Origin of the sequence: Pseudomonas aylmerensis, from assembly GCF_001702265.1 — a bacterium.
Taxonomy (GTDB): Bacteria; Pseudomonadota; Gammaproteobacteria; order Pseudomonadales; family Pseudomonadaceae; genus Aquipseudomonas; species Aquipseudomonas aylmerensis.
This window is the reverse complement of record NZ_MAUE01000024.1, coordinates 1-83,196: the sequence shown is the minus strand read 5'-3', so window position 1 is coordinate 83,196 and position 83,196 is coordinate 1. Positions and strand designations below refer to the sequence as shown.

General features: G+C 60.8%; 74 protein-coding genes and 2 pseudogenes. 38 read left to right on the top strand and 38 right to left on the bottom strand.

Going from position 1 to position 83,196, the window contains the following annotated elements:
- The coding region (locus BBG20_RS16765) for an APC family permease (protein ID WP_065905296.1) at positions 1-1,085 on the bottom strand (1,085 nt) is incomplete at its 3' end.
- 269 nt (positions 1,086-1,354) lie between these two features.
- The gene (locus BBG20_RS16760; protein WP_065905294.1) at positions 1,355-1,714 is read right to left on the bottom strand and encodes a winged helix-turn-helix transcriptional regulator; all 360 of its coding nucleotides are present in this window, start codon (positions 1,712-1,714) and stop codon (positions 1,355-1,357) included.
- A gap of 100 nt (positions 1,715-1,814) precedes the next feature.
- On the opposite strand from BBG20_RS16760, the gene BBG20_RS16755 reads away from it, so the two are divergent.
- Positions 1,815-2,564, top strand: a complete 750-nt coding sequence (locus BBG20_RS16755; RefSeq protein ID WP_065905292.1) for an SDR family NAD(P)-dependent oxidoreductase — start codon at positions 1,815-1,817, stop codon at positions 2,562-2,564.
- A gap of 375 nt (positions 2,565-2,939) precedes the next feature.
- On the opposite strand, the gene BBG20_RS33205 is transcribed toward BBG20_RS16755, so the two are convergent.
- Positions 2,940-3,488 (bottom strand): hypothetical protein, encoded by a 549-nt coding sequence (locus BBG20_RS33205; RefSeq protein ID WP_065905290.1) that lies wholly within the window; start codon positions 3,486-3,488, stop codon positions 2,940-2,942.
- A 330-nt stretch (positions 3,489-3,818) separates the two neighbouring features.
- Here BBG20_RS33205 and BBG20_RS16745 point away from each other — a divergent pair, with 330 nt between their 5' ends.
- The 5 genes from BBG20_RS16745 to BBG20_RS16725 are packed head-to-tail and all read left to right on the top strand — an operon-like array spanning position 3,819 to position 10,645.
- Entirely contained in the window at positions 3,819-5,471 is a 1,653-nt protein-coding gene (locus tag BBG20_RS16745) for an HAD hydrolase family protein (RefSeq protein ID WP_177343948.1), read from the top strand.
- 19 nt (positions 5,472-5,490) lie between these two features.
- Positions 5,491-6,609 carry a phosphoribosyltransferase-like protein gene (locus BBG20_RS16740; protein ID WP_065905286.1) on the top strand — a complete coding sequence of 373 codons (1,119 nt, stop codon included), beginning with the start codon at positions 5,491-5,493 and terminating at the stop codon, positions 6,607-6,609.
- A complete protein-coding gene (locus tag BBG20_RS16735) occupies positions 6,602-8,500 on the top strand; it encodes a hypothetical protein (RefSeq protein ID WP_065905284.1) in 1,899 nt (632 codons plus the stop codon). Before BBG20_RS16740 ends, BBG20_RS16735 begins: the two co-directional genes overlap by 8 nt.
- Before the next feature lie 5 nt (positions 8,501-8,505).
- Positions 8,506-9,549, top strand: a complete 1,044-nt coding sequence (locus BBG20_RS16730) for a hypothetical protein (protein ID WP_065905282.1) — start codon at positions 8,506-8,508, stop codon at positions 9,547-9,549.
- Between the two features lie 28 nt (positions 9,550-9,577).
- The gene (locus BBG20_RS16725; RefSeq protein ID WP_065905280.1) at positions 9,578-10,645 is read left to right on the top strand and encodes a carbohydrate kinase family protein; all 1,068 of its coding nucleotides are present in this window, start codon (positions 9,578-9,580) and stop codon (positions 10,643-10,645) included.
- Between the two features lies 1 nt (position 10,646).
- On the opposite strand, the gene BBG20_RS16720 is transcribed toward BBG20_RS16725, so the two are convergent.
- The 3 genes and pseudogenes from BBG20_RS16720 to BBG20_RS16715 form a co-directional block, all read right to left on the bottom strand.
- On the bottom strand, positions 10,647-11,159 hold the full coding sequence (locus tag BBG20_RS16720) for an NADAR family protein (protein ID WP_065905278.1): 513 nt from the start codon (positions 11,157-11,159) through the stop codon (positions 10,647-10,649).
- A 585-nt stretch (positions 11,160-11,744) separates the two neighbouring features.
- Positions 11,745-12,000 (bottom strand): annotated as a pseudogene (locus BBG20_RS32590) (IS3 family transposase); the annotation flags it as partial.
- Positions 12,001-12,807 carry an MFS transporter gene (locus BBG20_RS16715; protein WP_226939995.1) on the bottom strand — a complete coding sequence of 269 codons (807 nt, stop codon included), beginning with the start codon at positions 12,805-12,807 and terminating at the stop codon, positions 12,001-12,003.
- A 281-nt stretch (positions 12,808-13,088) separates the two neighbouring features.
- On the opposite strand from BBG20_RS16715, the gene BBG20_RS16710 reads away from it, so the two are divergent.
- Complete coding sequence (locus BBG20_RS16710; protein ID WP_065905302.1) at positions 13,089-14,528, top strand: ATPase domain-containing protein; 1,440 nt, start codon at positions 13,089-13,091, stop codon at positions 14,526-14,528.
- A 23-nt stretch (positions 14,529-14,551) separates the two neighbouring features.
- Complete coding sequence (locus BBG20_RS16705; protein WP_065905277.1) at positions 14,552-14,917, top strand: response regulator; 366 nt, start codon at positions 14,552-14,554, stop codon at positions 14,915-14,917.
- Positions 14,918-15,127: 210 nt separating this feature from the next.
- Here the strand turns inward: BBG20_RS16705 and BBG20_RS16700 are convergent, their stop codons facing one another.
- The 3 genes from BBG20_RS16700 to BBG20_RS16690 form a co-directional block, all read right to left on the bottom strand.
- Positions 15,128-15,376, bottom strand: a complete 249-nt coding sequence (locus BBG20_RS16700) for a CsbD family protein (protein ID WP_065905276.1) — start codon at positions 15,374-15,376, stop codon at positions 15,128-15,130.
- Between the two features lie 212 nt (positions 15,377-15,588).
- Positions 15,589-16,968: a heavy metal sensor histidine kinase gene (locus tag BBG20_RS16695; protein WP_065905275.1), complete on the bottom strand. Its 1,380-nt coding sequence runs from the start codon at positions 16,966-16,968 to the stop codon at positions 15,589-15,591.
- Positions 16,965-17,636 (bottom strand): heavy metal response regulator transcription factor, encoded by a 672-nt coding sequence (locus BBG20_RS16690; protein WP_065905273.1) that lies wholly within the window; start codon positions 17,634-17,636, stop codon positions 16,965-16,967. Before BBG20_RS16690 ends, BBG20_RS16695 begins: the two co-directional genes overlap by 4 nt.
- A 146-nt stretch (positions 17,637-17,782) precedes the next feature.
- Between BBG20_RS16690 and BBG20_RS16685 the strand changes: the two genes are divergently transcribed.
- The 3 genes from BBG20_RS16685 to BBG20_RS16675 all read left to right on the top strand — a co-directional run bounded on the left by BBG20_RS16685 (position 17,783) and on the right by BBG20_RS16675 (position 20,245).
- Positions 17,783-18,286 carry a GlcG/HbpS family heme-binding protein gene (locus BBG20_RS16685; protein ID WP_065905271.1) on the top strand — a complete coding sequence of 168 codons (504 nt, stop codon included), beginning with the start codon at positions 17,783-17,785 and terminating at the stop codon, positions 18,284-18,286.
- Between the two features lie 10 nt (positions 18,287-18,296).
- A complete protein-coding gene (uraH, locus tag BBG20_RS16680) occupies positions 18,297-18,707 on the top strand; it encodes a hydroxyisourate hydrolase (RefSeq protein ID WP_065905269.1) in 411 nt (136 codons plus the stop codon).
- A 218-nt stretch (positions 18,708-18,925) separates the two neighbouring features.
- Positions 18,926-20,245, top strand: a complete 1,320-nt coding sequence (locus BBG20_RS16675; RefSeq protein ID WP_065905267.1) for a hypothetical protein — start codon at positions 18,926-18,928, stop codon at positions 20,243-20,245.
- A gap of 91 nt (positions 20,246-20,336) precedes the next feature.
- Here BBG20_RS16675 and BBG20_RS16670 read toward each other — a convergent pair whose 3' ends face one another.
- Positions 20,337-21,170: an oxidoreductase gene (locus tag BBG20_RS16670; RefSeq protein WP_065905265.1), complete on the bottom strand. Its 834-nt coding sequence runs from the start codon at positions 21,168-21,170 to the stop codon at positions 20,337-20,339.
- Positions 21,171-21,487: 317 nt separating this feature from the next.
- Between BBG20_RS16670 and BBG20_RS16665 the strand changes: the two genes are divergently transcribed.
- On the top strand, positions 21,488-22,615 hold the full coding sequence (locus tag BBG20_RS16665) for an FAD-dependent oxidoreductase (protein ID WP_065905263.1): 1,128 nt from the start codon (positions 21,488-21,490) through the stop codon (positions 22,613-22,615).
- A gap of 21 nt (positions 22,616-22,636) precedes the next feature.
- Here the strand turns inward: BBG20_RS16665 and BBG20_RS16660 are convergent, their stop codons facing one another.
- A complete protein-coding gene (locus tag BBG20_RS16660; protein ID WP_065905261.1) occupies positions 22,637-23,581 on the bottom strand; it encodes a LysR family transcriptional regulator in 945 nt (314 codons plus the stop codon).
- Between the two features lie 103 nt (positions 23,582-23,684).
- Between BBG20_RS16660 and araD1 the strand changes: the two genes are divergently transcribed.
- The 6 genes from araD1 (at position 23,685) to BBG20_RS31870 (ending at position 31,231) form a co-directional block, all read left to right on the top strand.
- On the top strand, positions 23,685-24,683 hold the full coding sequence (gene araD1 / locus BBG20_RS16655; protein ID WP_065905259.1) for an AraD1 family protein: 999 nt from the start codon (positions 23,685-23,687) through the stop codon (positions 24,681-24,683).
- Positions 24,684-24,751: 68 nt separating this feature from the next.
- Entirely contained in the window at positions 24,752-26,071 is a 1,320-nt protein-coding gene (locus BBG20_RS16650) for an MFS transporter (protein ID WP_065905300.1), read from the top strand.
- Between the two features lie 45 nt (positions 26,072-26,116).
- Positions 26,117-27,673: a UxaA family hydrolase gene (locus BBG20_RS16645; protein WP_065905258.1), complete on the top strand. Its 1,557-nt coding sequence runs from the start codon at positions 26,117-26,119 to the stop codon at positions 27,671-27,673.
- 116 nt (positions 27,674-27,789) lie between these two features.
- Positions 27,790-29,376, top strand: a complete 1,587-nt coding sequence (locus tag BBG20_RS16640; protein ID WP_065905256.1) for an aldehyde dehydrogenase (NADP(+)) — start codon at positions 27,790-27,792, stop codon at positions 29,374-29,376.
- 164 nt (positions 29,377-29,540) lie between these two features.
- Entirely contained in the window at positions 29,541-31,079 is a 1,539-nt protein-coding gene (locus tag BBG20_RS16635; RefSeq protein WP_065905254.1) for a cryptochrome/photolyase family protein, read from the top strand.
- Positions 31,076-31,231, top strand: a complete 156-nt coding sequence (locus BBG20_RS31870) for a DUF2256 domain-containing protein (RefSeq protein WP_083221410.1) — start codon at positions 31,076-31,078, stop codon at positions 31,229-31,231. The genes BBG20_RS16635 and BBG20_RS31870 overlap by 4 nt, the downstream gene beginning before the upstream one ends.
- A gap of 15 nt (positions 31,232-31,246) precedes the next feature.
- Here the strand turns inward: BBG20_RS31870 and BBG20_RS16630 are convergent, their stop codons facing one another.
- Positions 31,247-32,572: an LLM class flavin-dependent oxidoreductase gene (locus tag BBG20_RS16630; protein ID WP_065905252.1), complete on the bottom strand. Its 1,326-nt coding sequence runs from the start codon at positions 32,570-32,572 to the stop codon at positions 31,247-31,249.
- 350 nt (positions 32,573-32,922) lie between these two features.
- Here BBG20_RS16630 and BBG20_RS16625 point away from each other — a divergent pair, with 350 nt between their 5' ends.
- The 3 genes from BBG20_RS16625 to BBG20_RS16615 all read left to right on the top strand — a co-directional run bounded on the left by BBG20_RS16625 (position 32,923) and on the right by BBG20_RS16615 (position 38,744).
- Positions 32,923-34,458: an efflux transporter outer membrane subunit gene (locus BBG20_RS16625; protein ID WP_107339019.1), complete on the top strand. Its 1,536-nt coding sequence runs from the start codon at positions 32,923-32,925 to the stop codon at positions 34,456-34,458.
- A gap of 113 nt (positions 34,459-34,571) precedes the next feature.
- Positions 34,572-35,684, top strand: coding sequence for an efflux RND transporter periplasmic adaptor subunit (locus tag BBG20_RS16620; RefSeq protein WP_177343949.1), 1,113 nt, complete (start codon positions 34,572-34,574; stop codon positions 35,682-35,684).
- A gap of 9 nt (positions 35,685-35,693) precedes the next feature.
- Positions 35,694-38,744, top strand: a complete 3,051-nt coding sequence (locus BBG20_RS16615) for an efflux RND transporter permease subunit (RefSeq protein ID WP_065905245.1) — start codon at positions 35,694-35,696, stop codon at positions 38,742-38,744.
- Positions 38,745-38,776: 32 nt separating this feature from the next.
- On the opposite strand, the gene BBG20_RS16610 is transcribed toward BBG20_RS16615, so the two are convergent.
- The 4 genes from BBG20_RS16610 to BBG20_RS16595 all read right to left on the bottom strand — a co-directional run bounded on the left by BBG20_RS16610 (position 38,777) and on the right by BBG20_RS16595 (position 43,557).
- Positions 38,777-40,075, bottom strand: a complete 1,299-nt coding sequence (locus BBG20_RS16610) for an OprD family porin (protein WP_065905243.1) — start codon at positions 40,073-40,075, stop codon at positions 38,777-38,779.
- Positions 40,076-40,154: 79 nt separating this feature from the next.
- The gene (locus BBG20_RS16605) at positions 40,155-41,525 is read right to left on the bottom strand and encodes an MFS transporter (RefSeq protein ID WP_065905241.1); all 1,371 of its coding nucleotides are present in this window, start codon (positions 41,523-41,525) and stop codon (positions 40,155-40,157) included.
- Positions 41,526-41,581: 56 nt separating this feature from the next.
- Positions 41,582-42,415, bottom strand: a complete 834-nt coding sequence (locus BBG20_RS16600) for an inositol monophosphatase family protein (protein WP_065905239.1) — start codon at positions 42,413-42,415, stop codon at positions 41,582-41,584.
- Between the two features lie 149 nt (positions 42,416-42,564).
- On the bottom strand, positions 42,565-43,557 hold the full coding sequence (locus BBG20_RS16595) for a LacI family DNA-binding transcriptional regulator (protein WP_065905237.1): 993 nt from the start codon (positions 43,555-43,557) through the stop codon (positions 42,565-42,567).
- A gap of 227 nt (positions 43,558-43,784) precedes the next feature.
- Here BBG20_RS16595 and BBG20_RS16590 point away from each other — a divergent pair, with 227 nt between their 5' ends.
- A complete protein-coding gene (locus BBG20_RS16590) occupies positions 43,785-44,654 on the top strand; it encodes an isocitrate lyase/PEP mutase family protein (RefSeq protein WP_065905235.1) in 870 nt (289 codons plus the stop codon).
- Positions 44,655-44,699: 45 nt separating this feature from the next.
- Here BBG20_RS16590 and BBG20_RS16585 read toward each other — a convergent pair whose 3' ends face one another.
- Entirely contained in the window at positions 44,700-46,025 is a 1,326-nt protein-coding gene (locus BBG20_RS16585; RefSeq protein ID WP_065905233.1) for an LLM class flavin-dependent oxidoreductase, read from the bottom strand.
- Between the two features lie 115 nt (positions 46,026-46,140).
- Here BBG20_RS16585 and BBG20_RS16580 point away from each other — a divergent pair, with 115 nt between their 5' ends.
- Entirely contained in the window at positions 46,141-46,554 is a 414-nt protein-coding gene (locus BBG20_RS16580) for a VOC family protein (protein WP_065905231.1), read from the top strand.
- Between the two features lie 376 nt (positions 46,555-46,930).
- Complete coding sequence (locus BBG20_RS16575) at positions 46,931-48,253, top strand: OprD family porin (protein WP_065905229.1); 1,323 nt, start codon at positions 46,931-46,933, stop codon at positions 48,251-48,253.
- Here BBG20_RS16575 and BBG20_RS16570 read toward each other — a convergent pair whose 3' ends face one another.
- The gene (locus BBG20_RS16570; RefSeq protein ID WP_065905227.1) at positions 48,254-48,736 is read right to left on the bottom strand and encodes a winged helix-turn-helix transcriptional regulator; all 483 of its coding nucleotides are present in this window, start codon (positions 48,734-48,736) and stop codon (positions 48,254-48,256) included. It abuts the gene before it with no gap.
- Between the two features lie 107 nt (positions 48,737-48,843).
- Here BBG20_RS16570 and fabF point away from each other — a divergent pair, with 107 nt between their 5' ends.
- The 3 genes from fabF (at position 48,844) to BBG20_RS16555 (ending at position 52,616) form a co-directional block, all read left to right on the top strand.
- Positions 48,844-50,112: a beta-ketoacyl-ACP synthase II gene (gene fabF, locus BBG20_RS16565; protein WP_065905225.1), complete on the top strand. Its 1,269-nt coding sequence runs from the start codon at positions 48,844-48,846 to the stop codon at positions 50,110-50,112.
- Positions 50,113-50,185: 73 nt separating this feature from the next.
- On the top strand, positions 50,186-50,566 hold the full coding sequence (locus BBG20_RS16560) for a RidA family protein (RefSeq protein WP_065905223.1): 381 nt from the start codon (positions 50,186-50,188) through the stop codon (positions 50,564-50,566).
- Between the two features lie 70 nt (positions 50,567-50,636).
- Complete coding sequence (locus tag BBG20_RS16555; RefSeq protein ID WP_065905221.1) at positions 50,637-52,616, top strand: peptidase U32 family protein; 1,980 nt, start codon at positions 50,637-50,639, stop codon at positions 52,614-52,616.
- On the opposite strand, the gene BBG20_RS16550 is transcribed toward BBG20_RS16555, so the two are convergent.
- On the bottom strand, positions 52,594-53,499 hold the full coding sequence (locus tag BBG20_RS16550) for a DMT family transporter (RefSeq protein WP_065905219.1): 906 nt from the start codon (positions 53,497-53,499) through the stop codon (positions 52,594-52,596). The genes BBG20_RS16555 and BBG20_RS16550 overlap by 23 nt on opposite strands.
- 109 nt (positions 53,500-53,608) lie before the next feature.
- Between BBG20_RS16550 and BBG20_RS16545 the strand changes: the two genes are divergently transcribed.
- The 4 genes from BBG20_RS16545 to BBG20_RS16535 all read left to right on the top strand — a co-directional run bounded on the left by BBG20_RS16545 (position 53,609) and on the right by BBG20_RS16535 (position 56,011).
- A complete protein-coding gene (locus BBG20_RS16545) occupies positions 53,609-54,049 on the top strand; it encodes an Lrp/AsnC family transcriptional regulator (protein WP_065905217.1) in 441 nt (146 codons plus the stop codon).
- 101 nt (positions 54,050-54,150) lie between these two features.
- Positions 54,151-54,999: an NmrA family NAD(P)-binding protein gene (locus BBG20_RS16540; protein ID WP_065905211.1), complete on the top strand. Its 849-nt coding sequence runs from the start codon at positions 54,151-54,153 to the stop codon at positions 54,997-54,999.
- A 121-nt stretch (positions 55,000-55,120) separates the two neighbouring features.
- Positions 55,121-55,342 (top strand): hypothetical protein, encoded by a 222-nt coding sequence (locus BBG20_RS32585; protein ID WP_141697292.1) that lies wholly within the window; start codon positions 55,121-55,123, stop codon positions 55,340-55,342.
- A gap of 210 nt (positions 55,343-55,552) precedes the next feature.
- Complete coding sequence (locus BBG20_RS16535; RefSeq protein ID WP_065905210.1) at positions 55,553-56,011, top strand: REP-associated tyrosine transposase; 459 nt, start codon at positions 55,553-55,555, stop codon at positions 56,009-56,011.
- 428 nt (positions 56,012-56,439) lie between these two features.
- Here the strand turns inward: BBG20_RS16535 and xylB are convergent, their stop codons facing one another.
- The 6 genes from xylB to BBG20_RS16505 form a co-directional block, all read right to left on the bottom strand.
- Complete coding sequence (gene xylB, locus BBG20_RS16530) at positions 56,440-57,897, bottom strand: xylulokinase (RefSeq protein WP_065905208.1); 1,458 nt, start codon at positions 57,895-57,897, stop codon at positions 56,440-56,442.
- A 15-nt stretch (positions 57,898-57,912) separates the two neighbouring features.
- On the bottom strand, positions 57,913-58,905 hold the full coding sequence (locus tag BBG20_RS16525) for a LacI family DNA-binding transcriptional regulator (protein ID WP_065905206.1): 993 nt from the start codon (positions 58,903-58,905) through the stop codon (positions 57,913-57,915).
- 21 nt (positions 58,906-58,926) lie between these two features.
- Entirely contained in the window at positions 58,927-59,859 is a 933-nt protein-coding gene (locus BBG20_RS16520; RefSeq protein WP_065905204.1) for an ABC transporter substrate-binding protein, read from the bottom strand.
- Between the two features lie 34 nt (positions 59,860-59,893).
- On the bottom strand, positions 59,894-60,871 hold the full coding sequence (locus BBG20_RS16515) for an ABC transporter permease subunit (RefSeq protein WP_065905202.1): 978 nt from the start codon (positions 60,869-60,871) through the stop codon (positions 59,894-59,896).
- Positions 60,864-62,396, bottom strand: coding sequence for a sugar ABC transporter ATP-binding protein (locus BBG20_RS16510; protein ID WP_065905200.1), 1,533 nt, complete (start codon positions 62,394-62,396; stop codon positions 60,864-60,866). Before BBG20_RS16510 ends, BBG20_RS16515 begins: the two co-directional genes overlap by 8 nt.
- A 280-nt stretch (positions 62,397-62,676) precedes the next feature.
- On the bottom strand, positions 62,677-63,522 hold the full coding sequence (locus BBG20_RS16505) for a LysR family transcriptional regulator (protein WP_065905198.1): 846 nt from the start codon (positions 63,520-63,522) through the stop codon (positions 62,677-62,679).
- A 115-nt stretch (positions 63,523-63,637) separates the two neighbouring features.
- On the opposite strand from BBG20_RS16505, the gene BBG20_RS16500 reads away from it, so the two are divergent.
- Entirely contained in the window at positions 63,638-64,342 is a 705-nt protein-coding gene (locus BBG20_RS16500; RefSeq protein WP_065905196.1) for a haloacid dehalogenase type II, read from the top strand.
- Between the two features lie 3 nt (positions 64,343-64,345).
- Positions 64,346-65,134 (top strand): aldolase, encoded by a 789-nt coding sequence (locus BBG20_RS16495; RefSeq protein WP_065905194.1) that lies wholly within the window; start codon positions 64,346-64,348, stop codon positions 65,132-65,134.
- Positions 65,135-65,138: 4 nt separating this feature from the next.
- Here BBG20_RS16495 and BBG20_RS16490 read toward each other — a convergent pair whose 3' ends face one another.
- Positions 65,139-66,137: a M14 family metallopeptidase gene (locus tag BBG20_RS16490; RefSeq protein WP_065905191.1), complete on the bottom strand. Its 999-nt coding sequence runs from the start codon at positions 66,135-66,137 to the stop codon at positions 65,139-65,141.
- Between the two features lie 90 nt (positions 66,138-66,227).
- Between BBG20_RS16490 and BBG20_RS33200 the strand changes: the two are divergent.
- A pseudogene (locus tag BBG20_RS33200) lies at positions 66,228-66,767 on the top strand (TetR/AcrR family transcriptional regulator); the annotation flags it as partial.
- Here the strand turns inward: BBG20_RS33200 and BBG20_RS16480 are convergent.
- The 6 genes from BBG20_RS16480 to BBG20_RS16455 all read right to left on the bottom strand — a co-directional run bounded on the left by BBG20_RS16480 (position 66,723) and on the right by BBG20_RS16455 (position 73,550).
- Entirely contained in the window at positions 66,723-67,721 is a 999-nt protein-coding gene (locus BBG20_RS16480; RefSeq protein ID WP_065905189.1) for a DMT family transporter, read from the bottom strand. The pseudogene BBG20_RS33200 and the gene BBG20_RS16480 sit on opposite strands and share 45 nt — an antisense overlap.
- Positions 67,718-68,416: an ABC transporter permease gene (locus tag BBG20_RS16475; RefSeq protein ID WP_065905187.1), complete on the bottom strand. Its 699-nt coding sequence runs from the start codon at positions 68,414-68,416 to the stop codon at positions 67,718-67,720. Before BBG20_RS16475 ends, BBG20_RS16480 begins: the two co-directional genes overlap by 4 nt.
- 7 nt (positions 68,417-68,423) lie before the next feature.
- Positions 68,424-69,128, bottom strand: coding sequence for an ABC transporter permease (locus BBG20_RS16470; protein ID WP_065905185.1), 705 nt, complete (start codon positions 69,126-69,128; stop codon positions 68,424-68,426).
- Between the two features lie 400 nt (positions 69,129-69,528).
- Positions 69,529-70,350 carry a transporter substrate-binding domain-containing protein gene (locus tag BBG20_RS16465; protein WP_371920701.1) on the bottom strand — a complete coding sequence of 274 codons (822 nt, stop codon included), beginning with the start codon at positions 70,348-70,350 and terminating at the stop codon, positions 69,529-69,531.
- Between the two features lie 39 nt (positions 70,351-70,389).
- The gene (locus BBG20_RS33390) at positions 70,390-72,384 is read right to left on the bottom strand and encodes an aminotransferase class I/II-fold pyridoxal phosphate-dependent enzyme (RefSeq protein ID WP_065905183.1); all 1,995 of its coding nucleotides are present in this window, start codon (positions 72,382-72,384) and stop codon (positions 70,390-70,392) included.
- 200 nt (positions 72,385-72,584) lie between these two features.
- Positions 72,585-73,550, bottom strand: coding sequence for an aldo/keto reductase (locus tag BBG20_RS16455; protein ID WP_065905182.1), 966 nt, complete (start codon positions 73,548-73,550; stop codon positions 72,585-72,587).
- 113 nt (positions 73,551-73,663) lie between these two features.
- Here BBG20_RS16455 and BBG20_RS16450 point away from each other — a divergent pair, with 113 nt between their 5' ends.
- Positions 73,664-74,590 (top strand): LysR family transcriptional regulator, encoded by a 927-nt coding sequence (locus BBG20_RS16450; protein WP_065905180.1) that lies wholly within the window; start codon positions 73,664-73,666, stop codon positions 74,588-74,590.
- Between the two features lie 57 nt (positions 74,591-74,647).
- Complete coding sequence (locus tag BBG20_RS16445) at positions 74,648-76,000, top strand: cation:proton antiporter (protein WP_065905178.1); 1,353 nt, start codon at positions 74,648-74,650, stop codon at positions 75,998-76,000.
- Here BBG20_RS16445 and BBG20_RS33330 read toward each other — a convergent pair.
- The 3 genes from BBG20_RS33330 to BBG20_RS16435 all read right to left on the bottom strand — a co-directional run bounded on the left by BBG20_RS33330 (position 75,991) and on the right by BBG20_RS16435 (position 76,967).
- A complete protein-coding gene (locus tag BBG20_RS33330) occupies positions 75,991-76,125 on the bottom strand; it encodes a hypothetical protein (protein ID WP_256595100.1) in 135 nt (44 codons plus the stop codon). The genes BBG20_RS16445 and BBG20_RS33330 overlap by 10 nt on opposite strands.
- Positions 76,126-76,136: 11 nt before the next feature.
- Positions 76,137-76,349 (bottom strand): hypothetical protein, encoded by a 213-nt coding sequence (locus tag BBG20_RS16440; protein WP_065905176.1) that lies wholly within the window; start codon positions 76,347-76,349, stop codon positions 76,137-76,139.
- A gap of 72 nt (positions 76,350-76,421) precedes the next feature.
- The gene (locus BBG20_RS16435; RefSeq protein ID WP_065905174.1) at positions 76,422-76,967 is read right to left on the bottom strand and encodes a hypothetical protein; all 546 of its coding nucleotides are present in this window, start codon (positions 76,965-76,967) and stop codon (positions 76,422-76,424) included.
- 397 nt (positions 76,968-77,364) lie between these two features.
- Here BBG20_RS16435 and BBG20_RS16430 point away from each other — a divergent pair, with 397 nt between their 5' ends.
- Positions 77,365-78,774 (top strand): circularly permuted type 2 ATP-grasp protein, encoded by a 1,410-nt coding sequence (locus BBG20_RS16430; RefSeq protein ID WP_065905172.1) that lies wholly within the window; start codon positions 77,365-77,367, stop codon positions 78,772-78,774.
- Positions 78,775-78,776: 2 nt separating this feature from the next.
- Complete coding sequence (locus BBG20_RS16425; protein WP_065905170.1) at positions 78,777-79,727, top strand: alpha-E domain-containing protein; 951 nt, start codon at positions 78,777-78,779, stop codon at positions 79,725-79,727.
- Between the two features lie 111 nt (positions 79,728-79,838).
- On the opposite strand, the gene msrA is transcribed toward BBG20_RS16425, so the two are convergent.
- The 3 genes from msrA to msrB all read right to left on the bottom strand — a co-directional run bounded on the left by msrA (position 79,839) and on the right by msrB (position 82,989).
- A complete protein-coding gene (gene msrA, locus BBG20_RS16420; protein WP_065905168.1) occupies positions 79,839-80,534 on the bottom strand; it encodes a peptide-methionine (S)-S-oxide reductase MsrA in 696 nt (231 codons plus the stop codon).
- Between the two features lie 158 nt (positions 80,535-80,692).
- A complete protein-coding gene (locus BBG20_RS16415) occupies positions 80,693-82,453 on the bottom strand; it encodes a cytochrome c biogenesis protein DipZ (protein ID WP_065905166.1) in 1,761 nt (586 codons plus the stop codon).
- A gap of 35 nt (positions 82,454-82,488) precedes the next feature.
- Positions 82,489-82,989: a peptide-methionine (R)-S-oxide reductase MsrB gene (msrB, locus tag BBG20_RS16410; RefSeq protein ID WP_065905164.1), complete on the bottom strand. Its 501-nt coding sequence runs from the start codon at positions 82,987-82,989 to the stop codon at positions 82,489-82,491.
- Between the last annotated feature and the right edge of the window lie 207 nt (positions 82,990-83,196).

Sequence of the window (83,196 nt, the reverse complement as noted above, 5' to 3'; positions counted from 1 at the left end):
AAGACCATCGCGGCGAACGGAACCTTGCGTTTATCCACCCGCCGCAGCAGTGCAGACGCCGGCAGGATTTCGTCGCGGGCCATGCCAAACACGGCGCGACCGATATAGGTCTGGACCGAGACGACGCAGGCAATGAACGCCACCAATACAATCGCCACGAAGGGACGCTCAGCCCAGGCGCCGAACGCATCGACCACGGCGGGCGTGACCGGATCGATCACCTGGCCGGAGACCATGGCGGCAGTGTCGGTATAGGACAGCGTCACGGCGAATGCGGTAAGCATCACAGTCAGGCCGACCAGAATCATCGAGCGCAGGATCGCGCGGGGCGTCGAGGTGCGGGCGTCGGCGGTTTCTTCGGAGACTTGCGAGCACGCATCAAAGCCCAGAAACGCCCAGCCGCCGACCGCCATGGCGGTGAGGAAACCCGAGAAGTAGGTCCCGTCACTGGTCGACGTCGCGCTCAGACCTTCCAGCAGTATCGAAAACGAATGGTTACGGAAAAACAGCAGCAACAGCACCCCAATGCCAATCGAGGCGATGGCTTCCGCAACGATTCCTGCGTTGACGAAATACTTCAGCGGGTTGATCCCGAACAGGTTCACCCCCAGCCCCAGCAGTAACAGCACTGCGCCGCTGAACACCTGGGCATTCGCCGCCGGCGGTTCACCGGTAACGAACAGCCACAGCCAGAACCCGCCCAGATACGCCACGGTGGTCAAGGAAGCCAGGGCGGAGGCGAGGTACATGAACCCGGTAAACCAGGCCAGGCGTTCGCCAGCCAGGCGCTTGACCCACTGATAGCAGCCACCGGCCAACGGGTACTGCGAGGCAAGCTCGGCGTAAACCAACGCCACCAACAGCTGCAGGGCGAGGCACAACGGCACGATCCACACCCAGGAAGGGCCGGCATTCATGGCGCCCAGCGACATCACCGAATAGATACCCACCACGGGGGAGACCGTGGCGAAACCGACCGAAAACGACGACCAAAGCGACAGGCCGCGATGCAGTTGCTGGTCATAACCCTGGCTGTGCAGCAGGCGCTCATCGGCGTTTTGCCGGTCAGACAAATGAGAGGACATAGGTATTCCTTGGGTCGGCAGACACATTATTTTTAGGATCGCCCTTGTGTTCAGGGCGTACCGACGACGCATCCTCCATCACGGGGAGGAGTGAGGAGAGCTTAAGAGAGGCAAACATTTGGGAAAATCCATATGTTTGTAGGCTGGCATCTGGATTTTTGATGTTTGCGCGGTGCGGGGGATTGCAGCAAAGCTTGTTATTATTTCGTAACTATATGATTTAACTCAACTAAATAGTCATTTAGTTGAGTTGGCTATCGGGGCAGGGCTCAGGCCTGGGAGAGGGCGGCGGTACGCCGTTCGCTGATGCGTTCGACCGTCTGCATATGCTCGGTACCCCAGGCACACAGCCCACCCAGCGCCGTGGCCAGGGAACGGCCGAACGGCGTGAGGGAGTATTCGACCTTGGGCGGAATCTCCTGGAAGTCGACGCGCGCAATGATTTCATCACGCTCCAGTTCCTTGAGTTGCTGAATCAAGACCTTATCGGTCACGCCTCCAATCGCACGTTTGAGCTCGCCATAGCGGTGAACATTTTGCGCCAGGTTGAACAGGACCAGAGGCTTCCATTTGCCGCCAATCACCGCCAGCGCAGCTTCAAGCCCGCAGTTGAACGAATTGTTTGCCATGAGGGTGGTTGCTCCCAAGGGGTACTTACTTAAAGGTGCATACTATTCAAAATAATAGCGCGGATCTACAGTTGGGCTTCAACATTCCACGGAGTTCATCATGAGCAGGCTCAACGGCAAAATCGCAGTGGTTACCGGCGGCAACAGCGGCATCGGCCTGGCCAGCGCCATACGCTTTGCAGAAGAAGGCGCACAGGTTGTTATCGTGGGGCGTCGCCAAGAGGAACTGGACAAGGCGTTACAGCTGATCGGCCCTGGAGCCATCGCGATCCAGGGCGATATTTCCAACCTGGCGGACCTTGATCGCATCTATGCCCAGGTCAAAGCGACCAAGGGCCGGATCGATATCGTGTTCGCCAACGCAGGGCTCGGCGATTTCCAGCCCATCGGCGCAATCACTGAAGCGTCGTTTGATCGCACGTTTGGCATCAACGTCAAAGGCACGTTGTTCACCGTGCAAAAGGCCTTGCCACTGATGAGCGCAGGCGGCTCGGTGATCCTGACTGGTTCAACCACAGCCACCATGGGCACGCCGGCGTTCAGCGTGTACAGCGCCACTAAAGCCGCACTGCGTAATTTCGCCAGGAGCTGGGCACTGGACCTCAAAGGCACCGGCATCCGCGTCAACGTACTTTCACCCGGGCCAATCTCGACACCGGGCCTGGACCTGGCGCTTTCCGGCACAGGACAGAAAGATGCGATCATCGACGCGATGGTTGCGCAGATCCCACTGGACCGCATCGGCAAACCTGAAGAAGTCGCAGCAGCGGCGTTGTTCCTGGCGTCGGATGAAAGCAGCTTCATGACAGGCAGCGAAATGTTCGTGGATGGAGGCTTCGCGCAGGTTTGATCCAGAGAGGGGTTTTGCCCGTTGAAATCCGATGGGCACTGCCCCTGATTGCGTAATGTCGTATTGCGCATAATGTATATTATGTTAAACGACAGGTCGTGTCATAGATGTTCACGAGCTGCCTAAGCGACTGATTCGACGAATTGGTTGTTGACGCCTACTCTCTCAACGGGCCATGTCCATAGTGTTCATGACGAGTCCTTGAATGAGTTGGCTGCCGATGAGACTGATTCAGTGCCGTTTCTCTTCAGGTCAATGACTACCGCTGCTTGTAAAAGCTGGTGATGCGACTCCGTTGCCCATACTCATTCCGTTCATCTACGTCTGACTCAAACTCAGGCACCGCGCTTACAACACGGCTGCGGCACACTCGCTCTATTTCGCGGCAGTTCGCCTCTTCTTCTTGGCCGCTTTCGCCTCTTCAAACCCTGACTCTTTACGTGCTCTCGCCGCAGCGCCTGCGTCGGTAAGGTCGAGGACAACTACTGAAGTCCTCGCAGCCAGCTCTACGGGGAGTTGTGCCTCAAGTGCGACTCTCAACGCATCAGGTGTCTCAGGCGTTGCGCCTTCCGGCGGTGGCTGAATCTTCAGGTCGAGCCCGAACCAAAAGACAATATAGATCCCCTGCCCCTCTGTTTCGCTGCCGATGTTCAGGATATCAAGCGCATAAGCATCCGAGATCTTAGCCCCAAGATGAACAGCCTTGAGTGGCGCTGAACGGCTGAAAACTTTGATCTCTCTATCGCCATCTGGAATCACCCAGCGCCATTCGCGTTTGTATTTCCAATCGACAGCCTTGCACAACGATGCGGCAATGCCAAAAAGCTCGTTGAAATCCTTACCCTGGCGGTGAGCGGTATAAGCTGCAAGCATTATGACTTCCAGAATCTGATCATTTTGGAAATGCTTGCTCAAGAATGCCATTGCTCAAACGCCTGAAAAAAGGCAAGGTGCCACTGCGTGCGGTGTGATCAACGAGCAAGGAAGGAGCTGTTGGTGGGAAAACCATATCATGCGGAGCTAGATGCTATTCATGCTACCTATTCGTGGACAACACAGCAGGATGTGTCACGACTCCAAAGGTACTTGAGTAGATGGACCGGTGAATATGCATGTTTCGTCGGCTCTGGGGGCTCTTACTCAGCTGCGTTCGCGGCCGCTGAGTTGAGAGAAATCGCGCATGGATCTCCTACCCGTGCATTGACCCCAATGGAGCTGTCGGCTAAGGCCAGGTTCACTCCTACCTCAAGGATCATGCTGCTTTCAGCTGAGGGTCGCAATCCGGATGTTCTGGCTGCAGCGACCTGCGCTATGCAGTCGGATATGACTTGTGCGGCGCTAACGCTTACGAAAGACAATCCGCTCACAAAGCACGCTGTAGAGAACCGGGCAACACGAATTTTTTCTTATGAGATGCCGTGGGGCAAAGACGGCTACTTAGCAACCAATAGCCTGATCGCGACTGTTTTGCTGCTACACAGGGCTCTCTTTCCTGAAAGCACTGGAAGCGAGTTTTTTGCGCAGTTTTTCGATGCGGAGGTTTTGCTTCGGTACCGTAATCAGTGGCATGCGAATACCACGATGCAGATGATGGGTAGGCGAAACTTCATCGTTCTTCACGACCCGATGACCAAGTCTTTTGCCATCGACCTAGAATCCAAGCTCTCCGAGTCCGCAGTTGCCAAGGTTGAAATCGCCGATTACCGGCAGTTCGCTCATGGCCGACACCTACAGCTGGCAGATGGCGCCGCCGGCACCGCAGTCATTGCTGCTTTCAGCCGGGATTCCAAGTATCTGGCGGAAGCGACCTTGGGGCTTTTTCCATCGGATGTATTGACCTTTAAACTTGAGATTCCTGGTGAGGAGCCAAATGAATTGGTGGTCGCCGGGCTAGTGATGGCAACACTCCTAACCGAGACGATCGCCAGTGCAGTGGACCGGGACCCCGGGCAGCCAACGGTTCCAACCTTTGGCCGGAAGATTTATCGACTGAAGAGCACACAGCACTTTCGCCGTGGGGATCAATTAGAAAATCGATACTCGCTGGCGGCTTGGCGAAAGTTCGATCATCGCAACGTATCAGCAGACGAAATGGACACAGCCGAGATTGCGGCAAAAGTCTATGAGGGTAAGCTGAAGGCGGCAGCATACAAGGCGATCATCAGTGATTTCGACGGTACTCTATGCAATGCAGAAGACCGCTACAGCGGCATATGCCCACACATTGCAAAGCGAATTCTTCAGCTTATTGATGATGGCCTGATCTTCTCGATCGCCTCGGGTAGGGGCGGATCCTTGCGCAAGGATCTTGTTAAGGCGTTACCTCCAGAGTATCACAAAGCAATATGGGTCGGTTATTACGGCGGCTCGTTGATTCAACCCCTTGATGTAGAGGTCGAACATCCGCACCCCAACCCGGTATTCGAAGATCTTTTAGGCTGGCTCAAGACCACTGCGTACTACCCCCAAATGGAAAAATTTAGAAAATCCAGGGGGGGCCAACTGACTATCACGGTTGCTAGCCCAGAAGAGTCTAGAAAACTGCGCATGGCTTTACGCACCCGCCTCAATGCAGAAGGTCTCGGAGACTGGAAGGTGTTTTGCTCAGGTCACTCGATCGATGTCTTGGATGGCGACACGAGTAAGAACAAAGTAGTAAAGACGATTGGGGAGAAATTTGGCTTCGACCCACTTACCCAGGTTTTGCGTCTTGGGGATAGTGGTGATGAAGAAGGGAACGACTACGAATTGCTGAGCCAAGGCTGCAGTCTAAGCGCTGACCGTGTGTCTGCATCGTTGACCTCCTGTTGGAATTTCGCATCCCCAGGTGCGAGCCAGGCCGGTGCTACCCAACAGTATCTGGATTACCTGCAGAAAACTGACGAAGGGTTTGGGCTTCGTTTCTAATCTCCAAGGAAGGTATTACTTGAAGAGTAAAATTGCCCTGAGGTTGTTAGCTGTACAACTGGACTGGACTGACGAAGAGGCAACAGAAGAGTTCTCTGCACTTCAGTTGATGATCACCCACAAGTACGATGGCTATCAGGGGTTTCAGCCGGCCTCACGCTTCCATGTCGCCCTGCTGAATTGGTTAAGCCAGTTTCAGCACGTCGCACAAAGGCGGGTCGCGTTCAGCATTATTAAGGAGCGTCTGGTATACATCACGCAGCGAGAGATGCATCACTTGGTGAGTCTGATGATGCCGGAGCTAGACAGATTCATGCGCAAGCAGGTTGCGATGGAGTTAGGCGTTCAGTTCTACGAAACGTGGACTAATCCGGCTGCCGGTCGGCGGCTTTGCCTTCTTCGACGTCGAACACTCTTTGTAGGCTTAAGCGACGGTGCACGTATTGATGTCTTCCGTCGCTACAACGAGGGCAAGATCTCTAACGAGCAAGTTGTTCCCTTCAGCGAAATGTCCAGCCAGAAATGGAAGAGCCTTATCAAGGAACTCAGAGAGTGGTTGGACAAACACAACTATCAAGACGAACCCGCTTCGTTTGAATCAATATGTCTAGTGGATGACTTTTCAGGCTCGGGCGACTCCCTTCTCCGATTTGACGATGAAGAACAGATCTGGAAAGGCAAAATAAGCAAGTTCTATAATGTCAATCGCGAAAAAATCGGCGATATTCTTGCTGAAAAATGCCATCTCTATGCGCACCATCACTTGGCATCGTTCCAGGCTGAACAGGCGATTAATGATCGGCTAGCACGGTTCGGTGGAGACCATCCGGAGTTCAGCTACAACGCCACATTTTCTTACGTGCTCCCGCAAAGCATTGTGGTTGATGATCAGACTCCCCCGCCAGAGCTGATCGACCTCATCAAATGCCACTACAACAAAGGAATTCAAGATGACCATGTAGGGGACAACATATGGTTTGGCTATAGTGATTGCGGTTTGCCTTTGGTGCTCGAACACAACACACCGAATAATTCAATTGCCTTGCTCTGGGCTGACTCAACCGGGAGTGAATTTGCCGAGCAGCACAAAATGAAACCACTATTCGCTCGACGCAAACGGCATTCGACCAATGGATAATCCGTTTAAGAAGCGCGCTACTGAGTACGTGGCAGAACCCAGTACTTTGCTACCCCTGGTTAGCCACACTCCGCTACTTGAGTTTTTCTCGCTTGATGGCGTTGAGTTGCTGGAAAAGCTCAGCATCGTCGTGGGAACACCAGGATGCGGCAAAACCACGATCGCCCGAGTCATCGAATTTGACTCCCTGGCAACACTCGCTCGTGACCCAGTTGAGATCAATAAGGAGCTAGCTGTAGCGCTTACACAGCTCAGCATCCTGAAGGATGGGACGCCGTCCCTGTTAGCTTATCGCTTACCGATGACCACAAACTTTCGCAGCATCTGGGATCTGCCGTATTCAGAACCTATCCGGGCGACATTGCTCCGTGCTTATGTGCAGTCCAAGGCGGTTTTAGGTTGGTTCCGACAGCTTGAAACTGTCGAAGAGCTAGACATCGAACAAATCGAGATTGTTATAGGCAGCGATTCGGAGTCAGCGCGTCAAGTCCTTAAAGCCGATTCGCCCAGTGATTTTCGGGAATATGCGCGGAGAATCGAGCTCGCGGTGTTCAAAGTGATCACTGCACTTGTAGCGCCCAGCGAGCAGGACCTGGCAGAAATTATCAATGAGTCATATGACGTCTTCGAATACATAGAGCGATTCAGGGTGAGGAACTGGATCGTCGGCACGCCGGGTGAGTATGTTGACCTACTGCCAATGGCCATCGTCGACGATGCCCACGAACTGCACCCTCTCCAATTTGCTCAGCTACGAGACTGGCTGAAGCGCCGCAATATCAATATCGGCCGCTGGGTGATGTGCCGTCCGGATGTCGTATCTCCTGAGGATTATCGAGATGCGATGGCCAAGGATGTGATAGAAGATGGCGAGCAACGACCAGGCACAACAGGTGGACGAGACTACATTCTTCGCTTGATGCAACCAAGCAATCGCAGCGCCAGACGTTTTTTGGTCGTCGCTCGAGATATCAGCAGTCGGTATCTCAATGGTATAAATGAGCTATCCCGCCGTTCGATCAAGACACTCCCTAATATCCTTGATCACAACAACGTATCTTTGACTGCGTCTCAGCTTGAGCAACTGCGCAAGAGCGTGGTGGAGTTTCAGCAGGAGTCGAGGCTTTCTAAAACGGTTATCGACTCATTAAGTGCTCGCATTCCAGAGACAACCCAACCTGACGAAGCTCTAGCAGCCTTCCGGATTCTACTCAGACGCGAATGGAATAGGTCCCCTCAGCTTGGCCTGCTCGATGACGATCCAACAGATGAACCGCTGACAGGTGATCGCACCATCAGCCCTGCTCTGCTCGAGGGCGCTCGCTTGCAGTTGTTCCATGAGTTTGGCCGGCCGTATTACTTCGGCATGGACAAACTCGCAGAGGCTAGTAACAACAACATTGAGCAGTTCATTCGCCTTTCTGGATCCCTCATCGACGAGCTGATTGTCCGCGTCGTTAGAAACAGGAAGCCAGAGCTTTCAGCCAAGCTTCAACATGATGCTTTGCGAAAGCTCTCACTGAAGATTATGGACGAATGGGACTTCCCTTATCACGCTTTGGTTAAAGACCTTCTGGGCGGCATGGCGAAGCGCTGTTTGGATCGGACGCTACTGCCCAACGCCCCTCTCGACCATGGGGCCAATGCAATTGGCATTCCTCAGGAAGAAATGGACAAGGTGCTTGCTCGATCTGAACGCCTTACCCGTGTTCTTCACTTTGCGTTTGCCTATAAGGCCTTGGTGTTCGTCCCACAATACAAATGTAAAGGGCGGGTTTGGTGCCTCCTGGAGATCGGGGCTATTCCGAGCATCGCCTATGGTTTGACCCTGCGCCGCGGTGGCTTCATTGAGGACACTCTATCTGGCCTGCAGTCGCAGCTTAAGGAATAAGTATTGTGAATTTGATTACTCACAAGGACACCGAGGAGTGTCACGCGTTTTTCAACGGCTACTTCACTCTGCCCAAAAAAGCGCTTTTCGTGGGCACACTGGGCTTCAACGACGCATGCCTGTACTTCCCAAGGATGATCTGCGATCTGGAGTGCTTTGATTTTCTCTTCTTGATCGAAAAGCGCCCGGAGGTTTCGCCGGTCCTTGAGCAGGCTGCAGAGCAAAATAGGCAGGAGCTGATGAAAATGCTGAGCCGGCACAAGCTCAGCTTCGAATCTGTCCTTGTTATCGCGGATGATACAGCTAGCACAGCCGGCAGGAATGCAGCCACAACCTTCGATAAATGGCTGGCAAATTGCTATACCGACGTGATTGTGGATGCGACCACTATGTCCAGGGGCGTCTGTTTCCCTTTGGTGAAGCAAGCATACGAGAGTAAGACCAGCGCTCATGTAGTGATCGCTGATCGTATTGCCTCTCCGCTGAAGACCACTGCCATGTACACCGACTCGCCGCAGTACATGCATGGTTTCCAGGCAGATATGGACACCGATAAGGTCAAAGACGCGATCAAGCTTTGGATCCCTCAGCTTTCCGAGAACAACCATGACTCGCTGGAGCGCATTTTTCGTAAGGAACGTCCAGACGAGGTTGCCCCCATTCTCCCCTTCCCAGCAGTGAACCCTCGCCGTGGCGATGAACTTATGCGCGAATTTCATGACCTGATTCTTTCAGATTGGGATGTGAACCTGCTCGACATAATCTATGCACACGAGTCAGATCCGACGGATGTGTTCGAGACGATCAAGCGCATTCACTGTGGCCGAGAAGTTGCTCTGGACGGCTTCCAAAAAACCCCGCCACGTACCATCTTGTCGCCCAGCGGCAGCAAGATGGGTAGCCTGGGTATGCTTTTTGCCGCCATAGCGCTTGATCTTCCAGTGGTATACTCGGAGACGATGGGATATAGATGTGAACAGCAAATAGTCCCACCCGTCTCAACAGAGATGCCAGACCGCATGTGGCACGCTTGGTTACGCCATCTGTAAGGGTTACCCTAGATGGAGAGGAGGATGTATGTGGCAGCAGAATCGAATCGTCGGTACCGGGCTCTTTGCCTTGGACGTGATTTTAGGAGCGGACTCTCGCCGCTTGGGTTCTGCACTAGGTGGGTCGACAGGTAACGTTTTGTCCATCCTGGGTTCCCTGGGTTGGGCCGCTACGCCTGTTGCAAGCTTTGGCCAAGACCCTGCCGGCGAACGACTCTGCAATGAACTTCAAGCCATTGGGGCAGATCTCCGATTCGTAGATTTTTCCAGCTCCCAACGCACGAATGTGATCTACCAGCATCAATTAGCGCATCAAATTGGTAGCTCTCCGACACACCGCTTTAGCTTCAGTTGCCCGTGCTGTGGTAAGAAGCATTACCCTGTAGTCGAGTGTGATGACCGCATTGTCAACAAAGCTCTGCACGGGCAATCAACGACCGATGTGTTCTATCTTGATCGGCCTACCAAGGCAGGCTATGAGCTAGCCAAGTCCTATTATGAGTCTGGAGCCTTGGTCGTCTTCGAGCCCTCTACTGCCGGCGACGATGAAGATCTTTTTTCCGCAATTCTTCAGAACGTCCACATCATCAAATACGCGGATGAACGCTTCCATTCGTTTTCGCGACCACTCCCCAGCTCCATTCTGGTTGAAATCCAGACTCTAGGCCCACGTGGCCTGCGCTTCCGCGGTCCAACCTCCGGCGGTTCATGGCGCCAACTGTCAGCCTTTCGCCTGCCGGAGATTGAAGACACTGCCGGTGCAGGTGACTGGTGCACCGCTGGATTGGTTTACTCCCTACAGCAAAACCGCGTGCACGCCTGGAATGACCTCAAGGAAAGCGAAGTGGAACACGCGCTGGCGTTTGGTCAGGCGCTTTCTTCAATGAACTGCCTAACCCGAGGCGCTCGAGGGCTGCTGGGGGTTCTTACACCCGACGAGATTCTTTCGTTTGCCCAGCAGCTGTGCACTGGCCGCGATAATCATTCAAGCGGACCAGCGACAGCCTCGCAACTTGGGAAGCTTGCCTGGCAGAAGGCACACACCATCGCGGTCAGTAGCACGGACCCGCTTGAAGTGTGCTGTCAGGCCCGCTGATTTAGTCGACTGATACATCAACTTTCCGCGTTTTTTTAACAGCTCTTACTGGCTTTGCTTCTGCCTTGAGAAGCTCGTCGCGAACCTCCATCAGCAGCACGCCGAGCATGTTCTTGCCCTTGCCATTGACCTCCCCCCAAGTCCTGTTGACCTCGTTATCAACAGTGGCCGACTCGACGAGTCGGGCCTCACCGGTAGAAAGCAGGAGCGCTTTCAGATCCTCATGCTGAGTGAACTTGGCCAGGAGAATGGCTCGCATGCGCTCAAATTTAACTTTCGACCAGCCCGGGCGGATGTCCCACCAGTAAAGACCGTGAGCAGCCATTGCCACTAGCGCTGGCGATGGAGCTGCAAGGATCCAATCCCGCACGGTTTCCTTGCGAGGCTTGCCCGCTTGGTAAGCGTGCTCGGAGGTGGGATACAAGACATCCTCAAACAACACTTCGCGCTTATACAGGTTGCTTAAAGCCCCATAAGGCTTTTCATTTGCACGGTAGAACCGAATTTCCTGCATTACTGCTCCTCACCTAACGACTATCGGCCTGAGGCCAAGCATATGGCTTACCAAGGCGGCACGCTAGAACGCAAACGTTGTTTATCACTGATAACGATGCTGGCAGATCAAGCTCTGGACTATTTGCGCTGAGAAAGAGATTGACCGTCGCTCCACTCGACGCCTGGTAGCCCTTGTAGCAAACCACGACACAAGGAATGGCTGCTGCACAGTTCGCCAAGAAGCCCTACGCCTGAGGCACCATTCGTAATCGGAGAATTACACTGTGGGTGCACACCTCCTTCTCCGAAGCGCCCCAGCTATTAATGCTGCGGGACATTGGGACCGTTAGAGATTGAGGCTACGAGGCCAAGTGGGTTGGGAAACTAGGTCTGTGAACATCGATCGATGAACAGGCGCGTTAATTTCATGGGCGCTGGGCAAGCATTCTTGGCTTACTGATCTGCTTATGAACATCTGACATCGCCCACTTGTTAAATCACATATCATGTTAGCGATGTTCATGAGCTTTCTAGGGCACTGATTCGGCGAAGTCTTTTTTACGTCTACTATCTCAACGGGCAAAGCTGACACTGTACTTTTTCAACTGGTCATTTTCGCTGTCATTGACCAGTCAACGACCTCACGAGAACACATATCCAACACCACCGCCAAATACAACCAGCCTTCATACGCTCGCTACACGATGACGGCCACAATCCTCACCGACCTCGCGCAGGTCTTTTTGGATTTTGCAATAGCTATAAACGCCGTCGCTCTGCAGCCAGGAATGCTTGATCAGATCCACCAGTTGCTGGTCGTCTTTGGCGCGTACAGATTGCGGCTCAGACAACCAGGCGTATCAAACCGACAGGCCCTTGTACTTGGGGATAGTCAGTGCCAGCGCGACGACAGCCAATACAAGCGGTAAAAACGACACCCACAACACTGTGTTCCAGCCATATACCGACAGCAGCCCACCCGATGAAAAAGACCCGATCGCCATCACGCCGAACACGATGAAATCATTGAGCGATTGAAGACGCGTCTTCTCTTCGGGCCGATGGCATTCCAGCACCAGTACGGACGCGCCCAGGAAGCCGAAATTCCAACCCAGCCCCAGCAGGATCAGCGAGCCGTCAAAATGCATCACCTCGGTCCCGCCAAGTCCAACTGCAGCAGAAAGCCCCGTTAACGCCAGGCCGGCTACTGCAACACGAACGGCACCGAACCGCGTGATGAGGTGGCCAGTGAAGAAGCTGGGTGCGTACATGGCGATGACGTGCCATTGCAGTCCCAGGTTGGCCGAGGCCTGCGAATGCCCGCAGAGGTGCATGGCCAGCGGCGCTGCCGTCATCAGGAAATTCATCAGCATGTAGGACGCCGCACCGCACGTCGCGGCAGCGATGAAACGCGGCTGCCGCGCAATCAGCCCGAGTGGGCGCCCTCCTCCAAGCTCTTCAGCTGTTGGCATCGGCAGCTTCACACCCAGCAGGATGAGCGCCGAGACCGCCGCAACGGCGGCTTGCGCCAAAAAGGTGGGGGCGAATGGGCCGAAACAGACGTGCGCCTGGATAAAAACCTCAAAACGGTGGACTTCGTTGCACATCGGCGGACGCTTACGATTAACACCCGGGGAGTGTGGCAATAACGCATCAGGCCAGCTCAACGCCCCTCCTACGCTTTGCCTGACTTCATTCCACTTGTCGCAAACGCTCGCTGTCTCTAACTGCAATTGAATCACTGCGAGATTAAAGGGTCATCTGCTAGCAAGGCTGATTTCGCCGTGACTTTAGAGAGTCTAAGTCCGAGTTCAAGGCGGCTGGAATGGGCCATATAACGCTCTAAGTCAGCCATGCTTTAGCCGAGAATGGCCCCAGAACGAAAATGGCGTTAGCATTCCGGCTCACTCGGCTTAAACAGCCTGTTTTTTCAGATCAGGGTCGCAACGTGGAAAAGCTAAAACGCCTCCAAAGTGGAATCGAAGGGCTCGATGCTCTGCTCAAGGGAGGGCTGGTCGCAGGCGCTTCATACATAATCCAAGGGCGCCCGGGATCTGGAAAAACGATCCTCGCCAACCAACTTGGGTTCCATCATGCGAGCAATGGAGGCCGGGTTCTGGTCGCCACGCTTCTGGCCGAGTCACATGACCGCCTGTTTCAGTTTCTTTCTACGCTAAGCTTTTTCGACTCGTCCAAAGTCGGCGCCGAAATTCAATTTGTCAGTGCTTTTGACACCCTGGAAAACGAAGGCCTGGATGAAGTAGTAAAGCTGCTTCGGCGCGAGATAAGTCGCCAAAAAGCCACCGTGATGGTAGTCGACGGCTTGCTCAATGCGCGCTCAAAAGCCGATTCGCACATCGACACCAAGAAATTCATTTCAGAGTTGCAAGGGCATGCGGCTTTCGCCGGTTGCACCGTCCTGTTTCTTACCAGTTCGCGACTCGATGACGGCAGCCCTGAGCACACGATGGTAGACGGCGTGATTGAGATGGGTGAAGAACTATATGGCACTCGCTCGGTGCGCCGTATTCAACTGCGTAAAACTCGCGGCAGTGGGGCAATGACAGGCCTTCATGAATGTGAGATCACCGACAACGGATTGGTGGTTTACCCTCGACTCGAAAGTCTTTACAGCCACCCGTCCGCCCCAGACAGCGCCGACATGACGCGCATTGCCAGTGGCATTGACTCACTGGACGACATATTGGGCGGAGGCCTTTACAGTTCCAGTGTGACTCTGGTCATTGGCCCATCAGGAATTGGCAAAACCACGCTGGGCCTCAAATTCCTGGCCGAATCGACGGTGGAGGCTCCGGGACTGCATTTTGGTTTCTACGAGAGCCCACAGCGGTTGCGGCTTAAAGGCCAATCACTGGGTATCGATATCAAAGGTATGGAAGACAGTGGCGCCCTGAACATTGCCTGGCAGCCGACTACCGAAGGGCTGCTGGATGGCCTGGGGGCACGATTGCTGAGCATCGTTGAAGATAAGGGCATCAAGCGCCTGTTCATCGATAGCCTCAGCGGTATGACGCGCGTCTCGACAAATCCCGCGCGTATTACTGACTTCTTCAGTGCGCTGATGAACGAGTTGCGATCCAGGGGCGTTACGGTATTTGCGTCCTGGGAAATGCGCGATCTTTTTGGCTCAGAGGTCAGTGCACCGAACTCTGACCTGTCCAGCATCGTCGACAATCTGATGCTGATGCGGTTCTCTGAGAATCACTCTGAACTAAGCAGGACGCTATCCATTCTTAAAGTAAGAGACAGCTCTTACGATCCCTCTCGATTTGAGGTCGTCATCCGTGATCATGATGTTTTCCTGAAAAAGGCTTTAAGACATGAACCCTCAGTCCCCACTGATTCATGCCACGGTTCAACTTTTTAAGCTTTTGAGCAGGTTGTATTAACATGACCACCATCCTGGTCGTCGACGACGAGTATTTGATCGCTGATATTCTCTGCTTCGCGCTGGAGGATGAGGGGTTCATGGTGGTGACCGCCAGCAATGGTCAAAAAGGACTCGAGGTGCTCAATAGAGAACAGCCAGCCTTGATCATTACCGACTTTATGATGCCGGTCATGGATGGCCTGGAATTCGCCACAGCTGTCCGAGCCCTCCCGTCCGCTGGCCATTTGCCGATTATCTTGATGAGCGGTGCTCAGGCACATATCGGTATGCAAAGATCAGATTTGTTTGATGCTGTATTGGCCAAGCCATTTAATATCGACTTGATCATCGCCGAGGTTCGAAAGCTCCTGGCGAACAGGCCATGATGGTGTAGATGATCAATCACAGCTGACAACTTCGGATACGACCCAGTGCAGCCGTTAGAGGCCTCTACGATGCGGCTGCCGACGCGGCGAGCCAGCGAGATCAGCAGCGTGGATGCCTGCCTGAATCGCCTCCCTCCTCCTCTCCTGCTGGGAAGCCCTGGAGAGTCAGAAGGAAGGTTTCGGAAAAGCTATTGACGGCCTACTCCTGGCTCAGCGCCGCAGGAGACGGTCAAGCACCAGCAGTGCTACTGCGCCGATTGCCAGTGCGGCAACAGGCTTCTCTTTAACGAACGTCGAAACACTGTCCAGTGCGTCGCCGTAAGTCTGGGTCAGCTGACCCGCCGCTTGGCGTCCGGCGCCTTCGGCTTCCAGCTTCGAATCACCGAACAGTTTTCCCACGGCGCTTTGTGCCTTGCCAGTCAGCTTTTCTGCAACACCTTCTACCTGTTCACTTTTCATGATTCATAAACCTTCGTGTCAGTGGAAACTCAAATTAAGCCAACTGCTCTGGCGACCAGAGGAATAGGCGTCTTATCGGGACAGAAAAGTTGACCGGTGGGGATGAGCGGGAGTTCCACTTTTTATGACCACCGCTGGTCATTGACGCCCACAAAAAAAAGAGGCGCTGCGAAAAGCACCTCTCTCCTTACACTTAGTCGTTAGACGCTGAATCAGACAACGCGAGGGTTTTGCGCAGGAAACTCCAGGCGAAAGCTCGTTCCTGATGAACGGCTGTCTACGGTCACCCGGCCGCCATGTAACTGCATGATTGAATGCACGATGGCCAACCCCAGGCCCCCGGAATCATCCGGCTGATTGCGTGATGGGTCGCACCGGTAGAAGCGCTCAAAAAGTCGCGGTAGGTGCTCCGCGGCAATGGGCGGGCCCTGGTTGTGTACAGAGACTTCGACCCCAGCCTCGCGCACCACGCTGCGGATAATCACCTCCGCCGCGGGAGAACCGTAGCGCAGGGCGTTGGCCACCAGGTTAGCCAAGGCTCGGCGGATCAAGGCCGGATCGGCACGCAACTCGCCATGGGCCTGATTAATCAGGGTGACGTCGCGTTCTTGCGCCACACCTTCGAAATACTCACACAGTTGCTCGACCAGTTCATGCAGGTTGATGAGTTCGTCCTGCACGGATGCTTGCGGCTGCTCAGTCCGTGCGAGGAACAGCATACTGTCGATCATCCGCGCCAGACGCTCATATTCTTCCTGGTTCGACACCAGCAGGTTTTGATAGTCCTCGATGGAGCGGCTGTGCCTCAAGCTTTGCTGGGTATGCCCCATCAGGTTGCTCAGTGGCGTACGCATCTCGTGGGCGAGGTCTTCCGAGAACCGTGATAGCTGGGCGAACCCGCCTTCAAGACGTGCAAGCATTTGATTGAGCGCATGGCTGAGCACTTGCAGCTCACTCAGCTCGTTGAACTCGTCCAGCCGCAGATGCAGATGTTGCACATCAATCGCGGCGGCGCGCTGAGCCAGCCTGCGCACAGGCTGCAAGCCTCGTCGACTGACCCACCCGCCGAGCACAAAAGCCAGCAGCGCGCCGACTGACAGGGCGAGCCAGAGCTTGAGACGGTAAGCCGCCAGCATCTGCTCGCGCTCACTCAACAACTTGCCGGCAATCAGCGTCAAGCCGCGACCACCCTGCATGACATGCTGCCAGGCAAGCCGCACTGGCACCGAAGAGTCGCCGTCACCGAGCTGAGCCTGGGCCGCAGCCGGTAACGTGGGCAAGCGCATGCTGACGGGGTTGATTTCGATCAGTACCTGGCCGGTGTCATCGACAATCCACAGCAGGTTGTCGCGATTGCCCAGCATGTTTTCGTAGAGCTTGGGCCGATTTCTGAGTTGCTCGACGCTGACACTGTCGTTGATCAGTGCTTGCATGCGCTCCAGGCGCCCGAGCAGCGCCTGGTCATCGCGCCACGCGATTTCTCGCTGTAGCGACTGATAAAGATAAAACCCGATGGAGCCCAGCAGCAACGCGCTGACCAACGCGAACATGACCGCCAGGCGCAAGCTCAGGGTACGCGGAAACAGTTTCAGGATTGCACCTCAAGCATGTAGCCGATGCCCCGCACGGTGTGTATCAACTTGAGCGGGTAAGGATCGTCAACCTTGGCGCGCAGTCGCCGAATGGCGACATCGACCACATTGGTATCGCTGTCAAAGTTCATCTGCCAGATCTGCGAAGCAATCGAGGAGCGAGATAGCACCTCGCCTTCCCGACTGACCAGCAGGTGCAACAAGGCAAACTCCTTGTTGGTCAGGGTCAGCCGTTCACCCTGGCGCGTGACCTTGCGGCGCAACAGGTCCAGGCTGAGGTCTGCAACCAGGAACTGCTCGACTTCACGGGGCGGCCCCCTGCGCAGCAGCGTACGTACGCGCGCCAACAACTCGGCATAGGAAAAAGGTTTGACCAGGTAATCATCGGCGCCTGACTCGAGCCCTTTGACCCGATCCTCCACAGAATCCCTGGCGGTCAGGAAAAGCACCGGGGTTTGCCACTTGCGCCGAATGATCTGGAGCAGTTGCCAGCCGTCCAGGCGCGGCAGCATGACGTCCAGAATGATCAAGTCGAACTCACTTTCCTGCGCCAGATACTGGCCCTCCAGGCCATCCAGGGCGACTTCTACCACGTAGCCCGATTCAGTCAGGGCTTTGTGCAGGTAATCCGCGGTTTTCGCTTCATCTTCAACAACCAGGATACGCATCTTTTCCTCCAGAACTGGAGCATAGGCTAGCGCGCCTGAGCGTTTTGGCACATTACATCTTGGTAATCATCAGGCAATCATTCTGACGGCCCGCACGCGTCATCCTGCCTGACCACGACTCAGCCAGACCCAACAAAGGAAAAAGCATGCGGACAAGCCTATCGAACTTATTGCTGATGCCACTCGCAATGAGCTCTGCGCTCGCGGTTGCATCTGCGGATCAAGTTGTGCAGCGCAACGACGTATCACTGGCAATCGCCAATGATTTGCTGAATGCCGCGCTGGCAGCGTGTCATGCCGATGGTCGTACAGGTGTTGCGGCAATTGTCGACCGAGGAGGCAATTTAGTCGCCCTGCAGCGTGACGATAACGTTGGCCCACACAATACATTGGCAGCCCAGCGCAAGGCCTATACCGCCCTATCGACCAAGACCCCGACACGGCTATTGGCAGAGCGTGCCCGCAGCACCCCCGATGCGGAAAACCTCAACACCCTACATGAGCTATTGCTGCTAGGCGGCGGAGTGCCATTGCTGTTTGAAGGGCAAGTCATTGGCGCAATAGGCGTGGCCGGCGCCGGTGGTGCAGCAACCGATGAAGGTTGCGCATTAGCCGCGATCAACAAAATTCTACCTACCGTCAAAAACTAAGGACATCCTCATGACTGGATTAAAATCGTTGTTCGCTGGCGTTGTATTGAGTGTCGCCTCTTCGCTGGCATTCGCGGCAGGAAACCCGCTCAGCGTGCATGTACTCAACCTGCAAGATGGTCTGCCGTCCCCGGGCGTCAATGTCACGCTGGAAAAACAGGACGGCAACAACTGGAACCTGCTCAACAGCGCTGCGACCAACGAGCAAGGGCGTATTCCCGGCCTGTACCCGGAAGGTAAGGCCCTGGAGAAAGGCACCTACCGTGTCACCTTCAAAACCGGTGAGTGGTTCAAGGCTCACAAAGTCTCGAGTTTCTTCCCCGAAGTACCGGTCATTTTTGAAGTAGACGGTACCCTTGCGCACTACCACATCCCGCTACTGCTCAGTCCCTACGGTTTCTCGACCTACAGAGGCAATTGAGCGTCGACCTAACGCAGAGACAAGGCCGCCCTCACCAGATGGGCGGCATTTGTGCCTGACACCGATTCGATCAAAAGAGTCGTTGGGAAAATGCAGCGGCATCTAAATGCCCGCGTACATCAGATGTTGAACGCTCTAGGGATATCAATAGGTGCAATAGAACTGGAAAGGACAGCAACGCCACTAAGCTGCACGCTGAATAAGTTTGGAGCCATGGTATGAGTTGTGTTCCTCCCGGCAATAGCGCTTCGATAGCGCCGCTGATGATTTGCAACACTAACGACCCGATTCATGCTGCTGTGGCCCGCGGCGATAGCAAGCAGGTGTTGCAAGCGCGCATCGAAGGCAGGCGCGCCGACGTGCTGGATAGCGAACGTCGCTCGCCTATCGATGTGCTGGAGAGCATGCGTGACCTGGACAAGCGCAGCCTCTCCCGCATGCGCATTGCCTTGTTGCAATCCTTAAACCCTACTGCACCTCTGGGCTACATCAAGCCCGAAGCCCTGCATGGTTCCCCCTGGGGCCTGGAAATACTGACCTCTGGCTCGCTCAAGGGCGGTGTCAATGATGCCAAGGGGGGCTCACAGTCGTTGAATGGTCGGGTATTTTTCTCTGATCGAACGCCTGAAAGTGCCACGGATGCCACGACCCGTAAAAATCTGCGCACCAAGGCCCGTACCTACTCACGAGGCCTCGGGATTGTGCCCTCTAACGCGTCATCCCGCGCCCAGCAACACCGTTTGACCCAGATCCTCACACACTCAACGGATCGAGGTTCGCCACTTTCGCTGACTTACAAGCCGGTGACGCTCGCTATAAAAGATCCCCAGGCTATCGATGCTGAGGGTAGCGCGTGGCTGCAAAACTTTCTGCATGATGCCTATATCGTTTCCGGTGCTGCCAGCAAGCTGCTCACCGCGCCCCCTGAGCAAAGCGTCAACGCGGTGAAACTTCCTCGCAGCATAACGTTTAAGTTCGAGAACGCCCCCGACTGTGTGCTCGAAGGTAAAGCGCTGGAGGTCCTTTATACGCAGTGGGCTTGCAAACTACGCGAGGCGTTGGAGCAGGGTAAAGCGCCTTATTTGAGCCTGCTCAATAAAGGCACGGTAATACCGGTAGTGTTTGGTTTTGAAAAACTCAGGAATCTTTCCTCCCACCCTATTCATGACCACTCGGGCAACGCCACCAAGCTCTATTCATACCAAAATCAGAATCACCCACTGTCGGGTGGTGCAAACGGCGGCAAACTTAAGGAAATAGAAGTGCGCAGCCTGGCAGATCTGGCCACTTTACTGCTCGGATGCGAAGTTAAAAGTACTCAACTACCAGAAGAGGTGCTGGTCCGGATCAAGGGTAAGAGGGAAGACCAAGCCGAGTACCTGACGCCTGCCCAGCTCAGCCAGTTTCGGCAGAGAGTCTTGGCTCAGGCTGCCCTCCATGCCCCCCAAGGCTCAAGCCTGGCTCTGGCGTCCATGAGTCACTTGCAGCAGATCAATGCGATCGTGCGTAGCGAAAATCTCCAAAATCATTGGGTATGAGAGCGATAGGAGACATCCAGCGTGAAGACACGCGCCTTATGCCAGGCGGCTGGGTGACAACCACCCTCCTCCCTTGCCAATTCCCGGCTTCTTAACCATCCGTAGAACGCGTCAGTGCCTCCCAGTGGCTAATATCGCGCAGGGATTGCTCAAGTTTTTCGCGCACGTATCCCAGCGCGTCACTGCCCAGCAGCAGGTGGGCCGGTGGATTGTCGCTGGCGATCAACTGCAGCATGGCGTGCGCAGCCTTCTGCGGGTCGCCCAATTGGTGGCCGCTCTTGGCTTCACGCGCCTGGCGCACCGGATCAAAGCTGGCGTCGTAGTCGGCAATGCTGCGCGGCGTACGCTGCATGGAGCGGCCGGCCCAATCGGTGCGAAACGAGCCCGGCGCCACGGCGGTCACGAAGATATTGAACGGCTTGAGCTCCTTGCTCAGCGTGTCGGAGATGCCTTCGAGCGCGAATTTGCTGCCGCAGTAGTAGGCGATCCCAGGCATAGTAATGGTGCCGCCCATGGACGTGATGTTGATGATGTGTCCGCGGCGACGCTCCCGGAAATACGGCACAAAGGCCTTGGTCACGGCAACTGCGCCGAACACGTTGACGTCGAACTGGCGGCGCATGTCTTCCAGCGACGACTCTTCGAAAATCCCCTCGTGGCCGTACCCGGCGTTGTTCACCAGGACGTCCACCGGGCCGTAGCGGGTCTCCATGTCGGCGACGACGCTGTCGATCCGCGCAAAGTCGGTGACATCCAGAATCACCCCGTGGGCACGTTCGGCAGACAACGCCTCGAATGCTTCAAGGGCTGCCTCATTACGCACGGTACCGATCACACGGTGACCGGCCGCTAATGCCTCGGTCGCGAGGGCCTTGCCAAAGCCGCTGCTGATACCGGTGATGAACAGGGTTTTGTGAGTGCTCATGCATATGCCTCTCGGTTAATGAGTACTGATGGTAGTCAAGTCACCGCTGCCGACCTATGCCGGATCATCTGTGAGGCTTGCCTATTCCTATCAGCCCTGCGAGGAATGGATTGGTATTGCTGGCAGGCTGTGGAGATGCGCTGCACGTCCCCGCTGGAATGACTGCGCCTGATCTGTAGCGCCCCGCGGCTTGGCTGAACAATCATTGGTTGCAGGCCTACCCCTTTCTGCCGGCAAAATAGGGTAAAAATCTCCGGCCAACGATGGCCGGGACATGCCGCGCAGCCGGCCCCTTTCTCACAGCCAACAGGTACCTTATGCACACCTGCGTCACAATCATCGGGGCTGGCCTGGGCGGCCTCATCCTGGCGCGTGTCCTGCACGTCCACGGCATTGCCGCCACGGTCTATGAAGCCGAGCCGTCGGCAACCGCACGCGCGCAAGGCGGGATGCTCGACATCCACGACTACAACGGCCAACTGGCTTTGCAGGCGGCGGGCCTGACGGATGAATTCCGCGCCCTTGTCCTGGAAGGTCGCGAGGCGACTCGAGTGCTTGATTGGGACGGCACCGTTCTGTTGGACCAACCCGACGACGGCACTGGTGGGCGTCCCGAGGTCATGCGTGGCGAGCTGCGCAAGATGCTTCTCGATTCACTGCCTGCCGGTACCGTGCGCTGGGGCCACAAGGTCAATAGCGTGCGTGCCCTGGGCGCGGGTCGCCATGAGGTGACCTTCGCCGACGGCACTCACGTTGTCACCGACCTGCTGGTGGGGGCCGACGGTGCCTGGTCTAAAGTCCGCCCGCTGCTCAGCACCGCCGTCCCCGAGTACATGGGCCGCTCGTTCATTGAAACCTACCTGTACGACAGCGACACCCGCCACCCCGCCACCGCCCAGGCGGTAGGGGGCGGTGCGATGTTCGCCGTGCAACCCGCAAAAGGCATCCAGGCGCACCGTGAGGCGGGCTCCACGCTGCACACCTATGTCGCCATCACCGCGCCCCAGGAGTGGTTTGCCGCCATCGATTTCACTCACACGCCAACAGCGGCAGCACGGATCGCGCAGGTATTCACAGGCTGGTCCCCTGCCATCACGGCACTGATTACCCACAGTGACACCGAACTGGTATGGCGCCCGCTCTTCACGCTGCCGGTTGAACACCACTGGAACCGAGTGCCGGGCGTGACGCTGGTGGGGGATGCCGCACACCTTGCAGCCCCGAATGGCGAAGGTGCCAACCTGGCCATGTACGATGGCGCCGAACTCGGCAAAGCCATCGCCTCACACCCGGATGACGTCGAAGCCGCGCTGCACGCGTACGAACAGGCGATGTTCCCGCGCAGCGCGCAAACGGCTGCAGAGTGCAATGAACTGCATGAGTTGCTGTTTGGTGACGACGCACCGCACAGCCTGGTGAGCATGTTCAACGGCGCAGGTACTTGAACACGGGACGCTTCAGTCCTATCAAACGCCTGCTGCTGGGCTCACGCTTGCACCGGTGAGTTCTTCAATCAACAGAACCATCGGCGCCGTGTACTCCACATCGGCCCGCGTCACGATTTCATAGGGCTCGCTGGTCGACTGAATGGTCAACGCCAGCTTGACCAACATGCCGTGGTCGAGTGCCATTTGCGCCACATCGTTCGGCATGACGGCGACCAGGTTCGGGTCCTTGAGCAACAGCGACAAGGTCGTGAATGTCGATGAGGTCTCGATGGCGTACAGCGGGAAGCTCAACCCCACTTGGCGAAACTCGCGTTCCAAAGTCAGACGCATGGGCATATTCACCGGGAAGACTACCCAATGGCTGTCCATGAGGTCGGCGAGTTGCAGCGTCTGCGCGCGGGCCAGTCGATGCCCCGGGTTGGCCACCACGACCAGCGGCTCCTGTGCGCGGAAACGGGTTTGGTAAGCCGTCGGGCGTGGGCTGACGCTGGTTCGACAGATCGCCACATCCAACCGACCCTGATCCAGCAAGCTCAATAGCCGCGAGCTGGTGTCCTCGACAATTGCAATCGACAGCTCCGGCTGTTTATCGCGAAGGCGCGCCAGGCTCTCCACCAATGCCGGCACGGCTCCCATGATGGTGCCCACCGCCAGGCGTCCACCGTGTCCCTTGAGAATGCCGACCATTTCCTCGCGAAGGTGCTCGAGGTCGGTGTGAATCAAACGCGCATAACGAATCACGCAGCGGCCTAGGTCGTTGGCTTCCAAACCTTTGCTCGTGCGTTCGAAGAGGCTTGAGCCGAAGATGGTTTCGATTTCCTGCAATGCCTTGGTGGCACCGGGTTGAGACAGCGCCATGATCTCCGACGCCTTGCGCACCGAGCCGTGCTCGTCGAGGGCAATCAAGAGGCGCAATTGCTTGAGCCTCAGGCGAGATACGATGGATGAGAAGGACGGAAGCATGGATATACCTGAAAGTTATCGCTCGGGTCGTAACTCTCATTAGGCAGCAACAGCCTGGAAATTTAAAGTGGCCCCAACGATAACAACAAGCTGAGGCTCCTCCATGCGATTAATCCAATTTGAAGACTCCACTGGCCAGCGTGGAGTCGGCGTCGTCGAAGGCGACTCGATTCAAGTCGTCAACGGTGCATCCAGCACCCGCACGCTTGCCCTCGCCGCGATTGCCAATGGTCGCAGCCTGCTCAAGGAAGTCGAGGCCAGGGGCACCACCCTCGGTCCTGAAGGTTATACCCACGTGCTGGAAGCCCGCCGAGTCCTGCCGCCCCTCGACCATGAAGACCCCGCGCACTGCCTGATCAGCGGCACTGGCCTGACCCACCTGGGAAGCGCCTCCACCCGCGACCAGATGCACCAGCAAAAAGTCGACGACAAGGCCGCACTTACCGACACCGCCAGAATGTTCCAATGGGGCCTCGACGGCGGCCGTCCGGCGGCAGGAACAGTGGGCGCCCAGCCGGAATGGTTCTACAAGGGCGACGGTTCCATTGTGGTACGCCCGAACCAGGCCTTCCAGTCGCCGGACTTCGCCGAAGATGCGGGTGAAGAACCAGAGCTGACCGGTCTCTACGTGATCGGCGAAGACGGCAAGCCCTACCGCCTGGGCTTTGCCTTGGGCAACGAGTTCTCCGACCATGTCATGGAGCGTCGCAATTACCTCTACCTGGCACATTCCAAGCTGCGTAACTGCTCCTATGGGCCAGAGCTGCGCGTGGGCGAGTTGCCCCGGCACCTGGCGGGGACCAGCCGGATCTGGCGCGACGGCACCGTGTTATGGGAGAAAGAGTTCCTGAGTGGCGAGGACAACATGTGCCACAGCCTGGAGAACCTTGAGTACCACCACTTCAAGTACGCCCAGTTCCTGCGTCCAGGTGACGTGCATGTGCACTTCTTCGGCACCGCCACCCTGTCGGTAGCCGATAACATCAAGACCCAGCCGGGCGACCGTTTCGAAGTCAGCATGCGTGAGTTCGGTGAACCGCTGTGCAACACCATCGAAGTGGTTGCACCCGCCTTCAACACTGGAGAAGTACAGACGCTCTGACCGATGCGGCCCTTGATCGGGCCTCAAGCAAGGCTGCATTTCATAATAAACATAAGAGTGAGATGAAAATGACCACTGGCAATGCACAGGTCGTTACCGCTACGACAGCGAGTCCCGCCATCACCGCCCGCCCGACCACCGTACGTTGGAGGATTTTCCTGCTCCTGCTGCTGCTCTCGGCCATCAACTACATCGACCGGGCTTCACTGTCGGTTGCACTGCCGCTGATTTCAGCTGATTTCAACATGACGCCGGCGCTTGAAGGGTTGATGCTGAGTGCATTCTTCTGGTCGTACGCGCTGATGCAGATCCCCGGCGGCATGCTGCTCGACCGTTTCCAGACGCGCAATATCGTCGGCATTGCCACGGTCGGCTGGGGCCTGTTCCAGGCCTTGGCGGGCGGCGCGCATAACTGGATCACGTTGCTCATCACCCGCATCGGCCTGGGTGTCGCGGAGTCGCCGATCATGCCGGCCGGCGCCAAGCTCAACGGTGCCTGGCTGACGCCCAATGAACGCGGGCGCGGCGCCACCCTGGTTGACGGCGGCGCGCCGCTGGGCACTGCACTGGGCGCAATCCTGATCGCAGGGCTGATCACCTGGTTTGATTCCTGGCGGATCGCATTCGTCATCGCGGGCGTCGGCACCATGGTCGTGGGCATATGGGCGTGGTGGTACATCAGGAACCATCCCAGTGAACACCCGAAAGTCAATGCTGCAGAGCTGGCCTACATCACCGATGCCAACGAAGCCGCGAAGAAAGCCACCGGTGGACGCAAGGCGATCCTCAAGGACCTGCTCAAGAGTCGTTCGGTACTGGCCATGTTCGCGGGGTACGCGTGCTACAACAGTGTGTTCTACGGCCTGCTGACCTGGATGCCAAGCTACTTGCACAAAGCCCATAACCTCGACATCAAGGCCATGGGCGGCGCCACCTTCCTGATCTTCATATGCGGCTTCATCGGCGAACTGTTTGGTGGTTGGGTGTCGGATAAATGGAAGGCTGCCGGCGGCCAACCCAACACGGTCATGCGCAGCATGTTCGCAGGCTCCGCCGCAATTGCTGCGATCTGTATCCTCGCCGTGGCCTACAGCAGTGACGCCGTCGTGGTTATCTCGCTGCTCTGTGTCGCGCTGTTTTTCATTCGCTGGTGCGGCATGTACTGGTGCCTGCCCGCCATTCTCGGCGGCCAGTCCAAAGCCGGCGTGTTGGGCGGCAGCATGAACTTCTGCGGCAATATGGTCGGGGTGATCGTGCCTATCCTGATCGGCCTGATCGTGCAATTCACCGGTTCGTACTTCCTGGCGCTGATCTTCTTCGTCGTCATGGCTTCAGGATTGATGCTGTTCTCCAGCCTGATTGATTATCGCGAGCGTGGGTTGGCCTGACCTGCCCGACTCCATAGCGCTCCCTGAAAAACCGAGGCAACCGTCATGCAACTCATAACTACAACAGGCAGCGAGACCGCTGCCAATGCCGTGATCAGACTCAATGTGCTCGACGATGTGTTGATCGCGCGGCAACCGCTGATCAAGGGCCTGGAGCTCAAGGCCGAAGGCATCCAGGTACTTGAGCCGGTGCCCTCCGGCCACAAAGTCGCTGCGCGTCATATCGACGTGGGCCAACCCGTGCGCCGCTACGGGCAGATCATCGGCTTCGCGAGCCAGCCAATCGAAGCGGGACAGCATGTGCACGTCCACAACGTCGCAATGGGCGATTTCTCTCGGGACTATGCCTTCGGCGTCGATGCCAAAGGCAGTCCTGCGCCCACCGCAGAGACGTTCATGGGCATCGTGCGCGCCGATGGCCGTGTCGCGACCCGCAACTACATCGGCATTCTGACCTCGGTCAATTGCTCGGCGACGGTGGCGCGTGCGATTGCCGATTACTTCCGCCGCGACATTCATCCTGAAGCGCTGGTCGAGTACCCCAACGTCGATGGTGTCGTTGCGCTCACCCACGGCGTTGGCTGCGCAGTCGACCCCGGCGGCGAGGCACTGGCCATGCTGCGCAGGACACTGGGCGGTTATGCCGTCCACCCTAACTTTGCCTCGGTGCTGCTGATTGGGCTGGGGTGCGAGACCAACCAGATCCCCGAATTGCTCTCCGCCCAGGGCCTTGAAAGCAGCGATTCGTTGCGCACATTTACCATCCAGGGCACCGGTGGCACCTCCAAGACCATTGCCAGTGGCATTGCTCAAGTGAAGTCGCTGCTGGCCGAAGCCAACCAGGTCAAGCGTGAGCCGGTCAGCGCCAAACACCTGATTATCGGCCTGCAATGCGGTGGTTCGGACGGTTACTCGGGCATCACCGCCAACCCGGCGCTGGGCAATGCCGTGGACCGCCTGGTGGCCGCCGGCGGCACCGCGATCCTGTCGGAAACCCCGGAGGTCTACGGCGCCGAGCACTTGCTGACCCGTCGCGCCGTCAGCCAGCAAGTGGGTGAAAAACTCATCGCGCGCATTCATTGGTGGGAAGCCTACTGCAAGCGCATGGATGCCGAGCTGAACAACAACCCGTCGGCGGGCAACAAGGCCGGTGGCCTGACCACCATCCTGGAAAAATCCCTCGGCGCCGTGGCCAAGGCCGGCTCGACCGATCTGGTCGACGTCTACGAATACGCTGAAACCGTCAGGGCCCACGGCCTGGTGTTCATGGACACCCCCGGTTATGACCCGATCTCCGCCACCGGCCAGGTCGCCGGCGGCGCCAATCTGATTGCCTTCACTACAGGGCGCGGATCGGCTTATGGGTGTGCACCCTCGCCGTCGATCAAGCTCGCCACCAACAACCGTCTGTGGGAAACCCAGGAAGAGGACATGGACGTCAACTGCGGCGGGATTGCCGACGGCACCATGACCATTGAGGAGCGCGGCGAATACATCTTTCGCATGATGCTGCGCATCGCCTCAGGCGACAAAAGCAAAAGTGAACAGCATGGCTACGGCCAGAACGAATTCGTGCCCTGGCAGATCGGTGCGATCACTTAAGGCCCTGCATTCACTTCGACACACCGGCTCCCGTCGTCCCGCACGATGCGGAGCCGCTTTAGTTTGTCGGTGTCGAGCCTGGCATTTCTCTTCATCCTCCAATCAGGAACCCTGACATGACTCAGATTCTCGGTCAGAACTACATCGGTGGTCAGCGACTTGGCGCGGGCAACGTGCAGCTGCACAGTTTCGATGCGACAACCGGCGAAGCCCTCCCGGGCCACTTCATCCAGGCCACACAAGACGAGGTCGACGCGGCAGCCAAGGCGGCCGGCGCCGCCTACCCGATTTACCGCAACCTGCCAGCCGCGCGCCGCGCCGAGTTCCTGGAGGCCATCGCTGACGAGCTGGATGCCCTCGGCGACGATTTCGTCAGCACCGTCTGCCGTGAGACCGCCTTGCCTGCCGGACGTATCCAGGGTGAGCGTGGCCGCACCAGCGGGCAAATGCGCCTGTTCGCCAAGGTACTGCGGCGAGGCGACTTCTACGGTGCGCGCATTGACCGCGCCCTGCCGGATCGAGCGCCCCTGCCCCGCCCTGACTTGCGCCAGTTCCGGATCGCGGTGGGCCCCGTCGCCGTGTTCGGCGCGAGCAACTTCCCGCTGGCGTTTTCGACTGCCGGTGGCGACACCGCTTCTGCCCTGGCAGCGGGCTGCCCGGTGGTGTTCAAGGCTCACAGCGGCCACATGGCGACCGCTGAATGGGTCGCGGACGCGATCATGCGGGCCGCGCAGCGCACCGGTATGCCCGCCGGCGTGTTCAACATGATCTATGGCGGGGGCGTCGGCGAGTGGCTGGTGAAACATCCCGCCATCCAAGCCGTGGGGTTCACCGGCTCGCTCAAGGGCGGCAATGCGCTGTGCAAGATGGCCGCGCAACGTCCGCAACCGATTCCGGTGTTTGCCGAGATGTCGAGCATCAACCCGGTGATTATTCTGCCCCAGGCCCTGCAAGTGCGCGGCGAGACCATCGCCAAGGAGTTGGCCGGCTCGGTGACCTTGGGTTGCGGGCAATTCTGTACCAATCCCGGGTTGATCATTGGCCTGCGATCGGCAGATTTCAGCGCCTTCCTGCAACGCTTCACCGCGCAGATGCATGACCAGCCGGCCCAGACGATGCTCAACGCAGGCGCCTTGGCCAGCTATGCCAGCGGTCTGCAACACCTGCACGCGCATCCGGGCGTGGAGCACCTGGCGGGCAATCCTCAGCAAGGGAAACAGGCCCAGCCACAATTGTTCAAAGCCGATGTCAGCCTGCTGCTCAACGGTGACGAATTGCTCCAGGAAGAAGTGTTCGGCCCTGCCACCATCGTTATTGAAGTCGCCGACCAGGCGCAACTGGTCGCCGCACTCAATGGGCTGCGCGGGCAACTGACCGCCACCGTGCTGGGCGAAGCCGATGAGTTGCTCGAATACAGCTGGTTGACCGGCTTGCTGCAGGAGAAAGTCGGACGGATCCTGTTGAACGGCTATCCAACCGGTGTTGAAGTCACCGACACCATGGTGCATGGCGGGCCTTACCCGGCGACGTCCGACGCGCGCGGCACGTCGGTGGGAACCTTGGCGATTGATCGCTTCCTGCGTCCGGTCTGCTTCCAGAACTACCCCGACGCCCTCTTGCCCGAAGCGCTTCAAGATGCCAACCCGCTTGGCATTGCGCGCTTGGTCGACGGCGAACACACGCGTACTGCCCTGGGCAACTAAAGCGAGCGGGGAATAAAAACGCTTCAATAGAGAACCCGACCGCTGTGTCGGGTTTTCTGTTTATGGCGGATTGTCAGTCCATCCCTTTAAGCCTATCGTGTTAAAAACTTATACAAGGACATAGGCTATGTACAACAAATCGCAGTGGTCGGCGATGTTCTGCAATGGATAAGACTCACCGACTGTGCCTGGTCCTGGGCGACCAGTTGTCTTTTGACCTGGCCTCCTTGAAGGCGTTGGATGCCGAACACGACACGGTGTTGCTGGTCGAGGTGATGGAGGAAGCCAGCCACGTGGCCCATCACCCGCAGAAGATCGCACTGATCTTCAGCGCGATGCGCCATTTCGCCCAGGCGCTGCAACAGCGGGGCATCCGCGTGCATTACGTTACCCTCGATGATCCGCACAACAGCGGCTCGGTGCCGGGCGAGTTGCAGCGCTGGCAGTTGCTGCTGCAGCCCGACTCGCTGCATCTGACCGAGTGCGGTGACTGGCGCCTGGAGCAGTCCCTCAAGACATGCGGCTTGGCCATCCAGTGGCATACCGATAGCCGCTTCCTCTGCACCCGGTCCGGATTCTCGTCCTGGGCCGCCGGCAAAAAGCAGCTGCGCATGGAGTTTTTCTACCGTGAGATGCGGCGCAAGAGCGGCCTGCTGGTCAATGGCGACGGCAGCCCGGTGGGCGGCGCCTGGAACTTTGATGCCGACAACCGCAAGGCGCTGCCCAAGCAGGTGAGAGCGCCCCTGCCGATGCGCTTTACCGCAGATGCCATCACCCAGGAGGTGCTGGCGCTGGTGGCGAAGAACTTCACCGAACATTATGGCGACCTTGGCTCCTTTGACTACCCGGTGACCCACGCCGACGCCCAGGCGCTGTGGGAGTACTTCCTCGACTGGGGGTTGGCGGCGTTCGGTGACTATCAGGATGCCATGGCCAGCGATGAACCCTTCCTGTTTCATGCCCGGATCAGCGCCGCGCTGAATATCGGCCTGCTGGACCTGCGCCAGGTGTGCCAGGACGTCGAGTCGGCGTATTGGGCGCAGAGGATTCCCCTCAACGCCGCCGAAGGTTTTATCCGCCAACTCATCGGTTGGCGCGAATATGTCCGCGGTGTCTACTGGCTGAAAATGCCGGACTACGCCAGCGGCAATCTGTTTGGCAACAGCAGGCCGCTTCCGGAGTTCTACTGGACGGGCGAGACCCAAATGAACTGCATGCGCCAGGCGATCGGCCAAAGCCTGAAGCATGCCTATGCCCACCATATCCAGCGGCTGATGGTGACCGGCAACTTTGCGCTGCTGGCCGGCATCACGCCGAATCAGATTTGCGACTGGTACCTGGCGATTTACATGGACGCGTTCGACTGGGTCGAGTTGCCCAATACACTGGGCATGGTCATGCACGCAGACGGCGGCTACCTGGGCTCCAAGCCTTATTGCGCGAGTGGGCAATATATAAAACGCATGTCCGACTACTGCGGCAACTGCGCGTACAAGGTCAGTGAAAGCACCACTGATGACGCCTGCCCGTTCAATGCGCTTTACTGGCACTTCCTCATGCGTCACGGCGACCTTCTGCGCAGCAATCCGCGCATGGGCATGGTCTACAAAAACCTCGACCGAATGACTGAGCCCAAACAACAAGCGCTCTGGGACCGCGGCCAGACACTGCTCGCCAGGCTCGATGCCGGGGAGTGGTTGTGAAGAAGAGCGAACTCCCGGTGAAAAAATGCGTGGTCTGTGGATTGGATTTCGCCTGGCGCAAGAAATGGGCACGCTGTTGGGATGAAGTGCGCTACTGCTCGCAGCGTTGCCGACGACACAAGCCGTCAGCACCGGGCAGCCCACCCGCCTGAACACCTGTTGGATCGCTAGCCGCCGCGTGCAAACCGAGGAATGTCCAGCCCCAGGTTTTCACGCAATGTCGTGCCTTCGTACGCCGTGCGGAACACCCCTCGTTCCTGCAACAACGGAATGACCTCCTGGGTGAACCGATTGAATTGCTCTGGGTGCCCGATATAGAGGTTGAAACCATCCACGGCGCGCGCCTCGAACCACTCAGCCATTTTCCGCGCGACGGTGTCGGCGGTGCCCACGAAGGCACCCGGACGCAGTTGTCGACCAAACTCAACGGCCTGGCGCAAGGTAAAACCCTTATCGCGCGCCTGGTCGGCAATGCGTTTGGCTGCGGTAAAGAAGCTGCTGCGCGCAGCCTCCAGGCTTTCTTGCGGAAACGGCGCATCCAGGTCGTACTGGCTGAAATCATGCCAACCGAAGTTGCGCCCGAACTCCTTCAGGGCGAGTTCAAAACTATGGTCGACGTGATGGTAATGCTGCTCGATTTCACGTGCATGCGCGTCGGTGTCGCCGACATACACTTCTGCGCCGGGCATTACCAGCAGGTGCTGCGGGTCACGGCCCAGCCGCGCCGCCCTGCCCTTTACATCCTGGTAAAACGCCTGGCCCTGCTCGATGCTGGCGGCGTGGGTGAAGATCACGTCGGCGGTAGCGGCACCGAGGGCGCGGCCTTGTTCCGAATCACCGGCCTGGAAGATCACCGGCTGGCCCTGGGGTGAACGCTGGATGTTCAGCGGGCCGACCACGGAAAAATGCTCGCCCTTGTGGTTCAGGCTGTGCAGTTTGCTCGGGTCGAAGAACTGGCCGGTGGAGCGGTCGCGCACGAAGGCATCGTCTTCATAGGAGTTCCACAACCCCTGCACCACCTGCACGTGTTCAGCGGCGCGGCCGTAGCGGGTGTCGTAATCATAATGCTCGTCGCGGCTGTAATTGCCGGCCGTGCCGGCGTCGCCGCTGGTGACCACGTTCCAGCCGGCGCGGCCTTTGCTGATCAGGTCCAGCGATGCCAGGCGCCGCGCGACGTTATACGGCGAGTTGTAGGAGGTCGTCAGCGTGCCGACCAGGCCTAGATGCCGCGTGCTCACGGCCAGCGCCGATAACAGGGTCAACGGCTCCAGGCGATTGAGGTAATGGGAGGGCGACCCCGGTGTGATGAACTGGCTGTCGACGATAAACATCAAGTCGAATAGCGCTGCCTCTGCCTGGCGCGCAATGTCGATATACCAGTCGACGTTGACACTGGCATCGGCCGGCAGGTGTGGGTCAAGCCACAGGTTGTGGCGCCCGGGCCCACCGCAGCCCATGGTCAGGGCGCCCAGTTTCAGCTGTCTTTTGCTCATGTCCAGGTATTCCAGCCCAAGTGACTAAGGGCGCATACAGTGAGCGACTCGCCCCGCCGTGTAAAATAACCACAATGCATAACCTAATTCATTAACAATGCCGAAAGCGCATTTAATGCGCCTGCCGTGCCTGTGCGACCCCATGCACTCACATTGCGCAGTTCCCGGCACCACCTACACTCATCTGAATCCGGCGACGCCGCGCCCTTGTTACCCGGCCGGTCCGTTGCACCTGCACGCAGTGCTCGACAAAAAAAGCAGTTAACCAACTGATTAATAGAGTAACTATGAAAGAGCACCCGCGGCAGCGTGTATCCAGACCGCAACACGTTGCACACCTTCTGGCGCCCTTGAGCCTGCTATGCCTCGCCCTCGCCGGCTGTACGGTCGGGCCGGATTTCGTGCGCCCCGATGCGCCGGCGAATGCCGACTACTCTCGCGAAAAGCTCAGCACCACTGCCCAGGCCGATATCGACACCGGGGGCGCGGCGCAGCGGTTGATCGCCGGGATGGATATTCCCGGTCAATGGTGGGCGCTCTTCCGTTCGCCAGCCCTCAATGCCCTGGTTGAAGAGGCCTTGCGCGCCAACCCGGACGTGAGCGCCGCGCAAGCCGCGCTGCGCCAGGCCAACGAGTTGGTGTATGCCGACCAGGCGTCTCTGTTTCCCTCGGTCAGTGGCAACGTGCAAAAAGCCCGCGAGAAAGTCTCCGGCGTCACTTCGGGGCTGCCGGAGTCGCCGATTCTCACCGTCAGTTCGGCCTCGTTGAGCGTGTCCTATGCGCCCGATGTGTTTGGCGGTACGCGCCGGCAAATCGAAGCCACCTCGGCGCAGGCCGAGTACCAGCGCTTCCAGCTGGAGGCGACGTATCTGACCTTGACCGCCAATGTGGTCAATACCGCGATCAGCCTGGCGTCGGTGCGAGACCAGATCGCCGTCACCGAGGAAATCATCCGCCTGCAGGGCGGCCAGCTCGACTTGCTGCAAGCCCAGCGGCGCCTGGGCGCCATCAGTGATGCCGACGTGCTCACGCAACAGACCGCGCTGGCACAGTCGCGCGCGACCTTGCCGCCGTTGCAGAAGCAATTGGCGCAGACGCGCAACCAGCTGATGGCCTACCTCGGCCGCTTCCCCAATCAGGATCAGGGTGAGCGTTTCAACCTGGCCTCCCTGCAACTGCCGCAGGCACTGCCGGTCAGCCTGCCTTCCGACATGGTCGCGCAGCGGCCGGATGTGCGCTCTGCACAGGCGCAATTGCACCAGGCCAGCGCTGACATTGGTGTGGCCGTGGCCAACCAACTGCCGCAGTTCAGCATCACCGGGTCATTGGGCTCCACGGTGGCGGGCGGCACCAAGCTGTTTTCGTCCGGCTCCGGCGTGTGGAGCCTGGCCGGCGCGATCACTCAGCCGCTGTTTGATGCCGGCGCGCTCGAACACCGCAAACGCGCGGCCGTGGCGGCCTATGACGAATCGGCGGCGCGCTATCGCGGTACCGTGCTGACCGCGTTCCAGGACGTGGCCAACGCGCTCCGGGCGCTGGAAGCCGACGCTGACGCACTCAACCAGCAGGTCGTGGCGGAACGCTCCGCGCAAGCCAGCCTGGATCTGGTGCAAACCCAGTTCCGTCTCGGCGCCGTGGCGTACATCAACCTGCTCAACGCCCAGCAAACCTACCAGAACACTGCTTTGGCACGTGTCAGGGCACAGGCTGCGCGCTACAGCGACACCACGGCGCTGTTCCAGGCACTGGGTGGCGGCTGGTGGAACCGCACGGATGTGGACCCCGCGACAAAGGGCCGTCCGGATCGCTTCGGCCTGCCGTCGTGGCAGGAAATCATGCCGGCCACGAAAAAGCCTGCGCCCAGCGACTCGGCGCGGTTCGACTGAACTGAATCATTGAAACAGTGAGATTCTCCATGGCTGACGTCCAGACTGCCTCTCCCCTGCCTCCCGCGCCCAGCGCACCGGGCAGCCCACGCAAGCGCCGGTTATGGCGGCCGATGCTGATCATGGTCGCGGTGGTGCTGGTGATCGTGGCGATCATTGCCGGGGTGAAATTCGTGCAGATTTCGGCACTGATCGCCCAGTCCAAGGCGCCGTTGCCCGCCGCAGTAGTGACGGCCATGCACGTGCCGTTCAGCGAGTGGCAACCCAGCGTCTCGGCCGTGGGGTCAATGAAGGCGGTTCGCGGGGTGGATGTGACCACCGAGGTCGGCGGTATCGTGCGCACCCTCGGTTTCAAACCTGGCCAAGAGGTGCCGGCCCAGGCCCTGTTGGTGCAACTGAATGCCGATTCCGACATCGCCCAACTGCATTCGCTTGAGGCCACGGCCGATCTGGCGGTGATCGTACTCAAGCGCGACAAAGCCCAACTGGCGGTCAACGCCGTGTCCCAGGCCCAGGTCGACACCGACACCGCCGACCTGAAGGCCAAGCAAGCGGCAGCGGAACAACAGCGCGCACTGGTGGCGAAGAAAACCATTCGCGCGCCGTTTGCCGGGCGGATCGGCATTACCAGCGTCAACCCGGGGCAATACCTCAACCCCGGCGACAAAATCGCCACGCTGCAGACGTTCGACCCGATCTACATCGACTTCACCGTGCCGCAAACCCAGCTCGAAGCCATCGCCATCGGCCAACCCGTCGCAGTGACCGCCGACGGCCTGTCCAACCAGACCTTCACCGGGCGCGTCAGCACCATCGATACCCAGTTCGACTCGACCACGCGCAACGTCACCGTCGAAGCGACCGTCGAGAACCCCAGGCAAAGCCTGGTGCCCGGCATGTTCGCCCGCGCCGTCGTGACCTCCGGGACGCCGCAGCGCTACCTCACCGTGCCGCAGACCGCAGTCACCTACAACCCTTACGGCACCACCGTATTCATCGCGACGTCGGCCAAGAACGACAAGGGCGAGGACGTGCTGACGGCGCAACAGACCTTTATCCAGACCGGGCCGACCCGTGGCGACCAGGTAGCGATCCTGTCCGGCGTGAAGGAAGGCGACCTGTTGATCACCAGCGGCCAGATGAAACTCAAGAATGGCTCGCCGGTGAAGGTCGATAACAGCGCGGCACCGCTCAATGACCCGGCCCCGACTCCCCAAGAACATTAAAGGTGTCCCATGAAGCTTACCGATACCTTTATCCAGCGACCGGTGTGGGCCGTGGTCGTGTCGCTGTTCATCCTGATCCTGGGGCTGCGCTCGATCTTCGAATTGCCGGTCAATCAATGGCCGCGCACCGAAAATACCGTGGTGACCATTACTACCTCCTATTACGGGGCGGACGCGTCCACGGTCGCAGGCTTTATTACCCAGCCGCTGGAGTCGGCGATTGCCCAGGCCCAGGGCATCGACTACCTGGCCTCTTCAAGCATCACCGGGATCTCGACCATCACCGCCACGCTGCGGCTGAACTACGACGCGAGCAAGGCGCTGACCGAGATCAACACCCAGGTCAACTCGGTCAAGAACCAGTTGCCGGCCCAGGCCCAGGAACCGGTGCTGACCATCGCCGTCGGGCAGACCACCGATGCGATGTATCTGGGCTTCTACAGTGACACCCTGCCGACCAACAACATCACTGACTACCTGGTGCGCGTGGTCAAGCCCAAGCTGGATTCGATCCAGGGCGTGCAGACCGCCGAAATCCTCGGCGGGCGCCAGTTCGCCCTGCGCGCCTGGCTCGACCCGGACAAACTGGCGGCGCATAACGTCACCGCGCAGGACGTGTCGACGGCGCTGGCCAACAACAACTACCTGTCGGCCGTCGGCTCTACGCGCGGGCAGACCGTGACCGTGGACCTCACCGCCGGCACCGATCTGCACACAGTGGATGAGTTCAAACAGCTGGTGATCAAGCAGAAAGGCGATGCACTGGTGTACCTGGCGGACGTGGCGACGGTCACCCTCGGCGCCGAGAGCTATGACAGCAGCGTGGCATTTTCCGGCAAGCGCTCGGTGTTCATCGGCATCAAGGTGGCCCCCACCGCGAACATCCTCACGGTCGCCGACAGCGTGCGCCAGGCGTTCCCCGAGCTGCAATCGCAACTGCCCACCGGCGTGCGCGGCGACATCGTGTATGACTCCACCGCGTTCATCAACACCTCGATCTACGAGGTGGTGAAGACCCTGGTGGAGGCGATGATCATTGTCTCGGTGGTCATCTACCTGTTCCTCGGCTCTTTCCGGGCGGTGATTGTGCCCCTGGTGGCGATCCCGCTGTCGCTGGTCGGTACCTTCTTCGTCATGTACCTGCTCGGTTACTCGATCAACCTGCTGACCCTGCTCGCGCTGGTGTTGGCGATCGGGCTGGTGGTCGACGACGCAATCATTGTGGTGGAAAACGTCGACCGACATATCAAGGAAGAAGGCAAAGGTGTGCTGGAGGCCGCGTTGGTGGCGGCGCGCGAACTGGGCGGGCCGATCATTGCGATGACGGTGGTGCTGATTGCTGCGTACGTGCCCATCGGCTTGCGCAGCGGCCTGACGGGCGCGCTGTTCAAGGAGTTCTGTTTTTCGCTGGCGGGCGCGGTCACCGTGTCGGCCGTGGTGGCGTTGACGCTGTCGCCGATGATGACCTCCAAGCTGTTCAAGACCGGCCAGGAGGAAGGTCGCTTCGCGCGCCGCCTCGATCAGTATTTTGACTGGCTGCGCGGGCGTTATCACCGCGTGCTGTCCGGCGGGCTGGACATCTGGCCGGTGCTGGTGACGTTTGGCTTTGTGCTGTTCCTGCTGGTCGCCGCCAGTGGCATGACCGCCAAGAGCGAGCTGTCGCCGACCGAAGACCAGGGCCTGGTGTTCATGCAGATCAAAGGCCCGCCGACCGCCTCGCCGCAGCAGATGGAGCGTATCGCCGACCAGGCGTTCCAGATCGCCAGCAAGGAGTCCGAGTACGCGCAAATGTTCCAGCTCACCGGCCTGCCGGCGCTCAATCAAGGCCTGGGCGGCGTGCTGCTCAAGACCTGGGACGATCGGACCCGCTCCCAGGCCCAGCTGATTCTGGACCTGCAGCAAAAGTGGAACCAGGTGCCCGGCGCAACCATCGCCGCCTTTCCGTTGCCGTCGCTGCCGGGGGCCCAAGGGTTGCCGGTACAGTTTGTGATCACCACCACTGATTCGGTGGAAAACCTCAATGAGGTCGCGCAAGCGGTGATGGCCGAGGCGCAGAAGCAGCAGCTGTTCTGGTTCTCCGACATGGACCTGAAACTCGACAAGCCCCAGGCGCGACTGGTGGTCGACCGGGAAAAAATCGCTGCATTGGGCATGACCCAGGCCGATGTCGGCGCGGCGTTGTCGGCGGCCCTGGGCGGCAACTACGTCAACTACTTCTCCACTGCCGGGCGCTCGTACAAAGTCATTCCCCAGGTGCTGCAGGTCAACCGCCTCAACCCGGAGCAGATTCTCGATTACTACATTCGCACGCCCGCCGGTGCGATGATCCCCGCGCGCACCGTGGCGCACATCGAGACGTCGACGCAGCCGGAGTCGATCAACCACTTCCAGCAACTCAATTCGGCCACGCTTTCCGGCGTGAGTGGCGTGGCCCAGGGCGAGCTGCTGGCCAAACTCAATACGATCCTCAACAACGTGGCGCCGTCGGGCTATACCTCCGACTTTTCCGGCGAGTCGCGGCAGTTCATGCAGGAATCCGGTGGCTTCGTCGGGCTGCTGATGTTCTCGATCCTGATCGTCTACCTGGCGCTGGCCTTCCAGTTTGAAAGCTTCCGCGACCCGGTGGTGATTCTGTTCTCGGTGCCACCGGCACTGTTTGGTGCCCTGGCGTTTATCACCATGGGTTACGCCTCGATCAATGTGTACACCCAGGTGGGCCTGGTGACGCTATTGGGGCTGATCACCAAGCACGGGATTCTGATTGTGCAGTTCGCCAACGAACTGCAGCGCGCAGGCCACAGCAAACGTGAGGCCATTGAAGAAGCGGCCGCCGTGCGCCTGCGGCCGATCCTGATGACCACGGCGGCCATGGTCCTGGGCGTGGTGCCGCTGGTCTGGGCCTCCGGCGCCGGGGCTGCGGGTCGGCATGACATGGGGCTGGTGATCTTTGCCGGGCTGTCGATCGGCACGCTGTTGACGCTGTTCATGGTGCCGGCGATGTACCTGTTTATCGGCGCCACGCACCATCGAGAGGTCGAACAACCGGTGTATGAGAGTTGAGCCAGTGCACAGCCCGCTGTGCACTGGCGTGCTTACAGGATCGAGATCGGGTACTGAACGATCAGGCGGTTCTCGTTGAAGCTGTTGGTGTTACCAAAGCTTCGACGCTGCGTCGCATTGCGCCAGCGCAGGTTCAATGAGCGCAACGGCCCGCTTTGCAGCGTATAGCCCACCTCGGTTTCGCGCCCGCGTTCGCGACCATCACTCACGGCGCCGGCGTGCACATTGCTGCCCTTGATGAACCTGTTCATCAGCGTCAGCCCCGGCACCCCGACGGCCGCGAAGTTGTAGTCATGCCGTACCTGCCAGGAACGCTCGTTGGCCAGGTCGTAACTGGAGCCATAGCTGTCGTTCGCCAGGGTCGCCCCACTGGTGCCGGCGACCCGCTGCAGGCCGGTTTCACCGGTGAGACGTTGCAGACCGACGTAGAAGGTGTGGCCGCCGGTCTTCAGGGAAAACAGGCCCGACAGGGTGCGGTTGTCCTCGCTGCCGGCCAACGCGGCGCCATCTTGCGTGCCGATGAAATAGCCAATATTGGCACCGAGGCTGATGCTCTCGGTGATCGGCTGGGTGTGCAGCAGCTGGAAGTATTGCTGCTGGTAGACGTCTTCGAGTTGGCCGTACCAGGCCGCAACCACTGTGTGTTCGTGGTTGAACGTATAGTCGCCGCCGATGAAATTGAACGCATCCGATTCGATGCTGTTCCTGCCGTGCAACACCGTGCCGACACTGTTCTGCGACAGCTTCTGCATGCTGGCGTCGTTACGCTGGCTGTTGCCGCGAAATTGACCGCCGTACAGGTTCACGTTGGGGATTTCCCGCGAGGTGATTTGCGCGCCTTCGAGGGTCTGCGGCAGCGAACGGCCATCGTCGGCACGCAGTATCGGCAGGACCGGCATCCACTCGCCGATTTTCAGCTCGGTCTTGGAAAACCGCGCCTTGCCGGCGACAGCCAAGCGGCCAAAGTCATCAGCCGGCCGGTTGCCGTCGTGGGTCGGCAACAACTGCGTGCCGTAAGTGCCCCGGCCGCCGTCGAGCTTGATCGCCAACATGCCCAGCGCATCCAGGCCAAAGCCGACGGTGCCCGAGGTAAAACCCGACTTCGCATCGAGGATAAAACTTTGTGTCCACTCCGCGGCCTGGCCATGCCCGGTAGACCCCGGCAGGGCTTTGGAGGCGCCGTTATCGACAAAGTCACGGCTCATGTAGAAGTTGCGCAGCACCAGGTTGGCCTTCGCATCCTCGATAAACCCATCGGCCTGCACCAGGCCGGAGAAGCCCAGTGCAATGACCACGACGTTGCTTTTCACACGCTGAAAATTGAGGCTCATTATTATGCTTCCCGTTGTTTTTTGAGCGCAGCGATCCCGTCCCCGACCACCGTCGCCGGGGCGGTTTACACAGAAAAGGTCAGGTGTTGGCAGGCAGCGCCGCCAGTGACGAGGGGCGTCGTGGACGCCGTGCCACCCAGGACAACAGGCAGGTCAGCAGCACCGAGCCGATGGCCGCGCCGACCCACAGTTGCGAGAGGGTGTTGAAGTCGTAGAGTTTTATGCCGGTGGCCGACAGCGTGGTGCCGCGCTGAATGATGACGCCGGTCAGCATTTCGCCGGCTGCAGCGCCGATGTAGCTGACAATCCCGATCATGCCCAATGCCGCGCCAGCCGCCGCCTTGCCGGCGATATCAACGGCCATCAGGCCGCCGAGGAAGCACAGCAATGCCCCCAGCGAACTGCCGAATATCACCATCGACAGCACGTCCATCCAGTAATGCCCGGCCGGGCCATACAGAAACAACGCCAGGCCCCCTGCGTTCATGACGCCGAAGACAACCGCCAGGCCATGGCGGCGGCCGGCGAAAAAGCGATCGGAGATCAGCCCGCTCAAGCCCGTACCGGCAATCCCGCAGATGCTCGCCACGGAAATCAGCGTGGACGCGGTCAGGGTGTCGTAGTGCTTGGCGTTTTCCAGGAAGAACACACCCCAGGAGTTGACCGCATAGCGACCGACATACATCAGGCACGAAGCGAGTGCCAGCAGCCAGAGCGCCGGGCTCTTGAGCAATAACCATTGAATCGCGGCAACGCTGGTGACGGTGCCTTTGATTTCCAGTGCGGGCTTGGAATTGACCGGTGCAAAGCCTTCGCTTTCCGGCGAGTCGGCCATGAACGCAAACACCAGCACGATGCCGAGCAAGCCCATGGCGGTTGCCAGCCAGTAGCCATACTGCCAGCCCCACGTGACCACGACCGCGGCGACAGCGACATACGTCAGCGCTTCGCCGAGGTTGTGCGCAATCGACCAGAAGCCGTAATAGGTACCGCGCTCGCGGTCGCCATACCAGCGCGCCAGGGACACCACGCATGGTCCGACGCCCATCGACTGCGCCCAGCCATTGATGCCCCAGGCCAGGGTCAGGATCACCGCGTTGGTGGTCGAGCCCATGCAGGCGTTCACCAGTGCACTCAGGGCCAGGCCAAGCATCATGAAGCGGCGCACATTGGCATGGTCGGCGAGAAAGCCGTTGACCAATTTACCGATGGCATAGGTGAAGAACAGCGCCGAGCCGATCATCCCCAATTCGCTGGGGCTGAGGATGTCCTGGGACACCAGCGCGGGCTTGACCACGTTGAACGACAACCTGCAGACATAAAACAATGCATAACTGAGTGACATCGACAGCAAGGTTTGCAGGCGGATGCGCCTGAAGAGTTGGGGGTCGATTTCGGGCTCCAGCGCGCGCGCTGGTGCAGCCTTGAGCAAGCTCAATAGAGATTTCATAGCCGACAGTTCCTGTTTTTATTGTGCTGTACGTGCTTTAAAAGGTGCTGCTGCGATCAGGCGTCCAGGGCATTCCCAAGCATCGAGGCGACTTGGGCGTAGACCTGCGGGTTGGCCACCAGCAACGGATTGCCCTCGGTCAGGCCGTGGTTGCGCAGAAAGTCATTGCTCACGCCGCCCGCCTCCTTCACCAGTACCAGCCCGGCGAGGCAGTCCCAGCTGTTGATGTGGGTTTCGTAGTAACCGATCAGCCGGCCTGCGGCGACGTAGGCCACCATCAGCGCGCCCGATCCATTGCGAATGAAGGTACCGCCCTCTTCCAGCAACTGCGCGATAAAGGGAATGAAATGTTGCTTGCCGCGCCGGTGGGAGGTGCCTACGCCCATCACGCCGTGAGCAATGTCGGGCGCCGTGTGCACGCTCAGCCGCTGCTGATTGAGCCAGGCACCTTGGCCGTTGCAGGCATGGAACAACTCGTCGTGCACCGCGTCCGCCACGGCGCCCAACCATGGTTCGCCGTCGACCATCAAGCCGATGGACACGCACCAACTGTGCAGGCCGTTGACGAAACAGCTGGTGCCATCGATGGGATCGACCACCCAGATGCACTGCGCATCCAGGGTCGCGCCGCCTGTCTCTTCCCCCAGGAACCCATCCTGCGGAAACCGCTCGGCCAAGCGTTGCTTGATGTAGGCCTCGGTGTCCTGGTCGACGATGCTGACCAAGTCCTGGAGCTGGTCGCCCTTGTGGCTGACGACCAGGCTGTCGCGCTGCCGGTAAGGCTCGAGTGCGCGCCGCGCGGCTTGCATGGCCAGCTCCTGCGCACAGGCATAACGCTGTTGCAGGTCTTCAGGACTCAGCGGTGTGCAGCGCTGTTGGCTACTTTGCATGGGCTACCCCCTTGTTGGATGTGTGATTTTCAGAGTCTTGCACACGTGTGCAACATGAGTGCAAAAAAATGGCGGACCTGCCGCCATTCACACTCAACCGCTTTATAAGGCACGAAAAAAATATTCGTTTCAACACATTTTTAAACTATTTATTCCAATGTGCTGCGCCGTTGAATCAACTGCACCGGCACCAAGAAAGGCTGCTCCACGGCCGCGTTGAGCGTGGCGGCCACTGCCTGCCGGGCCAAGGCCTCGGGGTCCTGGCGGACGGTGGTCAGGGCGTAGGCATCGTGGCCCGCCTGGGGAATATCGTCAAAACCGACCACCGCCACATCCCGGGCAACCTGCAGGCCCAGCTTGAATCGCAGGGCATCCATCACCCCCAGGGCCAGCAGATCGGTGGCGCAAAAAATCCCGTCGGGGCGCGTCGGCTGTGCAAACAGGGCCAGCGCGGCGTCCACGCCTGCGGCGTAACCCCCGACGGCCTCGTAATGTTCGGCCAAGGGCGCCAGGCCGGCCTCGGCGACGACCTGGCGAAACCCCTGCAAGCGTTGACGTGAGCTGTAATTGCCCTCGCTCTGGCCGACGAAGGCCAGGCGCGTCGCGCCGCTGCGCAGCAATTCACGCGCCGCCAACCGGCCCCCTTCGACATGGTCGCTGACCACCAGGTTGGCACCCTGCAGGTGCGCATCGCAATTGATCATGGTCAACGGCACTTGCCGATTCAGGTAGCGCTCCACCTGCTCGCTCGACGCTGCCGCCGAGGTGAGGATCACCCCGGCCACTTGATAGCTCAGCAACTCCTGCATCGAGCGTTCGAGTTGTTCCGGGTCATTGGCGTTCATCAGCAGCGGCATCAAGCCTTGCAGGCTCAAATGGTGAGTCAAGGGCCCCAGCAGGCTCGCGAGGAACGGGTTTTCAAACCCGGCGGTGATGATGCCGACAAAATTGCTGCTGCCCTTGTTCATGGTCCTGGCAATCAGGTTGACCTGGTAACCCAGCGCCTCGGCAGACTTCATCACCCGTTCGCGCATGCGTGGCGACACGCTGGCGCCCGGCGTGAAGGTACGGGAGACGGCAGAGCGTGAAACCCCGGCATGCAGGGCGACGGCTTCGGCGTTGATAATGTCCGGGCTAGGCATGTAGGCAAAGTCGGCCTGAAGAAGAAGGTAGCATTCTGGCAGCGCAAAAACCTGAAGTCGACGGCAACGGCGCAGTTGCTGGCAGGAAAAAACACAGGCTAACCTATGTGCTAGAGGCATAGCCCATTCTCAAACGTCATAATCCTACGTTTTCCTACATGGTAATCTCACATCCCTACCAATAGGCATTGATCGTTTGTCGACAATGGCCCCAACCAGGAAAGATCATGCCAAGAAAGTCACACTCAGCCCTGCGTCGTAATTTCCGTGAATTGCTTGCAACGCCTACGTGCGTTGAAACCGCGTCTGTATTCGACCCGATGTCGGCGCGTATCGCCGCCGACCTGGGTTTTGAGGTGGGTATCCTGGGTGGCTCCGTCGCCTCGTTGCAGGTACTTGCCGCCCCCGATTTTGCCTTGATCACGCTGAGTGAATTCGTCGAACAGGCCACCCGCATCGGCCGCGTCGCCCAGTTGCCGTTTATTGCTGACGCCGACCACGGCTACGGCAATGCCCTGAACGTCATGCGCACCGTCGAAGAACTCGAACGTGCCGGTGTCGCCGCGCTCACCATCGAAGACACATTGCTGCCCGCGCAATTCGGGCGCAAATCCACCGACCTGATCTCCATCGAGGAAGGCATCGGCAAAGTCAGGGCAGCCCTGGAAGCACGCGTCGATCCGGAGTTGGCGATCATCGCCCGCACCAACGCCGGCGTCTTGCCCACCGAAGCCGTGATCGAGCGGACCCTGGCCTATCAAAAGGCCGGTGCGGACGGGATCTGCATGGTCGGTGTCAGCGACTTCGAGCACCTGGAGAAAATCGCCGAAAACCTCACCGTGCCGTTGATGTTGGTGACTTACGGCAATCCCAAGCTCAATGACAGCCAACGCCTGGCAAGCCTGGGTGTACGCGTGGTCGTGGCGGGTCACGGCGCCTACTTTGCTGCGATCAAGGCCACCTACGACAGCCTGCGCGCCCAGCGCCAGTTGACTCACAGCACCTCCAACCTCAGTGCCACCGAATTGACGCACACCTACACGTTGCCGGAAAACTACGTGGCCTGGGCGCAAGAGTTCATGGACGTCAAAGAGTAATACCCGGGCGGAACGAGGGGGTCACCCCCTCCTCCACACCCCGCTTCAGCTGAAGAACCGGTTGCCCGGCCGTGGCAATCCCAGGTTCTCGCGCAAGGTTGCCCCTTCATACTCGCGCCGAAAAATCCCCCGCGCCTGCAACTCAGGCACGACGTGGTCGACAAAATCATCGAGCCCGCCCGGCAGCCACGGGAACATCACGTTGAAGCCGTCACTGCCCTCCTCCTCCAGCCATTGCTGCATCTCGTCAGCAATACTCTGGGCGGTGCCCACGAACGACAGGCCGGCATACCCGCCAAGGCGCTGGGCCAATTGGCGCACGGTCAGTTGCTCGCGATCGGCCAGGGCCAGCACACGTTCGCGCGAGCTCTGGCTGCCGTTGGTTTCGGGAATTGCCGGCAGGTAGCCGTCCGGGTCGAATGTGGACGCGTCCGTACCCAGCGCAACCGACAGCGAGGCAATTGCGCTCTGCTCATGCACCAGGCTGTCGAGGTGCGCACGAATGCGGCGTGCGTCTTCAAGCGTGTCGCCCACCACCACAAAGGCGCCAGGCAGGATCTTCAGGTGGTCGGGGTTGCGCTGGATCAGGCGCATGCGCCGCTTGATATCGGCATAGAAGGCCTTGCCCTCCTCCAGGTTGCCCGGCGCGACGAAGATCACTTCGGCGGTTTCTGCCGCCAATTGCCGCCCGGGCTCGGAGGAGCCGGCTTGCACGATCACCGGCCAGCCCTGTACCGGGCGGGCAATGTGCAGCGGGCCGCGCACGTTCAGGTAGCGCCCCTTGTGATCGAGGGTGTGCAGCTTGTCGGGGTCGAAGAACACGCCGCTGTCGGCATCGCGGATAAACGCATCGTCGGCCCAACTGTCCCACAGCCCGGTGACCACGTCGTAGAACTCGCGGGCACGGGCGTAACGCTGATCGTGCGAGTAGGGCTCGTCCAGGCCGAAATTCAGCGCGGCATCCGGGTTGGCGGTGGTGACGATATTCCAGCCGGCGCGGCCATTGCTCAGGTGGTCCAGGGAGGCAAAGCGCCGGGCAATGTGGAAGGGTTCGTCGTAGGTGGTGGACGCGGTAGCCACCAGCCCGATGTGCTCGGTCGCCTGGCTCAAGGCCGACAACAGCGTGAACGGCTCGAACGAGGTCGCGGTATGGCTGCGCTTGAGTGCCTCGGTGGGCATGTTCAGCAAGGCCAGGTGGTCGGCCATGAAGAAGGCGTCGAACCGACCGCGCTCAAGGGTTTGCGCAAAGCGCTTGAGGTGCGCGAAATTGAAATTGGCGTCACGAAAAGCGCCGGGATAGCGCCAGGCGCCGGTGTGGATACTGGCCGGACGCATGAACGCGCCCAGCTTGAGTTGGCGTTGTGCAGTCATGAAGCACTCCCAGGAAATAGTCCTCCAGCATCGTCCGGCTGGACTTTTGCTGTCCAATAATCAAACGTGCTGGCTTATTCCTTGAAGTACAACCGTGCCAGTCGTGAGGTTTAGCATGCAGACCGTTTTTCACTTTGCCTTCAATGTCACCGACCTGGACCGCGCCAGGGCCTTCTACGGCGGCGTGCTCGGTTGCGAGGAAGGCCGCAGCACCGAGACGTGGGTCGATTACGATTTTTTCGGGCACCAGCTGTCACTGCACTTGGGCACGCCGTTCAAGACCGAAAACACCGGGCATGTCGGCAAGCACCTGGTGCCGATGCCGCACTTCGGCCTGGCCATGGCCCTGGAAGACTGGCAAGCCACCGCCGAGCGCCTGACCCAAGCTGGCACCGACTTTGTGTTGCAACCGCAAGTACGCTTTGCCGGTGAGCCCGGCGAGCAGTGGACGATGTTTTTCCTCGATCCGTTTGGCAACCCTATCGAGTTCAAGGGGTTCAGGTCGATGAGTGCGCTGTATACGCGTTGAATTCCAATTGAGCCACGCGGTGTTTAAATAGCTATTGGTTAAGTGCGGCGTTACATAACTTATTCGACCACGCATAAAAAATCCGCCGCAGAATCTGCGGCGGCAACCAAAGGTTTTTGTCGAAGCAGAGCGGCTAAGACAGGGCCAACGCTACACCCCTGCTTGATTAAATAATGTGAAGTTTAATTAATCGAGTTTAATCCAGCGCCTGGCTGCAGGCCGCGTGAACTGTGCTTAGAATCAACCTCGGCAAACTCGCCGAACACAATAAGAATCGTAACGCCTCACCTGAAAAACATCTGCCAATACGCTTTTATGCGCCATCCAGTCAGTGCGATGTTTCTGTGCGCGTTAATTATTCCGGGGAAGTCACAACATGATCAAACAGTGCAGCCTGTTAGCGCTGGCGGTGTGCGCCAGTATCAGCCAATTCGCGCAAGCCGACGCCGTCTCCGACCAGGCCGATTCCAAAGGGTTTATCGAGGGCAGCAGTGTCACCGGGCTGTTGCGCAACTATTACTTTGACCGCAACCGCGAAGGCGGCAGGGCCGACAACCGCGACTGGACCCAGGGCGCGATGCTCAACTACGCCTCGGGCTTTACCCAGGGCACCATCGGTTTCGGCGTGGATGCCTACGCCTACGGCGGGCTGAAACTCGACGCTACCCATGCGGACGCCGGCACCGGCAACCTGCCGACCGACCGGCATGGCGATCCCGAAGATGCCTACGGCTCCGTCGGTGCCGCGGTGAAGATCAAAATCTCCAAGACCCAACTCAAGTTCGGTGACATGCAGCCCACTGCACCGGTGTTCGCCACCGGCGGTACTCGCCTGCTGCCCCAGACCGCCACCGGCTTCGACCTGACCAGCAGCGAGATCGCCGGGCTGGACCTGGAAGCCGGGCACTTCACCAGTACCAACAGCGGCATGACCAGCGACCATGACCACGATATCTACGCCACCTACGCCAACGTGCCGGCCAACAGCGCGAGTTTTGTCGGCGGCAAATACGCCTTCACTCCGTCCCTGAGCGCGACGCTGTACGCCAGCGAACTGGAAGATATCTGGCGTCAGTACTACACCAACCTCAACTACGTCATCCCGCTGGGCCATGACCAGTCGCTGGCCCTGGACGGCAACCTGTACCGCACCCTCGACACCGGCAGCGCCAAGGCCGGCGCGATCAACAACACCACGTATTCGGTCGCGGCGGCGTATTCATTCCTGCAGGCCCATACGCTGACGCTGTCGTTCCAGAAAGTGCACGGCGACACGCCCTTCGACTACATCGGCACCGGCAACAACGGCGCGGGTGAAGGCGGCGACTCGGTGTACCTGGCCAACTCGGTGCAATGGGGCGACTTCAACGGCCCGGGCGAACAGTCCTGGGGGATCCGCTATGACTTGAACATGGCCAGCTATGGTGTGCCGGGCCTGAGCTTCATGGGCCGTTACATCAACGGTTCGGACATCAACGGCACCCATACGCCGGTCAACAGCGCGTATGCCGGCGACTATGGTGCCGATGGCGCTCACCACGAGACTGACCTTGAGGCCAAATACGTGATTCAGAGCGGCCCGGCGAAAAACCTGTCGCTGCGCGTGCGCGATGCGATCGTGGCGTCGAACGCCGACCAGCGCGACGGCGATTTGAACGAGTTGCGACTGATCGTCGACTACCCGTTCACCCTGCTGTAATCACTGTCCGAATGACTCCAGCCGCTCGCGCATCCCCGCGCTGGCGGCTGGACCGGCCTGCAACGTGCAGGCATCCAAGGGCACCACCTGCCCATCGGCATCGGCCATCATCGGGTGCACCAACCGCCCCGTCCCGCGCTCCACCACCTGCACACTGGCGCCTTCCTCGGCGTAGTGCCGGTTGCCCCACGCCACCAGCGACATCAGCACCATACGAAAATCCTCGCCCCTGGCCGTCGGTACGTATTCGTAGCGCGGCGGCCGTTCGCTGTAGGCCTTGCGCTCGAGCATCCCGGCGTCCACCAGGGCGGTGAGGCGGCGCGTGAGCATGTTCGGCGCGATGCCGAGGCTGCGCGAAAACTCATCGAAACGGCGCAGGCCTTGCAGGGCGTCGCGCATGATCAGGATGCTCCACCACTCCCCTACCCGGTCGAGGCTGCGGGCGATGGGGCATTCGTCGCGGGTCAGGGACTTGCGTTGCATAGGGGTTCCTGTGAGTCGCTATAAAGTTGTGTGACGCCATGTTACTTTCATCATGATAGTGACGTCCATAGGGTCTGTACCCTCAACACAACCGGAGTCGATTGATCATGAGTAAACGTATCGTTGTGACGGGCATGGGCGCCCTGACGCCGCTGGGCGCCAGCGTGGAAGCGACCTGGCAGCGCCTGTTGAAAGGCCAGTCGGGCATCCGTCGCCTGCCTGAAGAATTGATTGGCGACCTGGCGGTCAGCATCGGCGGTCAAGTCCAGAATGCACAGCAGGATGCCGAGGCGGGTTTTGATCCTGATCGGCTGTTGGCGGCCAAGGAACAGCGCAAGATGGACCGCTTTATCCTGTTCGCCCTGGCGGCGGCCGACGAGGCGTTGAAGCAAGCCGGCTGGGCACCGAAAACCCTCGAAGAACAGGAACGCACCGCGACCATCATTGCTTCGGGCGTAGGCGGTTTCCCGGCGATTGCCGATGCGGTGCGCACCACTGACAGCAAGGGCCCACGGCGTCTGTCACCGTTCACTATTCCGTCGTTCCTGAGCAACATGGCCGCCGGGCATGTGTCGATCAACTACGGTTTGAAAGGCCCGCTGGGTGCACCGGTGACCGCCTGTGCGGCCGGCGTGCAGGCGATTGGCGACGCCGCGCGGATGATCCGTGCCGGTGAAGTCGATGTCGCCGTGTGCGGGGGCGCCGAAGCGGCGATCCACCGGGTCAGCCTCGCCGGGTTCGCAGCGGCGCGGGCGCTGTCCAGCGACTTCAACGACACCCCGGAGCGTGCCTCGCGGCCCTTCGACCAGGCGCGCGACGGCTTCGTGATGGGCGAAGGCGCCGGCATCCTGGTCATCGAGGAACTTGAACACGCCCTGGCACGCGGCGCCCAGCCGATTGCCGAACTGGTGGGCTACGGCACCAGTGCCGATGCCTACCACATGACGGCCGGCCCGGAAGACGGTGACGGCGCACGCCGGGCCATGACCCAGGCCTTGCGCCAGGCTGGAATCGAGGCGTCTGCGGTGCAGTACCTGAACGCCCACGCCACCTCGACGCCCGTGGGCGACAAAGGCGAGTTGGCCGCGATCAAGACGGTGTTCGGCGCCACGGGCAGCCCGGCGATCAGCTCGACCAAATCCGCCACTGGCCACTTGCTGGGCGCTGCGGGCGGCATCGAAGCTATCTTCACCGTCCTCGCCCTGCGCGATCAGATCGCCCCGGTCACCCTCAACCTGGACAACCCTGACGCCCTCGCCGAGGGCCTGGACCTGCTGCGCGGTGAGGCACGGCCGATGGCCATTGAATATGCGCTGTCCAACGGCTTCGGCTTTGGCGGCGTGAATGCCAGCGTGCTGTTCCGCCGCTGGCACTGACCCGCCGGTTTGCCCCTGTTGTGATTTTCGGGGACCATGGGCGCCTTTCCTTGACTGCCAACCAGAGGCGCCCATGGCCAACCACGACCTGTCCTACACTCCCGATCCGGATGCCGATTCGATTTCCTCCGACGTCATCGGCTTCAACGGCATCCTGGTCTCCACCCAGATTCCGACCCGCGCCGACGGCAGCCTGGAACTGGGCGATATCACCGCGCAAAGCGAATGCACCCTGCAAGCCTTGAAAGTCGCCCTGGAAAAGGCCGGCAGCTCGATGGACCGGGTGATGCACCTGACCATTTATCTGACCGACATGGCCGACCGCGCCGCCTTCAATGAAGTCTACAAACGCTTCTTCGCCAAGCCCTGGCCCGTGCGCGCGGCTGTTGGCGTCGCCGCCCTGGCGGTCGACGGCATGCGTGTGGAAGTCACCGCGATGGCCGCTCAAGCCTGAAGTGATGCCGGTCAGGCATTTCACGGCTACAATGCGCGCCTCAACCGTGACAAGCCTGACTAAAAAAACTATGTCCTTGCCCAAGCATCACCTGGAATTGCTCAGCCCTGCCCGCGATGTCGCCATCGCGCGCGAGGCTATCCTGCATGGCGCCGACGCCATCTACATTGGTGGCCCGAGCTTCGGCGCCCGCCATAACGCCTGCAACGAGGTGAGCGATATCGCTCAACTGGTGGAATTCGCCCGCCGTTACCACGCGCGCGTGTTCACCACCATCAACACCATCTTGCATGACAACGAACTCGAACCTGCGCGCAAGTTGATCCATCAGCTCTACGACGCCGGTGTCGACGCGTTGATCGTGCAGGACCTGGGCGTGATGGAGCTGGATATCCCGCCTATCGAGCTGCACGCCAGTACCCAGACCGACATCCGTACCCTGGGCCGCGCCAAGTTTCTCGACCAGGCCGGTTTCTCGCAGCTGGTATTGGCCCGTGAGCTGAACCTGCAGGAAATCCGCGCCATCGCCGACGAAACCGATGCCGCCATCGAGTTCTTCATCCACGGCGCCCTGTGCGTGGCGTTCTCCGGGCAGTGCAATATCTCCCACGCGCAGAATGGTCGCAGCGCCAACCGTGGCGATTGCTCCCAGGCCTGCCGCCTGCCGTACACCTTGAAGGACGACCAGGGCCGCGTCGTGGCCTTTGAAAAGCACCTGCTGTCGATGAAAGACAACAACCAGAGCGCCAACCTGCGCGCCCTGGTCGAGGCCGGCGTGCGCTCGTTCAAGATCGAAGGCCGCTACAAGGACATGGGCTATGTGAAGAACATCACCGCCTACTACCGCCAGCGCCTCGACGAGATTCTTGAAGACCGTCCGGACCTGGCCCGCGCCTCCAGCGGCCGTACCGCGCACTTCTTCCTGCCCGACCCGGAAAAAACCTTCCACCGGGGCAGCACCGATTACTTTGTCAGCGACCGCAAGATCGACATCGGCGCCTTCGACACTCCAACCTTCACCGGCCTGCCGGTGGGTGTGGTGGAAAAAGCCGGCAAGCGCGACATGCAGGTGGTGACCCATGAGCCGCTGTCCAACGGCGACGGCCTCAATGTGCTGGTCAAGCGTGAAGTGGTGGGTTTTCGCGCGAACATCGCCGAGCCCAAGGGCGAGTTCGAGGAAGACGGCGAGAAACGCTATCGCTACCGCGTCGAGCCGAACGAAATGCCGGCCGGCCTGCATCAGTTGCGCCCCAACCACCCGCTGAACCGCAACCTGGACCACAACTGGCAGCAGGCCTTGCTCAAGACCTCGGCTGAACGCCGGATCGGCCTGTCATGGGTGGCGCGCCTGCGTGAAGAGCAGTTGCACGTCACCGCGACCAGCGAAGAAGGCATCAGCGCCAGCGTCACCCTGCCCGGCCCGTTCGGTGTGGCCAACAAGCCGGAACAGGCGCTGGACACCCTGCGCGATCTGCTCGGCCAACTCGGGACCACCGAATACCACGCGACCAACATCGCGCTGGATGCACCGCAGGCATTCTTCATCCCCAACTCGCAGCTCAAGGCGTTGCGCCGCGAAGTGATCGAGGCCCTGACCGCTGCTCGCGTCGCGGCGCACCCGCGTGGCGGGCGCAAGGCCGAAACCACGCCGCCGCCGGTGTACCCGGAAGCGCACCTGTCGTTCTTGGCCAACGTCTACAACCAGAAGGCCCGCGACTTCTATCATCGCCACGGCGTGAAGCTGATCGACGCCGCGTTCGAAGCCCATGAAGAAACCGGCGAAGTGCCGGTGATGATCACCAAGCACTGCCTGCGTTTCTCGTTCAACCTGTGCCCTAAACAGGCCAAGGGCGTGACGGGCGTGAAAACCAAGGTTGCGCCGATGCAACTGATCCATGGCGATGAAGTGCTGACCCTGAAGTTCGACTGCAAACCCTGCGAGATGCACGTGGTGGGCAAGATCAAGGGGCATATCCTCGGCCTGCCGCAACCGGGCAGTGGCGTGGCGCATTTCGACCCCGAAAACCTCATCTACCAGGGCACGCACTGACGCTGCGGGAGCGGGGCCACCACCAGCCCCGCTGCAACCCTGCCGCTGCCAGCAGAATCGCCGCCACACCCAGCCATTGCAGCCAGCCGAGGCGATGCCCGAAGGCGATCCAGTCCACCAGGATCGCCGCAATCGGGTAGATGAACGACAACGCGCCGGTGATGGCCGTGGGCAATTTCTGGATCGCGCCGTACAGCAGCACATACATCAACCCGGTATGTACCACTCCGAGCGTGATCAAGGCCGACCAGGCGTTGGTCGAAGCCGGCAGGCTGTTCCAGGGCACCAGCGGGGCCAGGAGTACCGCGCCGGTGGCGACCTGAATCAACGCCATCAAATGCGGCGGCACTTCTTTCAAGCGCTTGATAATCAGTGCGGCAATCGCATACAAAAAGGCCGCGCCCAAGGCCAGGGCGATCCCCGCGAGATAGTCGCCACCGCCCGACGTTTGCTCGCCATGGGCCGTGACAATCGCCAGCATCCCCAGGAACGCCACGCTCAACCAGGCCAGCTTCTGCACGGTGATCTTTTCACCCAGAAACAGCGCCGCCAACAGCACCAACATGAACGGCTGCACGTTGTACACCGCCGTGCTGATAGCGATCGACGCGTGGGAATAGGACTCGAACAACAGCAACCAGTTACCGACGATTGCCACGCCGCTGAGCATCGCCAGGCCGAGTTTCGCCCAACTGAGCAGGTCGCGCCGCAGGTAGCCCAGCAGCGCGCACACCAACAACAGGGCCAGCCCGCCGATCACGCAGCGCCAGAACACCACTTCGATCACTGACACGCCCGACACCAATACAAACCAGCCGATGGTGCCGGAGATCAGCATGGCAGCGACCATTTCCCACGAACCGCGACGGATAGATGTGTCCACGATGGAGGCTCCTCAAATGAGGCTCAATTATGGCAATCTGCTTGGCAGCCGTTCCAGCGACTAAAAAAGGCAAAACCTCGTATTCACCTTTACTAATTAGGCGCCCCCCATGATCGACACCATCGACCAGCAACTGATCGCCGCCTTGATGGACGACTCGCGGCTGTCCCTCAAGGCTTTGGCCGGCATCACCGGGTTGTCCTCGCCGAGTGTCGGCGAACGCCTGCGCCGCCTCGAGGAACGCGGCGTGCTCACCCACTACACCGTCGACATCGACCCCAGACACTTCGGCTACCTGCTGCAAGCCATCGTGCGCATCCGCCCGTTGCCGGGCAAATTGCAGGAGGTTGAACGCCAGATCCAGGCGATCCCCGAGTTCACCGAGTGCGACAAGGTCACCGGCGATGACTGCTTTATCGCACGCTTGCACGTGCGCACCATGGACCACCTCGACACCCTCCTCGACCGGCTGAACGCGTATGCCGAAACCAACACCGCGATCGTCAAGAAAACCCCGGTCAAGCGACGGCTGCCGCCGCTTGCGGATTAGTGACCAGGCGTCATCAACGCAGTGACTGGATAGCTATTCTGTCAACATTTGCCGATCTTTATGCTGGGCTCCACTCATTGGAACCACAGGTATAAAAGCTCATGTACGTCATTACCGGAATCACAGGCAAAGTAGGCGGCGCCCTCGCGCATCACCTCATCGAAGCGGGCCAACCAGTGCGCGCAGTGATGCGTGACGCGGGCAAGGCGACCTACTGGACGGACCTGGGCTGCGAGATAGCATTGGCGCGAATGGAAGATACCCAGGCCCTGACCGAGGCCTTCCGGGGCGCGACGGGGGTGTTCATCCTACCGCCTTCGGATTTCGACCCGCTGCCGGACTTCCCCGCAGCGCGCGCGGTGATTGCCGCCGTCAGCCAGGCACTCCAGGCAGCGGCGCCGAAGAAAGTGCTATGCCTGTCCACCATCGGCGCCCAGGCCCGCGAACTCAACCTGCTGACCCAGCGCACCCTGATGGAACAGGCGCTGAGCGCCCTCGATCTGCCGGTGACCTTCCTGCGCCCGGCCTGGTTCATGGAGAACGCGCTTTACGATGTGATTGCCGCCCGGGAAACCGGCGTCATCCATAGCTTCCTGCAACCCCTGGACAAGGCCGTGCCGATGATCGCCACCGCCGACATCGGCGCCCTGGCGGCGCAGTTGCTGCAGCAGGACTGGGCTGGCCGCCGCGTGGTCGAACTGGAAGGCCAATGGGTCAGCCCCAACGACATCGCCCGCAGCCTGACGCAGATCCTTGGCCGTGACGTTCGCGCCGAAGTGGTCGAGCGTGACACCTGGGAAGCGTTGCTGCGTGCCCAAGGCGCACAAAATCCAACGCCGCGCATGCGCATGGTCGACGGGTTCAACGAAGGCTGGATCTGCTTCGAGCACGATCAGGTGCTCAAGGGCAGCACCTCACTGGACAGTGTGCTGCGCAAGTTGGCTGGCTGAATAGGCTTGTTGTGGTTACAACACTTTATGTGGCCAGCAGGTTTGTTGTGGTGAGCAAACGCTATGTGGCAACCAGGCCTTTTGTGGTGAGCAGGACCTATGTGCTGAGCAGGCCCTTTGTGTGAACAAACTCTATGTAACAAATAGGCCCTTTGTGGTGAGCAGGCTTGCCCTGCGTTGGGCTGCGCAGCAGCCCCAATACAGTCACCACATGTTTCCAGAAAAACTCAATCGTCTGGCCAAGGGGCCGCTTCGCGCCCCAACGCAGGGCAAGCCTGCTCACCACAAAGTTTTTGGTCACCACAAGATTCTGCTCACCACAGAAGGCCTGCTCACCACATGAAACCTACCCATCACATGAAGCCGATTCCCCACAAAAGGCCTGCTCATCCCAACAACCCTGTCTATCACATGAAGCCTGCTTGTCACCTGAAATCAACTTGCCACAACAAGTCCATTTGCCCCGGTGAAACAGACTGACACGGATCTCCCCAGGGGCAGTCCACCTCCGCTGCTAACGTGAAAGTCTCTCATCCCTGCAAGGAGCAACGGATTGTTTCGTCAGCCGAATTCTCACCTTTTACGCCGGGGCCGATACTCGGAAACCGGGCGTGCTTATCTGGTCACCGCCGTGGTCCATCCACGCTTCCCCTTGTTCAGTGACTTTCACCTGGGCCGATTGCTGGTCGCTGAACTCAAAAGAGCCCACGACAGCGGCATGGTCAATTCGTGGGCGTGGGTGATCATGCCGGATCATTTCCATTGGTTGTTCGACCTCAACGACGCGACGCTGGCGGATGTCATGCGCCAGACCAAGTCACGCAGCACATTGAGCGTGAACCGGGCGCGGCGTAGCCGGGAAAGGTTCTGGCAGCGTGGCTACCACGACCGCGCGGTTCGGGTGGAGGAAGACCTTCGCAAGATGGCTCGCTACATCATTGCCAATCCACTGCGGGCGGGTCTGGTCGAGCGTATTGGGGATTACCCGTTGTGGGATGCGGCTTGGCTGTGACCCTGGCCTCTGGGCAAAGAAGGTGTGTTGGGGTGAACAGCTTTGTTGGGGGGAGCAGGCTTTATGGGGTGAGCAGGCCTGTTGTGTGGTGAGCAGCCCTGTTATGGGGTGAGCAGGCTTTATTTGGTGAACAGCCCTTTTATGTGGTGAGCAGGCTCTATGTGGTGAACAGGTTTCCTGTGGTGAGCAGGCTTGCCCTGCGTTGGGCTGCGCAGCAGCCCCATAGGGTTATCCAGACACCCCGGGGCGCTTGGACCAAGGGCCGCTTCGCGCCCCAACGCAGGGCAAGCCTGCTCACCACAAGAAACCTGCAAGCTACAAAACCTGCTCACCACAAGAAGCCTGCAAGCAACAAAGCCTGCTAATCACATGAAACCTACTTCCCACATAAAGCCTGCTCCCCCCATCAATCCCGCCAACACCCCCCCTCAGTCATGCAACCCCCTGGCCGCCGCAAGCAAGCCCTGAAACTTGGCATAGCGAGCCTGCAGCACCAGTTGCTGCGTCGGGTCGGGTTGATACCGGGCCTTGACCGGCAGGCCCACCGCCAGCTTGGCGCCCTGCCCGATGGCCATGAACCCCAGCTTCGCCGCACCAATGCAGGCGCTCAGCTCGCTGCCGTGCAGGGTGTAGATTTCTCGCTGGAGGATATTTGCCAGCAACTGCGCCCAATACACGCTGCGGGCGCCGCCGCCCACCAGGGCGCAGGCCGTCACGTCGGCGCCGGTCGACTGTACCGCGCGCAACGCGTCGAGCAGGCCGAAACCGACGCCTTCCATCACCGCATACCCAAGCATCGCCGGGGTGCAGTCATGGCCCAGGTTCATGAAACCACCGCGCAACAACGGATCGTTATGCGGGGTACGCTCGCCGGCGAGGTACGGCAGAAACAACGGCGTATCCAGCGCTACCGGTTGGCCGATCGGCAACTGCGCCTGCACCTGGTCCAGCAGTGTCTGTTCATCGGCCAGGCCCACCAGCCGCGTGACCCAGCGCAAACAACTGGCACCGGCGAGCATGGCGCCCATGGTGTACCAGCGGTTCGGCAGCGCGTGACAGAAGCTGTGCACCGCACTCGCCGGGTTGCCGGCGGCGTGGTCGGTGATCGCGACAATGGCCGCGCTGGTGCCGAGGGTGATGAAGCCATCCCCCGCATTGATCGCGCCGATACCGACGGCCGCCACCGGGTTGTCACCGCCACCGCCGGCAATCACCACGTCGGGCGCCAGGCCCAAGCCGGCGGCGACCAGACGACCACTCGGCGCGCCGCCTTCGATCAACCGCGGCATCTGCGCGGGCGTCAGGCCGGTGGCGCGCAGCATCGGCTCGAACCACTCACGTTTGGCCACCTCCAGCCACAGGGTGCCGGCGGCGTCCGACATCTCGCTGACGCGCTCGCCAGTCAGGCGCAGGCGCAGGTAGTCCTTGGGCGACAGCACACAATCAATCGCCTGGAACACCTCGGGTTCGTGCCGTTGCAGCCACAGCAATTTGGGTGCGGTGAGCCCGGCCATGGGCAAACTGCCGGTGGCGTCGGCAAACGCCACGCCGAGGTGTTCGGCCTCGGCCACGGCGCGCGAGTCATCCCACAGGATCGCCGGGTACAACACGCGGTCGTCATCCCCCAGCAACACGGCGCCATGCATCTGCCCCGACAGGCCGATACACGCCACGCGGGCATACGCTGGGTGGCGGCGCAATTGCTCCAGCACTTGCAGGCACGCCTGCCACCAGTCTTCAGGGGCTTGTTCGGACCAGCCACTGTGGCGCCGCGACACGCTCAAACGCACCCCGGCATGGGCCAGCACGGCGCCGCTTGCATCCATCAGGATGGCTTTGAGTTCCGAGGTGCCGAGGTCGATGCCGAGGGAAACAGGGGTGTTCATACGCGGGTATTCCAGTCAGAGACAGCCACATGAATTACGCAGTTGCAGGCTCGGCGCCAGGCGCACTGTTTCCGGTGGTGCCTGGGGTGAAGCCATGCGTTGCAGCAGCCGGTGCACCGCGCGCGCCCCGAGTTCCTGGACCGGCTGGGCAATCAGGGTCAGGCGCGGCACAAAAAAATCCGCCCAGTCAAAATCATCGAAGCCCACCAGGGCCATCTGCCCCGGCACCTCGACCTGCGCGTCACGCAGCGCGTGCATGGCGCCGAGGGTCATCAGGTTATTGCCGGCCATGATTGCGGTAGGCGGTACCGGCAAGGCCAGTAGTTGCGCGGTGGCCACGCGGGCCGGTTCACTGTTGGAGCCGCCGTTGACCAGCAGCTGCGGATCGAAATCCACACCCGCCGCCTGCAACGCCGCGCGGTAGCCGGCGACGCGTTCATCGGTGGTCCCCAGGCCCGCCCGCCCGGCGATAAAGCCGATGCGCCGGTGCCCATGTTCGATCAAATGCGTGATCAGCGCCTGGGTGGACAACGTGTTCTCGACCCCGACCTGGTCAAACTGCGGACTCATCATGCGGTCCACCAGCACGGTCGGCACCTCATTGGCCTGCAGGTAGTGGAGCGCCAACGAGCCGGTCGACGGGGCCAGCAAAATCCCGTCGACGCGCCGGTGATGCAGCGCCGTGACCACCCGCAGCTCCTGCTCCGGGTCATCATGGGTGTCGACGAACAGCATCATGTAGCCGTGCCGGGCGCACTCGGTTTCAATCGCGTGCACGGTCTCGCTGAAGTAATGGTTGGACAGCGCCGAAATCGCCACGCCAATCGTGCTGGTACTCGAACGGGCCAGCGAGCGCGCCAGGGTGTTGGGGATATACCCCAGCTCCTGGATCGCGCGCTGCACCGCCTGCACCGTTGCCGGGCTGACTTTGCGTGTGCCGTTCAATACGTGGGACACGGTCGACGACGACACCCCGGCCCTGCTTGCCACGTCATCCATGGTGACCACGACGCTGTTCCTCTCAATGAATCAATGTTTGCTCGACCAGCCGCTGTACGTGCCGACGTTGTCGCGGGTGATCAGTTTTGGCGTGAGCAGGGTAACCGCTTCGGCCGGGGCTTTGTCGTTGAGCAGGTCATTGCCGACATTCACCGCCGTCTGCGCCATGGCCCAGGGGTCCTGGCTGGCGGAGGCCTGGATCTGCGAGTCGGTCTTCAGCGCGTTCTCGATATCCGGCGCGCCGTCCACCGAGGTAATGATGATACCGCTGCGCTTGAGCTGCTTGGCCGCCAGGTCGCTGCCGATGGCTTGCGGGTCGTTGATCGCGAACAGGCCGTCGATTTTCGGGAAGCGCGTCAGGTAACCCTGCATCGCGTTCAGCCCGCCTTCACGCGAACCTTTGCCGTCCTGGTCGTCGGACAGCACCTTGATGTCCGGGGCCTTGGCCAGCGCGGCCTTGCAGCCTTTGACGCGGTCGGTCACGGCAGTCACTTGCGGGCCGTTCTGGATAATCACGTTGCCCTTGCCCGCGAGCTTGTCCACCAGGTATTGGCAGGCCAGCTTGCCGGCTTCGACGTTGTCGGTCTGCACCGTGGCGTTGACGCCCTTGGCGTCCACATCCACCGCCACCACGACGATGCCGGCATCCCGCGCTTTCTTGATCGCCGAGGCCATGGCCGACGGGTCGACGGCATTGATCAGGATCAGGTCGACCTTGGACGAGATGAAGTTGTCGATCTGCGAGAACTGCTTGCTCAAGTCATAGTCGGCCGACACCGAAGTGACCTTCACATTCGGGTTCAGCTCCTTGGCCCGGGCGCTGGCGCCATCGGCCAGGGTCACAAAATACGGATTGCCCAGCGAGCCCATGCTGATGCCCAGGGCCTTGAGTTCGCGGGCTTCGACGGCTTGGGACATCAGCGCAGCCAAGGCCATGACGGGAAAGATGCGTTTAAGGTTCATGCGGGTCTCTCTTGTGATTGTTATGGGGGTGAACTCAGGTCCGTGCACCGGACTGGCGATAGCGATCCAGCGCGACCGCGCCGATGATCACGATGCCCTTGATGATGTATTGCCAGATATCCGACACCCCCAGCAGCACCAGGCCGTTGGTGAGGACCGCAATGATCAGCGCGCCGATCAAGGTGCCGCCGATAGTGCCGACGCCACCGGTAAAGCTGGTGCCACCGAGGATCACCGCGGCGATCGCATCCAGCTCATAGGATTGTCCGAGTTGCAGGCCGTTGGCGGCGAACAGGCGCGAAGCACTCATCACCGCGCCCAGCCCGGCCAGCGCGCCGGACATGGCGTAGACGAACAGCAGCACCTTCCACACCTTGATCCCGGAAAGCCGTGCGGCTTCGGGGTTGCCGCCGACCGAATAGATCTGCACGCCCATCACCGTGCGGCGCAGGATGAACCACGACAGCGCCACCACCGCCACCGCAATGACCACCAGCCAGGGCACGCCGAGGATCGAGTCGTTGCCGATAAACGCAAACGGCAGATCGGGGTTGAATACGGTCTTGTCGTCGGCCAACAGCCGCGCCAGGCCACGCATTGCGGTGAGCGCGCCGAGGGTGACGATAAACGGCGGCAGGCGCATGAAGGCGATCAAGCCACCGTTGACCAGGCCCAGCAACAGGCCAAAACCGATGCCGGCGGCGATCCCGAACATGCCGAACTGCGGCGACATCGACGCTTGCAGCGCCACCACGGCCGAGGCCGCGAGGATAGCGCCCACCGAGAGGTCGATACCTGCGGTCAGAATCACAAACGTCATGCCCGCCGCCAGCACCACGTTGACCGACGCCTGCTGGGTGATGATCGAAAGGTTCTGCACGGTCAGGAAGTTCTCGCTGGCCAGGGCAAAGCCCACCAGCAGCAGGATCAGCACCGGCAGCATGCCCACCGTGCGCATCAGTTCGCGGGCGCGCTCGGCCTTGCCGGGTGTTGCAATCATCGAATCAGCCATGGGCAACCACCTGATCGCCACCGGTGGCGAGGTCAATAATACGTTCCTGGGAAATGACGTGGCCGGAGGCCCCGCCGACTTCGGCCACCAACTGGCCTTCACGCATGATCAGCACGCGGTCGCAGGTACCGATGATTTCCGGCAGCTCGCTGGAAATCACCACGATGCCCACGCCCGCTTGCGCGAGTTGATTGATGATGCGGTAGATCTCGGACTTGGAGCCGATGTCCACGCCCCGGGTGGGCTCATCGAGAATCAGCACGTGCGGCTTGACCTCCAGCAGCCGCGCCAGCAAGACCTTCTGCTGGTTGCCGCCGGACAGCGCGCCGACATTGACCTTGCCCGATGCCACGCGAATCGACAGTGACTGGATCGCAGCCTTCGCGCGTTGCGCGGCGTGGCCACGGTCCAGCACGCCCCCGGCATGCGCGTCCGGCACGCAGGCGCAGACGTTGATGTTGTCGGCCACGCTCATGTCCAGAAACAGCCCCTGGGCCTTGCGGTCTTCGGTGAGGTAGACCACGCCGGCGCGAATCGCGTCCGCCGGGTTGCGCAACTGGGTGATGGTCTTGCCGACCACTTCGAGGGTGCCGGAGGTGCGCGGGTCGGCGGCGAAGATCAGCCGCGCCAGCTCGGTGCGCCCTGCCCCGACCAGCCCGGCGATGCCCAGCACTTCGCCGGCGTGCAGGTCGAAACTGCAATGGCGCACACGCTTGCCATCGGCCATGTCGCGTACGCGCATCACCACGTTGCCGGGGTTGTACGCCGCGTGCTCCTTCTTGTAGAAACCGGAGAGGTCGCGGCCGACCATCATCTTCACCAGGACCTCGGCCGACAGCGCGTCGCGGGTCAGTTCGCCGATGTACTGGCCGTCCCGCAGTACCGAGACACGGTCCGACAGCTCGTAGATTTCAGCCATGCGGTGGCTGATATAGATGATTGCCAGGCCCTGGCTGCGCAGTTGCTTGATCAGCGCGAACAACCGGTCGGTCTCGCGGGATGACAGCGGCGTGGTCGGTTCGTCCATCACCAGGATCCTGGCGTGGGCGTGCAGCGCGCGGGCGATTTCCACCAACTGGCGCTCGGCAATCGACAGGCTGCTGACCGGGGTGGCCGGGGTGAACTCCGCGCCCAGGCGTTGCAACACTTCGCTGCAACCGGCCTGCATGCCCTTGCGGTCGATGGTCCAGCCACGCCGCAATTCGCGGCCCAGGTAGATGTTCTCGGCCACGCTCAGGTTCGGGCACAGGCTCAGTTCCTGATAGATCACGGCGATGCCGAGGGCTTTGGCGGTGGCGGGTGTGAAGGTGGCGACAGGCTGGCCGGCGATGCGAATTTCGCCGCCGGGGTCGGCCTGGTAAGCGCCGGAAAGGATTTTCATCAACGTCGATTTGCCGGCGCCGTTCTCCCCCATCAAGGCGTGGATTTCGCCGGGGTAGACTTTCAGGCCGACATTCTTGAGCACGCGCAGACCGTTGAAGGTCTTGCTGATGCCCTGCATCTCAAGCAAGGGTTCAAGGCTCATGAATGAGCTCCTGCGTTTATTATTTTTGTAGTCGAGTGCTGCCGACTCTATGTCAGATACATTTGCTTACGCAAGCGCTTGCGTCGGCCATTTATCGGCAGGTGAAACGTTTAATCATGGCGATCTGCCAGAAACGCCCCTGCTGCGTGCTATTGAGGGTGAACGTTTCACGCGAGGTGGTAGTCGTGCCAGTCCGGGAAAGCCTGGCCTGATCGGCTCGGTGGGAGGCTGGTTGATCGAGAGCGGCTAAGGGAGGGGTTTCGCTGAGGGAAAACGTGCGCTAGCTGACTGCTGACAGTTGGTCGCGCAGGCATTCGATCAAGCCTTGATGGGTGGCGCTCAGGCGTTCCACACCACTGACCAGCGCCAGTTCCGAAGGCGGCACTGGCGGTAGTTCGGTGCAGATGCGGTGAGTCGGCAGCACCGCGCTCCTGGGCAGGATGCTCAGGCCCAACCCCGAGGTGACGGCGGCTTGGATCCCGGTCAGGCTGTGGCTACCGAACGCCACGCGCCAACTGCGCCGGGCCTTGTCCAGCGTACGAATGGCCCGCTGACGATAGATACAGCCCTGGGGGAACAATGCCAGGGGCAGCGTTTCGACCTGCAGGTCCTGGCCGTGTCCGCAGACCCACACCAAGGGCTCCGGCCAACTGGCGTGACACTCGCCGCTGCCGGCTTCGCGCTTGACCAGGGCGATGTCGATTTCTCCGTTCTCCAACTGACGGCGCAGATCGGTGCTCATGCCGCTGACTGTTTCCAGCCGCGCTTCCGGGCGCGCGCGCACAAAGCCGGAGAGCATCGAGGCCATGCGCGTGGCGTCGAAATCCTCCGGCACGCCCAGGCGCACCGGTACCAGGCGGGCCTCGGTGTTCAACGCATCGCGGGCTTCACGGGACAGGTTCAACAGGCGTCGCGCGTACTGGGTGAGTAATTCGCCGTGCTCGGTGGCACTGACCTGCTGGCCGGAGCGATCACGCACCAGCAACACCTGGCCGACGCTGTCTTCGAGCTTGCGAATCTGTTGGCTGACCGTGGACTGGGTGCGATGCACACGCTCGGCGGCGCGCGTGAAGCTGCCCTCGTCCACCACGCAGACCAAGGTATGCAGCAATTCGAGATCCAACATGCAGGCGCCCCTCATATCGATAATTCAACTGAGTTGGAGAGGTTAATTTAATTTCCCACTGACCGCCAGGTTTCCTAAGCTGACTCGGTCACTCACTCTTTTCGACAGGTGCCCCATGCCACTTGAACATTCCCCGCGCCCGCTCTGGCTGACCTTTGACTGCTACGGCACGCTGATCCAGTGGGACGAAGGCCTGCGCACCGCCATTGAGCGCATCCTTGCGGAAAAAGGCGCACATTCGGTCGACCCCGACACGCTGCTCAGCGTGTATGACCGCCACGAACACACCCTGGAACAAACCCCGCCGCATCGCAGCTTCCGCACCCTGGCGGGCTTGAGCCTGCAGCTGGCCTTCAAGGAACTGGGCCTGCCCGCCAATGACAGCGACAGCGCGTTGCTCACCGACAGCATCAGTGCCATGCCACCGTTCCCGGAAGTGCCGGGCACGCTCCAGCAGCTCAAGGCGCTGGGCTACAAGCTGTGTATCGTCTCCAACACGGACGACGATGTGATTGCCGGCAACGTCGCGCAACTGGGTGGCCACATCGACCGCGTCATCACCGCCCAACAGGCCGGCGCCTACAAGCCCAATCGGCGCTTGTTCGACTACGCGCACGAGCAGCTCGGCGTCGGCCTCGACCACGTGGTGCATATCTGTGCCAGCCCGCACCTGGATCACGCCGCCGCCCGGGACATCGGCTTTCGTTGTGTCTGGATCGACCGTGGCACCGGTCGCCAGTTGCTGGCCGACTACACGCCGGACGCCATCCTGCCGACCCTCGACGGCGTGCCCGGGCTGTTCAAGTCCCTGGGGTGGTGAGCCATGGCACATACCTTTACGCCCTCCTCCCTGGGCCCGCGCGCCGGGCGCTTCAACCTCGACAGCGTGGCTGCCATCGACGCGCGGGTGGAGTTGGCCGCGTGCCTGCAACTGGCGGCGCTGCACGGTATGGAAGAAGGTATCTGCAATCACTTTTCAGCGACGATTCCGGGGCATGACGAGCTGTTCTTCGTCAACCCGTTCGGCTATGCCTTCGAAGAGATCACCGCGTCCCATCTGCTGGTGTGCGATTTCGCCGGCAATGTGATCGATGGCGAGGGCACGCCGGAAGCGACGGCCTTCTACATCCATTCGCAATTGCACCAGCAGCAGCCGCGCATCAAGGCTGCGTTCCACACGCACATGCCCAATGCCACTGCATTGTGCCTGTTGCAAGGCCCGCCGCTGTTGTGGCTGGGGCAGACCGCACTGAAGTTCTACGGGCGCACGGCGGTCGACGCGGACTACAACGGCCTGGCCCTGGACCACCGCGAGGGTCAACGCATCGCGGCGGCGCTGGGCGATGCCGATATCCTGTTCCTGAAAAACCACGGCGTGATGGTGGTCGCGCCGACGATCGCCGAAGCCTGGGATGACATTTACTACTTGGAGCGTGCCGCCGAAGTACAGCTCAAGGCCATGGCCAGTGGTCAACCGCTGAAGCCGATTGACCCCCAGGTGGCGCAGATGGCGTATGCACAGATGCGCGAGGGCGACCCGGCGAGCGCGCGGGCGCACCTGGACAGTGCCATGCGCCGCCTGAAACGGCGCGGCTCGCACTTCGACCTCTGATTGCTTACGGGTCCAGCACGCCGCCGCTGTAGCTGTCGGACAAGCGCGTGCCGGTGAATTTGGCCACCACCGAGCCCTGGGCGACCAGGCGCTCACGGTGGCCGGTGACCATGCGTCCGCGCTGCGCCGCGTGCAGGGGCACTTCCGAGCCAGGGTCGCCGGGACGCCCGATGATCCGTGCGAAGCGCTCGCCCTCTTCGACCCAATCGCCGAGGTATTTTTCGAACACCAGCACACCGGTACGTGGCGCGAGGATCGTCTCCATGCAGCCCATGTCCACCACCTCGCCCTGCCATTCGCCAATGGTCGCGACCGCATCGATCACGCCGCTGATGCACAGCCAGTTCCATAAGGCGTCGGCGTCCTGGCGCGCCAAGGCATCGCTGACATCGGCCTGCCCGCGCAACTCGAGGGTGGCGGCCAACTGCGGCGCGGCGTGGTTGATGATGGTTTCTTCGAAAGAGCCGTCGCCACCGTCATCCCAGACGATCACCACGTCCACTTGCAACGCCGCCGCCAGCGCCAGGCCCTGTTCCGGCCAGAAGCTGCGGTGGATATAGAGGTACGGCAAGGCTTCATCGTCGGTGTGCAGGTCCAGCACCAGGTCGGCGTCGGCGGCCAGTTGCACCAGGCTTTTCTGCCACTGTGCGAGGTTGCTGGCCGGGCGCTGCATGGCCAGCGAATGGTCGAAGGCGCGGTTGAAGTTCTGCCCGGTGGCCTCATGAAAACGCCCGAGTAATTTGCCCTGGCGAAACTGGCCGATGCCGAACGGGTTGGCCTGCGGCACCACGGTCACGCTGCCCCTGAGAAGGCCTTGGTCCTGACAGGCCTGCAAGCGCGGCAGCAACTGGTGCAGCACCAGCATCCCGGCGATTTCGTCGGCGTGCACGCCGGCCTGCAGATGCACGCGGGGGCCACTGCCGTCGCCGTCAAAGCGCCAGGCGCCGATGTGCAGCAGGTTGCCGGCATCACCGGGGACCTGCCACGAAAGGTCTTTTGCCATGCCTTGCCCTCCTCTGATCAATTAACCGCTAGAGATTGAACACATGTTCAACTAACCTGAGCCTTCTGGTCTTTCCTCAAGGGCATTGCCGTGACCACACCCCCTGCAAAACTGCGCCGTGCCGACCCTGACGAACGCCGCGACCTGCTGATTGCCGCCACCCTCACCTGCCTTGCCCGCGACGGCCACGCCGGGATTTCGGTGCGCCGGATTGCCGCCGAGGCCGGCGTGTCGGTGGGCTTGCTCAACCACCACTTCGGCAGCATCGACGCGCTGATCGCCGAGACCTACCACAAGCTGGCCAATGAGTTGACCAGCGCGCTGTGGGCACAGGTCGAGCGGGTCGAAGGCGCCGCCGCGCGCCTGGATGCGTTCCTCAGCGCGTCGTTTTCGCCACGGGTCATGGACCCCGACCTGCTCGGCGTGTGGGTGGTGTTCTGGAGCCTGATCCGTCACTCGCCCCACGTGAACCAGTCCCACGAAAACAGCTACCGCGCCTACCTCGGACTGATCCAGCAACTGCTCGACGACCTGGCCCGCAGCGAGCAACTGGTGATCCACGACAGCCACCTCGCCGCCATCGGCCTATCGGCGATGCTCGATGGACTCTGGCTCGAGGGGTGCCTCAATCCCGGCACCTTCAGCCCCGCCAACGGGCTGCACATCTGCCGCTGCTGGGTACAGGGGTTGCGTCACGGAGCATTCGGCGCCGACCACGTCCTGTGACACCGGGTGCCGTGCACTGAGCATGGCCAGGGTGCCGCTGACGGCGATCAACACTGCGCCGATGATCAGCGAGATATCCATCGAGGTGCCCCAGATCAGGCTCGACAACAGGAACGCCCAGATCAGCCCGGTGTATTCGAACGGTGCGAGCAGCGTCGCGGTCGCGCGGCGGAAGCTGGCAAACAGCAGGAACTGGCCGATACCGCCGACCAGCCCCGCCGCCAACATGCCCAGCCACGACGGCAACGGCGCGGGCGTGTGGGTCCAGGGCAAGGTCACGGCCATGCACACCACAAACACCACATTGGTGATCAGCATCTGCTCCAGCACCGAGGTGGTCGGGTCGACCTGGCGCAGCTGGATATAGGTAAACGCCCAGCACAGCGCGGCCGCCAGGGTCAGCGCGATCGGCAACGGGTCGAGCATGTTGCTCGGACGACAGGCAATCACCACGCCGACAAAGCCGATCAGCAGCGAGATCCACTGGCCACGGCTGGCGCGCTCCTTGAGGATCAACGCCGCGAGCAACGTGACCATGATCGGCGCGGAGAAATACAACGTGGTCATTTCCGCCAGGGTCAGGTCCTTGGCGGCGGTGTAATACAGCAGCCAGGCGAGCAACGACAATAGCCCGCGGATGATCAGCAGCCGGCGGCTCACCGAAGTCCACGCCCGGCGCAACAAACCCATGCGCCCGGCGACCACGCACGCCGCGACCACCACCAGGCTGCGCCAGAACAGAATGGTGAACACCGAGTAATCGGCCACCAGCCATTTGATCACCGCGTCCTGCAGCGCCAGGAACGCATAGGCCAGTGAGCACAGGGCAATCCCCTGCAGCGAGCGATCCGGGTTCATCCGATTGACCTGCGCAGCGGCGTGCCACGGCGTTCGGCGATGGCATAGACGCCTTCGATGAGGAAGGTCAGGCACAGGTAAACCCCGGCCACCAACAGCAACGGCTGATAGATCTGCAAGGTCTGCGCACGCACTACGTTGGCCGCGCCGAGCAGATCGACCACGGCGATGGTCGAGGCCAGCGCGGTGGACTTGAGCAGCATCACCGTTTCCCCTGCCAGGGTCGGCAGCAACAGGCGCATCGCGCGTGGCAGGCGCACCCGCAGCAGGGCCTGGCGCGGGGTCATGCCGAAGGCCGAGGCGGCTTCCATCTCGCCCTTGGGCACCGCCAGCAGGCCGCCGCGAATCACCTCACCCACATAGGCCCCCACCGACAGCACCAGGGCGAACACGATGTACCAATAGCCGTCGCGCAAGAACGGCCAGAGAAAGCTGCCCCGGATCATCGGGAACTGCGCGAACAAGCTGCCCAGTCCGTAGTAGAAAATGTAGATCTGGATCAGCAGCGGCGTGCCGCGCAACACGCTGGTGTAGGCCAATGCGGCACGTGCCAGCCATTTGCGCCGCGACAGGCGGGCCAACGCCACCCCCACCGCCAGGGCAAAGCCCAGCAGCGCTGAAATGACCAGCAGCGACAAGGTCGTCTGCAAGCCCTTGGCGATCAGTGCGGCGTAATAACTTATCCATTCAGGCATGGGCGGCTCACTCGACAACCGGCATCCAGCGACGAATACGTCGCTCCAGGCGCCCGGACAGGTAGTTGGAAGCCAGCGTCACCAGGTAATACAAGGCGGCGGCCGCGAGGTAGAACAACAGGTATTGCCGGGTCGAACCGGCCGCCTGCTTGGCGGTGTAGAGCAATTCGTTGGTGCCGACCACGCTGATCAAGGCGCTGTCCTTGATCAGGTTGATCCACAGGTTGGACATGCCGGCCAGGGCGTACGGCGCCATGATCGGCAAGGTCACCCGGCGAAACAGGCCAAACCCGCTCAAGCCAAAGGCCCGCGCCGCTTCGATCTGGCCATGGGGAATCGCCAGGATCGCCGCGCGAAAGATCTCCGACGCGTAGGCGCCCTGCACCAGCCCCAGCACCAGGATCGCCACCAGCGGACCGCTGATGTTCACCTGCGCAAACCCCAGCCACAGCATCAGCGCGTTCAGTCCCATGGACCCGGCGTAGTACAGCAACAGGATCAGCAGCAGTTCCGGCACCGCACGAAACAGTGTGGTGTAGCCGCGCATCAGCAAGGCAATCGGCCGGGGTGCACTGAGCTTGGCGCAGGCCACCACCAGGCCGATCAACAGCCCTACCGCAAACGCGCCGGCGGAGATCTGCAGGGTCATCCACAAGCCCTTGAGCAGTGCATTGCCCCAGCCTTGATCGCTGAAGCTCAGGAGATCGAACATCGGCTTACTCCACGATTAACGAGGGTTGTGTGATTGCCCTGGGGTGATGTGTGCTTGTGGCATGGGGGCTTGTCCTGTGGCTAGGTTTTTCTTGTGGTGAGAGGGCTTATCCATTGGTTTTGGTTTTCTTGTGGATTGAGAGCTTATCCAGAGGATTTGGTTTTTCCTGTGGAGTGAGGGCTTATCCAGTGGCCTTGGTTTTCCTGTGGTGAGGGGGCTTGTCCCCCGTTGGGCTGCGTAGCGGCCCCAAGAAAAGCGGGAGCGCTGCGCACTCCAACGGGGGGCAAGCCCCCTCACCACAAAAGCCCCCTCACCACAAAAACCACAACAGCCCCCTCACCACAACAGCCACCTCAACACCAAAACCACAACAGCCTCCTAGCCTCCCACTTCTCCAAACCTATTGCGCATACGGGCTCTCACACACCTTGCTGACATACGCCGGCGTGTCGGTGCGTTTGCACGGGCTGACCGACAGGCCGAAGTAATGCTGGGACAGGTCGTCATAGTCCTTGCTCACCAGCAGTTCGCCGATGGCCTTGTCCAGGCGCGCCTTGAGTTCGGTGTCTTCCTTGCGCAGTCCCGCGCCGACGCCCCGGCCGATGATCGGGTCGTACGGCACACTGGCGATATGCGCCAGGCCGCTGGCTTCCGGGGTCTTGACCATCATGGCGATGGCAGTGTCGTCGGCCATCATGTAGTCGATGCGCCCGGCGATCAGGTCGGCGTTGGCCGATTCCTGGGTGTCGTAGTACTTGAGGTCAGCGATATTTTCGTAGTACTTCTTCAGGTAATTGGCGCTGACTGTGGAGATCTGCACGCCAATCAACTTGCCCTTGAGGCCCGCCGGGGAAATCTCCACTTCACTGCCCTTGGGCCCCGCCACGCCCAGCAACGAGTCGTAGTAGGCGCGGCTGAAGGCGATCTGTTTTTCGCGCTCGTCAGTGACCGACATCGACGAGAAAATCACGTCGATCTTCTTCGCCAGCAGCGACGGGATAATCCCATCCCACGCCACTTCCTTGATCTGACACTCGGCTTTCATGCCCTCGCACAGCTTGTGGATCAGGTCCACTTCAAAGCCGGACCACTGGCCGTTGCCGCCTTTCACCGTGAACGGCGGATAAGGTTCGGCCGCAACGGCAAACACGATAGGTTTCTCGGCCGCCAGCGTAAAACCTGCGGCCAACATCAATACTGCTCCGCCCAACCAGCTTGCCATGGGTTTGAATGTCATGATTTGCCCCGTCTTTTTATGGAGTTAGCGAGTTTGATGCGCGTTGACGAACTGTCGGCAACGTTCACTGCGTGGATCGATGAACACCGAGTCCGGCGAGCCGGTTTCCTCGATCATGCCTTGGTGCAGAAAAGCCACTTTTGAAGACACATCCCGGGCGAAGGCCATCTCGTGGGTGACCAGGATCATGGTGCGGCCTTCCTCGGCCAGGGAGCGGATCACCCGCAGCACTTCACCCACCAGTTCCGGATCGAGGGCCGAGGTGGGTTCGTCGAACAGCATGACTTTGGGACGCATGGCCAGCGCCCGGGCGATCGCCACCCGCTGTTGCTGGCCACCGGAAAGGAACGCCGGGTACTCGTTGCGCTTGGCGGCCAGGCCGACGCGGTCGAGCAAGGCTTCGGCGCGCTCGATGGCTTCGGCGCGGCTTTCGCGCAGCACCTGGGTGGGCGCCTCGATAAGGTTTTCGAGCACCGTGCGGTGGGGCCACAGGTTGAAGTTCTGGAACACCATGCCCAGGGTCGAGCGGATACGCACCAGTTGCCTGGCGTCCGCCACCAGCGGCGCGCCGGGGCGGCCGTAGTTCAACTTGATGCTTTCGCCATCCACGTGAATGCTGCCCTGGTCCGGCACCTCGAGCATATTGATGCAGCGCAGCAAGGTGCTTTTGCCCGAACCACTCGCGCCGATCAGCGAGATCACGTCGCCTTCGTGGGCCGTGAGGGAGATGCCCTTGAGCACTTCGATATTGCCGAAGCGCTTATGCAGGTCGATCACCTCGATCATCTTCTTCGCCTGTACCGGCGGCGCCACTTCGACAATGGGCGCCGGCGCGATACGCGGCTCACCCGCGAGCCGCGTGACAAACGCGGCGATACGCCGGCAGGCGTCGGCCAGGCGCTCTTCACTCAAGGTAAAGGACAACCGCACGAACCCCTGGGCCGGCTCGCCAAATGCCGCCGCGTCCAGCACCGACACACCCGCTTCACGCAACAGCCGCCAGGCAAAGTCCAGCGAGCCCAGGCCGGTGCCGCGCACATCCACCAGCACAAACATGCCCGCCTGTGGCGCCCGCACCTGGATCCCGGGGCAAGCGCTCAGGCCACTCACCACCAGGTCGCGACGGCGCCGGTAAATCTCGCGCATGCCCGCAGTGACCTCATCGTGGGCAAGCACCGCCGCCGTGGCGGCTTCCATCACAAACCCCGGCAGTCCGTAGAGCATGCTCAGCACCAGGGTTTCGGCGTGCACGATCAACGCCGGCGCGGCCACCAGCCAGCCAATGCGCCAGCCGGTCATGGCGTGGGACTTGGACAGACTGCCGATCACCACGCAGCGCTCGGCCATGCCCGGCAGTGCGGCCAGACTGTGGTATTCGCCATCGAATACGAGGCTTTCGTAGACTTCATCCACCACCACCCACAGGTCATGGGCGATGGCCAGCGCGGCGATGGCCTGCAGCTCCTCGGCATTGAGGACCACGCCGGTGGGGTTGTTCGGGTTGGAGAAGAAGATCGCGCGGGTGCGCGGCGTGATGGCGGCGGCAAGCAGTTGCGCGTCGAGGCGAAAGCCGGAGGCCGGCGAGCACGGCACGCGCACCAGCGTCGCACCGCTGGCCTTGAGGGTGGCTTCGTAGGTGACGTACATCGGGTCGAGCACCAGCACTTCATCGCCGGCCTGCAACAGGCACAGCGAAGCGACGAACAAGGCATTCTGCGCACCGGCCACGGTAATCACGTTTTCCGCGTTCAAGGGCCGCGCCAGGGTCTGGCTGTAGCGCGCGGCAATCGCCTCGCGCAGTGCCGGGCGGCCAGGGATTTCGGTGTAGTGAGTGTCGCCCTCGCGCAGGGCGTCGACGGCGGCGTCGGTGATGAAGGCTGGCGTGGCGAAATCCGGATCGCCCACGCTGAGGATGATGATGTCTTCGCCCTGGCTGGCGGCTTGGAAGGCGGCGTGGTGAATGTCCCAGGCCGCTACACCCTGGCCCGCAATTCGCTCAACAAAAGGGGAAAACCGCATGCCAGAGCCTCTCGTTCAAGAAGAAACAGCGCGAACCCGTCTGCGTGCAAACGGGTGGATGCGGTCAACATAGTTGAAACTGAACAGTCGTTCAATGGATAGATTCAGGGCGATGTCGTTTATCGTGCGAACAGGTCGCGAATGCCAATCCTGCACCGAGCAAGGCTCGGAGTCTGGCCGCCGACATCGCTGGCGCAGGGCTACAACGGCGCGCCGAGCGGGTCTTTTATCGTGCTGGCGAGGATACGGTCGATATTCGTCAGGTCTTCAGGGGTCAGTTGCCAGCCAAACGCTTCTTCAAAACCGCGCAATTGCTCGGGACGCCGGGCTCCCCACAACGCGATGGTCGGGCCTTGGTCGAGCACCCAACGCAAGGCCAGGGCCAGCACCGATTTGCCGTGGCGCTCACGCGCATAGATTCCCAGCGCGGCCACCGTTTCCAGGTATTGCTCGAAACGCGGCGCCTTGAATGTCGGGTCGAGCGTGCGCACAGCGTCCCCGGCGAAAGGGGGCTGCGCATGCAGGTTGCCGCTGAGCAAGCCGCGGCACAGCGGTCCGTAGGCCAGCACCACCAGGTCATGCTGCCTGGCGTACGGCAGGATAGCGCTGTCGATGCTGCGTTCGAACCGGTTGTACGGCGGTTGCACGGTGGCCGCCGCAGTGTGCTGGCTGAAACTATCCCTGTGCGTGGAGGCATAGTTGCTCACCCCGACGGCGAGGATCTTGCCCTCGCGGCGCAGACGCTCCAACTCATCGGCGGTTTCTTCCTGGGCCACCGGCGAGTCGGGCCAGTGGATCTGGTACAGATCGATGTAGTCGGTGTCCAGGCGCACCAGCGAGTCTTCGACCGCTTTGCGGACGCGCCGGGCCGTGGCGTTGCGCCGTGGCGGGCCGTCGTCCCAATGCAGCCCGGCCTGGGTCGCGATCACGGCGCTGTGGCGCACGCCGCGCAGGGCCCTGCCGATCATCTGTTCGGATAAGCCAAAGCCATACACCGGCGCGGTGTCGATCAGGTTGATTCCGAGTGCCAACGCATGCCGAAGGGTGCGGGTCGCCTGTTCGTTGTCGGCGCCGCCCCACAGGTGCCCGCCCATCGACCAGGTGCCGAGGGCTATTCGCGAGACCGGTGTATCGATACCGGCGATGCGGATGGTCTCAACGTACATGAAATAAAACCCCTGACCGTCAACATGCTTAGAAAAGCAATTACTCTAGGTCATCCCAGGTTGAATAGGGCTCAACGCCGCATTCAACCAAAGCCCCACTAAAGAGACTTGAAATGGCTGCCTTCAACCGTTCCGAATTGGCCGATCTCAACGTGTTCATGGCAATCATCCGCCGCCGCAGCTTTCGCCATGCCGCGCATGAACTCGGGGTGACCACCTCCGCGCTGAGCCACACCATGCGCAACCTGGAAACCCGCCTGGGCGTGAAGCTGCTGTACCGCACCAGCCGCGCCGTGGAACCTACCGACGCCGGCACCCTGCTGGCGGAAAAACTCAGCGTGGGGTTCGCCACGATCCAGGACGGCCTCGACACCCTGGAGCTGTACCGCGAAGCCCCCATCGGCCGGCTGCGCCTCAACGTGCCACGCGATGCCGCGGTATTGCTGCTGGCGCCGATTCTCGGGGACTTCTGCGCCGCCTACCCGCAGCTGCGCCTGGACCTGATCGTGCAGGACCAGATGATCGACATCGTCGCCGAGGGCTACGACGCCGGCATCCGCTACGGCGCCACCGTGCCTCAGGACATGGTCGCCGTGCCGCTGACGGGCGCGTTGCGCTGGATCACCGTCGCTTCCCCCGACTACCTCGCCCGACGTGGCACGCCACAGCAACCCAAGGACCTGCTGCAGCATGCGTGCATCCGCATGTACCTGGGCGACAAGACGCCCTACAAATGGGAGTTGGGCAATGGCCCACGCCAGCAGCGCATCGACGTGCCAGGCCACTTCAGCGCGGCGGATACCGAAACCATCGTGCATGCCGCCCTGCAAGGCGTCGGCATTGCCTACTGCCTGGCCAACCGCGTGCAACAGGAACTGGCGGACGGCCGCCTGGTGGACGTCATGCCCGACTGGGCCTGCGTGGGCGAGCCGCTGTGCATGTACTATCCGAGCCGCCGGCAATCGCAGCCGGGACTGCGCCAACTGATGGACATGATCCGCCTGAAAACCATCGGTTTGCAGTTGATGGAATCACATTGAACCTGCGCCGGGCCGCCACTCTCAAACCTGGATAGACCACGGCCCGGTAACTGCTCGATGACTTTTATTCTATGGATGGCCGTCCTCGGCGCCGTATTGCTCACCCTCGCCCTCACCTCCTCTTACCTGCGCTGGATGCCGGTGACCGCCTCGGCCGTGTGCCTGCTGCTGGGCGTCGGCATCGGCCCGCTGGGGGTGGACTTGTTGCACCTGGATATACAGCACTCTGCACGCTGGATGGAGCACCTCACCGAGGTCGCGGTGCTGTTTTCGCTGTTTGTCAGCGGCCTCAAGCTGCGCCTGCCGCTGCGCCATCGCACCTGGCGGATTGCGTTCGGCATGGCCGGCCCGGTGATGCTGTTGAGCATCCTCGGCATCTGCCTGGCGTTGCACTACCTGTTTGAACTGTCGTGGGGGGTGTCGCTGCTGGTGGGGGCGATCCTCGCGCCGACCGACCCGGTGCTGGCGGGCCTGGTGCAGGTCAATAATGCCCAGGACTACGACGCGCTGCGTTTCGGCCTGTCCGGCGAGGCCGGGCTCAACGACGGCACGGCGTTCCCGTTCGTGATTTTCGCCCTGGTGTTCATGCAGCATGGCGGCTTTGACGGTGACTGGCTGGGCGGCTGGGTGCTGAAAAACCTGCTGTGGGCGGTGCCGGCCGGGCTGTTGATCGGCTATTGGATGGGGCGCGGCATTGGCCGCGTGACGCTGTGGCTGCGCATCACCAACAGCGACAGCACGTTGTCGCCGAATGACTACCTCACTCTTGCCCTCATCGCCCTGGCCTATGTGGCGGCCGAGGCCGTTGGCGGTTACGGCTTCCTATCGGTGTTCGCCGCCGGATTGGGGTTGCGCCAGGCCGAATTCCGCTCAACCGGCCATTCACAGACGCCGTCGGAACACCTGGCATTGCCGGTGGTGGGGCATCTGGAGGTGGAACCGGAACGCGCACTGCAAGGCGACACCAGCGGGCTGGAAGATAGCCAGATCGCCGCCGGCGTGATGATGGGCGACATGCTCTCGTTCGGCAGCCTGGTGGAGCGTTCGATGGAGGTGTTCCTGGTGACGGTGCTGGGGATTGTGCTGATCAGCCATTGGGATTGGCGCGCACTGCCGTTGGCGGCGTTGCTGTTCTGTGTGATTCGCCCGCTGAGCGTCTTCGCCATCCCGTGGGGCAGCCTGATCGATCGCCAGCAACGCGGCTTGATGGGCTGGTTTGGGATCCGTGGGATCGGCAGCATTTACTACCTGTTCTACGCGCTCAACCACGGCTTGATCGGTACCAGCAGCGCGGTGGCGGTGAACCTGACGCTGTCAGTGATCGCCTTGAGCATCGTCGTTCATGGCCTCAGTACCCAGCCGATGCTGGCGTGGTATGAACGACGTGCCAAGGGTAAAGCTCAGTCCTGATTTTCAGTGTTGCCGACATCGGCGGCTTCATCCAGGTCATTGAGCGGCACTTCTGCATCATCCATCAACGAACCCGGGTCTTCATTGCCGGGATCGTTGAGTTCTTCTTCCAGTTCTTTGGACATGACCGTCTCCTCTAACCACCTTGGGTGTCGATATCGGCGTCGGTTTCAGGCTTGACCTCGGGCTCAGGCTTGAAGTCTGGACTGTAGTCGTTTTCCTTGGCCTTGGGATCACTGGCAGGCTTCGGATCTTTGGGCGCATCGGCCGCCGTACCTGGCGCCGGCTCGCCGCCGTCGATCGCCGGGTCGTTGCGGTTGCTGGTTTGCGGATCGTTGTCTGTGCTCATGGGTCACCTCGTTGAAAAAACGCAGACTGCGTAAAGATAAGGTCCCGCGCGGGTAGCCGAAGTTCAACTTGCTTAAGAGCCAGGATTGTCCACCTGGATGTAAAACGCGTACGCCCCCAGCAACACCCAGAACACCATGAACAACCACGGGGCGCGCATCGAGAACAGCAGCGACTTGCGATAGCCCTTGTGGGACGACTCCATCTCGGAAAACAGCGGCGACTCGTCATAGGCCATGCCCATCACCGGTTCGCTGCGCAGCAATTCGCTCTGCTTGTAGTGCCAATGGTCGATGATTTCGTAAGCGGCGCGAATGCCTGGCCAGGCGTTGAGGGAACTGAGGATGCCCAGCGCGGCAAGGAATACCGGCACGACCACGGTGAACAACTTGCCCCATTCCGGATTGAGGTTGCCCATGCCGGAGACGAACGCGATCACCAGGAACGATTGCGCGGTGAGGTAGGCGTCGGTGCGGTTGGCGAGAATCGTGGTTTCGTACTGGATTTCGCGCCGATAGAAGTCCAGGCGGTCCTTGGGCGAACCGAAGATCTTGGCGTTGTGTTCGCTGTGATCGGTCAGGTTCGATTCCGGGGTGTCGGGTGAGATGATTCTGGGCACGTCCGTGCTCCGTGCTGGTGTGAGACCTGTTAGAAGAATTGGGAGGGGGCGAAGTTCAAGTTTGTTCATGCACCAGCGTGGTGCGCGCCCTGCCCCTTTGTGGCCGGCCATCGGAGCCCGGAAAAGCAATCTTCCTGCTGTGAGCAGGCTTCCCATCGTCAGCGGCTACCCGCCAACGGGTAAATACCACACGTATACCCAATCCGGCACAGGCATTGCTTTATCCATTCATCTGCCCGGATACAGGAGCATTCGTTACCCCCCGACCCAGAGCCGACACCATAAGAAAGTAAGGACCAGGCCCAGTGGCACCGTCAGCCACGGGCTCATAAAAAAATGCGTTTTTTAAAGCGGCAGTGCCACCCCATGCGTCCCTCGGCACTGACAAGGTACTGGAATGGCTCGATCTTTCTTTGATGAAATGAATGACGCAAACGGCGTGTGCCGTGCGCATTATCAGGATTTCTCCCGCTGGCTGGCCAACACGCCACCGGAACTGCTGGCCCAGCGCCGTCGCGAAGCCGATTTGCTGTTCCACCGCGCGGGGATCACCTTCACCCTCTACGGCGACGAACAAGACACCGAGCGCCTGATCCCCTTCGACATCATCCCGCGCAGCATCCCCGCCAGTGAGTGGAGCGTGATCGAGCGCGGCTGTATCCAGCGCGTCAATGCGCTGAACATGTTCCTCGCCGATATTTACCACGACCAGCGCATCATCAAGGCCGGGATCATTCCGGCAGACCAGGTGCTGGGCAACGAGGGGTATCAGAAGGCCATGGTCGGCCTCGACCTGCACCGTGATATCTATTCGCACATCTCCGGCGTCGACCTGGTGCGCGACGGCGACGGCACGTACTACGTGCTCGAAGACAACTTGCGCACGCCCAGTGGCGTGAGCTACATGCTCGAAGACCGCAAGATGATGATGCGGCTGTTTCCCGAGGTGTTCGCCAAGCAGCGCATCGCGCCGGTGGACCACTACCCCAACCTGTTGCTCAAGACCCTGAAAAGCTCCAGCCGCCTGGACAACCCCAATGTGGTGGTGCTGACGCCGGGCCGCTTCAACAGCGCGTTTTTCGAACATGCGTTCCTGGCCCGGGAAATGGGCGTGGAACTGGTGGAAGGCGCCGACCTGTTCGTGCATGACCTCAAGGTGTTCATGCGCACCACCGACGGCCCCAAGGCCGTGGACGTGATCTACCGCCGTATCGACGACGCGTTCCTCGACCCGCAGGCGTTCAACCCCGAATCGATGCTCGGCGTGCCCGGCCTTGTGGCCGCCTATTGCGCCGGCAACGTGGTGCTGGCCAACGCCATCGGCACCGGCGTGGCGGACGACAAGTCGATCTACCCTTACGTGCCGGAAATGATCCGTTTCTACCTGGATGAAGAGCCGGTGCTGCAAAACGTGCCAACCTTCCAATGCCGCAAGCCCGACGAGTTGTCCCACGTACTCGCACACCTGCCGGAACTGGTGGTCAAGGAAACCCAAGGCTCCGGCGGCTACGGCATGCTGGTCGGCCCGGCGTCCAACGCGGCTGAAATCGAGGATTTCCGCCAGCGCATCAAGGCGCGTCCACATGCTTATATCGCCCAACCGACCCTGAGCCTGTCCACCTGCCCGACCTTTGTCGAAAACGGCATCGCGCCGCGGCACATCGACCTGCGGCCCTTCGTGCTGTCCGGCAAGGAAACCCGCCTGGTGCCCGGCGGCCTCACGCGGGTGGCCCTGCGTGAAGGCTCGTTGATCGTCAACTCGTCGCAAGGCGGTGGAACCAAGGACACCTGGGTGGTGGAGGGCTGAGTATGTTGAGTAGAACCGCCGCAGATCTGTACTGGATGTCGCGTTACCTGGAGCGCGCCGAGAACCTCGCGCGCATGCTCGAAGTCAGTTACTCGCTGTCGTTGATGCCCCAGGCCGGGCGCAGCGATGGCCTGGATGAACTGGCGATGTCGTTGCTCAGCAGCGGCACCCTCGACAGTTACCTGGAGCGCCACGAGCAACTGGACGCCGAGCGCATGTTGCATTTCTTCGCGCTCGACGAAGAAAACCCCGCCAGCATCTACAACTGCCTGCGCGCTGCCAGGGGCAATGCCCATGCGGTACGCGGGCGTATCACCGCCGACATGTGGGAAAACCTCAACGCCACCTGGCTGGAAATGCGCAGCATCGCCGCCGGCGGCCTGGCGCGACATGGCATCAGCCACTTCTGTGATTGGGTCAAGCAGCGTTCGCACCTGTTCCGGGGCGCCACGTCCGGGACCATCATGCGCAATGACGCCTACCGGTTCATTCGCCTGGGCACCTTCGTCGAGCGCGCGGACAACACCCTGCGCCTGCTAGATGCGCGTTATGAAATGTTCGGCGAGGAATCAGAGGAAGTCAGCGACCTCTCGGCGCGTGGTTACTACCAGTGGAGCGCCCTGCTCCGCGCGCTGTCATCGTTCGAGGCGTATACCGAGCTGTACCCGAATGCCTTGAATGCGCGCTCGGTGTCGGAGTTGCTGCTGTTGCGCAGTGACGTGCCGCGCTCGCTGCATGCGTGTATCGAGGAATTGAGCCATATCCTCGCCGACCTGCCTGGCAGTTACGGGCGCACGGCGCAGCGCCTGGCGGCGGAGTTCGAAGCGCGGCTGCGGTACACCGGGATCGATGAGATTCTCGAAGATGGGCTGCACAGCCGGTTGACCGAGTTTATCGACACCGTGCGTGAATTGGCGCGGGCGATCCATAGCTCGTATCTGGAAGTGGTGTAGCCACGCAGCAGATCAACAGATGGGAGCGGGCTTGCCCGCGAAAGCGGTATGCCCGTCACAGTGGTACTGACGGGTCCAGCGCATTCGCGGGCAAGCCCACTCCCACAGGGGTTACTGGTTTTTGACCAGCACCGGCTCGGCGCGGTACTGCTCGGGAAACAGCTTTTTGAGCTGTGCGACTTTCGGCAGGTCATTGATCACGATGTAGGGATAGGACGGGTTCTCGGTGAGGAAGTCCTGGTGGTAGGACTCTGCGGGGTAAAACGCCTTGCCCATCTCGATTTTAGTCACGATGGGTTTATCGAACGACTTGGTCGCGTCCAATTGGGCGATGTAGGCCTGGGCAACTTTTTGCTGCTCGGCATTCTGCGCAAAGATCGCCGAGCGGTACTGGGTGCCGGAATCCGGGCCCTGGCGATTGAGTTCGGTGGGGTTGTGGGCCACCGAGAAGTAGATCTGCAGCAGCTTGCCGTAGCTGACTTTGCCAGGGTCGTACGTCACTGATACCGATTCGGCGTGGCCGGTGTCGCCGCCGCTGACTGACTCGTATTGGGCCGTGTTCGCCGCGCCGCCGTCATAACCGGAGACGGCGTTTTTCACCCCTTGCACATGCTGGAACACACCTTGTACGCCCCAGAAGCAACCGCCGGCGAACACGGCGGTTTGCAGGTTGCCGGGTTCGGCGGGCAGGTCCAGCGCCGGTGGCGCGATGGCAACGGCGTCTTCGGTGGCGCCGAAGGAAAAGGCCGAGCTTTGGCCCACGAACGCGGCGAAAGCCAGGGCGGGCAGGATCTTGAGCAGTTTCATCACAGTCACTCCAGTGCAACTGAATCAATGGGGTCAACCGGTGGGAGCGGGCTTGCTCGCGAATACGCTGTGTCAGCTAACGCATTCGGTGACGGTTTCAGCGCATTCGCGAGCAAGCCCGCTCCCACATTGACGGGGTTATCCAGTCAAAAAATCAGTTAGCCGAAGGTGAAGGCGTAGGCCGACACGTGCGGGTCGAGAAATTCGATGGTGAACGTGCGGTCCTTGACGGCGCCGGGTTGGCGCACCAGTTGGTACAGGCGTTGTTCGGTGACGGTGCCGCTGCCATCCGGGGCGACGTCGGTGCCGTGGGCATCGCCAGGTGCCTGGCCGTCGATGCTGACCTTGAAGCGCACCGGCTTGCCATCGGCGCCCGGGCCGAGCACCAGGTGCAGGTCGCGGGCATGGAAGCGGTAGACAATCCGCCCATCCGCCTGGTCGAGGGTGGCTTGCTGGCCGCCGACATTCCAGTGGCCTTCCAGGGTCCAGTTGTTCAGGGCCAGGTTGCCGGCCGCCGGATAGTTCGCCACCTGGTTGGTGGCCAGGGTGCCGGTGGTGACAAAGTTTTCGGCGCGCTGGAAGCCCAGGTAAGTTTCCGGCGATTGCACCTCGTTCATGTCCGGCGCCTGTTGCACACCCTTGGCGTCGGCCTCGATCAGGCCACTGGCGACGTTCTGTGCGCCGGCCTCACGCAGCAACTGCTGGATCACCCGCTCCGACTCGGCATAGTCGCCTTCGCCGAAATGGTGATAGCGAATCTGGCCCTTGGCATCGGCGAAGTAATGCGCCGGCCAGTACTGGTTGTTGAAGGCGCGCCAGACCTTGTAGTTGTTGTCGATGGCCACCGGGTAGGTGATGCCCAGGTCCTTCATCGCCTGGGTGACGTTGTTCACGTCGCGCTCAAAGGCAAACTCCGGCGCATGCACGCCAATCACCACCAGGCCCTGGTCGTGGTACTTCTCGGCCCAGGCTTTGACATACGGCAGGCTGCGCAGGCAGTTGATGCAGGAGTAGGTCCAGAAATCCACCAGCACCACCTTGCCCTTGAGCCCTTCGGCGGTCAGCGGTGGGCTGTTGAGCCACTGCACGGCGCCGTCCAGCGAAGGCAGCGCACCTTCGATCGGCAACGTGTCGCTGTGGTTGGCGGCGGCCATCATTGCGCCCCCAGCCATCATCGCCCCGCCCTTCTGCTCAGGCTTGGCGCTCAGCGTGTTCACCAGGCTTTGCTCCAGGCCACCGGTGGACGCGGTCGACAGCCGCGCCAGCACGCCGGTGTCGAGACCCAGTGCGATGGCCGCGACGCCGGCCAGCATCAAGGCACCCAAGCCACGGCGCAGCCATTCACCGGCACCGAGCGAGCGCTTCATGAAGCCGAAGACTTTACCGCCGACCAGCAGCGCCAAGGCCAGGGAGGTGGCAGCCCCGGCGGCGTAGGCCAGCAAGAGCAAGGTAGTACCGATGCTGGCGCCCTGCAGCGCGGCGCCGGTCAGTACCAACCCGAGGATTGGCCCGGCGCAGGGTGCCCAGAGCAGGCCGGTAGCCACGCCGATCAGGAACGAGGCGCCCGGACGCGGCCTGGCATCGGCCCCGGCGGCTTCCGACAGGCGACTGCCGGCCGCCACCAACGGACGCGTCAGGCGCTCGGACAGTTGCGGCAACAGGAGCGTGAGTCCGAACAGGGCCACGCACAGCAACGCGAGCCAGCGCCCGTACTGATTGACTTGCACCACCCAGCCGCCGCCCACCGCCGCCAGCGAGGCGACCAGGGCGAACGTCACCGCCATCCCCGCTAACAGCGGCAAGCCACTGCGCAAAAACGGCTGCCCGGTGCGAGCGAAGACAAAAGGCAGAACAGGCAGGATGCACGGGCTGACGATTGTCAGCACGCCGCCCAGATACGCGAGAACCAGAAGCCACATGGGATCTTCCCTTAGACAGATAAGTAAACATCGGCTTAAGCCGCAGTGAACGTCATGGCGGCACCATTCATGCAATAGCGCAGACCGGTGGGTGGCGGGCCGTCATCGAACACGTGCCCCTGATGGCCACCACACCGGCGGCAGTGAATTTCCTTGCGCACCACGCCGTAGGAGGTGTCGGTGTGGCTGGCCACGGCGTTGTCGAGCGGTTGCCAGAAACTCGGCCAGCCGGTGTGGCTGTTGAACTTGGTTGCCGAGGAGAAGAGTGGCAGCGCACACCCGGCACAGGCGAAGGTGCCCGCACGGTGCTCGTCGTTGAGGGCGCTGGTGTAGGGGCGTTCGGTGCCCTCCTCGCGCAGGATGTTGTATTGCTCGGCGGTCAGCAGGCTGCGCCATTCGGCGTCGGTGTGGTTGACCTCGAACGTCTCGGCGGCCTCGGCTGCGGTGACCAGGTTGATCTGTCTCAACAGGCCACCGGCCAGGACGGCGACACCCAGGCCGCCACCGGCCAGCAGAATTTGTCGACGTGAATACATGCTGTTCTCCTCGATCCATACCGTCCATTGGGCGACGATTACCCTGTGGTGCGCGGGCTTGTGTGGTAGCCAGGTTTCTGTGGTGGGCAGGTTTCTCTTGTAGGCAGGTCTTTGTGGTAAGCAGGCTCTGTGGTAAGGGGGCTTCTGTGGTGAGCGGGCTTGCCCCGCGTTGGGCTGCGCAGCGGCCCCAAAAAAGCGGGAGCGCTA

Excerpts from the sequence above, each read along its gene's own strand:
- BBG20_RS16470 (WP_065905185.1), bottom strand. The coding sequence starts at position 69,128 with ATGTTCGATCTCCTGAGCTTCAGCGATCAAGGCTGGGGCAATGCACTG.
- BBG20_RS16635 (WP_065905254.1), top strand. The coding sequence starts at position 29,541 with ATGGATAAGACTCACCGACTGTGCCTGGTCCTGGGCGACCAGTTGTCT.
- BBG20_RS16620 (WP_177343949.1), top strand. The coding sequence starts at position 34,572 with ATGCTGATCATGGTCGCGGTGGTGCTGGTGATCGTGGCGATCATTGCC.
- BBG20_RS16595 (WP_065905237.1), bottom strand. The coding sequence starts at position 43,557 with ATGCCTAGCCCGGACATTATCAACGCCGAAGCCGTCGCCCTGCATGCC.
- BBG20_RS16440 (WP_065905176.1), bottom strand. The coding sequence starts at position 76,349 with ATGAGCACAGACAACGATCCGCAAACCAGCAACCGCAACGACCCGGCG.
- BBG20_RS16615 (WP_065905245.1), top strand. The coding sequence starts at position 35,694 with ATGAAGCTTACCGATACCTTTATCCAGCGACCGGTGTGGGCCGTGGTC.
- BBG20_RS16650 (WP_065905300.1), top strand. The coding sequence starts at position 24,752 with ATGACCACTGGCAATGCACAGGTCGTTACCGCTACGACAGCGAGTCCC.
- BBG20_RS16590 (WP_065905235.1), top strand. The coding sequence starts at position 43,785 with ATGCCAAGAAAGTCACACTCAGCCCTGCGTCGTAATTTCCGTGAATTG.
- BBG20_RS16465 (WP_371920701.1), bottom strand. The coding sequence starts at position 70,350 with ATGGCAAGCTGGTTGGGCGGAGCAGTATTGATGTTGGCCGCAGGTTTT.
- BBG20_RS16720 (WP_065905278.1), bottom strand. The coding sequence starts at position 11,159 with ATGCAGGAAATTCGGTTCTACCGTGCAAATGAAAAGCCTTATGGGGCT.
- BBG20_RS16545 (WP_065905217.1), top strand. The coding sequence starts at position 53,609 with ATGATCGACACCATCGACCAGCAACTGATCGCCGCCTTGATGGACGAC.
- BBG20_RS16455 (WP_065905182.1), bottom strand. The coding sequence starts at position 73,550 with ATGTACGTTGAGACCATCCGCATCGCCGGTATCGATACACCGGTCTCG.
- BBG20_RS16510 (WP_065905200.1), bottom strand. The coding sequence starts at position 62,396 with ATGAGCCTTGAACCCTTGCTTGAGATGCAGGGCATCAGCAAGACCTTC.
- BBG20_RS16675 (WP_065905267.1), top strand. The coding sequence starts at position 18,926 with ATGAGTTGTGTTCCTCCCGGCAATAGCGCTTCGATAGCGCCGCTGATG.
- BBG20_RS16690 (WP_065905273.1), bottom strand. The coding sequence starts at position 17,636 with ATGCGTATCCTGGTTGTTGAAGATGAAGCGAAAACCGCGGATTACCTG.
- BBG20_RS16580 (WP_065905231.1), top strand. The coding sequence starts at position 46,141 with ATGCAGACCGTTTTTCACTTTGCCTTCAATGTCACCGACCTGGACCGC.
- xylB (WP_065905208.1), bottom strand. The coding sequence starts at position 57,897 with ATGAACACCCCTGTTTCCCTCGGCATCGACCTCGGCACCTCGGAACTC.
- msrB (WP_065905164.1), bottom strand. The coding sequence starts at position 82,989 with ATGTATTCACGTCGACAAATTCTGCTGGCCGGTGGCGGCCTGGGTGTC.
- BBG20_RS16480 (WP_065905189.1), bottom strand. The coding sequence starts at position 67,721 with ATGAACCCGGATCGCTCGCTGCAGGGGATTGCCCTGTGCTCACTGGCC.
- BBG20_RS16605 (WP_065905241.1), bottom strand. The coding sequence starts at position 41,525 with ATGAAATCTCTATTGAGCTTGCTCAAGGCTGCACCAGCGCGCGCGCTG.
- BBG20_RS16555 (WP_065905221.1), top strand. The coding sequence starts at position 50,637 with ATGTCCTTGCCCAAGCATCACCTGGAATTGCTCAGCCCTGCCCGCGAT.
- BBG20_RS16665 (WP_065905263.1), top strand. The coding sequence starts at position 21,488 with ATGCACACCTGCGTCACAATCATCGGGGCTGGCCTGGGCGGCCTCATC.
- BBG20_RS16575 (WP_065905229.1), top strand. The coding sequence starts at position 46,931 with ATGATCAAACAGTGCAGCCTGTTAGCGCTGGCGGTGTGCGCCAGTATC.
- BBG20_RS16735 (WP_065905284.1), top strand. The coding sequence starts at position 6,602 with ATGGATAATCCGTTTAAGAAGCGCGCTACTGAGTACGTGGCAGAACCC.
- BBG20_RS16490 (WP_065905191.1), bottom strand. The coding sequence starts at position 66,137 with ATGGCAAAAGACCTTTCGTGGCAGGTCCCCGGTGATGCCGGCAACCTG.
- BBG20_RS33330 (WP_256595100.1), bottom strand. The coding sequence starts at position 76,125 with ATGTCCAAAGAACTGGAAGAAGAACTCAACGATCCCGGCAATGAAGAC.
- BBG20_RS16520 (WP_065905204.1), bottom strand. The coding sequence starts at position 59,859 with ATGAACCTTAAACGCATCTTTCCCGTCATGGCCTTGGCTGCGCTGATG.
- BBG20_RS16670 (WP_065905265.1), bottom strand. The coding sequence starts at position 21,170 with ATGAGCACTCACAAAACCCTGTTCATCACCGGTATCAGCAGCGGCTTT.
- araD1 (WP_065905259.1), top strand. The coding sequence starts at position 23,685 with ATGCGATTAATCCAATTTGAAGACTCCACTGGCCAGCGTGGAGTCGGC.
- BBG20_RS33390 (WP_065905183.1), bottom strand. The coding sequence starts at position 72,384 with ATGCGGTTTTCCCCTTTTGTTGAGCGAATTGCGGGCCAGGGTGTAGCG.
- BBG20_RS16640 (WP_065905256.1), top strand. The coding sequence starts at position 27,790 with ATGACTCAGATTCTCGGTCAGAACTACATCGGTGGTCAGCGACTTGGC.
- uraH (WP_065905269.1), top strand. The coding sequence starts at position 18,297 with ATGACTGGATTAAAATCGTTGTTCGCTGGCGTTGTATTGAGTGTCGCC.
- BBG20_RS16570 (WP_065905227.1), bottom strand. The coding sequence starts at position 48,736 with ATGCAACGCAAGTCCCTGACCCGCGACGAATGCCCCATCGCCCGCAGC.
- BBG20_RS16500 (WP_065905196.1), top strand. The coding sequence starts at position 63,638 with ATGCCACTTGAACATTCCCCGCGCCCGCTCTGGCTGACCTTTGACTGC.
- BBG20_RS16495 (WP_065905194.1), top strand. The coding sequence starts at position 64,346 with ATGGCACATACCTTTACGCCCTCCTCCCTGGGCCCGCGCGCCGGGCGC.
- BBG20_RS16600 (WP_065905239.1), bottom strand. The coding sequence starts at position 42,415 with ATGCAAAGTAGCCAACAGCGCTGCACACCGCTGAGTCCTGAAGACCTG.
- BBG20_RS16425 (WP_065905170.1), top strand. The coding sequence starts at position 78,777 with ATGTTGAGTAGAACCGCCGCAGATCTGTACTGGATGTCGCGTTACCTG.
- BBG20_RS16505 (WP_065905198.1), bottom strand. The coding sequence starts at position 63,522 with ATGTTGGATCTCGAATTGCTGCATACCTTGGTCTGCGTGGTGGACGAG.
- BBG20_RS16660 (WP_065905261.1), bottom strand. The coding sequence starts at position 23,581 with ATGCTTCCGTCCTTCTCATCCATCGTATCTCGCCTGAGGCTCAAGCAA.
- BBG20_RS16560 (WP_065905223.1), top strand. The coding sequence starts at position 50,186 with ATGGCCAACCACGACCTGTCCTACACTCCCGATCCGGATGCCGATTCG.
- BBG20_RS16760 (WP_065905294.1), bottom strand. The coding sequence starts at position 1,714 with ATGGCAAACAATTCGTTCAACTGCGGGCTTGAAGCTGCGCTGGCGGTG.
- BBG20_RS16585 (WP_065905233.1), bottom strand. The coding sequence starts at position 46,025 with ATGACTGCACAACGCCAACTCAAGCTGGGCGCGTTCATGCGTCCGGCC.
- BBG20_RS16540 (WP_065905211.1), top strand. The coding sequence starts at position 54,151 with ATGTACGTCATTACCGGAATCACAGGCAAAGTAGGCGGCGCCCTCGCG.
- BBG20_RS16725 (WP_065905280.1), top strand. The coding sequence starts at position 9,578 with ATGTGGCAGCAGAATCGAATCGTCGGTACCGGGCTCTTTGCCTTGGAC.
- BBG20_RS16700 (WP_065905276.1), bottom strand. The coding sequence starts at position 15,376 with ATGAAAAGTGAACAGGTAGAAGGTGTTGCAGAAAAGCTGACTGGCAAG.
- BBG20_RS16430 (WP_065905172.1), top strand. The coding sequence starts at position 77,365 with ATGGCTCGATCTTTCTTTGATGAAATGAATGACGCAAACGGCGTGTGC.
- BBG20_RS16475 (WP_065905187.1), bottom strand. The coding sequence starts at position 68,416 with ATGCCTGAATGGATAAGTTATTACGCCGCACTGATCGCCAAGGGCTTG.
- BBG20_RS16450 (WP_065905180.1), top strand. The coding sequence starts at position 73,664 with ATGGCTGCCTTCAACCGTTCCGAATTGGCCGATCTCAACGTGTTCATG.
- BBG20_RS16645 (WP_065905258.1), top strand. The coding sequence starts at position 26,117 with ATGCAACTCATAACTACAACAGGCAGCGAGACCGCTGCCAATGCCGTG.
- msrA (WP_065905168.1), bottom strand. The coding sequence starts at position 80,534 with ATGAAACTGCTCAAGATCCTGCCCGCCCTGGCTTTCGCCGCGTTCGTG.
- BBG20_RS16415 (WP_065905166.1), bottom strand. The coding sequence starts at position 82,453 with ATGTGGCTTCTGGTTCTCGCGTATCTGGGCGGCGTGCTGACAATCGTC.
- BBG20_RS33205 (WP_065905290.1), bottom strand. The coding sequence starts at position 3,488 with ATGGCATTCTTGAGCAAGCATTTCCAAAATGATCAGATTCTGGAAGTC.
- BBG20_RS16445 (WP_065905178.1), top strand. The coding sequence starts at position 74,648 with ATGACTTTTATTCTATGGATGGCCGTCCTCGGCGCCGTATTGCTCACC.
- BBG20_RS16755 (WP_065905292.1), top strand. The coding sequence starts at position 1,815 with ATGAGCAGGCTCAACGGCAAAATCGCAGTGGTTACCGGCGGCAACAGC.
- BBG20_RS16610 (WP_065905243.1), bottom strand. The coding sequence starts at position 40,075 with ATGAGCCTCAATTTTCAGCGTGTGAAAAGCAACGTCGTGGTCATTGCA.
- BBG20_RS16745 (WP_177343948.1), top strand. The coding sequence starts at position 3,819 with ATGCTGCTTTCAGCTGAGGGTCGCAATCCGGATGTTCTGGCTGCAGCG.
- fabF (WP_065905225.1), top strand. The coding sequence starts at position 48,844 with ATGAGTAAACGTATCGTTGTGACGGGCATGGGCGCCCTGACGCCGCTG.
- BBG20_RS16685 (WP_065905271.1), top strand. The coding sequence starts at position 17,783 with ATGCGGACAAGCCTATCGAACTTATTGCTGATGCCACTCGCAATGAGC.
- BBG20_RS16705 (WP_065905277.1), top strand. The coding sequence starts at position 14,552 with ATGACCACCATCCTGGTCGTCGACGACGAGTATTTGATCGCTGATATT.
- BBG20_RS16630 (WP_065905252.1), bottom strand. The coding sequence starts at position 32,572 with ATGAGCAAAAGACAGCTGAAACTGGGCGCCCTGACCATGGGCTGCGGT.
- BBG20_RS16515 (WP_065905202.1), bottom strand. The coding sequence starts at position 60,871 with ATGGCTGATTCGATGATTGCAACACCCGGCAAGGCCGAGCGCGCCCGC.